General features: G+C 41.7%; 79 protein-coding genes, 7 tRNA genes and 1 pseudogene (1 of these 87 only partly in view). 17 read left to right on the forward strand and 70 right to left on the reverse strand.

Translation table 11 applies throughout. From position 1 onward, the window contains the following. The first annotated feature begins 124 nt into the window (after window positions 1-124). Window positions 125-1,798 (forward strand): sensor histidine kinase, encoded by a 1,674-nt coding sequence (locus VK664_RS24935; protein WP_461401441.1) that lies wholly within the window; start codon window positions 125-127, stop codon window positions 1,796-1,798. 30 nt (window positions 1,799-1,828) lie between these two features. On the opposite strand, the gene VK664_RS24940 is transcribed toward VK664_RS24935, so the two are convergent. Then, window positions 1,829-2,686 carry a glycoside hydrolase family 16 protein gene (locus tag VK664_RS24940; RefSeq protein ID WP_461401442.1) on the reverse strand — a complete coding sequence of 286 codons (858 nt, stop codon included), beginning with the start codon at window positions 2,684-2,686 and terminating at the stop codon, window positions 1,829-1,831. A 71-nt stretch (window positions 2,687-2,757) separates the two neighbouring features. Continuing rightward, entirely contained in the window at window positions 2,758-4,248 is a 1,491-nt protein-coding gene (locus VK664_RS24945) for a PQQ-dependent sugar dehydrogenase (RefSeq protein WP_461401443.1), read from the reverse strand. A 248-nt stretch (window positions 4,249-4,496) separates the two neighbouring features. Between VK664_RS24945 and VK664_RS24950 the strand changes: the two genes are divergently transcribed. Continuing rightward, window positions 4,497-5,498, forward strand: coding sequence for an acetyl-CoA carboxylase carboxyltransferase subunit alpha (locus VK664_RS24950; RefSeq protein ID WP_461401444.1), 1,002 nt, complete (start codon window positions 4,497-4,499; stop codon window positions 5,496-5,498). A gap of 39 nt (window positions 5,499-5,537) precedes the next feature. Continuing rightward, window positions 5,538-6,431 (forward strand): 4-hydroxy-tetrahydrodipicolinate synthase, encoded by an 894-nt coding sequence (gene dapA / locus VK664_RS24955; RefSeq protein WP_461401445.1) that lies wholly within the window; start codon window positions 5,538-5,540, stop codon window positions 6,429-6,431. A 6-nt stretch (window positions 6,432-6,437) separates the two neighbouring features. Here the strand turns inward: dapA and VK664_RS24960 are convergent, their stop codons facing one another. Together VK664_RS24960 and VK664_RS24965 are read right to left on the reverse strand one after the other, a co-directional pair. Beyond that, window positions 6,438-7,793: an Nramp family divalent metal transporter gene (locus VK664_RS24960; protein ID WP_461401446.1), complete on the reverse strand. Its 1,356-nt coding sequence runs from the start codon at window positions 7,791-7,793 to the stop codon at window positions 6,438-6,440. Between the two features lie 67 nt (window positions 7,794-7,860). Beyond that, complete coding sequence (locus tag VK664_RS24965; RefSeq protein ID WP_461401447.1) at window positions 7,861-8,766, reverse strand: ribonuclease Z; 906 nt, start codon at window positions 8,764-8,766, stop codon at window positions 7,861-7,863. A gap of 264 nt (window positions 8,767-9,030) precedes the next feature. Between VK664_RS24965 and VK664_RS24970 the strand changes: the two genes are divergently transcribed. Together VK664_RS24970 and VK664_RS24975 are read left to right on the forward strand one after the other, a co-directional pair. Continuing rightward, window positions 9,031-9,504 carry a CHRD domain-containing protein gene (locus VK664_RS24970; protein ID WP_461401448.1) on the forward strand — a complete coding sequence of 158 codons (474 nt, stop codon included), beginning with the start codon at window positions 9,031-9,033 and terminating at the stop codon, window positions 9,502-9,504. A gap of 641 nt (window positions 9,505-10,145) precedes the next feature. Further along, window positions 10,146-11,078 carry a nucleotidyltransferase domain-containing protein gene (locus VK664_RS24975; RefSeq protein ID WP_461401449.1) on the forward strand — a complete coding sequence of 311 codons (933 nt, stop codon included), beginning with the start codon at window positions 10,146-10,148 and terminating at the stop codon, window positions 11,076-11,078. A 126-nt stretch (window positions 11,079-11,204) separates the two neighbouring features. On the opposite strand, the gene VK664_RS24980 is transcribed toward VK664_RS24975, so the two are convergent. The 6 genes from VK664_RS24980 to VK664_RS25005 all read right to left on the reverse strand — a co-directional run bounded on the left by VK664_RS24980 (window position 11,205) and on the right by VK664_RS25005 (window position 17,560). Further along, window positions 11,205-12,029: a class I SAM-dependent methyltransferase gene (locus tag VK664_RS24980; RefSeq protein ID WP_461401450.1), complete on the reverse strand. Its 825-nt coding sequence runs from the start codon at window positions 12,027-12,029 to the stop codon at window positions 11,205-11,207. After that, entirely contained in the window at window positions 12,026-13,480 is a 1,455-nt protein-coding gene (locus tag VK664_RS24985; RefSeq protein ID WP_461401451.1) for a B12-binding domain-containing radical SAM protein, read from the reverse strand. Before VK664_RS24985 ends, VK664_RS24980 begins: the two co-directional genes overlap by 4 nt. A gap of 104 nt (window positions 13,481-13,584) precedes the next feature. Next, entirely contained in the window at window positions 13,585-14,637 is a 1,053-nt protein-coding gene (locus VK664_RS24990; protein ID WP_461401452.1) for a radical SAM protein, read from the reverse strand. Next, complete coding sequence (locus tag VK664_RS24995) at window positions 14,634-15,398, reverse strand: class I SAM-dependent methyltransferase (protein ID WP_461401453.1); 765 nt, start codon at window positions 15,396-15,398, stop codon at window positions 14,634-14,636. The genes VK664_RS24990 and VK664_RS24995 overlap by 4 nt, the downstream gene beginning before the upstream one ends. Further along, complete coding sequence (locus VK664_RS25000; protein WP_461401454.1) at window positions 15,386-16,060, reverse strand: HemK2/MTQ2 family protein methyltransferase; 675 nt, start codon at window positions 16,058-16,060, stop codon at window positions 15,386-15,388. Before VK664_RS25000 ends, VK664_RS24995 begins: the two co-directional genes overlap by 13 nt. Continuing rightward, entirely contained in the window at window positions 16,061-17,560 is a 1,500-nt protein-coding gene (locus VK664_RS25005; RefSeq protein ID WP_461401455.1) for a B12-binding domain-containing radical SAM protein, read from the reverse strand. Between the two features lie 212 nt (window positions 17,561-17,772). Between VK664_RS25005 and VK664_RS25010 the strand changes: the two genes are divergently transcribed. After that, the gene (locus VK664_RS25010; RefSeq protein WP_461401456.1) at window positions 17,773-18,879 is read left to right on the forward strand and encodes a glycosyltransferase family 4 protein; all 1,107 of its coding nucleotides are present in this window, start codon (window positions 17,773-17,775) and stop codon (window positions 18,877-18,879) included. Window positions 18,880-19,071: 192 nt separating this feature from the next. Here VK664_RS25010 and VK664_RS25015 read toward each other — a convergent pair whose 3' ends face one another. From VK664_RS25015 to rplK, 21 genes are all read right to left on the reverse strand, one after another. Beyond that, a complete protein-coding gene (locus VK664_RS25015; protein WP_461401457.1) occupies window positions 19,072-20,151 on the reverse strand; it encodes a glycosyltransferase in 1,080 nt (359 codons plus the stop codon). 77 nt (window positions 20,152-20,228) lie between these two features. After that, a complete protein-coding gene (locus VK664_RS25020; RefSeq protein ID WP_461401458.1) occupies window positions 20,229-21,389 on the reverse strand; it encodes a hypothetical protein in 1,161 nt (386 codons plus the stop codon). Next, window positions 21,346-22,443 (reverse strand): hypothetical protein, encoded by a 1,098-nt coding sequence (locus VK664_RS25025; protein WP_461401459.1) that lies wholly within the window; start codon window positions 22,441-22,443, stop codon window positions 21,346-21,348. Before VK664_RS25025 ends, VK664_RS25020 begins: the two co-directional genes overlap by 44 nt. A 138-nt stretch (window positions 22,444-22,581) precedes the next feature. Then, window positions 22,582-23,466, reverse strand: coding sequence for a fructosamine kinase family protein (locus VK664_RS25030; RefSeq protein WP_461401460.1), 885 nt, complete (start codon window positions 23,464-23,466; stop codon window positions 22,582-22,584). Between the two features lie 22 nt (window positions 23,467-23,488). Further along, window positions 23,489-24,445 carry an isoaspartyl peptidase/L-asparaginase family protein gene (locus VK664_RS25035; RefSeq protein WP_461401461.1) on the reverse strand — a complete coding sequence of 319 codons (957 nt, stop codon included), beginning with the start codon at window positions 24,443-24,445 and terminating at the stop codon, window positions 23,489-23,491. 29 nt (window positions 24,446-24,474) lie between these two features. After that, window positions 24,475-25,470, reverse strand: coding sequence for a bifunctional heptose 7-phosphate kinase/heptose 1-phosphate adenyltransferase (locus VK664_RS25040; RefSeq protein ID WP_461401462.1), 996 nt, complete (start codon window positions 25,468-25,470; stop codon window positions 24,475-24,477). 204 nt (window positions 25,471-25,674) lie between these two features. Further along, window positions 25,675-27,114: an APC family permease gene (locus VK664_RS25045; protein ID WP_461401463.1), complete on the reverse strand. Its 1,440-nt coding sequence runs from the start codon at window positions 27,112-27,114 to the stop codon at window positions 25,675-25,677. Between the two features lie 86 nt (window positions 27,115-27,200). Further along, on the reverse strand, window positions 27,201-27,797 hold the full coding sequence (locus VK664_RS25050) for an OmpH/Skp family outer membrane protein (RefSeq protein WP_461401464.1): 597 nt from the start codon (window positions 27,795-27,797) through the stop codon (window positions 27,201-27,203). A 198-nt stretch (window positions 27,798-27,995) separates the two neighbouring features. Beyond that, a complete protein-coding gene (gene rpoC / locus VK664_RS25055) occupies window positions 27,996-32,288 on the reverse strand; it encodes a DNA-directed RNA polymerase subunit beta' (RefSeq protein ID WP_461401465.1) in 4,293 nt (1,430 codons plus the stop codon). Window positions 32,289-32,397: 109 nt separating this feature from the next. Continuing rightward, window positions 32,398-36,201: a DNA-directed RNA polymerase subunit beta gene (gene rpoB, locus VK664_RS25060; RefSeq protein WP_461401466.1), complete on the reverse strand. Its 3,804-nt coding sequence runs from the start codon at window positions 36,199-36,201 to the stop codon at window positions 32,398-32,400. 335 nt (window positions 36,202-36,536) lie between these two features. Next, window positions 36,537-38,081: a RagB/SusD family nutrient uptake outer membrane protein gene (locus tag VK664_RS25065; RefSeq protein ID WP_461401467.1), complete on the reverse strand. Its 1,545-nt coding sequence runs from the start codon at window positions 38,079-38,081 to the stop codon at window positions 36,537-36,539. A 22-nt stretch (window positions 38,082-38,103) separates the two neighbouring features. After that, the gene (locus VK664_RS25070; RefSeq protein ID WP_461401468.1) at window positions 38,104-41,226 is read right to left on the reverse strand and encodes a SusC/RagA family TonB-linked outer membrane protein; all 3,123 of its coding nucleotides are present in this window, start codon (window positions 41,224-41,226) and stop codon (window positions 38,104-38,106) included. Between the two features lie 453 nt (window positions 41,227-41,679). Next, entirely contained in the window at window positions 41,680-42,720 is a 1,041-nt protein-coding gene (locus VK664_RS25075; RefSeq protein WP_461401469.1) for a LacI family DNA-binding transcriptional regulator, read from the reverse strand. A 74-nt stretch (window positions 42,721-42,794) separates the two neighbouring features. Next, a complete protein-coding gene (locus tag VK664_RS25080) occupies window positions 42,795-45,080 on the reverse strand; it encodes a GH92 family glycosyl hydrolase (protein ID WP_461401470.1) in 2,286 nt (761 codons plus the stop codon). Between the two features lie 78 nt (window positions 45,081-45,158). Beyond that, window positions 45,159-46,175, reverse strand: coding sequence for a LacI family DNA-binding transcriptional regulator (locus VK664_RS25085; protein ID WP_461401471.1), 1,017 nt, complete (start codon window positions 46,173-46,175; stop codon window positions 45,159-45,161). Between the two features lie 193 nt (window positions 46,176-46,368). Next, window positions 46,369-47,988 carry a RagB/SusD family nutrient uptake outer membrane protein gene (locus tag VK664_RS25090; RefSeq protein WP_461401472.1) on the reverse strand — a complete coding sequence of 540 codons (1,620 nt, stop codon included), beginning with the start codon at window positions 47,986-47,988 and terminating at the stop codon, window positions 46,369-46,371. 52 nt (window positions 47,989-48,040) lie between these two features. Continuing rightward, the gene (locus VK664_RS25095; protein WP_461401473.1) at window positions 48,041-51,055 is read right to left on the reverse strand and encodes a SusC/RagA family TonB-linked outer membrane protein; all 3,015 of its coding nucleotides are present in this window, start codon (window positions 51,053-51,055) and stop codon (window positions 48,041-48,043) included. 488 nt (window positions 51,056-51,543) lie between these two features. Then, complete coding sequence (gene rplL, locus VK664_RS25100; protein ID WP_461401474.1) at window positions 51,544-51,918, reverse strand: 50S ribosomal protein L7/L12; 375 nt, start codon at window positions 51,916-51,918, stop codon at window positions 51,544-51,546. Window positions 51,919-52,103: 185 nt separating this feature from the next. Then, entirely contained in the window at window positions 52,104-52,784 is a 681-nt protein-coding gene (gene rplJ / locus VK664_RS25105) for a 50S ribosomal protein L10 (protein WP_461401475.1), read from the reverse strand. Window positions 52,785-52,811: 27 nt separating this feature from the next. Further along, entirely contained in the window at window positions 52,812-53,504 is a 693-nt protein-coding gene (gene rplA, locus VK664_RS25110; protein WP_461401476.1) for a 50S ribosomal protein L1, read from the reverse strand. A gap of 53 nt (window positions 53,505-53,557) precedes the next feature. Beyond that, on the reverse strand, window positions 53,558-54,001 hold the full coding sequence (gene rplK / locus VK664_RS25115) for a 50S ribosomal protein L11 (protein ID WP_461401477.1): 444 nt from the start codon (window positions 53,999-54,001) through the stop codon (window positions 53,558-53,560). A 339-nt stretch (window positions 54,002-54,340) separates the two neighbouring features. Between rplK and VK664_RS25120 the strand changes: the two genes are divergently transcribed. Both VK664_RS25120 and VK664_RS25125 read left to right on the forward strand, forming a co-directional pair. After that, on the forward strand, window positions 54,341-55,567 hold the full coding sequence (locus VK664_RS25120) for a transglutaminase-like domain-containing protein (RefSeq protein ID WP_461401478.1): 1,227 nt from the start codon (window positions 54,341-54,343) through the stop codon (window positions 55,565-55,567). 424 nt (window positions 55,568-55,991) lie between these two features. After that, window positions 55,992-56,078 (forward strand): annotated as a pseudogene (locus VK664_RS25125) (SWIB/MDM2 domain-containing protein); the annotation flags it as partial. 235 nt (window positions 56,079-56,313) lie between these two features. On the opposite strand, the gene nusG reads toward VK664_RS25125, so the two are convergent. From nusG to rpsU, 11 genes are all read right to left on the reverse strand, one after another. Next, entirely contained in the window at window positions 56,314-56,904 is a 591-nt protein-coding gene (nusG, locus tag VK664_RS25130; protein ID WP_461401479.1) for a transcription termination/antitermination protein NusG, read from the reverse strand. A 2-nt stretch (window positions 56,905-56,906) separates the two neighbouring features. Then, complete coding sequence (secE, locus tag VK664_RS25135) at window positions 56,907-57,098, reverse strand: preprotein translocase subunit SecE (RefSeq protein ID WP_461401480.1); 192 nt, start codon at window positions 57,096-57,098, stop codon at window positions 56,907-56,909. Window positions 57,099-57,199: 101 nt separating this feature from the next. After that, window positions 57,200-57,273 (reverse strand) — tRNA-Trp (locus VK664_RS25140). A gap of 136 nt (window positions 57,274-57,409) precedes the next feature. Further along, a complete protein-coding gene (gene tuf / locus VK664_RS25145; RefSeq protein WP_461401481.1) occupies window positions 57,410-58,597 on the reverse strand; it encodes an elongation factor Tu in 1,188 nt (395 codons plus the stop codon). A 155-nt stretch (window positions 58,598-58,752) separates the two neighbouring features. Next, window positions 58,753-58,824, reverse strand: a tRNA-Thr gene (locus VK664_RS25150). Between the two features lie 84 nt (window positions 58,825-58,908). Next, window positions 58,909-58,984: transfer RNA gene (locus tag VK664_RS25155), tRNA-Gly, on the reverse strand. Between the two features lie 195 nt (window positions 58,985-59,179). After that, window positions 59,180-59,261 (reverse strand) — tRNA-Tyr (locus VK664_RS25160). 18 nt (window positions 59,262-59,279) lie between these two features. Further along, a tRNA-Thr gene (locus tag VK664_RS25165) sits at window positions 59,280-59,353 on the reverse strand. Between the two features lie 310 nt (window positions 59,354-59,663). Further along, a complete protein-coding gene (locus VK664_RS25170; protein WP_461401482.1) occupies window positions 59,664-59,963 on the reverse strand; it encodes an HPF/RaiA family ribosome-associated protein in 300 nt (99 codons plus the stop codon). A gap of 162 nt (window positions 59,964-60,125) precedes the next feature. Continuing rightward, window positions 60,126-61,028, reverse strand: a complete 903-nt coding sequence (locus tag VK664_RS25175) for a tyrosine-type recombinase/integrase (protein ID WP_461401483.1) — start codon at window positions 61,026-61,028, stop codon at window positions 60,126-60,128. Between the two features lie 146 nt (window positions 61,029-61,174). Next, complete coding sequence (rpsU, locus tag VK664_RS25180) at window positions 61,175-61,372, reverse strand: 30S ribosomal protein S21 (protein ID WP_458922365.1); 198 nt, start codon at window positions 61,370-61,372, stop codon at window positions 61,175-61,177. A gap of 87 nt (window positions 61,373-61,459) precedes the next feature. Between rpsU and VK664_RS25185 the strand changes: the two genes are divergently transcribed. After that, window positions 61,460-62,056 carry a riboflavin synthase gene (locus tag VK664_RS25185; protein WP_461401484.1) on the forward strand — a complete coding sequence of 199 codons (597 nt, stop codon included), beginning with the start codon at window positions 61,460-61,462 and terminating at the stop codon, window positions 62,054-62,056. Window positions 62,057-62,058: 2 nt separating this feature from the next. On the opposite strand, the gene VK664_RS25190 is transcribed toward VK664_RS25185, so the two are convergent. The 3 genes from VK664_RS25190 to VK664_RS25200 all read right to left on the reverse strand — a co-directional run bounded on the left by VK664_RS25190 (window position 62,059) and on the right by VK664_RS25200 (window position 69,916). Continuing rightward, window positions 62,059-63,498, reverse strand: coding sequence for a hypothetical protein (locus VK664_RS25190; RefSeq protein ID WP_461401485.1), 1,440 nt, complete (start codon window positions 63,496-63,498; stop codon window positions 62,059-62,061). Window positions 63,499-63,711: 213 nt separating this feature from the next. Further along, complete coding sequence (porU2, locus tag VK664_RS25195; protein ID WP_461401486.1) at window positions 63,712-68,766, reverse strand: putative type IX secretion system sortase PorU2; 5,055 nt, start codon at window positions 68,764-68,766, stop codon at window positions 63,712-63,714. 40 nt (window positions 68,767-68,806) lie between these two features. Continuing rightward, window positions 68,807-69,916, reverse strand: a complete 1,110-nt coding sequence (locus VK664_RS25200; protein WP_461401487.1) for a putative type IX sorting system protein PorV2 — start codon at window positions 69,914-69,916, stop codon at window positions 68,807-68,809. 392 nt (window positions 69,917-70,308) lie between these two features. Here VK664_RS25200 and tyrS point away from each other — a divergent pair, with 392 nt between their 5' ends. Continuing rightward, window positions 70,309-71,586, forward strand: coding sequence for a tyrosine--tRNA ligase (gene tyrS / locus VK664_RS25205; protein WP_461401488.1), 1,278 nt, complete (start codon window positions 70,309-70,311; stop codon window positions 71,584-71,586). An 85-nt stretch (window positions 71,587-71,671) separates the two neighbouring features. Further along, a tRNA-Gln gene (locus tag VK664_RS25210) sits at window positions 71,672-71,742 on the forward strand. Window positions 71,743-71,867: 125 nt separating this feature from the next. On the opposite strand, the gene VK664_RS25215 is transcribed toward VK664_RS25210, so the two are convergent. The 8 genes from VK664_RS25215 to VK664_RS25250 form a co-directional block, all read right to left on the reverse strand. Beyond that, window positions 71,868-72,437, reverse strand: a complete 570-nt coding sequence (locus tag VK664_RS25215) for a GNAT family N-acetyltransferase (protein ID WP_461401489.1) — start codon at window positions 72,435-72,437, stop codon at window positions 71,868-71,870. A 61-nt stretch (window positions 72,438-72,498) separates the two neighbouring features. Continuing rightward, window positions 72,499-72,879, reverse strand: coding sequence for a cytochrome-c peroxidase (locus VK664_RS25220; protein WP_461401490.1), 381 nt, complete (start codon window positions 72,877-72,879; stop codon window positions 72,499-72,501). Beyond that, window positions 72,851-73,498: a cytochrome-c peroxidase gene (locus VK664_RS25225; RefSeq protein WP_461401491.1), complete on the reverse strand. Its 648-nt coding sequence runs from the start codon at window positions 73,496-73,498 to the stop codon at window positions 72,851-72,853. The genes VK664_RS25220 and VK664_RS25225 overlap by 29 nt, the downstream gene beginning before the upstream one ends. Before the next feature lie 9 nt (window positions 73,499-73,507). Continuing rightward, a complete protein-coding gene (locus VK664_RS25230; RefSeq protein ID WP_461401492.1) occupies window positions 73,508-73,864 on the reverse strand; it encodes a hypothetical protein in 357 nt (118 codons plus the stop codon). Window positions 73,865-74,089: 225 nt separating this feature from the next. Then, on the reverse strand, window positions 74,090-75,463 hold the full coding sequence (locus VK664_RS25235) for a sugar porter family MFS transporter (protein ID WP_461401493.1): 1,374 nt from the start codon (window positions 75,461-75,463) through the stop codon (window positions 74,090-74,092). Between the two features lie 182 nt (window positions 75,464-75,645). Then, on the reverse strand, window positions 75,646-78,066 hold the full coding sequence (locus VK664_RS25240; protein WP_461401494.1) for a hypothetical protein: 2,421 nt from the start codon (window positions 78,064-78,066) through the stop codon (window positions 75,646-75,648). 19 nt (window positions 78,067-78,085) lie between these two features. After that, the gene (locus VK664_RS25245) at window positions 78,086-79,765 is read right to left on the reverse strand and encodes a RagB/SusD family nutrient uptake outer membrane protein (RefSeq protein ID WP_461401495.1); all 1,680 of its coding nucleotides are present in this window, start codon (window positions 79,763-79,765) and stop codon (window positions 78,086-78,088) included. A gap of 56 nt (window positions 79,766-79,821) precedes the next feature. Then, window positions 79,822-82,845 carry a SusC/RagA family TonB-linked outer membrane protein gene (locus tag VK664_RS25250; protein ID WP_461401496.1) on the reverse strand — a complete coding sequence of 1,008 codons (3,024 nt, stop codon included), beginning with the start codon at window positions 82,843-82,845 and terminating at the stop codon, window positions 79,822-79,824. A gap of 166 nt (window positions 82,846-83,011) precedes the next feature. Between VK664_RS25250 and VK664_RS25255 the strand changes: the two genes are divergently transcribed. Beyond that, entirely contained in the window at window positions 83,012-84,376 is a 1,365-nt protein-coding gene (locus VK664_RS25255) for a hypothetical protein (protein ID WP_461401497.1), read from the forward strand. Window positions 84,377-84,539: 163 nt separating this feature from the next. On the opposite strand, the gene VK664_RS25260 is transcribed toward VK664_RS25255, so the two are convergent. Next, the gene (locus VK664_RS25260) at window positions 84,540-87,173 is read right to left on the reverse strand and encodes a glycoside hydrolase family 95 protein (protein WP_461401498.1); all 2,634 of its coding nucleotides are present in this window, start codon (window positions 87,171-87,173) and stop codon (window positions 84,540-84,542) included. Between the two features lie 287 nt (window positions 87,174-87,460). Then, window positions 87,461-89,314, reverse strand: coding sequence for a PAS domain S-box protein (locus VK664_RS25265; RefSeq protein WP_461401499.1), 1,854 nt, complete (start codon window positions 89,312-89,314; stop codon window positions 87,461-87,463). Between the two features lie 558 nt (window positions 89,315-89,872). Between VK664_RS25265 and VK664_RS25270 the strand changes: the two genes are divergently transcribed. Together VK664_RS25270 and lpxB are read left to right on the forward strand one after the other, a co-directional pair. Beyond that, window positions 89,873-91,042 carry a S8 family serine peptidase gene (locus tag VK664_RS25270; protein ID WP_461401500.1) on the forward strand — a complete coding sequence of 390 codons (1,170 nt, stop codon included), beginning with the start codon at window positions 89,873-89,875 and terminating at the stop codon, window positions 91,040-91,042. Between the two features lie 41 nt (window positions 91,043-91,083). Further along, the gene (lpxB, locus tag VK664_RS25275) at window positions 91,084-92,205 is read left to right on the forward strand and encodes a lipid-A-disaccharide synthase (protein ID WP_461401501.1); all 1,122 of its coding nucleotides are present in this window, start codon (window positions 91,084-91,086) and stop codon (window positions 92,203-92,205) included. 182 nt (window positions 92,206-92,387) lie between these two features. On the opposite strand, the gene VK664_RS25280 is transcribed toward lpxB, so the two are convergent. The 8 genes from VK664_RS25280 to VK664_RS25315 all read right to left on the reverse strand — a co-directional run bounded on the left by VK664_RS25280 (window position 92,388) and on the right by VK664_RS25315 (window position 102,112). Next, window positions 92,388-92,558, reverse strand: coding sequence for a DUF6728 family protein (locus VK664_RS25280; protein WP_461401502.1), 171 nt, complete (start codon window positions 92,556-92,558; stop codon window positions 92,388-92,390). Window positions 92,559-92,575: 17 nt separating this feature from the next. Continuing rightward, the gene (locus VK664_RS25285) at window positions 92,576-93,874 is read right to left on the reverse strand and encodes an MFS transporter (protein WP_461401503.1); all 1,299 of its coding nucleotides are present in this window, start codon (window positions 93,872-93,874) and stop codon (window positions 92,576-92,578) included. Between the two features lie 7 nt (window positions 93,875-93,881). Then, window positions 93,882-94,544, reverse strand: coding sequence for a bifunctional 4-hydroxy-2-oxoglutarate aldolase/2-dehydro-3-deoxy-phosphogluconate aldolase (locus VK664_RS25290; RefSeq protein ID WP_461401504.1), 663 nt, complete (start codon window positions 94,542-94,544; stop codon window positions 93,882-93,884). Next, the gene (locus tag VK664_RS25295) at window positions 94,537-95,556 is read right to left on the reverse strand and encodes a PfkB family carbohydrate kinase (protein WP_461401505.1); all 1,020 of its coding nucleotides are present in this window, start codon (window positions 95,554-95,556) and stop codon (window positions 94,537-94,539) included. The genes VK664_RS25290 and VK664_RS25295 overlap by 8 nt, the downstream gene beginning before the upstream one ends. After that, a complete protein-coding gene (uxaC, locus tag VK664_RS25300) occupies window positions 95,556-96,956 on the reverse strand; it encodes a glucuronate isomerase (RefSeq protein ID WP_461401506.1) in 1,401 nt (466 codons plus the stop codon). The genes VK664_RS25295 and uxaC overlap by 1 nt, the downstream gene beginning before the upstream one ends. A 103-nt stretch (window positions 96,957-97,059) precedes the next feature. Continuing rightward, window positions 97,060-98,577, reverse strand: coding sequence for a tagaturonate reductase (locus VK664_RS25305; RefSeq protein WP_461401507.1), 1,518 nt, complete (start codon window positions 98,575-98,577; stop codon window positions 97,060-97,062). A gap of 309 nt (window positions 98,578-98,886) precedes the next feature. After that, window positions 98,887-99,321, reverse strand: coding sequence for a response regulator (locus tag VK664_RS25310; RefSeq protein ID WP_461401508.1), 435 nt, complete (start codon window positions 99,319-99,321; stop codon window positions 98,887-98,889). Window positions 99,322-99,376: 55 nt separating this feature from the next. Beyond that, entirely contained in the window at window positions 99,377-102,112 is a 2,736-nt protein-coding gene (locus VK664_RS25315; protein WP_461401509.1) for a sensor histidine kinase, read from the reverse strand. Between the two features lie 163 nt (window positions 102,113-102,275). Here VK664_RS25315 and VK664_RS25320 point away from each other — a divergent pair, with 163 nt between their 5' ends. Further along, window positions 102,276-102,440, forward strand: a complete 165-nt coding sequence (locus VK664_RS25320) for a phosphatidate cytidylyltransferase (protein ID WP_461401510.1) — start codon at window positions 102,276-102,278, stop codon at window positions 102,438-102,440. 164 nt (window positions 102,441-102,604) lie between these two features. On the opposite strand, the gene VK664_RS25325 is transcribed toward VK664_RS25320, so the two are convergent. The 4 genes from VK664_RS25325 to VK664_RS25340 all read right to left on the reverse strand — a co-directional run bounded on the left by VK664_RS25325 (window position 102,605) and on the right by VK664_RS25340 (window position 109,130). Continuing rightward, window positions 102,605-103,003, reverse strand: a complete 399-nt coding sequence (locus VK664_RS25325) for a GlcG/HbpS family heme-binding protein (RefSeq protein ID WP_461401511.1) — start codon at window positions 103,001-103,003, stop codon at window positions 102,605-102,607. A 47-nt stretch (window positions 103,004-103,050) separates the two neighbouring features. Then, complete coding sequence (locus tag VK664_RS25330; protein ID WP_461401512.1) at window positions 103,051-105,600, reverse strand: phosphocholine-specific phospholipase C; 2,550 nt, start codon at window positions 105,598-105,600, stop codon at window positions 103,051-103,053. Between the two features lie 166 nt (window positions 105,601-105,766). Further along, window positions 105,767-108,040, reverse strand: coding sequence for a cation:proton antiporter domain-containing protein (locus VK664_RS25335; protein ID WP_461401513.1), 2,274 nt, complete (start codon window positions 108,038-108,040; stop codon window positions 105,767-105,769). Between the two features lie 271 nt (window positions 108,041-108,311). Continuing rightward, window positions 108,312-109,130 (reverse strand): ion transporter, encoded by an 819-nt coding sequence (locus tag VK664_RS25340; protein WP_461401514.1) that lies wholly within the window; start codon window positions 109,128-109,130, stop codon window positions 108,312-108,314. A 129-nt stretch (window positions 109,131-109,259) separates the two neighbouring features. Between VK664_RS25340 and VK664_RS25345 the strand changes: the two genes are divergently transcribed. Both VK664_RS25345 and VK664_RS25350 read left to right on the forward strand, forming a co-directional pair. Next, a complete protein-coding gene (locus VK664_RS25345; protein WP_461401515.1) occupies window positions 109,260-110,252 on the forward strand; it encodes a nucleoside hydrolase in 993 nt (330 codons plus the stop codon). A 242-nt stretch (window positions 110,253-110,494) separates the two neighbouring features. Further along, the gene (locus VK664_RS25350; RefSeq protein WP_461401516.1) at window positions 110,495-111,943 is read left to right on the forward strand and encodes an AAA family ATPase; all 1,449 of its coding nucleotides are present in this window, start codon (window positions 110,495-110,497) and stop codon (window positions 111,941-111,943) included. A gap of 1,237 nt (window positions 111,944-113,180) precedes the next feature. Here VK664_RS25350 and VK664_RS25355 read toward each other — a convergent pair. From VK664_RS25355 to VK664_RS25365, 3 genes are all read right to left on the reverse strand, one after another. After that, window positions 113,181-113,253: transfer RNA gene (locus tag VK664_RS25355), tRNA-Ala, on the reverse strand. Window positions 113,254-113,378: 125 nt separating this feature from the next. Further along, window positions 113,379-114,704 carry a citrate (Si)-synthase, eukaryotic gene (locus tag VK664_RS25360; protein ID WP_461401517.1) on the reverse strand — a complete coding sequence of 442 codons (1,326 nt, stop codon included), beginning with the start codon at window positions 114,702-114,704 and terminating at the stop codon, window positions 113,379-113,381. Window positions 114,705-114,899: 195 nt separating this feature from the next. Further along, a protein-coding gene (locus tag VK664_RS25365; RefSeq protein ID WP_461401520.1) for an LptF/LptG family permease crosses the window boundary here: on the reverse strand, window positions 114,900-115,343 show its 3' end. The gene runs 657 nt beyond the window's last position; 444 of the gene's 1,101 nt are visible here — the last part of the coding sequence; the start codon falls outside the window, past its right edge; the stop codon is at window positions 114,900-114,902.

The raw sequence follows: 115,343 nt of genomic DNA on the forward strand, positions 1-115,343 counted from the left end.
TACATTCGCAAGTATCAAACCTTATTTTGGCCAAATAATTTTTAATAAATATTCCCGTTTTTTATCACGAGATTAACCGGGAGATTCAAAGAGGTAAAATAATGTAATGCCAGAAAAGGAAAACATGAAAAAAATTTCATTATTTGATTCAACAAAAAAATCAGCATCTGCTGAAACAATACCGCCTGCCCAACCTTTTTTGTTTGAAAATCATCAGCTGTCCGAACTCGAGGTCCTGAAAAAGAGCTATTCGGAATTAAAATTGAGCGAAGAGAGATTTCATCGGATGGTTGCGGAAGTACAGGACTATGCCATAATTCTTCTGGACAAACAAGGTATTGTTCTCACTTGGAATAAAGGCGCCGAAAAAATAAAACAATACAAGGAATCCGAAATAGTCGGCCAGCCATTCCAGGTGTTTTATTTACCTGAGGACAGGCAATCCGGTCTTCCTGAAAAACTTATAAGTGAAGCTGTCTCGACAGGCCGGGCAACAAATGAGGGATGGCGTTTACGAAAAGATAGATCCCGGTTCTGGGGAAGCATTGCTCTTACCGCTTTGCATAATGAAAATAATGAAATCATCGGCTTTTCGAAAGTAACACTTGACCTTACCGAAAAGAAGCTGGCCGAAGATCAGCTGAACGCATTCACGGAAGAGCTTAAAAAAACGAATGAAGCGTTAAGAAATAGCGAAGAACGTTACCAAAAAATGATTGCAGAGGTTGAAGATTATGCGATCATACTTTTAAACCCGGAGGGACATATCGAGAATTGGAATGCTGGAGCACAAAAGATAAAAGGTTATACTTCAGCGGAAATTATTGGCAAAAGTTTCAAAATATTTTATACCCCGAAAGACCGGGAAGAAAAGTTACCTGACAAATTGCTTGCGGAAGCTGCATTAAATGGAAAAGCAATGCACGAAGGCTGGCGTGTCAGGAAAGACGGTAGTCACTTCTGGGGTAGCATTGTTATTACTGCTCTTCACGCAAACGACGAAACGATAATTGGTTTCTCAAAAGTAACCAGGGACTTAACTGAAAGAAAAGCAGCTGAGGACAAATTGCAGGAATACCTCCATGAACTTGAAGCACAGAATGCAGAACTTGAACAGTTTGCATATGTTGCTTCACATGATCTGCAGGAACCTCTCAGAAAAATTCAAACATTCTCGGATGTGATCGGGAAAAATTTAGATAATGAAACTATAGTTACAAAATACCTTAACAAACTAAACTCCTCAGCCTATCGTATGAAGGAGCTGATACGCTCAGTTTTAAACTATAGCCGCATATCAAAAAATGGTGAAGATAAAACCGATACCGATCTCAACTCGATCCTGATGAATGTTATTGAAGACTTCGAACTTTTGATTCAGGAAAAAAACGGAAAGGTGGAAACTCGTCAACTCCCGGTTATCAAAGCAATTCCACTTCAGATCAATCAATTGTTTTCTAACATTATTGGAAATGCCTTGAAGTATTGCGAAAGACCACCATTTATCCAGGTAAGCTCCCGGTTTGTTTCTGCCAAAGACATGATTGATATTCCTGACAATATCCAGGAAGGCAATTATCTCGAAATTCAGTTCATTGATAATGGCATTGGCTTTGAACAACGGTATGAAAAAATTATCTTTTCTATGTTCCAGCGTTTACACGGGAAACATGAATATTCCGGCACAGGGATTGGTCTCGCACTTTGTAAAAAGATCATGGATTCACACCAGGGCTATATAACAGCCAGAAGCGAGTTGTCTGTCGGATCTGCTTTTTATGTTTATTTCCCGGTTTAGGGCTGCGCAGTCATGATGTTTTTATAGTTGTCATTTTTGATAAACTCTTACATAATCAACTTCAAACCGGTTTGGAAACAAGGTGCTGTCAGGATTACCTCCATTCATCCCGCCAATTGCCAGGTTCAACAGCATATAATGTGGTTGTTTGAAGGGATTGATTCCTGAACCGTCTTTATTAACAAGCTTCGTCAACTCCACTTTATTCAGCAAAACATCATCCAGAAAAAGTGCAATTATATTCTCATCCCAATCCATTCTCCAGGTGTGGAATTTTGAAGCCCAGGCAGTACCACCAAGTGAGTCAACCGGTTTTGTAACGCTGAACCATTCAGCTTTTTTGTCGGGTCCCAGGCAGGCAACATTCGCAAGAATCATTTTGCGATAATATTCCATAATGTCGATTTCTCCATTGGCCGGCCAGTTGCCGGAAACACCCAAAGTCCACCATGCCGGCCATAAACCCGCGCTGATGTTTATCTTCCCCCTCATAACAAAACGGCCATAAAGCCATGATTTGTGGCCAGCGGTATTGATACTTGAAGATGTATAGTTGATATTTGATCTCTTGCTGCGCCAGCTACTGCCATCAGTTTTAAACAGGGGATTGGGCCTCTGTTCCTTTCTTGCTTCGATAATAAGCTTACCGTTTTCACACCAGGCATTGTCTTCCTGGTACCACTGTGCTTCTTCATTTCTTACAAACCCTTTTTCGAAACGCCAGTCAGAAGTGTCGGGGCGGCCGGCTTTATTAAATTCTTCTGCCCATACTAATTTATAACCATCAACCGAAGGCGTAGCTAAAGCGGAAGAATTTTTGCCGGCCTGGCATCCTGCAAATAATATAGAAAGAGCTGGTATCGACAAAATTCTGAGCAAGGTCTTCATCCGGCTAAGGTAATTAACTATATAACTTCTAACTATATAACTTCAACTATACAACTTCAAAATACTTTTCATCAGTTAGCTGCACCGGCACCGTTCTGTTTCAGATATGTATATTCAATTATTGCACCCCTTAATTCCTGGTTCGCCGACTTTCCTTCCGTCGGACCTGATGTAACCGCCGACCTGTCTGTTATAATATAAATCTTTGTTCCATCTGCAGAAACTGAAATATCCCGGTAGCGACCGCTCCCCTTAAAAAGTTCCTCTTCTGCAACTACCCTGGTACCCCCTGAATTCAACTTCAGCCTGGTAATCTTCCCTTGTTTAAGTGAGGTTACGAGTAATGAAAATTTCCAGCCTGGAATAGCATCGGAGTTGTAAGAAGTAACGCCTGATGGAGCCAAAGACTCCCATTCCTTGTCCTTGACAGCTCCTGTAAGCATACCGGTTTCAACCGAAAATAGTTCCTTATTACTTGTAGGATAAAAACTCTTCAAGGGATTGACATAATTTTTAATTTTGCCTGCATTGGCAACCTCATCGATGATGAGAGGATAAGTTGTGTTCCACTTCCCAGGCAAACTGTCCACTTCTGTAACCCCTGCTGCAAGGCCGTTATAATTCCCGTCAGCATAACCAATAACCAACGGATGCCCATAGTTACTACCCCTGCTGATAATATTAATCTCATCATCAGAAAAAGGCCCGTGTTCGGCAAGATAAATCTGGTCCTTTCCCTGAATTTGTAACTTCGTTAAACCCTGGGCATTTCTATGGCCCAGACTCCAGATGGCCTTTTTTCTTTCGCCCTTGAATGGATTATCCTGCGGAATCCAGGCATCGGCTGTGTTAGTTGAAACCAACGGTTCGGTTTCAAATCGCAGCAATTTTCCCTCATAACTGTCTGAATTCTGCGCATTGTTCCGTCTTCCACCATTTTTGAACTGACCGGCACCCATGTCACCCACGGAATAAAAAAGGTAAGCTTTGTTATTTATATCTGCAATCAGTAATCTTCCACCATTGTGATCATTAGATCCCGGAATAGAATCGCATATAGTAACCGGATCGATCAGTTTCAGTTTAGCACTGTCATATTGATAGCGCACGATCCTGGTTAGAAAATGAAAGCCGCCGTCTAAAATACTCTCGCCTTTACCAGGCCGGTTTTTTCCTTCGAAATCGTATAAATATGCCAAATACACATAAGGTTTCCCATTTAAGAATGCAGGGTGTAATGCCATTCCCATAAGTCCAGCCTGGGGCCATGGCTTTCCTCCGTCGATTTCATCGCTCAGGGTATCATATCTTGAAAAACTTCTTAGATTATTTAAGTCAGCCAAAGTATCGCGATGACTGGTTTGCGGATCAATCCTGAGAACCCGGTAACCTTTGGCTTCGGTGATCCATAAATGATTATCCGGAGCATAAATAATTGTCCAGGGATCCTCCAGTTGATCGGTAATAATCTTTTTACTGAATTGATTAATACCAGTTTGTGATTGTGCGAATATGTATGAACTGAGCAGACTCAGAATGAAAAAGCAGAAACTAAAACGCATAAATGTTGATTAATTATTTTATAACAATAAAATGTACGGACAAATAAACCCGCTAAAATTGTTACCATAATCGTTCCGCATGCGAAGCTTCAGACAGTAAAATAAAATCCGATCTTTCATTCTCAAAAGCATTACCACTCCGGCTTTTCCAGAAGGAAGTCGCCCGAGGACACCGATCGGGGACGGGCAAAAAAAAATAGTCACAAAACGACTGTTACCCTTAATTTTACAGCTCATTAAAATTGCCTATGCCGCAGGATAAAAACCGACAGTTTCTGGATTTCGAAAAACCGATCAAAGATTTGTTTGACCACATTGAAATTCAAAAACAACAGGCTGAAAAAAGTAAAATAGACGCAACAGATCATATACAGAAACTCGAAGCAACTATTATAGAAAGACGCCGGGAAATTACTCAGCAACTCACGCCATGGCAAAAAGTACAGCTAAGCAGGCATCCGGACCGCCCGTATACGCTTAAGTATATTGAAAAAATGTGTACCGATTTTGTGGAGCTCCATGGTGACCGGAATGTGAAAGATGACAAGGCTATGGTTGGTGGATTTGCTTCCCTGGATGGACAAACCGTAATGATCATAGGTCAACAGAAAGGTATAAATACGAAAATGAGACAATTGCGGAACTTTGGGATGGCAAACCCCGAAGGGTACCGGAAGGCACTTCGCCTGATGAAACTGGCTGAAAAGTTTAATAAACCTGTGATCACCCTGATCGATACACCGGGAGCTTATCCGGGTCTCGAAGCCGAAGAACGTGGCCAGGGGGAAGCAATCGCCAGGAACATTTATGAAATGATGCGGCTTAAGGTTCCTGTTATCTGTGTGATCATTGGCGAAGGTGCTTCAGGTGGTGCTTTAGGTGTAGGCGTTGGAGATCGTGTGTTTATGCTGGAGAACACCTGGTATACAGTTATCTCTCCGGAGAGCTGTAGTTCAATTCTCTGGCGGTCATGGGATCAGAAAGAAAAAGCAGCTGAACAACTTAAACTTACACCGGATCATATGTATCAGTTTGGCCTGATAGACGCAATAATTCCTGAACCCATCGGGGGAGCACATTGGGATTATACTCAGGCGGCCATGCTTCTTAAAGCACAATTATTGAAATCACTTGAAGAACTTAAGGCAATCCCGCCAAAAACAAGGGTGGAGAAGCGGATCGAAAAGTATGGTAAGATGGGCTTCTATGATGAAATCCCCGCCGGTGTTTATATAAAGGAACACGATTAAGTTCAAATCAATCAATTATCATTATCTAATAACAATCTCTTGGCCATTCAAAACAAACTCCTCACTGCTTTAAGGGGCACAGGTGTAGCAATTATAACTCCGTTCAAATCAAATTTTGAAGTAGATCTCCAGGCACTTGGTAACATGATCGATTATGTTATCAAGGGTGGTGTTGAATATATCGTAACATTAGGAACTACCGGTGAAACACCAACAATCAGCAAGGAAGAAAAGATAGCCATCATTCGGTATACTTATGAAAAAGTAAGTAATCGTATACCAGTCATTGTTGGCATTGGCGGCAACAATACACAGGAAATAATAAATGACCTGCAAACTTTTCCGTTGGCCAAAGCCATGGCAGTTTTGAGTGCAAGTCCCTACTATAGCAAACCATCTCAACAGGGATTATTTGAACATTATAAGGCGCTGGCAGAAGCTTCACCAAGGCCGATATTACTATATAATGTGCCGGGAAGAACCGGTCGCAACATGACCTCTGCCACCACTCTCCGCCTTGCCAGGGAGGTTCCGAATATCGTGGGTATAAAAGAGGCCAGTGGCGATATGGCACAATGCATGGAACTGCTTCGTGACCGTCCTGCTGACTTTCTTGTAATCAGTGGTGATGATGCGCTGACATTGCCACAAATTGCCTGTGGGATGGATGGTGTGATCAGCGTTGCAGCGAATTGTTTTGCCAGGGAATTCACAGATATGGTAAGATTTTGCCTTAAAGGCGATTTCAGGTCCGCAAAAACGCTGAATGACAAACTAATTGCGGGCTATGAATTGTTGTTTGCCGAAAATAACCCCGCCGGTGTAAAGGCATTCTGTTATGAACTGGGCCTGATAGAAAATTATCTCCGTTTGCCGGTTACTGTAGTAAGCGAAGAATTACATCAAAAAATCAGGACTTACCTGGTGAAATGATGTTGCTTAAGATAGCTTTGCCACTCCCAATAAAGCAACCATCAAAATTGCAATAATACTTAACCAGAAACAGATCTCATATAGTAACCCTGCCTTGAAAAAGGCCAGGCGTCTTTTATGAAAAATGATAGCGGCAAAAACAACCACCAACAGCATCACTGAACCCACGACACCCCCAAACAGTATCATAATAACAGGGAGGTTTATAAAAATGAAAGTGAAGAGCCAGATTACCGGGAACACCCAGCTCAGAATGGCTATCATTTTTTTTCTCTCGGCCGTGTTATGAAAATTAATCCAGCCCAGTTGGCCGAATATATCAGAGAATAACCTGGACCAGGCAGCAAGCGTTGCAAAAACACTTGAAAACAGCACAAAGAAAGCACCAACGAGATAGGCAGATTTTATTCCGCTGCCGAGTGATTGTGTATAAATTAAAGCCAGCGTTTCTATCACTTCATTGCCCTCAGGCACCAGGCCACGCCTGTGTAACACTGCCGCCCCGAGCAGGTAAAACGCCGCTGTAACCAGTGTGTATATTACCATCGCTACAAAAGCATCGAGGTACATCACTTTAATCCATCCCCGGGCTCTCTTTTTCCATGCTTCATCTGGTGTTTTAGGACCCGCAAAAGCAGCATATCCTTTTTCGAGGCACCAGTAATTGTAGGCAATAATCTCATCACTCCCAACTCCTGTAATTCCAAAAGCAGCAATTGCAATAACCACCAGGCTCGCGGGTAGTTTTAATTTAAGGCCGCTTAATAGTTCAGCACCTGAAATATTGTATTCTGAAAAATTAAGCGCAATAAGCGAAGCAAAAGTGAGTAGCGTAAACAAAGCTATCATCACGAGTGACGACTTTTCAATCAATCCATACAAGCCGCGGTATATAAGCAGAAAAGCAAGAACCGAAATAATAACGGCCCATACAATGACGCTTATTGATGGGAACAACATACTCATCACAATGGCTGTGCCTCCCAGCATCCCGCCAACCTGGACGACCTTGAGCAGTGTGAGTAAAAAGATTGCCCAAACAGCCCAACTTGCTTTTCCCAGGCGAAGGCCTGGCAACGTATTGAAAGACTTCATGGCTGTTTCACCGGTAAGTATTGCATACTTGCCGAACTCGAGCTGTATCGCAACTTTTACAAGACAACTGACGATGATAATCCAAAACGCTGTAAAACCGGCCTTCGCCCCGAGCGTGGTGGTAGCAATTAATTCTCCGGAACCTACAATAGATGCAGATAAAATAAATCCAGGACCAAGAAATTTCAGGGATGAGCTGATACTTCGCGGCGGCTCCCTGGTGGTAGCAGCAGTGGCGGTGTAATGATCAGGTTTGAGTTCGGTCAAGGAGTTTGTTTTCGTATGACAATGAAAAAAAGTTATTATAATAAACCCATATCAAGAATAAACCATATCAGGGCACTTTAAAGGTTACTCCTTCAATAGCAAGATCAGTGTCTGCAAACACCTCCCTGGCTTCCTGTTGAAATATATCGAGTTTGTCGTATTTGGAACTGAAATGCCCGATGAGTAAACGCCCGACATTTGCCTTTTTTGCGATTGTGGCAGCTTGCCAGGTCGTTGAATGGAATCGACTATAGGCCCTTTCAGCCAGGTCTTTCAGATAAGTTGTTTCGTGATAAAGCAGGTCAACATTTTTGACCTTCTCAATCAGGTCTTCGTCGTACAGTGTATCCGCGCAGAAAGCATAAGACTTCGGACGGGGAGCCTCTTCAGTAACTGTTTCGTTAAAAATCACCCTGCCGTCCTTAGTAATATAATTTTCGCCAAATTTGAGACGGTCGTAGAAAATCGCCGGAATTCCTTGCTGAACCGCCTTTTCAGGATTTATTCGTCTTGGTGCTTTGACTTGTTGGAAACGGAAACCATAACATTCCACGCGATGTTTCGTCGCAAAACATTCTACCTGGAACCTATCATTTCTTATCAGGATCCCGTCTTTTTCAAGAGGATGAAAATGCAGTTGATAGGGAAGAACTGTGTTTGCTGCTTTGAACTGCAGATTGAGTATTTCTTTCAGTGGTGCCGGCGCGAACAAATGGAGTTCATGTTCCCTTTGCAACAATCCCATACTGTTCAGGAAACCCGGAAGTCCAAAATAATGATCACCATGCAGATGTGAAATAAAAATATGGTTGATTCTTCCCCACCGGATTCGGTATTTGGAAAGTTGAACCTGGGTGCCTTCCCCACAATCAACCAGGAATAACTGATCATCCAGCGTTACAAGCTGGGCCGTCGGATGCCGGTCGTAAGCCGGCAAGGCGGAGTTATTCCCTAAAATGGTGACTGCGAGCATCTGCAAATTTATAAGGTAACGATCATATCCTTCTTCCAGCCGCGGTCCAAACTGCTACATAAGATTGTAAAATAACAATTTACGGGAAGTCTCGCAACTTCCGATTCATTATTGCATTTAAAATGCAAATGGTGTGCTGAAGGGTGAGATTCATAAAGCCAGCGTTCAAAAACATTGCATAGAATTCCTTAATATTAAAGCAACCCCTCACTAAGGAACTCCGTTTACTCTACTTAGGTCATTATAACCTATAAACTTTTCAGCATGAAATCAAAAGCCTATTTACTATTAGCAGCTACTTTTTTACTGTCATCCCTGACTGCCTGTGATAAAGATGATGATGATGATAAAACCAATCCGAACATTGTCACAAAAACAGGACTAGCCATAACCGGAGCCCAGGAAGTCCCGGCCAAAACAAGCCCGGCTAGCGGCACCCTTGATGTCACTTATGATAAGTCGACAAAGATGCTTTCTTTCACTGTAGTTTACCAGGCGCTCACTGGTGCACCAACAGGTGCTCATATCCACGGTCCCGCGGCAAAAGGTACTAATGCAAGCATCAAATATGACTTCTTTGCCATTTTTCCAAAAACACTGGCTGGCGCATTTTCCGACAAGGTCCTTGTTGACGGCGTCAAATTGAAGGAAGATAGTTTACTTGCCGGGTTTTACTATGTGAATATTCATACTCCCACAAACCCGGGAGGAGAGATAAGAGGACAAATAGAGTGGTAAGTTGTAAGTGGTAAGAGGTAAGTTGTAAGTGATGAGTGGTGAGTGTAGTGATTGAGTCATGAATGTAATGACGGTTTAATGAATGATTGTGGGATGACTCATAACAACCGGCGTTGTGAACCGTTTGGAATAAAATCCCAAATCGCAGAATTTTTGGTTGATGCATAATCACCGCATGTATATCCTTGAACTTGTACATCTGGTTCTTGTACAGTTCCTATATTATTTGATTTCGGGCAGGTCTATTTTGTGAAATCCCCCTTTCACAAAATAACAATAACCGCGTAGAAAAGAACAGGTGCCGGCTTAATTAGAATAGCCAGGCACCTGCTTTTTTATAGCTCAAACCTTTCGATCAAACTTCTAACTTGCTGCCCGATAGTTTACCGTGGTTCATCCCGGGATATGCGAAACAAACGCTATCGTGCTTGTATATATTCGGAGTTTATGAGCAATCATAAATAATATTCATGATTATACATCCATATCTCATAACTCATAACTCAACCACACACTCACCACCACTTACCACTTACCACTTCACTCACCACTTCACTCATAATTCATAATTCATAACTCATAACTATATTAAGCAACCAATTCGCGCACAAACCGTATTATTTACCAAACCCCAACCTGTTTTGTGCGTTAAAAAAGAAATATTAGCTACCCTCTCCTATTTCGATTTGTTTAGCTATCCACTAACCTCGATTGAAATTGTCAAATTTCTTGGCATCGGATGTAGTGTACAGGAAATCTCACACCCTTTGCTAGAACTGGAACAGGAAGAGTCGATATTTAAACTGGATGAATTTTACTCTTTGCAAAACAATCCCGCATTGGTCACAAGAAGAAAAGATGGCAACTTAAAAGCACGTCAGCAGCTGGCTACCGCTGATAAAATCGCTTCTTTCCTGGCTGGTTTTCCTTTTGTAACCGGTATAGCAGTGTCTGGTTCATTGTCTAAAAACTTCGCCGATGAGAAATCGGATATTGATTTTTTTATTGTCACGAAATCAAACCGGCTTTGGTTAGCAAGAACCTTTATGCATATATTTAAAAAGCTCACTTTCCTGGTAGGCAAGCAGGATTACTTTTGCATGAATTATTATATCGATCATGAAATGCTCAGGATCAAAGAGCAGAATATTTATACAGCAATAGAAGTAGCGACATTAATGCCGCTCAGGGGAATAGAAACTTTCGGCCTCTTCTTTCAACATAATAAATGGGTCAGTGAATTTCTGCCGAATCATAACATGCATATAACTTATGTGAAGGCAAACAAAGATTCATTTATTAAAAAAGTCACCGAGTTTATATTAAACAACCCTGCCGGGAATTATCTTGATAGCCTCCTCATGAAGATAACCTCAAAAAAATGGGGGGAAAAAACCAGACGAAGAAAGCTGAACAAAAACGGCAACGTTATGGGGATGGATGCATACAAACACTATGCAAAACCGTTACCTGCCAACTTCCAGCTCAAGTTGCTCCAACGGTATGAAATGAAACTTTATGCATTGTACAGGCAATTTGAAGAAAAGGCAGAAAAGAATATCCTGAACAGCTGATAGTTTTAACGTTGTGATCGTTTTAGCCTCGTGATAGTTTTTACCTTTTGATAGTTTTAACCCTGAAGTCAATAAGGGATTTTCAAAGACCATGCAAGCAGGAAAAATGAAGCTAAGAGCCAATGCTTAACTGCGCTTTTGAAGTGTTATGATAAAATAATCGCCCATATATTTCCAGGGATAAGCAGATTTTTTTCTGTTTTCCTGCCGGCATAAATAAGCAAATATTCGCGGATGTTTTTCCGGGAATCCCTGGAGATAAGAAGGTGGTACAATCGTGCATAAACCCTCGAGTGCAACAGTGGAAAATTGATCCTTTAAAGTATTGATGATAAAAGACGGATTATAATACCAGCATTTAAAGTTTTTTCCTTCAGCACGCGCTTGTCTACCATCGCCACTAAAAAATCTTCTGAAGGCAGTACGAAACTTTCCTTTAAAAATCAGCAAGCTTTCCCACAAACAAAATTTTGAAATGATTACGAGCGTCAGGAAACCTCCGGGTTTAATCAGTGGAGTTAAATCAGCTAATACTTTATTTAAATCACCTGTGCAATTCAGACCACCAAAGTTTGAGTAAACATAATCAAACGGGCCTTTGTTTTTCAGATTCGACAGCTTTGTAAATGAACATTGCTCTACGGTAATGACATCACTTCCGGGGCGGACTGACTTTTTCTGCATTAACTCATCCAGCATACCTGAAGACATATCGGTTGCGTGTACCCTGAAACCATGTCTGGCAAAATAAAAAGCATCTTCACCTGTACCGCAATTAAGCTCCAGCAATTCGCTCCCCGTTTTGAGATACTTGCTGATATGTTGCCGAACCCTTGTCCTTTTATAAGCAATCATAGAATCATCACCATATAGTTTGTCAAACATCACCGACTGAGCCGTGAAGGCTTCTTCCACCTGTTTCTCATTGATATCGCGAATAGGGTTATTCATTTTTTTTCGAGTTTCCTCAATGCCAGCCCCGATAGATAAACAGCCGGTAACAGATAAAAAAAAGAAAATGCTTTACGCGTCATTTTCCTTGTTGCCCGCAAAGGAGTCTTAACAAGCGCACGAAGGTTTTCGATAGCAAGGTGTTTCCTGTAATTTTTATGCACGTAACGGTGAAGCTGTTTGTAGTATGAAGGGGAATAAGTATTACGGAACATCAATACCATCTCGTCAGAATCTGTCCAGTTCGATTTTTTATGAAGTTGTGTTTTTACCTTTTCATAAAAAACAGTTCCGGGCAAGGGATATGATACAGAAATGCCTATCTCATGTGGCAATAGCCTGTTTATCATTTTTATAGTCAGATCAATGTCATCCCGGGTTTCACCCAGGTAACCGAACTGGATAAAAAAGCATGGTTTGATGTTATTAGCCTTCAAAAGTTCAGTAGCAACTTTGATCTGGTTAACCTGTATCCCTTTATCCATCGCGTCAAGAATTTTCTGCGAACCGCTTTCTGCTCCCATCCACACTTCTTCACATCCTGCCCTGGCAAGTGCTTTTACATAGGTTTCATTAGCGAGCAAATCCGCCCGCGATTGTATTTTAAACCGGAACTTTAATTTTTCATCCTCTACAACATCGGCAAACTCCTCGACCCAGCCTGGCTTCAATCCGAAAATATCATCACAGAACCATACATGATCAAGCCCGAACGTATCCTTTAACATTTTGAGTTCATGTAATACATTGGCAGGTGTTCTTGCATTATACCTGTTTCCATAGATTGGCTTGGCACACCAGTTACATTTGTAAGGACAACCCCTTGTAGTGCCTACATTTATCGAAAAATAACCCGCATTTTTTTTCCAGAGTTCTTTATATGGTTCAACATTAAGTAGTGACCAGGCAGGCAAGGGCAATAGATCAAGGTTCCTGATCACAGAACGTTTTGAAGTTTTGATTGGGTAACCATTGTCCTTAAAAGCAAGGCCTGCAATGTTTGAAAAATCTGTCCGGTTTGTTCCAATCGCCTGAACGAGCTCAAGCAAAGTGGCTTCTCCTTCCCCAAGCAATATAAAATCAGCACCGGCCTCAAGGTATTGCTGGTAATGATCGGTCGAATCAGAACTGGACACAATCACTTTTGTACGGGGACTGGCAGCGAGTCCGATCATAGCAAAGGCTGCATCCCGCATATTCGTAAGGCACATTTTTGTGAGATAATTGAATCCGTCATCATAAATCACAAACAGATCCGGCTGCGGATCCAGTGCTGCAGCAATCTCCCCTGGTGATTGATAAAACATTGTATCGATAAAACTTACATCATGGTTTGCCCCGATCAGTGATGACGCTGCATATAAAGTTCCGAGTGGAGGATATGGCCGCCCGATTTGCCATTGTTTTGTGTCAAATCGCAGAAAATAAGAATGAGTAATTACAATTTTCATCCGATCATTTTTATTCAAAATATATTTATCGAAGTGTTCATCTTGCTCGTTTATTTACCTGCCGGTTTAACATGTGGTTATTTACCTGCAGAGTTTACATGCAGTTATTTACCTGCAGGGTTTACATGTGGCGAAAGATTCAGTGAACAAACACATCTTTTACAAACCGGGTCGAGATCCATATCAAGTGTTTTTCGGAACTTCAATCCAACGGCACTATTTAAAATATCACTTAAAGTATTATTCCTGATGTTGCCAATGGAAGGGTGGAAAAAACATGGTTTAACTGAACCATCCGGTTCCACTACTGTAGACACCCATGGCGCATTACATTTCTTATATGGAAAATCTTCCAGCCCATATCCTGCCGCATAATATGTGTAAATATTCATTAGTTTTCCGGGCGATTCGGCTATAAACCCGTTCCTGAAATGCCTACTGAACCGGGATGGCAGGCTTTCAACAATATTTTTAAAAATTGGAAGTTCATCCCTGGTTATAGCAATTTCTGACTGCCGTTCCCTGGTCCACAATACATCCCTGTTGAATGCATGACTTGTTAAATCAGCTGGTAAAAAGCTGATCTGGTCAAGACCCATTTCTTCAGCGCATTCAATGATTTCAGGCCAGGCTTTATAATTTAACCGGTGAATCACAGTTCGCGCAGTAATTCTATAAGAGCTATTCAACGATTTAATAAAACTTACGCCTTCTTTCAACTTATTAAAAGCGCCCGGAATATCACGGATTGAATCATGTATGTTTTCGGTTCCATCCAACGAAACAATAATGTCATCTACCAGTTGCAAAAGACGGGAAGCATTTTTTTTCAACAATAACCCTGTCGAAAGCAAAGTAATATTGAGATTCTCTTTTTTCAGTAATTCACACAATTCAAAAAATCCTTTGTGCAACAAGGCTTCACCGCCCGACATAACTATTTGACGCGTGCCCAATTTCCGAAAGCTGTTCAGTAACGGAGTAATGTCCTCTTTGGTCAATTTTTTTAGGTTATGATTACCTTTCCATATATCGCACATCCGGCAACGACAATTACAGGAACTATGTGGCATCAGTATCGCGATAGGTAATGCCGTTATACGGTGGGTACGTAAAGTATTATAACGTTTCAGCGTATGGTAAAAAGACTGTTTCAATGGCTGCCATATTTTATGACTATCCTGTAAAACGGATCATCATTCCCAAAAAGTTTTTGTAAAAAATCTCCTGGCTGGTATAAAATCTTATAATTGAAATATTCAAGGGCTGTAATTGGATGATGAAAATACCAGGCAGACATCTCCGGGAAACCGACTGCATTAAAATAAGCATCAGATCTGGCTTTTGCCATTTCTATGTCCTTCTGATTATAAAACATCGAATCGGTGATATAAATTTCACCATTAACTTTCAGGAGTTTTTTTGCGCTGCTGATGATTTCAATAAATGAAGAAAAGTATTGAACCGATGCGGCAAAAACAATAAGATCAAAGCGATTATTACCAAGAACTCCATCCCTTATATCTCCAGGCACAAAACTTAAATTCGTTCTATGAGCAAATACCTTGCTTGCCTGTTTTAATTCAATGACGTTAATATCAAGTCCTGTTACCTCTGTTTTGGGAACCCCGGCAAGCCGGTTTGACAACCACCCATTTCCACAGCCAATTTCAAGAATCTTCAAAGGCCTGTTTTTTTTCGCGACATAATTTAGCAAGTGGCCACATGATTTCTTTCTTATCCTCCATTCTTTCTGATGAATATGAAACACATTCACTTCCGGCAATTTCAACAACTCTTCGTCGCTTACCATCCGACCTTCCTTTTCTCTCAATGCGATATAAAGCCCGGGCATAAGCCGCCAACCCGCTTCGTGTTTATGATGACTATCGCGATATGAACTGTTCAATTGACGCATTGAAATGGCTGTATTTTAAAAATGTAATGTTTTTCCATGAACCGGCTGCCGGTGGCAACACAGTGAAGACTGAAATGCCGGCCTGCAGCAGCATTTTTAATCATTACAAGATCGCAACCATCACAGAGAACCATATAAACCTTAGTCCCGTCATCAAGATATTGTTCCAGTGATGCAAAGAGTTTATGAAAGTATTCGCCATTCCGACCGCAATACCAGGCATATTGTGAAAAGGATTGAGGATCCTTTTTATAGTAGGGTGGATTTAGTAAGATGAATTTGTATGGCTTTATAGGTATGTCGGTAAAAAGATCCGATTGTAAAATATCAAGACTAACATTGTTATCCGACATATTCTTTTTGAGACAATTCACTGCATCCGGGTTAATATCAGTAGCCGTGACTATTGCTCCTTTAAAAGCAGCATAAATACTGATTAACCCGCTGCCGGCACCCAATTCCAAAACGGATTGTTCTGTAAACTGTTCATGCATAATATGATTCAATAAAAACTTCGTGCTATAAAAAAAACGCGGATGGAAAACCCCGGCGGGAATTTCCAGGCTGATACCTTTGTAGCGATACCTTCTTGTTTTTGAAAGATAGTTTTCCAACACAGGTTTATAGGTATGGTTCACCAGGTATTTAACAAGTTTGCGCATTTAAAATCCTTGAATTTCAGGTTGCCGGTATTTCCACAACACCTGTAATAATTTAAGTTCATATGGTTTTTTATAGAGCCGGAGCTGATAGCGCAAGGAAGCCGCTATCCGCATTGTTAATCTTTTGGCAGATGTTAACCTGATATCAGAAACGGTGGGATAGTAGCTGTTCAGCACAGTTTCAAAATCCTTTATTTTATCAATCATCGCAGGAGTTAACCAGGGAGTCAGCGGATTTTTTCTTAGATCGAAAGATTCCCATTGCGGACTGATCCACTCCTCCAGTTTCAATGGAAAACGAAAACCGCTTTCCAGTACTTTTTTGTACATATCGGATCCTTCAGTTGCCACAGGACTATAAACGTAAATAACAATCTCGGTTTTTGGGTTAATAGTTTTTATCTCACGGATAAAAGCAATATCATTATCAATTTGTTTCATCACCTGCTGAGGCGTAGCCGCTGGTGTACCCAGTACAAAAGAATATTCGGGAATGATATCAAAACTGGCAAGCCTGGCTGCAAATTGCCTGATCTGTTTCGCAGACTGCGTACCGCCCTTATGCATACTTTTAAGAATGTCATCGTTGCCCGTCTCTGCTCCGAAAAAAATCATCTTACAACCTGATTCCCGCATCAGAGCAAGCGATTCATCAGTATATTTATTTATGGTATCAATTCTGCCCTCACCCCACCACACCATTTGTTCTTTTTTAATAAGCTTTGCAAATTCCACCGTTCTTTTTTCGGAAACGAAAAAATTGTTGTCATGAAACTCAACGGCATTGCCCCCATATTTATCTTTTAATGATTTGATATCATCATAAACCATTTGAGCTGATTTGGCCTTCCAGCGTCCTTTATAAATTGGTACAACAGCACAAAACGAACAGGTAAAAGGGCATCCGACGCTCGAGTGATAAGCTATTGTTTTGCTTCCGAGATATGAGTTACCCAGGTATTTTTGTAAGGGGTAAAAATTATTTAGTTTGTGGTAAGGCAACATGGGTAACTCATCCTGTTCATACAACTCATCTTTTTTTGTCTTGATGATTTCGCCTGACACCTGGTAAATCAGATTTGGTATTGTATCAAATGATTCATTTTTATCAAGAGCCTTCAATAAGGCAGGAAAACATTTGTCACCAGGGCCATTTATCACAAAATCGACATAACCCGAACCCAGCACAACGTTACTTTGATTTGAGGCAAAATAACCGCCCCAGAATATTTTTATGGAAGGATAAAGGTTTTTTACAGCTTTTGAAACAGGAATAGCCTGTTTCAGCTGTGGCCCAGGCATGGTTGTACAACCGAAATAGCCAAACCCCCCTTCGGCGAGGTAGGTAAGAATTTTTTCATGGGGATTTTTTTCGAGATTGCCGTCTACAATCACATATTCAAACAAACCTTCAATAGAAGCAGCAATGCTTAATATCGAGTTTGGTATCCTTGGTTTGTTATTTGCGCTTCTGGGATTGAATAGCAGCACTTTAGCCATATAATTGAGTTGACAGGTCAAACTTAAATACGGATCCAGGGAAAGAGAGTTGCCTCCCCTTGGAATATGTTTCGCGAGGTTAAGTAAATACGGTTGATGGCAACTTAAAATAAGCTTCATGGCAACCGGGGCGGTCAAATTAACGTTTGGACTATTACGCCACCTTGATTCCTTAGAGTGCCTGGGGTTGGTGCGGCGGCTTATAAAAAAATATGCATTTTATTTTCACCAGCTATACCAGTTCACCGGAATTCAGTTGTCCCAATGCCTGGCTTAAAAGGATTGATTTCTACACGGGTATTCTCGAAAAACTCGCGCAGACCCATACGGTAACCGCTATAGAGCATATTAATTATTCCGGTGAACTCCGGCAAAATGGTGTCAGATATTTGTTTCGGTCCCTGAAAAAGAAAGTAAGTCGTTTCCCTTTTGGGAAACACCAGCTGATGAAAAAAATGGGGCCGGATGTTGTTTTCATCAACGGCTTTATTTTTCCCTGGCAGATAATCCAGCTTCGGTTACAACTTGGTAAAAGCCCCAGAATTATTATCCTGCATCGCGCCGAAAAACCATTTAGCGGCTATAAAAGGATCATTCAGAAAATTGCAGACAAATTTGTGTCAGCATATTTTTTTTCTTCTTTCGAATTCGGTCAAACCTGGATCCGGAAAGGGATAGTAGATGACGAGAAAAAAATCCATGAAATCTTACAGAGCTCTTCGATTTTTGCACCCACTGGCAAAAAGCAGGATAAATCTAAGGCAGCCTATGCCGAGGCGTACAATTTTCTATGGGTTGGAAGGTTAGATAAAAATAAAGATCCGCTTACAGTTGTATCCGCATTTATTGAATTTCTCGAACTTGTGCCACTGGCAAAATTGCAGTTGATTTACCAGGACGGTGATCTGCTTTCAGAAATAGAATCAAAAATAAACGCCACTCAAAAAAGCAGGCAATCCATCAAACTTGTCGGAGCAGTGCCGCATCATGAGCTGGGAGAATATTTCAATGCTGCTGATTTTATCGTTTCCGGATCACATTATGAAGGCAGCGGAATTTCGGTCATAGAGGCGATGAGTTGCGGATGCATACCGGTGGTTACCAATATCCCTTCATTCCGTAAAATGACAAATAACGGTGAATTCGGAATATTATACGAGGCTGGAAATAAATCATCATTGCTGGACGCTCTTTTAAAAGCCATTCGTCCCGACCTGGATACACAGCGGGAAGCAGTCAGACTTCATTTCGAGAGGGAGTTATCCTTTGATGCCATAGCAAAAAAAACGAATGAAGTTGTGTTACAACTATTCAGATAATATTGTATCAGGACTTTTAAGACAATAGTGTATCAGGACAATTCAGAAATTTATATGTCAGGATTGTTTAGATAAGGTAATGCCAAAGCTTTCCGGATAACTCTATATCAGGACTTTTGAGATAATTGTAATTCAAGACAGCGGAGATAATTTTTGCACCAGGATCTTCTGTGTTATCAATTGAAATCAAAATCATTGATTGAATAAAGCAATGATGTTTTTTGCTGTGTCATTGATATGATAAACCGGTTTTGTATTGATTTTTGTCTCAGGATTTTGGAGAATCGACAAGGCCCGTTCAACCATTTTTTCTTTGGAATCCACTATTGTCCATGAATCGATTTCTGTATTCATTGGTTTGCAAAAACTAATCACATGAGCACCCGATGCAAGGGCTTCGAGACAAACTCCTGAGAACCCTTCATAAGAGGAAGGATGTAACAGGATTTTAGATCGTCTCATATACTCCAAAACCTTGTTGTAAGAAAGTTGGCCCGCCAGTTTAATATTTGTCTGCAGGCCAGCTGACTTTAACTGCCGCTCCAGCCTTGCCCTTTCCGGACCTTCACCAACAATAATCGCTTTCAAACCGGGGAATGCATATTTGAGTTGCAGTGCAATATCAATGAACAAATCAAAATTCTTCAGCGGTATCAGTGAACCTGCTCCAAGCAGGTCAATATCCCTGGTTTCGTGTATAGGAACCGCACTTTTCACAAGTCCCGGCACAATCACCCTGGCCGGCTTCACCTTGTGATTCCTTTCAAATTCCGCTTGCAGGAAATCAGATAGTGCGATCAATTCGGTACCATCCATTGAGATCCGACGGGGATAAGGATTTGTAGACCGGGCATCCTGGCCAAGTAGCCAGCAATAATGTTTAAGTTTATGTTTGTCCGCGAATCTTTTTCCAACAAGAGCACATTCACCAAACCAGAAACTGAAGAGGCCATTAATTTCCTGTTCCTTGTGAGTTTTTCGCAGACTCGCATACACTTTCCGGCGAAGAAAAAATCGCCAAAAATATCCCTTGTTTCTACCTCCAAAGCTTACAACTTCATTTCCAAACCACTTGTAAGATTTCGCTTCATAAGGATATTGAAAGCTTAAGATTTTCAATGTCCATCGTGGAAACATACGGTTTATGGCCAATACAAGCTGTTGTTGCATAGGCAGACAGGTGGTATCGTTTTCGTCTGCCGGAAAACCTGGAGTAAGTATAATCAGGAGTTTTTGTCGCCGGATATCCATTAAATAATTTATGATAGTCATATATCAATACGACCATTTGATGTAACGGTTGCCGTCCAATTTTCTATGACAATATCATGGATTACCCAATTACACTATCATGGATTACCAGGTGGCAGGATTTTACAGGTGATTTCTACAAATCGCTCGTCTTTGTTCAACTTTGATTGTATAAAATCCTTCTCAAATAACCTGTTTATATTATTCCCGGCCAGGTCCTCCAAATGTGATCCTACTCTCAGGTGATACTCTCCTTCCGTCCATTTGGTTTGAGGATAAAAATCGATCCCGTGTTCTTTTGCAGTTATCCTGATCAAACCTGGAACAACCCTACCCAGCTGGTCCGTTACAGTAATAACTTCTTTCAGTAGAAAATAATCCAATGGTTCAGGGAACTCAATCTTCAATGGTTCTTTAGTTCCGGCAACCGGTAAATCTATTTTCCATTTATTTGGATCAGGTGAGATGCTATCTCTGATATTGATGATAAAATTTCGCCTGTATTCCTCCTTTAATGGCAAACCCCGGGCGTCTTTCCAATCTGAAGAAACAAGCAGCGTGTAAACCTCCCCGCTTTTTAAAGGGTTCCCCAATCTTAAATTTGGTATGAGATCACGTTTTATTCTTCCGGGATCAAACCAAACGGTTAAAACGTTTCTTTCCGGATTCCATAATTCAGGTTGCAGGTCCAGGAAAGTGTCATGAAGTGTATCGCCTTTATTGTTCACCAGTGAAATATGCTTCAGCGACTCACCTTCACGCATAGGTGCAGAAAAATTCAGGTATAATTTCAATATATTTTCTGGTAAGGTATCAGTAGATGGGTAAAGACCCAATAAACGTGGTGCGTCTGCAGAATCCGGAAATGGAATTGAAAATTGTTTCAACAACTTTTGTTTATATACAACTTCATATTCTTTTCCGGCAGTAAAAGGAAAAGCTGGTGTGAATAGAACGTGATCAGAAACCAAAAGGTAATCTCCAAGTACTGCAGTGGGCTGGTCCTTTAAATGGACGACCAGGTTATGACGAATAGAATCCAATTCGTCTTCCTTCAAAAGATGTTTTGAAACGGTTACCCCTTTTGCCTTTTTGTTTTCCCAAACCAGTGAAACTTCTTCCTTGCTGTTATTCGAGCAAGATAAGCCCAGGACAAAAGCAAAAAAAATCAGGCTAAGCGTTCCGCCTAACCTGATTTTTTTTTCAAACCGGAATTTATAATGAGCTCTCATCAGTTGTACGAATATCAACGTCGCCATTTGCCTGCTTTTGCATCATCACCACCTGGCTACCGTTTAGCTTATCCATTTGTAAAACGTTTAATGTCGGTGTTGCTATGAAGTTTACGCCGGCTGTGCCTTTTACCGGTTCAGTCAGTGTGCCTTCGAAGGCAGCAATGTTTTTATAATCAACTTTGGCTACGGGGTGTTTGGTGTTTGCCATCAGTAAAAATGATTCACTTCCTTTCTGAAGAGTCATCATATCAATTGGTGTGTTGCCACTTCCCATTTCAGCAACTGTTCTGCCTTTTACATGTGCACCGGGTTTCAGTTCATCCATTGAAAACAAAACCAGCGGTGTACAGGTGTAGCTTGCTACCAGGAATTTCTTATTGTTAATCGTTGCAGTAGTGAAGGTTTTAATCGGCGCAGAAGTTTCGTACCGGCCATGTGCAGCATGGTAAATCTCAAGTGTCGATTCATCCTGTTTGCTGGTGAATGGATAAGGAATGCTTTTAAATGAAGAGCTGAATTCATGATTTGATAATCCGCTTACCAGGAGTTTGCCTTCATCATAACCGAGGTCAGAAATTGTAGACATTCTCAGGGGACGACCACGCTGATCTTTTGCATCTTCCGCAGGAGAATTGTTTAGCAAAACCGAAGTAGCAGCCATATCTTTCAATGAGACAGCTTCAAGTTTTGCTCCATCCAGTTTCAATAATGCCGGTGTACCATCGCTATTTTGGACACTAATAAATAATTTCTGACTCAAAGGACTTACAGCCATATCAGTGATGGTGATATTGGCCACATCGGTGCCAAGTGCAGCAGCGATTTTCTGATCAATATTTTTGATTTCAATGGGTGTTGCTTTTTTGGAGGATTTTGCTTCTTTCAGATTTACCGCGAATACTGTGGCGAGCTTTGAGTCACCCACAAACAAAGTTCCATCAGGGCTGAAGGTTAATGCGCTTATAGATTTTATATCCGCCCCTGTTATAGCAGATAACTTTTGCTTCGGAGCCTTGAAAGCTGCTATTACAGAAATGCCCGCAATAAATGCGATCAGATAGAAATATGTTTTCTTCATAAAACTTTATTTGATTGTTAATCAGGAGGGAAATGCATCCATAAGTTAATGCTTTATTTTCAAAAACGGCCAAAGTTTTAACATCTCCGGACCCTGTCGTCGAGTGACTCATAAGGAGTTTTATATCCGATTGAAGCCTTAATATCGGCTAACAATAGACAGAATATCGCTTAGATAACTTCGGCCAAATAAATTGAGATGAATGAGCAGTGGGTAGAGATTACAACAATCCCATTGCTGAAGGTGATTAGCCGGCAAAGGGTTATAGTAATTATAGCTGTCGTAAAATGCTTTGTCGAATCCCCCGAAAAGGGTCGTCATGGCAAGATCAATGGCTGGGTGACCATAATAAACTGCAGGATCGATCAAAACCGGGTTCTGCGAGACATCGCATAAAAAATTTCCACTCCAGAGGTCACCATGAAGCAAACAAGGTTCTGCATCAGGAAACAAGCCAGGCAACTGAGATGGCAATTTTTCAAACAGGGTTGCCTGTTCCATTGTGATCAGTTGATTGTCAAAAGCAAGTTTTACCTGGGGATGAATCCGGCGATGATAAAAGAATTCGGACCAGTCTGCTGCTGTCTTATTAGACTGGGGCAGGGCGCCCATAAAATTGTCGTGATCCAGGCCAAATTTGCTGGCTTTTTTTAGATGAAGCAGGCTCAACTGTTTACCAAAGTTTTGCCAGAAGATCCTGGTACGTGAAGCAGGCTGTATCCATTCCATCACCAGCACCTGGCAGGCTCTTATTTTGGTGCACAAAATAATCCGGGGCACTTTAATAATACCGGTCGATGCAATCAGCGAGAGGCTTGCTGATTCCGATTCAAACATAGCAGGGTACTTTGTTACTGAATTGACTTTACAGCAATAATGTTCATTAGTATTGATGATCAGCTGATAAACCGCGTTGATAGAGCCGCCTGATACGGTCCTGGCTTGAAATCCCCCGATTTCTTTTTGCTGTGCAGCAGATAACTGATGCGTTAGTTCATTCCTGATTTCATCAATTGCATTCATTTGTAGATTGTATCCGGGATTACTATCGCGATGAATTATAGATAGCGACATCGGAGCTCCCATCGCTGCTACGCATAGCCCTGTACATGCCGGCACTGTTAAATACCATGGCCGGATTACCGGCTGCGTCAACACCAATCAAACCACCTTCTCCACCAATCGACATCAGTTTTTCATTTACAACATGATCCATTGCCTGTTGAAGTGAATAATTCCGGTATTGCATTAGTGCGCTGACATCATAGGCAGCCACAGAACGGATAAACATCTCACCGTGACCAGTACCCGAAATTGCGCAGGTAGCATTGTTTGCATAAGTACCTGCACCAATTATAGGGCTATCCCCAATTCTTCCATATTTTTTATTGGTCATTCCTCCGGTACTGGTTGCAGCTGCAAGGTTACCCTCCTGGTCACAGGCAACAGCACCAACAGTTCCGAATTTTTTGTCTTTCATAAGTTCTTCCAGTTCCTGGTGCGTATGATCGAGCGAATAGTTATCTGAATCACGAATCTTTTTCCATTGATCATAGCGGAACTGCGAAAAAAAGTATTCGTCCGGTTCTAGTTTCACACCTTGTTTGATCGCGAAATCATTGGCTCCTTTGCCGCTTAAAAAAACATGATTGCTATTACGCATTACTTCGGTAGCAAGTTCAATAGGGTTGCGAACATTCCTCACCCCGGCTATGGCTCCTGCAGCCAAAGTGCTGCCATCCATGATGGCAGCATCCATTTCCTGCACGCCTTTTTTTGTGAAAACAGAACCGCGACCTGCATTGAAAAGGATATTATCTTCAAGAATCACAAGGGCAGCTTTGATTGCGTTGATGGCAGAACCGCCTTCTTCAAGTACCGCAAAACCTGCATCTAATGCTTCCCGGAGGCCATTATAATACGCCGATTCGAGCTCAGGAGTCATATCCTGCTTAAGAATCGTACCTGCCCCTCCATGTATCACAAGTGTATATCGGCCCATAAATAAAACTTAGCTTTAAATCTCAGAAATTATTGCAACAGTAATTTGCACTCATGCAGCAGTTTACCTTTGTTAATTGCTGCAGTTCCCACTTCTTCACAAACCAGGCCGCCAGCTATATTAGCAACTTCGGCCATCATATCAACTCTGCCTGTGGCAGCATAGATCAGGGAGGCGACTGCGATCACTGTATCGCCGGCACCGGAAACATCAGCTATATTCCTGATATGCGAAGGAACAATCTTCGAAGAATTAAGATCCTGGTAAAACACCCCTTTCTCTGATAACGTTATAAAAGAAATATTGTGATTCAGTTGTGCGTGTAACTGCTGATGAATATCATTGAGCGTTTCCTTGTTTACATCTTCTATCTGCAGGTTCAGTCCATCTTTTACTTCCTTCAGATTCGGCTTGAAAATATCAACATCCTTATAGCTGAAAAAGTTTTTGCGCTTGGGATCGACAGTTGTTACAACTTTATGCTTCTTGCAAATTGCTATAACATCCCTGATAAGCCCTTCAGTAAGCACTCCTTTGTTATAATCTTCAAAGACGACTACTGCAGGCTTTTCGTTTTCAATATAGGAACGGATATTGTTCAGCAGGGCGGCTTCATCCGCCTGGTCAAGGTCCTTTGTAATTTCAGAATCAAGGCGCATCATTTGCTGATTCCGGCTAATAATTCTTGCTTTATTGGTAGTGATCCTTTTATCGCTTTGAAGCAGGTAATCCGTATTTATCCCGTTTGATTCAAACAACTGTTTCAATGACCTTCCATCATCATCAAGACCGGTAGTAGAGATAACGGAAACCTGAGCACCCAGCGAAACCAGGTTAAGCGCGACATTGCCCGCACCTCCCATTCTCAATTCTTTTTTATCGAGGGCAACTACAGGAACCGGAGCCTCGGGAGAGATTCTTTCGACATGGCCCCAGAGGTATGTGTCCAGCATAACATCACCAATCACTCCTACCTTAATTCGTGAAAAATCTGCGAATAATTTATCAAAATCAATGAAAGACATTTGTCGGGCTTATTTGAAGCTGCAATATAATGCAAAGGCACACCCGGCAAAACTTTGTAATGGGCAGATCTTCCTGAGACCCCGGTTCTTATGAATTTTATGCATACCAGGATAATTTTAAATTAAGGGTATATACTATCAAATCGATTCTTAACTCAATTTAATAAAATTCCTGAATGGCGCCCTAACAGTAAGTCTTTGGTATCATGCTGTATGAGCTTTATTCTTTGAAGCTGCCAGGTAATATAACGGTATACCCAGTAATACAATACCGAGACCAATACCGGCATATAAAGGCTTAAGTTTGATGAGGAAAACACAGAATACGATCGCGAGAATTATATAGATAATTGGCAGAACCGGGTACCCGAATGCCTTATAAGGCCTTGGAAGATCCGGCCTTTTTTTACGGAGGATAAAGATGCCGCCGATTGTAAGTGCATAGAATAGCACTACAACAAATGAGATCATATCCAGCAGGTTGCCATAGCTGCCACTTAAACAAAGCAAGGATGCCACCAGACATTGTATCCAAAGAGCATACTCAGGTACTGCATGTTTGTTCAGCTCACTGGTTTTTCGGAAAAACAATCCATCTTTCGCCATCGTGTAGTAGACCCTTGCACCTGCCAGGATCAATCCATTATTACAACCGAAAGTGGAAATCATAATCATGACGGCAATGATAATCGCACCTGCTTCAGCAAAAATCTTTTGCGCGGCGGATGTTGCCACCCGATCATTGGGAGCAAAGGCAATACCGTCCAGGGGCAATACATACAGATACATGAGATTGGCAGAAACATAAATGATAGTAACAATCAACGTTCCAAGGAAAAGGCTAAGGCCGATATTCCTTTGCGGGTTACGGACCTCACCAGCTATAAAGGTTACATTGTTCCAGGCATCGGAACTAAAAATCGAACCAACCATCGAAGCTGCAATTGCCCCAATTAATACTGTGCCACTAATGGACTCCCAGGAGGACGAGGCCGGGGAAGCAACATCACCCTTAAACGACAAAGCATTAAAACCAGTCGCCCAGTTTTCATCCCAGAAGTTTTCTTTTACAAGCAAAAATCCAAAGATGATCAATCCAAACAATGAGATGAGTTTTGCTGAAGTAAAAGTGGTTTGAATCAGTTTGCCGCCTTTAATACCTTTTGTATTTGTATAAGTGAGGAACACTATAAGTGCTATGCCGAGTAATTGCGCTGCAGAAACCGTGAAAGGCTTTTCTGATGAACCTATGGAAAGCAGAATATTATTTTCCCCAACAGAAGGGAAGAGATAAGCTGTATATCGGCTGAAAGCCACCGCGACAGCTGCAATCGTAGCCGTTTGAATAACCGCGAAAAAACTCCAGCCATATAAAAAGCCCATCATCGGGTTATAGGCTTCCTTTAGATAAACGTACTGACCGCCCGCTTTGGGGTACATGCTGCTCAGTTCACCATAACTTACAGCGGCACTGATGGTCATAAAACCTGTAATCAACCAGACCGCAATGAGCCAGCCTGCACTCCCAACATTCCGGGTTATATCCGCACTTACAATAAAAATACCTGAACCGATCATTGATCCGGCTACGATCATCGTAGCATCAAACAATCCTAGTGAGGGCTTAAATGCGGGTGACTCCATATTGTATACTGGTTTTTTCTTAAAGGTTCAATATACAAACCTCAAATGGTATATCCATTAAAAACTGAAAAAACCAGAGCAGGTGGTTATTTTTTCTTGCTCTTGTACTCGAGATTTAAACCACTTATGAGATCGCGGGTGATATTATGAGCGGTGTCTTTGTAATAGATAAGCCCGGGCTGGCTCGTCATAATATAAGAATATCCTTTGTTTTTATTATATTTTTTCAGGTAGTCTTCGATGGTCTTATTCATCTCCTGTGCCATCTTAAACTGCAGATCCTGGAGTTCCATTTCCAGTTTTTGTTTCTGGGTCTGATAGTTCTCATTCATCTGGTTATATTCACGCTGAGCCGCTTCACTTTCGGTTTGAGTCATCGTTTGTCCCTTCCTGTTCCATTCTTCGATTCTACGTTGATAGTTGTTTTTCAAACCGTTCAATTGCGTATTCATCTGTTGCTCTTTCACCTTGAACTTCTCCATGGCATCCTTCACATAATCAAGGCTGTTTTCAACAGAATCCATTTCAAAATAGGCAATGGTAACACCGGCATTTGCTCTTTTTTGCTTATCATTTTCAGCCCTTATCTTTTTCACTTCCTCCTGGTGATTAAAATGCAGGTAAAATAAGACTGCAACCAGTATCAGAGCAATTGCACTTAGAAGGGTAGAAATATTCTTCATATTGTTTTTTTAGGAAACCAAGGCTTGCAAGATAAAATGTTATCGCAAATAAATATGTTAAAAATCGCAGTGAAGATAGAGTGTGAAGGGCGTGGATGCACAAAAAACCTGGTCTCATTTTGGTGAGACCAGGCTGTATTTAATTTTATTTCTTATCAGCATTTGCGCAGAAACGCAGACTGATTTTATCGATGATTCTTATTCTTCGTCATCAAAGTTCATGGCTTCGCGTGTTGTTTGCAGCAATTCATATTCTTCCTTGCTACCAACAATCATGTTTTCGAAATCGCGTAAACCTGTACCTGCCGGAATAGGATGACCGGTGATAACGTTTTCTTTTAATCCAAGCATATCATCTGTTTTACCCTGGATGGCAGCCGATGACAATACCTTGGTTGTTTCCTGGAACGACGCAGCTGAGATCCAGCTTTGTGTACCCAGTGATGCCTTGGTAATACCCAGCAACACAGGATGTGAAGTTGCTGAATTAGCATCACGGTATTCCACGAGTTTCTTATCTGAACGACGCAACATTGAGTTTTCTTCACGAATCTCCCTGAGAGATGCGATCTGACCGGCGCGCATTTTTGTGCTTTCACCTGGTTCAGAAACAACTTTCTTATCGAAGATCCAATCATTTTCTTCAATGAAATCAAGACGGTCAACAAGATCTTCTTCAAGGAAACGGGTATCACCCGGATCGATGATCTCAACCTTCTTCATCATCTGGCGTACGATCACCTCGATGTGTTTATCGTTGATCTTAACACCCTGCAAACGGTAAACTTCCTGGATCTCATTTACCACGTACTCCTGTACTGCAAATGGTCCCTTGATAGAAAGTATATCGCCCGGTGCAACCTGTCCATCAGATAATGGCGCACCTGCCTTGATAAAGTCACCATCCTGAACCAGGATCTGGCGCGTTAAGGGTACAAGGTATTTTTTCACAACACCATCTTTCGCTTCCACCACGATTTCGCGGTTACCACGTTTGATGGCTCCGAATGCAACCACACCATCGATTTCGCAAACGATAGAAGGATTACCCGGGTTACGTGCTTCAAACAATTCAGTTACACGTGGCAGACCCCCGGTGATATCACGCTGCATACGCAGTGTTCTCGGGATCTTAACCAATACCTGTCCTGCTTTTACTGTTTCAGCTTCATCAACAGTGATGTGTGAACCAACCGGAAGGTTATATAACTTAACATCCTTTCCTTCAACAATAAGTGTCGGAATCTTTGTTTTATCTTTTGTTTCAATTACCACTTTCTCACGGTGACCAGTCTGCTCATCAGCCTCTTCGCGGTAAGTGATACCTTCAATTACATTGTCAAACTTAATGCTACCGGCGATTTCCGCAACGATAACGTTGTTGAACGGATCCCATGTACAGATCGTATCACCCTTCTTCACTGTCTGACCATCCTTAACCAACATAGTGGCACCGTATGGAATATTGACAGTAATTAACAGGCGATCATTTTTTACATCCATCACCCGGAGTTCACCAGTACGACCGATTACCAACTGGGTTTTTTCACCAGCTTCGTTTTCAGTTGCAACTAACCTCAGACCATCGAACTGGATTGTTCCATCGAATTTAGCGTAGAGCGAAGATTCAACCGAAGCTGATCCTGCAACACCACCCACGTGGAAGGTACGAAGTGTAAGCTGTGTACCAGGCTCACCGATTGACTGTGCAGCGATGATGCCAACTGCATCACCTTTCTGTGCAAGATTTCCTGTTGCCAGGTTCTTACCATAACACTTCACACAAACACCGCGTTTGCTTTCGCAGGTAAGCACGGAACGGATCTCAACAATTTCGATACCGGCTTCTTCAATGCGTTTTGCAATGTAGTCAGTGATCTCAGAACCTGCTTCAACGATTGTTTCGTCTGTCTGAAGGTTATAAATGTTATGCAGTGAAGTACGTCCCACGATACGATCCAACAGTGGTTCAACAACTTCTTCATTATCTTTCAGCGCAGAGGTGGCGATACCACGCAATGTGCCACAATCTTCTTCTGTAATAACCACATCCTGTGCAACGTCAACCAGACGACGGGTAAGATAACCTGCATCGGCCGTTTTCAAAGCTGTATCCGCAAGACCTTTACGCGCACCGTGCGTAGAGATAAAGTAGTCCAATACGTTCAGACCACCCTTGAAGTTTGAAAGGATCGGGTTTTCAATGATCTCAGATCCTGATGAACCTGATTTTCTTGGCTTAGCCATCAGACCTCTGATACCGCACAACTGTTTGATCTGTTGTTTGGAACCACGGGCACCTGAGTCAAGCATCATATATACTGAATTGAACCCTTGTTTATCCTGGGCCAATTCACGGATCAGTGTTTCAGTGATACGGGTATCAACACGTGACCAGATATCAACGATCTGATTGTAACGTTCATTGTTAGTGATCAGACCCATGTTGTAGTTATCCCATACTTCATCAACTTCACCTTTTGCATTTTCCAGCACTTCTTCCTTGATAGAAGGAATGATAAGGTCATTGATATTGAATGACAGACCACCCTGGAACGCAATACGGAAACCAAGCAACTTGATATCATCAAGGAACTTCGCTGCCTTTGGTACGTTTGTGATCGTGATAATGTCACCGATAATTTCACGCAGATTTTTCTTTGTCAGCAGGGCATTGATATAACCTACTTCTTTAGGAACATTCTGGTTGAAGATTACACGACCAACAGTTGTTTCGATAAGCTTACGGGTAAAATTCCCCATAACATCCCGAACTTCAGCTTTCACTTTGATCCAGGCATGAAGATCAATTTTGCCTTCGTTGTAAGCTATTACCACTTCTTCTGCAGAGTAGAAATGTTTGCCCTCACCACGAACGATCTCATCACCAATGGTTTTTTTACCCTTGGTGATATAATAAAGACCAAGTACCATGTCCTGTGAAGGAAGGGTGATTGGTGCGCCGTTCTGTGGGTTTAGAATGTTATGAGAAGCAAGCATTAATAACTGTGCTTCAAGAACGGCTGCATTGCTCAAAGGAACGTGAACCGCCATCTGGTCACCATCGAAATCCGCGTTGAACGCAGAACAAACGAGCGGGTGAAGCTGGATAGCCTTTCCTTCAATCAACTTTGGCTGGAAGGCCTGGATAGATAAACGGTGCAGTGTTGGAGCACGGTTTAGCATCACCGGGTGACCTCTCAATATATTTTCAAGAATATCCCAAACAACGGCTTCTTTTCTATCTACCAGTTTGCGGGCAGATTTCACCGTTTTTACGATACCTCTTTCAATCAGTTTGCGAATGATAAATGGCTTGAACAATTCAGCAGCCATATCTTTTGGAAGACCGCACTCATGCAGTTTCAGTTCAGGACCAACAACGATAACGGAACGACCTGAATAGTCAACTCGTTTACCAAGAAGGTTCTGACGGAAACGACCTTGTTTGCCTTTCAATACATCACTGAGTGATTTCAATGCACGTCCACCTTCTGCTTTAACAGCATTTGATTTACGTGAGTTATCAAACAATGAATCCACCGCTTCCTGCAACATACGTTTTTCGTTACGCAGGATCACCTCTGGTGCCTTGATCTCCAACAGTCTTTTCAGACGGTTGTTCCGGATGATTACCCGGCGATAAAGATCATTCAGATCAGAAGAAGCGAAACGACCGCCATCCAATGGAACGAGCGGACGAAGTTCTGGTGGAATTACAGGAATATATTGCATAACCATCCACTCAGGACGGTTTGTAATGCGTGTATTTGCTTCGCGGAAAGACTCAACAACACTCAGACGTTTTAAAGCATCTGCCTTACGTTGTTGTGAAGTTTCAGTTGCAGCAGTATTACGAAGATCAAATGACAACTGATCAAGTTCAATACGACCTAACAGGTCATGAACTGCTTCAGCTCCCATCTTCGCGATGAACTTCTGAGGATCTTCATCAGGAAGATACTGGTTGTCTTTTGGCAAACCTTCCAGGATCTCGAGATATTCTTCTTCAGTAAGCAGATCGTTTGTTTTCAGGTTACGATCTTCACGGATACCAGCCTGGATCACCACGTATCTTTCATAATACACGATGCTTTCCAGTTTCTTTGAGCTTACGCCCAGCAGGTAACCAATTTTATTTGGTAAGCTTTTGAAATACCAGATATGTACAACAGGCACAACCAGTTTGATGTGACCCATGCGCTCGCGACGAACCTTCTTTTCAGTTACTTCAACACCGCAACGATCGCAAACAATACCCTTATAACGGATACGCTTATACTTTCCGCAGGCACACTCATAATCCTTAACCGGTCCAAAAATACGCTCGCAGAACAAACCATCACGTTCAGGCTTGTAGGTACGATAGTTAATGGTTTCAGGTTTCAGAACCTCACCATAGCTGCGTTCCAGGATGGAATCCGGAGAAGCAAGCCCGATAGTGATCTTTGAGAATGATGACCTTGGACGATTTTCCTTTTTGATAGCCATATTATTGAAATGCTTTCTTTTTTAAAATCTAATTGAACCGGAAATCTTTCTACAAAACCTGGTTGCAGGTTTTATACCAGCAACCAGGTTTCTGAAAGAAATATTTTGTTTAATCGAACTTCAGATCCAATCCCAGACCTCTCAACTCATGTACAAGTACATTGAAGGATTCCGGAATACCTGGTCTTGGAATATTATCGCCCTTAACGATCGCTTCGTAAGTTTTCGCACGGCCGATGATATCATCCGATTTAAGTGTAAGTAACTCCTGGAGAATATTTGATGCACCATAAGCTTCGAGTGCCCAAACTTCCATTTCACCGAAACGCTGACCTCCGAACTGTGCTTTACCACCCAGCGGCTGCTGAGTAATAAGACTGTATGGTCCGATTGAACGTGCGTGCATCTTATCATCCACCATGTGGTGTAATTTGATCATATAGATAACACCCACGGTTGCTTTCTGGTGGAAACGTTCCCCGGTTTCACCATCATAAAGATAGCTGTGACCGAAGGTTGGAAGTTTTGCCTGATCGATATAATCAGCAATTTCCTCTACAGTAGCACCATCAAAGATCGGTGTAGCGAACTTCACTCCAAGCTTCAGACCTGCCCAGCCAAGAACAGTCTCATAGATCTGTCCAAGGTTCATCCGGCTAGGTACGCCCAATGGATTCAATACGATATCCACCGGTGTTCCATCTTCCAGGAATGGCATGTCTTCTGCACGAACGATTTTCGCAACAATACCCTTGTTACCGTGACGACCCGCCATCTTATCTCCCACTTTCAGCTTACGCTTAACCGCGATATAAACTTTCGCGAGTTTCAGTACACCTGCAGGTAATTCGTCACCAATTGATATGTTGAACTTTTCTCTTTTATATCTACCCAGTTCTTCGTTGTACTTAATATTGTAGTTGTGAAGAAGTGTGTTGATCGGATCATCGATTGAAGAATCGCCGGTCCAGCCCAAAGGATTGATGTTCTGATAATCCAGTGTAGCCAGGTTTTTAGCGTTGAACTTCGCACCCTTGCCAATCTGCATTTCACCGAAGTTGTTGGCAACACCCAATGAAGGTTTGTCTTTCAACAAAGTCTGCAATTTGCTCAGCAAAAGATCTTTCAGATCAGTTGTATTTTTCTCGTGAACTTTTTCAAGCTTCTCAAGAGATGCTTTCTCACGGATCTTTGCGTTTTTATCTTTCTTGGCGCGTTGGAAAAGTTTCTTACCGATTACAACACCTTCAACTCCGTTCGGAGCTTTCAGCGAAGCATCTTTTGCATCGCCTGCCTTATCACCAAAGATTGCACGAAGCAGTTTTTCTTCAGGGGTTGGATCTGATTCTCCTTTAGGAGTGATCTTACCGATGAGAATATCTCCTTCTTTAATAGCAGCACCCATACGGATGATACCATTTTCATCCAGGTCTTTTGTAGCTTCTTCAGAAACGTTTGGAATATCCGGTGTCAGTTCTTCTTCACCAAGTTTGGTATCGCGTACTTCCAGTTCGTATTCAGAAATGTGAACTGAAGTAAACAGATCCTCACGTACCACTTTCTCATTGATTACAATCGCATCTTCAAAGTTGTAACCTTTCCATGGCATGAATGCCACCTGCAGGTTACGACCCAATGCAACTTCACCATTCTGAACGGCATATCCTTCAGTCAGGAAGTCACCTTTCTTCATCCTTTGACCTTTCTTAACAGCAGGCTTGTGGTTGATACAGGTTTCCTGGTTTGTTTTGATAAACTTGGTCATGTTATATACACGCAGATCATCTTCAAAGCTAACCAGGCGGTCAGCTTCTGTACGATCGTAACGGATATGAATTTCCTTACCGTCTACGTATTCAATAACACCATCGCCTTCTGCGAGTATCTGTACACGTGAGTCACGTGCTGCCTTTGCTTCCAGTCCAGTACCAACAATAGGTTGCTGAGGGCGGATCAAAGGAACAGCCTGACGTTGCATGTTCGATCCCATAAGGGCACGGTTAGCATCGTCATGCTCGAGGAACGGAATCAATGAAGCACTCAAACCAACAATCTGGTTAGGAGCAACGTCCATAAATTCAACCTCTGCTTTATCGAGTATCGGGAAGTCACCTGTTTGACGGGAGGCAACCTTATCTTCTGCGAATTCACCTTTTTCAGTAAGCGGTGCTGACGCCTGCGCAATCTTCGCGATATCTTCTTCTTCAGCACTCAGGAAAGTCAGCTTCTTCATTTCAACTTTACCGTTGTCTACCTTGCGGTAAGGCGTTTCGATAAAGCCCATCTCATTGATCTTTGCGTGAACGCAAAGCGTTGAGATCAAACCAATGTTTGGTCCTTCCGGTGTTTCAATTGTACAAAGACGGCCATAATGTGAGTAGTGAACGTCACGTACCTCGAAACCAGCTCTTTCACGTGACAGACCTCCGGGTCCGAGTGCGGAGATACGACGCTTGTGCGTGATCTCACTCAACGGATTGGTTTGGTCAAGGAACTGTGATAACTGGGAAGTACCAAAGAATGAATTGATAACTGAAGAAAGTGTACGTGCATTGATCAGGTCAACCGGTGTGAACACCTCGTTGTCACGAACGTTCATCCTTTCACGGATAGTACGCGCCATACGGGCAAGACCAACACCGAATTGAGCATACAACTGCTCTCCCACTGTTCTTACACGGCGATTGCTTAAGTGATCAATGTCATCGATTTCAGCCTTACCATTGGTCAGACGAACCAGGTATTTGATGATCTCGATGATATCTTCTTTTGTTAGTGTCTTTTGTTCGATAGGATAGTTAAGATTCAGCTTACGGTTGATCTTGTAACGTCCAACTTCACCCAGGTCATAACGCTTGTCGCTGAAGAACAATTTGTCGATGATACCGCGTGCAGTTTCATTATCAGGAGCATCCGCACCGCGCAACTGGCGATAGATATGCTGAACCGCTTCCAGTTCTGAGTTGGAAGTATCCTTATTAAGGGTGTTGTAGATGATTGCATAATCACCACCAACATCTTCTTTCTGAATGAAAACGCTTTTCACATCCATTTCAGAAACCATTTCAATGGCTTCTTCATCAAGGATGGTATCGCGCTCAAGCACGATTTCGTTTCTTTCGATGGAAACCACCTCACCGGTGTCTTCATCAACGAAATCTTCTACCCATGTTCTGAGAACGCGGGCAGCCAGGCGTTTGCCCAGGTATTTTGTAAGTTGTTTTTTATCAGCCTGAACTTCGTCAGCCATCCCGAAAAGTTCGAGAATGTCTTTATCAGTTTCGAAGCCGATAGAACGCAACAAAGTTGTTACAGGGAATTTCTTCTTACGATCTATGTAAGCATACATAACATTGTTGATGTCTGTAGCAAACTCCATCCAGGCTCCCTTGAAAGGAATAACCCTGGCTGAATAGATCTTTGTTCCATTCGGGTGAATAGACTGACCGAAGAATACACCGGGTGAACGGTGTAATTGTGAAACAACGACACGCTCTGCACCATTGATTACAAAGGTACCGCGTGGGGTCATGTAAGGAATGTTACCGAGGAACACATCCTGGACTATTGTCTGGAAATCTACGTGTTCTTCATCGTTACAGCTTAACCTGAGCTTTGCTTTTAAAGGCACCGCATAAGTTAATCCGCGCTCCATACACTCTTCGATAGTATAGCGTGGGGGATCGATAAAGTAATCAAGAAACTCGAGGACAAATATGTTCCTGGTGTCAGTAATCGGGAAATTTTCCTTAAACACCTTAAACAATCCTTCTATATTCCTTTTGTCTGGAGTGGTCTCCAACTGGAAATATTCCTTGAAAGATTGGATTTGGACTTCTAGTAGATCAGGGGCGTCCGCTAAGTGTTTAATTTTACCGAAGTTGACCCTGTTTTGCAGTTTTGTAGACGACATATGTTTTAAAACCGGTTTTTTAGTTGTTCGAACTTCAAAAGTGCCCTATAGGCAAAAAAATTACATGGCAACCCTAAGGTTCCCGATGTATTGATAACGAGGCGATTATGAATTTTTCGTCATTAAAAATCTATCCTCAACTGATTATTAGAATGAAAAATGGAGGGCAAAGGTAATGAATATACCAGTAAAAACAATAAAATCAGAAGTCATTTCTCAGCATTAAGGGATCCTTCACAAATAAAAAAAAAACCACGATTCCGGAAAGTCAATGACTTCCGGAATCGTGGTTTTTAAGAGCTGTTAAAATATATCAACCAGAAATGTTCTGCTTATTAATATCCTGGATTATTTGGCGTAAGGTTCGGGTTGTTTTTCATTTCATTTGTCGGCAAAGGCAGTAATAGGTGTTTTTCCTGAATAACTGCTCCATTGTCGGGGAACTTATGTCCAACCAGGGGTTCAAATGATTTTGTTGTTACATTGAAAGCACGGCGTAACCTGAGCATATCGAACCAGGTAATACCTTCGAATGCCATCTCATACCAACGTTCCCTGAGCACGGCATCGCGGAAAGTAGATTTTGTGTAAGCGCCTGCTCCAAGCGTAGCCAGACCAGCGCGGTCCCGAATCAGTTTCAGTGCGTTCACGGCCGTAGCTGAAGGAGCAGCATCCACTTCGTTCTGAGCTTCCGCATAAACCAAAAGGACGTCAGCGTACCGGATATTCATCAAATTAAGACTTGAAACGTTAGTTCCTGCCACGCCGGATGTTCCATTAGCAACCACGTCAAAATGCTTAAAAATGTAAGGGTTGCCTAGCGGTTTCAGGGCACCGTTACCTTCTGTGTAATATGAAGTATAATAGAAGCCCTGGCGATCGATTGTGCGTTTGTCACCTGCTTCGTAAGAATTTACAAAAGCTGGCACCGGCACGTTTGATCCCACTTCAGTACCGTAGCTCGAAATACCTTTGAAATTTGGAAGTAATGCAGCCTGGATTGGATTATCAGCCACACCACCGAGGTACTGGATCTCGAAAATATGCTCACTCCTGTTTTCAGTTGAAAGCGTGTGAAGTTCACTATAAGTAGCAAACAAAGAAAAAGCGTTGCTTGTAATAACTTCATTGGCTTTATCTGCAGCAAGCTTATAATGCGTTGCGCCTTTACTTAAAGGAAACCCTGCCATTGTGAGATAAACTTTTGCAAGGAGCGATTTAACTGCTCCGAGAGATGCCCGTCCGGAGTTATCTGTCAATGGTAATCCACCTGACTCGGCTGCTGTAAGGTCAGCCACAATCTGATCGTAAACCGAAGCGGTAGACGCTCTAGGTGCAAGCAAATTTTCATCACTGAAGCTTTCTACAGGCTGAACAATTAAAGGTACATCGCCCCACATGCGCACCAGGTAGAAGTATGACCATGCACGGAGGAACTGGGCCTGAGCAAGTATACGCTTACGGGCAGTTTCATCCATCGGATTTATCTCGGGAACCTTTTGGAGGACGAGATTGGTTTGTGCAATGATACTGTATAGACCATTCCACCATTGTGTAATCAACAAATTATCACCGTTATACGACAGACCGATAATATTGTTGAGATCTGAATTCTGACCGGTTTCGGTTTTTGCCAACCCGCTTAACATTTCTGGAAGTGACCAGTTCTGCACAAAGATACCGGCACCGTTTCCGATGAAACGGGTTTGCGCATAAGCGGCAGCGATAGCTGCATCTGCATGTCCCGGTAGGGTGAAATATGTGTCTGCTGTGAGGTTGGTAGGATCCTCTTCCTCGAGGAATTTAGAACAGGAGGAACTGCTAAGTACTGCTGACAACAACAGCACCTTGCTAATCGATTTTATATTGAATGTTTTCATGATTTGTCTTTTCAGTTACGATTTATAATCCGAGATTAAGTCCGAAAGTGAACATGGTTGGTTTTGGATAGTCAAAAAACGTTTGTCCCTGCGCAAAAGCATTGCCGTAAGTAGTTACTTCAGGATCATTACCACGGTAATCGGTTACAAGGAAAAAGTTCTGTACGGAAGCGTAAGCCCGAAACCTGTTCAATCTCAGCTTCTCATAAAATGATGCCGGGAAATTATAACTGAGGGCCAGGTTTTTACCACGTACAAAAGATCCGTCCTGAACCCAGCGGGTGTCCACGTTTGTAACATACCCTGCTCTCGTGTCCCGGATAGCAGCAATATCTGAAACTGTATTTCCTTTTGTAGCATCATAAGCTCCAAGTACAGTCGCATAGCTATTCGCAATACTTACACGGTCTTCTCCTGAATGGGTAGACATGTTGAGAATATCATTTCCAAACACATACTGGATCTCAAGAAGTAATTCGAAATTCTTATACCGGAAGGTGTTGAATAAAGATCCCCATGCATCCGGGTTACCATTACCTATGATTGATCGGTCAGCATCGTTTATCTGGTAGTCGCCATTTCTGTCAAGATATTTAATATCACCAGGCAAAATTGGCTTACCTCCGCGATAGCTTGCAGGACTGAATTTAGCTGCTTCTGCAGCTTCGGAAGGCTGCCAGGTTCCAAGACGCGTAAGACCCCAAAATGAACCTACTGACTCACCTACACGGATAATATTCGTCTGGTTGGTAAAGTTTGGTCCGCCAATACCGAAAATATCTGCCGGTGTTGCAAGCGATAACACTTTATTGCGGTTGAATGAAATGTTGAAACCGGTTGTCCAGCCGAAGTCTTTACCCCGGATGTTAACGGTATTGATACCGATTTCAAGACCCTTATTTTCCAGGCTGCCCACGTTACGTGTGATCGTGCCGTAACCACTGGAAGTAGGTACAGGGGCATCGAGCAACATATCAGTTGTTTTTCGGTAATACACATCTAATTCAAGATTGATGCGGTTTTCCAGGAAACCAACTTCAAGCCCGACATCTGTCTGGGTTGTCTTTTCCCATTTCAGATCAGGGTTTTCGAGGCGACCTGTGCCAACCCCGGCAACACGAACATCGCCGAGTATGCCAGTATAAGAACCAAGTGTACCAATTGACCGGTAAGTAGGGATTTCAGAGTTACCTGTTGATCCAATACTTGCACGAATTTTCAGGTTTGAAATTACGGTGCTGTTTTTCAGGAAGTCTTCTTCGGATACTCTCCAGCCGATAGCTGCAGATGGAAAAAATCCCCATTTGTGGTCTTCACCAAATTTTGACGATGCATCTGCCCGGCCTGTAAAAGTCAACAGGTATTTGTCCTTATAAACATAATTGATGCGGCTGAAATAGGAGTTCAGCGAAAAACGTGATCTGTTAGAAGAAGAGGCATTTTGTTGGCTGCCCTGGCCGAGATTGTTGTATTGGAAAAAATCAGTTGAAAAGTTCTGGGAACTTGCCTGGAAGGATGTAAACGTATTTTCCTGCCATGATAAACCGAGCAGTGCTGTCAGGTTATGATCAGTCCCGATTTTTTTGTTGTAAGTAAAATAGTTTTCAGATGACCAGAAGTTTTCACGGCTATTATTCTGTATGGCAGTACCATTTTGGTTTCTTGAAAGCTGATCGAGAGACCGCCCATTGTATTCACGCTGTCCCCTGGTAACAACGTTGACGCCTAACTGACTCCGGAAACTTAGTCCAGGCGCCAGATCGAGATTAACATAAATATCGCCCAGCGTTGTCTGCGTATTATAAAGTAGTTTTCTCTCTTCAAGTATGTGTACAGGATTTGATCCACCTTCAGCACCGGGATACATATAGTTTTCACCCCAGGTTCCATCGGCAAATTTTACTGGAAGAAATGGGAAAGCTTCAGTGATCATACGAACTGAGTTAAGTCCGCCTGTTCCCTGGTCCACGATATTTTCCTCCTGGTTATGATAACCAAGGTTTCCGCCAATCCGAAGCCATTCTTTAATCTTTGTATCAAATACAAATCTTGCGGAATACCTTTTAAGATAGCTGTTGAGTAATAACCCATTGTCATCACGATAACCCAGGTAAGCGCCGAAACTATTGTCTGCACTACCACCAGTGACACCTAACTGATGATTCTGTGAAAGTTTGGATTGAGTTGATTCTTCTAACCAGTCTGTATTATATATTGGTGCACCATTTGCGTCGAACAGGTTTGGAAGGCTTTGTCTTTTAACCCTTGGATCAACCACACTGCTATATGCTCCTGAGGCCCATCCTGCCGGATCGTATACTTTGATGTTATCGTAAGCAAGATTTTCGATATCAATGTATTGCTGCGCGTTGAGCATTTCTACACGGTTAGGTCCGATAGTCGGAACTCCGAGTTCAACATCGTAGGTGACTTTTCCACCATTACGACTACCTCTTTTTGTTGTTACAAGTATTACACCGTTGGCACCTCTCGAACCATAGATCGCTGTCGCCGAAGCATCTTTTAGCACTTCCACAGATGCTATATCGCTCGGGTTAATAAAGTCTATAGAATTGCTGTTACTTGACTGAGATCCGATTGGCAGCGCAACTCCGTCCACGATGTATAATGGATTGCTTGTCGCGAGGATAGAACTAAATCCGCGGATACGAACATTTGTCTGACCCCCCGGGCGACCCGAATTGGTGTTAACCTGCACACCAGGCATTCTGCCTGCGAGCGCCTGGTTTAGTGAGGCCGCAGGCCTGTCAGTTAATTCTTTCGCTTTTACACTTGCGACTGCCCCGGTAAGGTCAGATTTCCTGGTAGTACCATAACCGACAACGACTACCTCTCCAAGAGAAGCATCATCTGTTTTTAATTGAATGTCGATTGTTGTGCGGCTGCCGACAGTTACTTCCTGGTTTGTCATGCCAGTAAAACTGAAGACCAGGACGGATTCATTGCCGGCTACATTGATAGTGTACTGTCCCTGTGGATCTGTAGTAGTGGCAGTTTGAGATCCTTTTACCTGTACCGTAACACCTGCCAGAGGCTGGGCGTCCGCGGAGGAAGTTACTTTACCGGTGACAGTCTTGGACTGTGCAAAACCGGTTAGTGATAATAACAGCAAGAGGATGCCCATTGAGCATCTTTGCAAGCAGACAAGTCGTCGTTGTTTCATAATGAAAGTTGATTTGGTTGGATAGATCGGAATACTATAACGATTTAGCAAACGTCTTTAAATAAAATTTCAAAGGCGTCTTTGTTTTTAGACAGACGTTGTCATGTGGCAACGTATTATGTAAAAAAAGAAAAGGTGAACTTGCTTAGTGCTTCAGATTATTGTGGCAGGTTTTCATACGCATTAGTTTTTGGTTGTCAGGCAAACGTTTTAGTTAAAAATAACTTCATGTTACAGGGTTGTATACATGAGTTTTGGCAATCGGCTAAAGACCAGTGAATTAATGAAATGCTAAATTATGTGACTAAAATGAAACTGCAATAATTTTTTAACGTTTCATCTGATTATTTGCAGTTAAGACCCCGGTACCGTTAATTTTGCTGCAAGGGTCACCAGATTTTTTCAAAAAATAAATTAACAAAGAAGGCTTTCGATCTTGCTGCTCGATCCCCGGACCATCAGCGTTGCCTGGTATTCCAGCACCTTATCGGTATGCGAACCATCAGTCTTTGTTATACTATCAATTAATAACCTTACCGCGTTCATGCCAATCTCATCGGTCGGTTGTTTAATTGTCGTGATGCCCGGTGTATACAATCGAAATATATCATGATCATCAAAACAAACAATACCAAGATCTCCTGGTATAACGAGTTTTAAGTTCCGGATACTTTCAAGGCCAGCAATGCCCAGGTAGTTAGTAGCAAAAAATACTGCATCCAGTACCGGATTTTGTTTTAGGAACAATGTTATCAGCTCAACTGAATCCGCCTGTGAAGTATTCACCGGTAACCTCAGGATCTGATCGTTGGTTCTGCCGGATCCCGACCCATTGACTGAATCAAAAAATGCAGCTTCCCTTCGTTTCATTTGGACAAGGTCCATATCGACTGTTACAAAACCGATGTTTTTATAACCGTTATCAATCAAATGGTCCATCCCATCCCTTACACCATGATAATTATCGGCCAGCACACATGGTATATTCAATTCCGGAAAATGCCGATCCATCAAAACCACCGGATGCCTTTGTTCATGCAGTGACCTGATATCGTCACACATCCCTTCTGTTGGAGTAATCAGAAAGCCATCAACCTGCTGCTGGCTCAAAACCTTTATTAGTTGTTTACCTTTTTTTGTGTCATTTTCCGTGCTGCAGAAAACAACATTGTAACCAAACTTTTCGGCTTCAACCTCGATAATTTTTGCAAGGGTGGCAAAAAAATTATTTGAGATATCCTCAACTATCAGCCCCAGGATTTTAGAACTGCCGGTTCTGAGGCTTACGGCAATTTTATTAGGTTGATACCCGGACTTCTCAGCATACTCTTTTATGCGTTTTTCCAGTTTCTCGCTGATACGCATTTCTTTTCCCTTGCCATTTAGCACAATTGAAACAGTCGAAGGCGATACTCCTACTACTGCTGCTATATCTTTCAGGGAAATCTTTTTCATTTACTGGCAGAATCCTGGCTGACTAACCTGAAAATAAAACAGGTTTGATTAAATATTTCGAAGCAAAAAAGGAACTAAGGTTTACTATAAGAATATGGATAAGCTTTGGCTGATGTACCTCTTTGTTTACCTGGCTGTGGCTGCATTTCAAATTGCAGTTTTCCTCCTTTCTGCAGATCGAAATGGTCAAGCCAGTTTTTATCGACGATATTGCCATTCCATTTCACCTGTGATACATATTTGTTTTCGGCTGAACTTTTTGGCGCTTCGATTTCAATCTTCTTTCCGTTGTCAAGGGCAACCGTGATCTTTCTGAATAATGGTGTTCCAATTACATATTGAGTGGTACCTGGGCAAACAGGATAAAATCCCATGGCAGAGAATACGTACCAGGCAGAAGTTTGCCCATTATCTTCATCGCCGCAATAACCATCCGGTGTTGGCTTGTATAATTTTTCCATCACTTCACGTATCCAGTACTGGGTTTTCCAGGGCTGGCCGGCATAGTTGTACAAATAGATCATGTGCTGTATAGGCTGGTTGCCATGTGCATACTGTCCCATGTTCATGATCTGCATTTCACGGATTTCGTGTATTACTCCCCGGTAGTAGCTTTCGTCGAAAACCGGTGGCATGTTGAATACAGAATCAAGCATTTTGATAAACATTTCATTGCCACCCATTAATTTCTTCAAACCCTCGATATCATGAAACACGCTCCAGCTATAATGCCAGCTGTTGCCTTCAGTAAACGCATCACCCCATTTGAAAGGATTAAAAGGAGACTGGAACTTTCCATCCTGGTTTTTGCCTCGCATCAGCTTTGTTTCAGGATCAAACAGGTTGCGATAATTCTGACTGCGTTTTTCATAAAGATCGATTTCAGCCTGTGGCCGTTTCAATGCTTTCGCCAGTTGCCAGATTGTAAAATCATCATACGCATATTCAAGTGTGCGCGCCGCATTTTCATTGATCTTTACATCATAAGGAACATAACCCAGTTCATTATAGTATTTAACACCTTCCCGTCCGACTGCTGTTAAAGGCCCTTCATTATTTGCACCTTTCACCAGCGCTTCCCAAAGCAGGTTTATGTCCTGTCCCCTTATTCCTTTGAGATAAGCGTCAGCAACAACCGAAGCCGAATTATTACCAACCATTACACTTCTGAAACCCGGACTTGACCATTCAGGAAGAAAACCTCCTTCTCTGAAATCATTTGCGAGTCCTTCCTGCATTTCTTTATTGATGGAAGGATAAACAAAATTCAGGAATGGATACAAGGCGCGGAAAGTATCCCAAAAACCGGTGCCTGCAAACATATAGCCCGGTAACGTTTTTCCATTATAGGGGCTATAGTGCACTATCTCACCGGCAGCATTGTATTCATAGTGTTTTTGAGGGAACTGTAAGGTCCTGTAAAGACAGGAATAAAATGTTTTTGTTTGTTCAATGGTACCACCTTCAACACTGAGTTTGTTTAACTGTTTATTCCATGCTGATTTTGCTTTTTGTTTTGTGATATCAAACTCATCTTTACCAACTTCTTTATCAAGGTTCAGCTGTGCCTGCTCGTGGCTGATGAATGAAGAGGCCACTTTTACATTGATCTTTTCACCGCGTTTGGTTTTGAATCCGATGATAGCCCCCGCATGTTTGGAAGTGATTTCTATTGAATCTTTTACCAGCGTACTGTCGTGCCATCCCATAGATAAAGTGAAAGCTTTGTCAAGCTGTATCACGAAATAATTTTTAAAGTTTTCAGGAACTCCGCCACTGTTCCGGGTTGTGTATCCGATTATTTTTTTCTCTGAAGGTATTATCTTAACATAAGATCCCCTGTCAAATGCATCTACCACCAGGTAGGCGCTGTCGGTTTCAGGATAAGTGAAACGGAACTGAGCGGCTCTTTCAGTAGGTGTAATTTCTGTGATAACATCTGCGTCTGCCAGGTAAACACTATAATAATAGGGCTTAACAACTTCTGCCTTATGAGAAAACCAGCTTGCACGGTCATTTTGGTTGAACCTCAGTTTTCCGGTAACCGGCATTATTGAAAACTGGCCATAGTCGTTCATCCATGGTGAAGGCTGATGCGTTTGTTTGAAACCGCGGATCCTGTCTGAACTATAAGTGTAGGCCCAGCCATTACCCATCATCCCTGTTTGTGGCAACCAGAAATTCATGCCCCAGGGAACTGCAATGGCGGGATAGGTGTTGCCATTCGACAGGCTTGGCTTGGAGTCGGTTCCCATTAATGGATTGATCCATTCAACGGGATCTGAAACCTTTGAAACAAGCTGGCCATTACAGATACAGGCTAATAAGCAGAAAAAGGGAAAGAGGATATATCTCTTCATAAAATCAAGCATTTAAAACCGGAAAATACAATACTAAATCGTTTTTGCAAAAAAGAAAAATACCATAGAAAAATTATATTAAGTGCTTCCCCGTTCTATTAGTGTGCCTTGAATTTCAATTCCGCCTTTATTGGAATTCACTTTGTCTTTACCAAGCTGTTTAAGCAGGAGATGAATGGCTGTTTTGCCTATTTCTTCAACCGGTTGTTTAATTGAGGCGATGCCCGGCGGGTACAGACTAAAAATATCATGGTCATCGAAGCAAATCACAGCAATGTCCTGTGGGATACGTAAATCAAGTTGCCTGAGACTTTGTATTCCTGTAATACCAAGATAGTTTGTTGCGAAAAATATCGCATCAAGTTCAGGATGTTTGCTTATGAAATTACAAAGGCCTTCAACCCCTACCTCCTTATCATAGTTATAAGGTAATCGGAAAATCAGGGATTTTTGTGCGGCGATCTTGTGCTTTTTCAAAGCGGCCTTGTAAGCCTGTTCTCTTTGCCTGATTTGTACGAGATCCATTTCTACAGTGACAAACCCGATTTTTTTGTAGCCTTTTTTGATCAGGTGATTCATTCCCTGGGTAATGCCCGAAATGTTGTTGACAAGCACATATGGAGCGGGTACATCAGGGAAATATCCATCGATTAATACCACTGGTTTTTTCTGCCTGAGCAACTCCCCGATATCTTTTTCCAGGCCTTCTACAGGTGTGATGAGATATCCGTCTACCTGGCTGTGAGATAACATACGAATCATCTCCTGCCCCTTTGCCAGGTTATTTTCAGTACTGCAATAAACAATCCGGTATCCGTATTTATCAGCTTCCTGTTCTATGATCCGGGCAAGTGCACCAAAGAAATTTCCACCGATACTTTCAACGATTAATCCAAGTATTTTCGATTGACCGGTTCTGAGACTCACAGCAACCTGGTTCGGTGTATAACCTTCCCTGGTAGCAACGGCTTTAATTTTTTTGGCGAGCCGTTCGCTGATTCTCATTTCTTTTTCCTTCCCGTTCAGGACAAAAGACACTGTTGATGGTGAAGCTCCGGAAAGTGTGGCAATATCCTTAAGAGATACCTTTTTCATTCAATTTTTTTTGAAGTTTGCATACGGGTAGTATTGGCTTGCGATATAATTGCTGAATCCAAATATACCAGAATCATTACACCTGGAACAAGTTGATTTTTGTATTGCTATCGCGCATGTTTTTGCAAATAGTATGAAACTGCAAAGGTCATATCGCGATGATATGACCTTTGTGAATTATTAAAACATATTATCAATAACCTGGATTCTGTTGAAGATTTGGATTGAGGACCCGCTGCCTGTTAGGAATTGGAAACACCTCCTTGTTTTTATCGTTGCTTGGCACATGATCCCACCATGCAGTTGAAGTAAACTTGCCGAAACGAATAAGATCCTGGCGACGGAAACCTTCCCATAGGAATTCCCTGCCTCTTTCAGCAAGTAATTCGTCCATGGTGAGTGTACCTGTTGTATAAGCTTCGGTTACCCAATCAGTAGCTGAAAAAGAACGTTTTTTTGAATCGTTGACCAGCGTCACGGCAGCCGGGGTAGCAGTGTTCCCATTCTTACGCATCAATGATTCAGCTTTTGCAAAATAAATCCAGGTGAGCCTGTAAATAGCCCAGTCAGTGCTCATATAAGATGCGTCAGCCTGGCGACCTGGTTTGTATTTATTAAATCTCAATCCACTGTTTTCTTCACCCTGGGTCATATCAGACTGCGTTTTGTTTTCACTGACACGCTGAATGCTGTCAACGAATACCAGTTGTTTACCTGAATATTCTTCAGAACCTAATACAGGTTTGGTTGGATCAGTAAGATACCATTGGGGTCCTCTTAATATCCATTCACTTCTTCTCAGATCATTGCTCTTAAACTTGCTGAATACACCTGGAATCATAACCACACCATCATTTCCATTATGTGTTCCATCATAGATGAAACGTTGGTTGAAATGATAAAAATCCCCTGTCCACTGCGGTTTCCAACCAGAACCATTTACAAAATCATATGCAATGGAAAAGATAATCTCCTTAGACAAGTGATTTGTAGGTTTATAAGTATCGGTAATGTTCGGATCCAGTGCCATGGAACCATTCTGACCACCGGCGGTATTATTGATCAAGGCATCACAGGCAGCAATACAGTCATCCCAACGGGCAGTGCCTGTCCACTTCTCGGCATTCAGATACATTTCAACCAGCATGCCATAGGCTGCGGCTTTAGTTGCCCTGCCAATCATAGCAGCCGAAAGATTTGGAAGCGCGTTGATATTATCCTTAATCTCCTTCTCAACATAATCGAAAACTTCAGCGCGGGTTTTTGTATGTGGATTGGGCTCGCCAATTTTATATGCAATCGGGATGTTACCATAAAGGTCCATCAGCCTGATATAATGAAATGCACGTAGCATTTTCATTTCTGCTATATACGCCGCTTTTTCGCCTTCGGTAATTCCCATGTCAGCAATATTGCGGGCCTCGAGATTTTCGATTGGACTTGAACATAGACCAAGACCCCACCACATAAGCCTCCATGGTCCCCAGATTTCCTCACCATCATTTGTCCATTGGTGATAATGGTCCCTGATCCAGGTACCTCCGTCCTGCCCGTGTCTGCCCTTTACCGGCCAGGCGAGTTGGTCAGCAGACAGTTCGCCTAAACGCCACCAACCGTTTTGCCCCGGCGTGATCCATGCATTTGCATGGGTATATGGCCGAAGAACAGCGGTCAGCACTTCGTTTTTATTGTTGTAATAATTCTCAGCAACAAATTCACTGTAAACATTTTCATCCAGTTTTGTACAGCTATCAAGTGTTGCCAGGGGAAGCAGCAACAATGAATATTTCAGAATGCTTTTAAACTTTCTCATTTAATTATTTTTAAGCTTATTCAGATAATGGGTTTCTAAAAGATTTTTTTTTTTAGAAGCCAAGATTAAGACCGATCAGGAACGAGGTGGTGCTGGGATAAGGTCCGCGGCCATCCAAACCAGCATCCAAACCGGTATCATTTATAAAATCAGGATCATTACCAGTGTATTTTGTAAATGTCGCCAGGTTCTGCGTTGATGCGTATAACCTGAAACTTCTCACCCACTGTGATTTCAGTTTGAAATTGTAAGCCAGGGTAATTTCATCCAGCTTTACATAACTGCCTGATTCGAGGTAATAATCTGAATACTGGTAAGTGTTTGCAACAGTTGAGGTATTAAGCTGGTTATGTTTTCCGAATGTGCTTTTCAACAGGTTTGTGCTGGTTTGTTTGTTAGCATAGGTCATGTCCATTCGATTGAGCACTTTATGCCCAAACTTACCACGGAAGAACACGCGAAGGTCAAAGCCTTTATAACTTACTGAGTTTGTCCATGATGCATAGTATTTTGGAATTCCATATCCCAATACAGCCAGGTCAGTTGTATTCGGATCTGTTGAGGTATTGATCTGGCTAAATGGAACTGCTTTATTATCACGGGTGAAAAATAACCAGGAGCCATCATTGGCAAATCCTGCAAAACGTTTACCCCAGAATGCTCCCAACTGGCCACCTTCAACAGTTCTGATTGCGGAACCTAAAGCGCCCGCACCACCTATATCACCATAGGACTTTGCTGTACCCTTGTATTGTTCATTCGAGAAAGTAATGAGTTTATTGGTCTGTGTACTTCCTGTAAAATCCATAGTCCAGCGGAGCTCTTTACTTTTGATCACCTGACCGCTCAAGGTCAATTCAATACCACGGTTTTCGATCGTTCCTACGTTTGTATAGATATTTGTTTGTACATAGGCAGGCAATTGAGTATCGAAGGTTTCAAGCAGGTCAACTGTTCTTCTTTGAAACACTTCAACTGCACCGGTGATTCTATTATTAGCAATACCGAAATCCATACCAATGTTCAATTCTTTTTTTGTTTCCCATCTCAGATCAGGATTAGGGTTACGGTTAGGCCCGTAAGTCTGGCGCCAGACACCATCCGGGTAGAGATAGAAACCACCTGTTCCTAAGGTTACATAAGAAGCGTAGTTAGCAAATCCTGTATTGCCGGTTTCACCATATCCAATTCTAAGTTTCAGATAATTGATCGTATGTGAGAGAGATTGCAAGAAGTTTTCTTTAGACAGTTCCCATCCTGCTGAAACAGCCGGGAAATTTGCCCATTTATTATTCTCTCCAAATCTTGATGAACCCTCACGGCGAAGGATACCCTGTAAATAATACCTGTCTTTGAATGAGTAGTTCACCCGGCCAAAAAATGCGATCAGGGTATTATCATTTTTATTACTTGCCATATTGCCACCCTGTGCTCTCTGCCAGTTTCCTGCACCCATGTTATTGTTTTCGAACAGATCATTCACAAATCCGGAATTTGCAAAAGATGAACTTTCATTTACTTCATACCGGTAGCTGTACCCTGCAACCGCGGCAATTGTGTTCTGGCCAAATTCTTTATTATAATCTATGGTTGGCTCAAAGGCATAATTATTATTATTTACCTGGCCTTTGTATGCATAGCCTGTTCCGTTTGGTTGAACATTGTTGGTGCTACCTACAACCGAGTTTCTTGATCCTATATCCTTGTATTGATTGTCAACATACATATCTCTCTGCAAAGCGCCGAAAGCCGAAAGCCTAAGGTTCTTAAGGATTTCCAGGGTGAATTTCACATCCAAAGATGTTGTTTGCTGATCTCTTTTAGACATCTCCTGCTCATAAATACTTGCCTGGTTATTTGAGCCTGTTGTTCCCGGGTCTTCATAAAATGATCCGTCAGGATTGTAAATCGGTTGGGTCGGGAGACGTGATAGAATTGTTTCCCATCCAATGCCAACCAGGTTTGCCTTGTTGTAATTAGTCGCGAGATTTATAAGAGTCGTCAACTTATCATTAAACCCTTTGTGATTCAGGTTGACCCTGGCACCATAATTTGTTCTGCTATTCTGATTTGCAATTCCCTGCAAAGCCTGGTAATACAGGCTCGCGCGATAGGTCATATTTTTTGAACCGCCTGAAATAGCAAGATTATGATACTGGCTGATGTTGTTTTCGTTATGAACTTCATCTTCGAACATATTGTTCGATACTTTACCCCATAATGGATTGTCCCTGTTGGCGGGAAGTTTTCCTTCCGCAATTAATTGGCGAATTTCAGCAGCATTATAAAACTCCGGCATCATTACCGGTATTTCATGACGCAAATAACCATTATAGTCAAATCTTGCTTCTCCGGCTTTACCTTTTTTAGTTGTAATGAGGATTACCCCACCGTTACCTCTTGTTCCGTAAATAGCGGCAGCTGAACCATCTTTCAATACGTCTATTGAAGCAATATCATCCTGTTGCAATAAATCCAGGTTACCACCTGGTATACCATCAATGACTACCAACGGCGAATTGCTTGCTGTCAGTGAGTTTATACCCCTGATCTGTATATTCACTCCGGAATTGGGGTTAGATCCACTGGTCCTGGTAATTGTTAAACCTGCTACTTTCCCCTGGGCAAGATCCAAAGCGTTTCTTGCACCACTCTGGCGAAAATCCTCAGGGGTAATTGATGACACTGCTGAGTTGATTTCTTTTTTCTTCAATGTACCATAACCGACTACTACTACTGCGTCAAGAGAAGAAGTACTGGCTGACATAGTGATGTTAACAACAGTATCAGAACCGACATTCACTTCCTGCGTCGTAAATCCTGTGAAAGTGAAAACAAGCGTAGCGTTCCCGACGGGTGCTTCTACAGAGTATTTTCCTTCGATGTTGGTTTGTGTGCCTGTTGTTGTTCCCTTTAAAGACACATTAACGCCAGGCAATGGTGCATTGTCCTGGTCCCTGACGGTGCCGCGGATAGTTCTTGCCTGCGAGAAAGCCGTAAGACAGAATAAAAAAAACAGCATGCTGATAAGCATGATCTGCTTTGAACGAAAACTGAGTTGTTTCATGCAAATGGGTTTTATTTTGATTGAAATCCAGAAAATGCTAAACCGTTTTAGCTTTTTAGTCTAAAAAAATATATCTATGGGATATATTTATGGGGATTGTTTTCAGTTTGCCGGATTGCAATGCTAAATACAATAAACTATATGAGATTATGCGTCAATATTACGCATCAAAATCGATTTAGCAAAAATGTTTTAACACTTCGTTATGACCACTCTGAAACAGGAAGACCACGGTACCGGGGAAAATGCTGCATGACATTTTAACTATTATTTCCCATCTTAGCTTGAGGCGGTAGTTGTGAGGGGTAAGTGGTGAGTGGTAAGTGGTAAGTGGTGAGTTTAGTGATGAGTTATTAGTTATGAGTGAAGTTATGGGTTGATGAGATTGTGCTTGAGCGGATGATAGGTTGGGAATTTATTCATTAGATGGCAAAAAAATAGCTGTTTCAGTTTAATGAAACAGCCATTTATAAAATTTAAGCTAAGGCTTACTGCATTTCAACGTCAGCACCAGCTTCTTTCAGCTTAGCTACCATTGCTTCTGCATCAGCTTTGCTGATTCCTTCCTTGATTGGTTTTGGAGCGCCGTCAACCAGGTCTTTTGCTTCTTTAAGACCTAAGCCTGTCAGATCTTTAACGATCTTAACAACACCTAATTTAGATGCACCACCGCTTTTCAGGATAACTGTGAATGCGGTCTGCTCTTCTTTCGGAGCTGCACCACTTTCACCACCTGCTGCTGCAACCACAGTTGCTGCTGCTGGTTCAATACCGTATTCTGATTTCAGGAAATCAGCCAATTCCTGTACTTCTTTTACAGTAAGGCCAACCAGTTGTTCTGCTAATGTTTTTACGTCTGCCATTTGATTTAAAATTTTTTCCGCCTTCAGTGCCTGGGTCTCAGACTCCGGCGGATATGATTAAAAAAATTTCGCCTTTATGTTTCCCTCAGGCCTGGGATATTATTAATATAAATGCTGCAATTTATTTTACTTCTGTTTCAAATCCGGATTTACCTTAATCCGGCATTATCCACGAAGCTGCAAGCTTAGGCTTTTGGTGCTGCCGGAGCATCATCAGAAGCCGGAGCATCAGAAGCTGGTGCTTCAGGTGCTGGTGTAGCTGCGGGTGCTTCAGGTGTTGCTGTTGCACTTGCTTCAGCTGCTGGTGCTGCTGCACTTGCTTCAGCTGCTGTTGCACTTGTTTCAGCAGTAGCATTTGCTCCGCCACCTGCAGCCAGTTGTTCGTGATGATGCAATAAAGCCGCGATAACTCTCTTAGCCGGTGATTGCAACAACCCGATAACTTCTCCGATCAGCTCGTTCTTGGTCTTGATTTGTGTAAGTGCTTTCAGACTCTCATCGCCTGCATAAATATCGCCATTGATAAAAGCCGCTTTCAGTGATGGTTTTTTACCATTGCTTGCTTTGCGGAAAGAACTTATGATCAAAGCTGGTTCCTTTGGATTCTCAGAAAACAGCAATGCAGTTACTTTATGCAATGACTCATAAACACCTTCGTATTTGGTACTGTCCAGAGACTCAAGTGCCTTTTTTATCAAAGTATTTTTTGCAACCCTCATTTCAACCTGCTTGTCGAAACATGCACGGCGAAGCTTACCTACCTGCTCAACACTGAGTGATTCAGTATCGGCAACATAGAAGTTATTGTATTGTGAGAATTTGCCTTTCAGCAATTCGATCACTTCATTTTTTTCCTGTTTGTTCATAACAAAAAGTTTTATCCGTAGCCGGAATTAGTTCATTAATGATTTTGTATCAACAGCAATTGCCGGACTCATAGTAGTTGCCATGAAAATACTTTTCAGGTAAATACCTTTTGAAGAAGATGGTTTTGCCTTTACAATCGCATTGATCAGCTCGTTGCTGTTCTCTGTGATTTTTTCAGGACTAAAGCTTACACGACCGATTGAAGCATGGATAATTCCAGCCTTATCAACCTTGAAAGCAATTTTACCACCCTTTACTTCATTCACAGCTGCTGCTACATCATTGGTAACAGTTCCGGTTTTGGGATTTGGCATCAGGTTACGTGGACCTAATATCTTACCAAGTTTACCAATCTTAGGCATTACAGAAGGAGTTGCGATGATAACATCTACATCAACCCATCCGCCTTCAATCTTTTGTACAAATTCATCTAACCCTACATAGTCAGCACCTGCTGCTCTTGCATCGGCTTCTTTGTCCGGAGGACAAAGAACAAGTACTTTTTTAGTTTTACCGGTACCATGTGGCAGACTTACTGTGCCACGGATTGCCTGGTCAGCCTTCTTTGGATCAACCCCGAGACGGATATGAAGATCTACTGAAGAGTCAAATTTTGTGGTATTCACTTCTTTTACAAGTGAAGAAGCTTCCTTTAAGGAATATGATTTGGTTTTGTCGACCTTAGAATCGACTGCTTTTCTTTTTTTAGGTATTCCCATGATCATTCAAGTTTTAGAATCTCCTCCTGTAAGTACGGGAGGAATGTGAACAATTAATTTTCCCAGGGTGCTTTACCATCAACGGTAATACCCATACTGCGGGCTGTTCCGGCAACCATGCGCATAGCGCTGTCTAGTGTAAAGCAATTCAGGTCACTCATTTTGTCGTTGGCAATTGCCTCAACCTGTGACCAGCTTACTTTTCCTACTTTATTGCGGTTTGGTTCTTTTGAACCACTCTGCAATTTGGCCGCTTCTAACAACTGAACGGAAGCTGGAGGAGTTTTGATGATGAATTCGAAAGACTTGTCGGAATAAACGGTGATCAGTACCGGAAGTACTTTTCCCATTTTGTCCTGAGTACGTGCGTTGTACTGTTTACAGAATTCCATGATATTAATACCCTTGGAACCCAATGCAGGACCTACTGGAGGCGCAGGATTAGCCTGGCCGCCCTTTACCTGTAGCTTTACGTAGCCGGTAATTTCTTTTGCCATGTTTTACAATTTTTTTGGTGATAGCGTGATACAATTAGCATCACTCCCAAACCATCTGAAAATAAGAACTTTTTATTTGGGGACGCGAAAGTACAATTTTATCAACTAATAAACAAGAAAATTTCAAATCAAACGCACTCACCTCAAGCAAGGTCCGCAGGCCGGGAATTCCGACGTTTTTCTCAACTTGTCGCAAAATCAATATCTTGCTTTCTTGACTTGTATTCAAATAGTTTTAGACACCTCGCTTCCGGAAAAGAGAAAGCATAAATGCGAACCAGTCGGATAATTCCCTTATTGTTACTTTTTACCCTGGTGTTGGTCGCATTTAATTGGTATGTGCGAAAAAAACTACCGGACAGCTATGCCCTCCAACTGTCATACAATGAACTGTACCTGGATGCCGAAGCACTACGGATAAAAGACGCCCAAAGCGATGAAGATAAATTAATTATTCATCTTGGTGGTTTGACCCGGAATCTGGCTACAAATATACCGCAGTCACACTTCTCAGACAGTTCAACTTTGGTTTTTAATGCTAAGGACAGCGCGCGTCTGTTCTGGATAAAACAAGACGGGTTTTCCGACTCGGCACAATTATCAATAACATATTCCCCCACAGCTATTTACCTGGCAGCGGGCAACAGTGAAAAAAGCAATTTTGAAATTAACAGTTCTTCCCTGATATTTTCTGATGCAAGGCTAACTAGTCATAAGCTTTGGGCTTTCGACTTCTTTCATAACGGGAATTATACAGGGAAGTCTGAAGAACCAGTGATGAAACTTACTGACTATCTCCGGGATAGTATAGGCATCGTGCATGCAGACCCCGGACTTACCCGGTTACAAAAGATTTTTTCTCATCTCTGGCCTTTTGTTCGGGCAAACATGGGAGTGCCGGCAGACTCGTTGAATGGTAAAGCACCGCTTGAACTAATTAGTCTGTTGAAGACCGGGAAGGTGAAGGTCTGGTGCGGTAATATTTCTTCGTTATTGGGAGCTATGACAAATGCAGCAGGTCTTTCCACCCGCCTCGTAACCACAGAAGGTTATGAATCGTTCGCATATCCGGTGCATTCGTTTAATGAAGTTTTTCTGCCGGAATACGGAACATGGATATATACCGATCTCACGAATGGTGTGGCCTACCTCGAAACCGCCGGCAAGCCCTTGAATACTGTGCAGTTAAACAGGGTACTGAGATCCGGGATTGAAAAATTCAAGGTTGAAGCAATTACCTTTCGTGATTCTATTCAACATACTGATATTGACAGTCTGCCAGTCCTTTTTAAAGGCTATTTTGCTGCACCCCAGCGCTTTCGATTTTATTATCCTCAATACCTGCGGGAGCAGAACCTCCATTCTATCTGGAACAGAGTCAAAAGATTTGTGAAACCCTCTTACAACTACGCCTATTACAGTGAGGATAATCATTATGCTTCAACCAGTTTCTGGTTACGTTCATTAAGCGGATACCTTTTAATATTGATGATTTTTGTAAATGGTATTGCTGTCAGTCTGATTCTTTGGCGGTGGAAGCGTCGTGCACAGAATAAAAAAAGTTGAAATTTCGACCTTTACAGAAAATTTTGGCCTTTACCAGATGAAGTACTGATTGCCAGTATTTTAATGCCTAAAACTTGACCTGATCAATTTTTTTAAGTAATTATGCAAAATAAACGTTTGCTATTTGTAATTGGGCAGTTAATTAACATGTTATGAATAACTAATTGGCCCTGTTTTTCATTTTTCAAATTTTTATGCGTAGCTTTTCTAATTAAAAAATTAAATTCTGCAAATATTTTTTTACTAACACTCATTAAATTCAAACAAAATGGCTAAAGCAAAGAAGAAAGCGGCTCCTAAAAAAGCAGCTAAGAAAGCAGCTCCGAAGAAAAAGGGAGCAAAAAAAGCAGCTCCTAAAAAAGCAGCTAAAAAAGGTGCAAAAAAGAAAGCCGCTAAAAAAGCAGCTCCTAAAAAAGCCGCTAAAAAAGGCGCAAAAAAAAAGGCCGCTAAAAAAGCCGCAAAAAAAAAAGTAGCTAAGAAAGCGGCGCCCAAAAAAGTAGCTAAGAAAGCGGCACCAAAAAAAGCTGGCAAGAAAAAAGCAGCTAAAAAACGCGCTTCCAGGCCATCAGATAGCAATTCCGCTATGTCAATGCCAGGAGCTGAGCCAGCAAATGAAATAGGAACTGACGTTCCTTCAGATAACGCAAACTTGTAAAATTTTACTTTTTTTACCTGTTTAAATTCAACAAAAAAAGCCCTCTTTCGGGGGCTTTTTTATTTTATGGTAATGAATTCTAATCGCTTTGTTAAGCCAGTTTTTCAACCTGCATATAGTTCAATTCCACTGGGGTTGAACGTCCAAATATCTTCACTGTAACTTTCAGTTTTTTCTTCTCATCGTTCACTTCCTCTATCATACCATTGAAGTCGTTGAATGGCCCTTCGATGATTTTAATAGTTTCACCCACGATAAACGGCTCACTCATTGTAGCTCCGCCGGCCTCAGCCATTTCATCCATTTTACCAAGCATCTTATTCACTTCAGCTTTGCGAAGAGCTATCGGTGTTTCTTTGCCAAGAAAATGTATGACACTGTTTGTATTTTTTATTGCTTCACGCAGATCTTCGGATAACTTACCATCAGTCACCTCTATCATTACATAGCCAGGATAATAGTTACGCTCACGCATCACCTTCTTACCATTCTGCACTTTGTAAACCTTTTCAACAGGAAGAAATACCTGCTTAACAATATCGGTCCAACCACTGCGCGCAATTTCCTTATCCAGGTATTCTTTTACTTTCCGCTCCTTTCCGCTAACAACCCGTAGCACGAACCATTTGGTTTCCTGCTGAGACGTTTCGTTATCGTGTTGCTGAGTAGTTTGATTTTCCATTATCAAAAAAATGAGTAGATTAATTTCAGACCGGACTGAGCCACAAGATCCATTCCCCAAACCAGGCCGGTGATAACCAGGGTGGCTATCAACACGATCACGGTGGATTGTTGCAATTGTGTCCACGTAGGCCAGGTTACTTTTTCGAGTAACTCTTTATAAGATTCCTTAAAATAATTCGCAACTTTATTCATTTGCTTGTTTTAATATTCAACGTTTTGGGACCGGGTATCTAATTCAAAACACCGAACGGTATAAGTTTATTATATCGTGACGGTGTTAAATTATATTTACTTGGCACGGGCACTAGGATTCGAACCCAGATCAAAGGTTTTGGAGACCTCTATTCTACCATTGAACTATGCCCGTATAACAACTAAGGTCCGAAATAATATCTAGCATGTTAAGCTTTAATCAAGATTTTTTTAAGCTTAAAAAAGTGCCTGTAAGCAGGCACTTTTTTATTACTTACTTGATATTTCAGACCAAAAGTCCGCTATTGGAATTACTTGATAATTTCTGTAACCTGACCTGCACCTACTGTACGGCCACCTTCCCTGATCGCAAATTTCAAACCTTTTTCCATTGCAATTGGTTGGATCAACTTAACGCTGAGTGCAGTATTATCACCAGGCATAACCATTTCAGTTCCTGCAGGTAATTCAACTTCACCGGTAACATCTGTTGTACGGAAATAGAACTGAGGGCGATATTTGTTAAAGAATGGAGTGTGACGTCCACCTTCTTCCTTGCTCAGAACATAAACTTCTCCTTTGAATTCAGTGTGCGGAGTGATTGAACCTGGTTTTACAAGCACCATACCACGGCGGATCTGGGTCTTTTCAATACCACGTAACAACAAACCAGCATTATCACCAGCTTCTCCGGCATCCAGTAACTTGCGGAACATTTCAACTCCTGTTACAGTTGATACCAGTGGAGCATCCATCAGACCAACGATTTCGATACCTTCTCCAACTTTGATACGACCTCTTTCGATACGACCAGTTGCAACAGTACCACGACCAGTAATTGAGAACACATCTTCAACTGACATCAGGAACGGCTGATCAACCGGACGCGGAGGTAACGGAATGTATGTATCAACAGCTTCCATCAGATCTTCAACTGCTTTAACCCACTTTGGATCACCAGCCAAAGCGCCGGTAGCTGAGCCCTGGATGATAGGTGTATTGTCGCCATCGAAACCATAGAAACTCAGCAATTCGCGAATTTCCATTTCAACGAGCTCCAATAATTCCGGATCATCAACCAGATCCACTTTATTCATAAACACAACCATGCGTGGTACACCAACCTGGCGTGCAAGCAGAATGTGCTCTTTTGTTTGAGGCATTGGACCGTCTGTAGCAGCCACAACTAATATAGCTCCGTCCATCTGTGCAGCACCTGTAATCATGTTCTTCACATAGTCAGCGTGACCTGGACAGTCAACGTGCGCATAGTGACGATTAACAGTCATGTATTCCACGTGAGCTGTATTGATGGTTATACCTCTCTCCTTTTCCTCCGGTGCAGCATCAATTTCATCATACTTTTTCGCTGTCGCAAAACCCTTTGTTGCAAGGATCGTTGTGATTGCAGCTGTTAAAGTAGTTTTACCGTGGTCAATGTGACCGATGGTACCAACGTTGACGTGGGGTTTATCCCTCTTGAAAGTCTCTTTTGACATCGTTATCTGTTTTTAGTTGTGTGTTTTTTTGTATGTGCAAGGGCACAATTTAATTCTTAATACTGATAAACTTTAAATACTAATAACCTTCGCTCTGAAATCAATTAATAATTGGAATTCAATTAAGAACCGAGAAAAGAAATTAATCTATGCGGAGCCGTTGATGAGAATCGAACTCACGACCTCTTCCTTACCAAGGAAGTGCTCTACCACTGAGCTACAAAGGCAATTCAGTCATTGAGTCAGTGGTACCTAAAGAAAGTCAAATACAACAGCTAACTTTTTGACCTATTTGACTTTGACTGTTTTACTGGAGCGGGAGACGAGGCTCGAACTCGCCACCTATAGCTTGGAAGGCTATCGCTCTACCAAATGAGCTACTCCCGCTTAAAAAATACTCAAAGAACTAATCCGATCTTTAAAATTGCAAAATCAAGGCGCAAATTAGTGAATTAGCAGGTGAGAACAGGAAAAATCATCCCGCCCCTGTTTCTACCAATTGTAACCCAGCCTACAATATTATCCAAACTACCGGGTACTCTAAAACTAACAGGCAAACCTGGAGCAAGCAACGGCATTATGTGGGCAGGAGAGGAGTCGAACCTCTGAAGTCGAAGACAGCGGATTTACAGTCCGCCCCATTTGGCCACTCTGGAACCTGCCCGAATGAAACATGAATTAGAGCCAGTGGAGGGATTCGAACCCCCGACCAGCTGATTACAAATCAGCTGCTCTGGCCAACTGAGCTACACTGGCATTTTTATTATTTACTGATCCGGTCTTTTTATGACCTGATTCAGCAACTCATGTTTCAATTCTCTGAAAACCAATACCACAAAGAGCAATCACAACTACCAAACTCACCCCCCTAATTTTTGGGAAGGCAAAGGTAATCGAATTTGTTAAATCGAAAAATTTAAAAAGAGAATTTTTTTCATCATTCTTACCTGTATAAAGATCCAGGTGAGTATTTATATAGATCCAATGAGTATTGGAAGGTCCTCAAATGAAAAAACCTCCCGAAGGAGGTTTTGAAAAATTTATTATTTGATCTTTTTGTGTATGATTAAGCTACTTTCTTATCTTTTTTTCTTTTGATCTGCATTACAATTGAATTGAGTGCTGCATCAAATGATTCTTCGAACGATTTAGAAGATGCCTTAACAAAAAATTGCTGTCTTGGTACGGAAACCCTGATTTCAGCGATCTTGTCCTTGATGTTGTGGACTACATTGTCTAGTTTGAGGAATACATCGACTTTGATAATACGGTCGTGAAAGGTAGAAATCTTTTGCAGTTTATCGCTTACATAGTCTACTAATTTACTATCGGCATTAAACCGCACAGTCTGAATGTTAACGTTCATAACTATCGCATTTTTAACAGTGAACAATATATTAAAGAGCTTATAATATTTCAAAAAAGAATATCTCAAGTCACTTTTTACCCCTGCGGATAACATTGTATGAAGTTAACTAACCGGGGGGGTACCACCAAATTAAAAGTCGGGAAAATAACCCTGTTTTTTTCAGGCTTTCGGATGCGCTTTCTTATGAATATCCTTTAATTTTTGTATTGAATTATGAGTATAAATCTGGGTAGATGAAAGACTCGCATGCCCAAGTAATTCCTTCACAGCATTGATGTCCGCGCCATTGTTCGAAAGATGTGTTGCAAAGCTATGACGCAGGATGTGCGGGCTTTTCCGGTCACTGGTCGTTATAAGGGAGAGATAATGTTTTACTGTGAGATAAAGATACTTGGGATATAGCTTTTTACCCTTGTCGTTCACCAACAGTATTGGCCCCCCATTACCAGGTATCAATGTTTTTTTTACTTCAATATATTGGGAAATCCTTTCTGTTAAATCTCTGCTTACCGGTATCACTCTTTCCTTGTTTCCTTTGCCCAGGACCTTTATTGATTTAGCGTTCAGATTGACCTGGCTTTCTTTAAGGTTCATAAGCTCTGATAACCTCATGCCGGTATTGTAAAATATATCCAGCAACAAGCGGTCGGTCTTTCCTTTCCAGGTATCAGGGAACTCCACATGTGTAAGTAAAGTTCCCATATCTTTCTCTTCCACGAAACCCGGCAATCTTCTGGCAATCTTTGGAGCAGTTACATTGGTCATGGGTGAATGGGTCAAAATTCCAGTCCGCATCAGGTACTTAAAAAACGCCCGTGCTGAAGAGATTTTTCGATTGATCGACCTGGCACTAAGCTTCTGCTCCTTCAGACTTGCAAGCCAGCTGCGTACAAAAGCAGGGCTCAGCCTCCGGGGATCCGTTTCTTCAAATTGCGCAGCGGTAAATTCAATTAACTGAGCGAGATCGTCCTGATATGCCCGAACGGTATGTTCCGAGTATCGTTTCTCGAATCGTAAGTAGTCAATAAACATCTGCACCTGGGCGATAGGAGAATATGCCATAGTAATTTATATTTCAACTTGGTTGGTCGACCTTAATTCTCCTTTAAAATTACTATTGTTTCCCTCTAAACCAATGATATAGGGACACAAAAAATAGCCGTAGCGTTTTCACACTACAGCTATAGCTATATTTTGACAGGTTGATCTTATGCTTCGATCTCGCCGGTTACGATCTTCTGCTTGTAAACTGCTTTCAACACCTCTCCACGACGCTTAACAGATTTCTTTGTGTAAGACTGGCGCTCTCTCAATTGCAACAGGATTTTAGACTTCTCAAATTTCTTTTTATACTTTTTGAGGGCCTTGTCGATATTTTCGCAGTCTTTTGAATCAATGATCAACATAAAATGATACCTTTTTAAATTCTTTAAGGACGGCAAAGATAAAACAAAATCTGAAATAGTAAAAGAGAAAAATACGAATTTTGCAAAATGTTTACCGGAATAGTTGAATCAGTGGGCATTATTGAATCCGTAAGCCTGGATGGGGGAAATGCCGTATTCTGGCTCTCCTCTCCGATCTCTGAAGAATTCAGGATTGATCAGAGCGTATCTCACAACGGGGTATGTTTAACCGTGGATGCCCTGGAACCCGGCCGGCACCGGGTGACGGCCGTTGCCGAAACACTCGACAAAACGGATCTCGGTACCTGGAACACCGGAAACTATGTGAACCTCGAAAGAAGCATGATGATGAATGGCCGCCTGGACGGTCACATTGTGCAGGGGCATGTTGACATTATTGGCCGGATATTGGCAATCTCAGACGAAAACGGGAGCTGGAAATTTAGGATAGGTTTTGATCGGTCGTTCGCCTCATTAATTATCGAGAAAGGCTCTGTTTGTCTGAACGGGATAAGTCTTACCGTTTTCGACATAACATTTAATGAATTTTCTGTAGCCATCATTCCATATACCTATCAACATACAAATCTCAAAACCCGGAAGGAAGGAGATACAGTAAACCTGGAGTTTGATGTTATCGGGAAATATATGAACCGGATAAGTGCAGTTACAAACCACCATTGATCTTATTGGTATCGCAGGAACTGATGTTTATCCCAGAACCAGATCTCGGTGTTTTCCTTTATTTCAATATACTTCACCGATTCATCAGGTTTGTCATAATTGGTTATCGATAATCTCTTCGCCGACATCTTAACAGACTTTCCAAAATGTAATGTATCAGCTATTATTTCAGGTAAAATCTTACCTGGCAATGAATTGTATTCTGCATGATTCAGATAATTTGCCACCTGCACTTTTTGTGTGTCTATATTGTTCAACAACATCGCTTCTTTAAAACTGTTCCTGAAAATATATGCACCATGGTACTCACCGGGAACATTCACGAAAACTATTTCTCTGTCTGAACCTGCAATATCAATTGTTTGCTTAATTGCTGCATCGGTGATATAAGAGGCTTTTATCCAATATGAATTATTGATTTCGACAAAAATGATATTGAAGATTACCAGGGCAACCATTAATAACCGCTTAAAAATCTTCCTGGCAGAACTTTCCACAATTAAGCAGGCAAAAAAAAGCGAAATAAAAACAGAAGGAAAATAAAGGAGTCTTTCACCTTCGGAGGTCTGGGTGCTTATGCCAAATGTTATAGGAATAATTAATGACACCAGCATACAAAAGAGAATAATGAGTTCATCTTTTCTTGCATTAATCCTATCTGGAATCGCCTTTGCAGGCATAAACCAACTACCAAGATATAAAACTACTAATGTTGAAAATGCAACTGTTAGTAATAAGGAATTATGGGACGGTGGTAAAAACATTCTTCCCATCACCTTAAAAATGTTAGCCGCATATCTCAGGACTTGAATAGAAAATATCCCATGTCCATACTCACCGATAACAACACCGGCCATAATATACCTTATTGCAAAATAGGATATGAGTACAAGTAGAAAAACCAACAGCCATTTAGCCATTTCGTTTTTTGATCTTTGCTTTTTACAGGAGATCAGGAATAGGATGACGGGAAGAAAAAGAATTGATTCGTAAGCAAGCAAACCAATGAAATATAGACATCCGGTATAAAGATACTTGTACAGTGGCTTTATTTTGCTCACAAAAATGAGCATACAGGCTAAGGCAAAAAAAGTTGCTGATTCAGAGCCCCGTCCAACAATCCAGGTGATTGATTCATTATGAAAAGGATAGGTTACAAACAGAATCGATGAGTACCAGGCAAAAGATTGCCTGTTATCCATTCCGTTTAGAAATGGCAGTCTGAGTGCCAGCAGATAAAGAAAAAATGCTGAACATCCGTGTAAAACAACATTTGAAAAGTGGTAATAGAAGGTGTCGGAACCAACAGCAGCATAAGTAATGAATATAGTTAAGTCAGAAAAGGGCCGGAAGAAGCCAGGACCAAAAATATGGCCCTTAACACCTGCTCTATAGACAGCCTTGAAATCATCCGATGCAAAACTGTTATGCAGCACAGGCATGTAAAGAACTAAAGACACCGCTAAAAATACAAGTAAGGGAAGCCACCTTTTATTTAGAAAATCTGAACCGGATGCTTCCATATCTTTTGCAAGTTTCGTTAAAGTTAATGTGCAGGTTCCGATTCTTCGAGGGTAAGCTACAAATATCAAATTAGCAGATAGAAAAAGGGGATAAAGTAAGCACCTTATCCCCTTCGTCATTAGTTCTGACTTTTATCTCATCAGGTACATCTTTCCATAACCATTGTTGAAGAACTTGTCTGTGTTATCGCCTTCAGACCTGTATTTTTCCATCGACTTTCCATTCATAGTTGTTACCACCCTGTAGAGATATACACCATTACCCAATTTCTGACCATATTGGTCGGTACCGTTCCACTTGAATTCCGTTATATTTCTTCCTATACGAATTGGCCCCAATTCATTCATAGTGATTTCCCGCACTATTTTGCCGGTGACAGTCAGGATTTGAATCTTCATGTTTTGAGGAATTTCGCTTCCCGTGAGCGTAAATACAAAGGCAGTTGAAGTACTGAACGGATTCGGATAGTTTAAAAGGTTTGAGATCATAGGCTTTGAGATCACCTTAAATGTCACCCTGAACTCGATCTGACCTGCCTTATTACCACTACGGTCCTTTCCTTTTACAATCAGCTCATACTCGTCCCCTTCCGGATTGAATTGCTTCAGGAATTGCGGATTGAAATCGATAGAAGCAGTATTATCATCGCTTGAAGTAGCCGGATTGAACCTTAATGTATCATTGTCATAGCTAAACGTGCGAAGCATACCATCCGGATATCTTACCTGAATCGTACTTAAGGTAGTATCGTTTAATAACAAATATTTCGCATCATCTTTCAATTTGATCTGAATCTTCGGCTTTGCCGACACTATGTCGCGGTTTAAGATATGAACACCATCAAAGGTTATGTCAAGAAGCGGGTTAATATTATCTGTCCGGACATAAACATTCTTATAAAGGAAATTATTAAAATGTGCCTGTTCCAGCTGATCTACTTCCGGGTTAAACTCCACAAAAATGGTGTTCACCCCTGGATAATTGCGGCTATCCAATTCAAACCGCAGTTGTATTGTATCATTAAAAACAAGCGGTTTTTGCCTTGGCATATCAATAACATGCGTAACATTGCTTTGATCGAGAATTGTAACTTTTACTTTGAGGCTATCAAACGGTAGCTTACTTACATTTTTGAAAGCAATTCCGAATTTGATAGGTTCCCCTGCCTCGAGCGTGTCTTTGGTATTAAAAAAGATACTGCTGGCAAGCCCTCCTTCAGGAACTCCCTTATAATAAACACGCCAGTATTTCAGCTGATAAGGAGTAAGATTGACGGAATCAGGATTACGCATCTGGAGTTTAAGGTATGGATACATGGCTGCATCAATAGCACTGAGATCAAATTCCTGTGTACTTCTGTCAACCTGTGCAATCACTGACTCTACATTGTTTCTATCTATACCGATTACATCAATGGCTGGATTATCATCTGTCGGACTTTCCAGGCTTTCTCCTCTCCAGACCAATTGTTTCCATTCCTTGGCAGGTCCAAATTTCGGTGAAGTAATAAAACCAAGAGTATCCTTTGTTGGTGTCTTAACGTTCAAAACTATCCGGTCATTCAAATCCTTGCTTATCCTGTAGACAGGAGAAAAACTAAAATCATTCTTCTTATAAACGAGGACAAAGCAACGAGCCGTGGTAATTGAATCAATGCCGAGTAAACCTGCGGCAAACAATTTGTGATAAAGGGAATTATTAGAGCCGTAAGTCAACGTGTCAGCCTGCCATGAAGGTGGTAATGCAGCCAGGCTATAGTCAGTCGTGCGTACCACTACGTAAGCCCCGTTCGGTATATAGTTCATGAAGTTAACCATGTTATTTCGCGAAACAGCATTCATATAGGTAAACTCAAAATTCCAGTTCCGTGATGGCGCGCAGTTCGCCGAACCACTTGAAAACGTAAACAAATTGGTTCCGGTTGAGCTGACGTTTTTCCAGGGTTTGAAAGTTATCGGATCAAACACATTAACTATCAGTGATCGTGCAACACAGGCACTTGCTATTTTTGATTCTCCGTTTACGGAAACTGAAAAGTCATTATCATATTGACCGCTGGTAGGATACACGCCGTGACGTATAAACAGATCATTGTTGCGGTTTCCAAAATCCCATAATCGGGTACTGTCTTGCAGGGAAAGCCTTTCTGAATTGGATTTGACATGTTGAAAATAATGCGATTGGTTGAATCCACTTACTTCTCCCGGAATGAAAACAAAGGATGAATATGACCATTGGTAGTTTCCACCCGTTGGTGGTACTATCGAAATTCTCCAATAATAAACCGCACTGTCCTGATACGCAATTCCGGGCAACAATTCAACGATACCGCCAGCTGAATTGATCGTCTTGCTTACTTTAAACGGAGAGTCAAACAGCTCGGTGGTATCCATCTGAATAATATAGTCCCTGGCGAGACTGAATGGATTTGCTGTAGAAGCATATAACTTCTGATTTGGATCAGTCACAATAGAGAACGGGTATGGATAAACTGGTCTTGCCTCATCCTCGAATATGAAAAATTCCTTAGTAACAATGTTATTGCTTTCCGACATCTCATCGATTTCACTGTCACTATCTATGAAAACGGTTAACTTATTCATCCCTTTATCACGCAGTGTAACAATAGGAATAGTAAGCGCAATAGAATCGGCACTTTTAACTCCCGGGATGCGAGTGCTGTATATTGTTTCCTGGCTCCCGTCAGGATATGTTCTTTTGATTGAAAGTGTGATTGAATCAGGACTTGCTTTCCCAATATTAACCATCTTCACTTTCAATGCAAATTCATTTTCCGCAATGGAGATAAAAGCGGGGTTAAGAGTGATAAGTGACTCTTCAATTACATAATCAGGTTTTGGTTGGTTGTTCATTTTCAGAGCGGGGTCACCATGAAAGGTTATCTCTTCTGCATGGAGGCGGGCATAGTAGTCCGTTGAACCTGCAGCAGTTATAAGTGCTGCCAGGGCATTACGTTGATTCTCGCCCATAGTACCACTTTCGGATTTAGCAAGAACTCCATATAACCCGTTCAGGAAGAGATTGAGATAATTTACAATACCAAAGTGCGTACTGGCAACAAAAGCAATAGATCCCCGGCCTTTTGCGAGTACAAATTTCTCAGATAACGTTTCATTGACTGAAAGACGTTGAGGAAAGTATGTAAAAAAGTTTCCTGCATTACAACCATTCACATAAAAAACCGGGTACTTACCAAAGTTTTCATATGCTGAAGGATTATCCAGGTTAAATTCGAGTGTTGTTGATGAAGAGTGCCCGAAATAATTCAGCATTGAGATTCCTTCTCCAAACAATTGCGCTAATCTTTCAGCACCACCTGTTTCCACCCCAGCCGTAGTCGTTTTACAGAACGTATATACTTTACCACCAAACAGGGTATCTTCTATAATACTTTTATAGACCCCCATAAAATTACACAACACAGTACTAAGATAAGAATCACCACCGCCCGTTACGTGCACCACGTTTTTCATCCATTGACGACCGGCAATAGTATTTGGTGAATTTTTCTGAACATCTTCGAATTGCTTCACTTTCTCGAGATAATCTTCTATCTCTTTTGCTGAAATTACTGACAGTCTGCCTATCGGGGTTTCCGGCACAGGGCTCAACACTCCGGAAGAAGCCAGCATATTATCTGAAGCCGGATTACCAAATGTTGGAATAATGTTCAGCCTTTCTGCGACGGGGTCAGCTTCACGTAAACGATACTGATCATAGGTCATACCATGACCAATAAGAAACACATGTTTAGGAAGTATCGCAAAGGTAGCTCGGGCATATCGTAAAAAGTTTTTAACAGACAATGGATGCTTTTTTATTCCAAAAGCAAACTGATCTACCAACTCATCTATATCAACAATCTTAGACACATATCCACCACCGGCTGAAGTCTGCCTGTAATTAGCATAATCATTCACCGGGTTATTGCCGGTTGATCCATTATAAAGACTGGGATGTGAAATAACAAGGAAAGTTCCCTGGTTCGCTACCAGGGAATAATCAACAAACTTTTTTGTGGCGACAGTTGCTATGCTATTGATATTAGCGGCATCCTGGGATGACAACACATATTTTATAGGAACATTGCTACCTGGCAATGCAAACCGCACTTTCCCGGGCACACTGATATTACCGATAAATCTTTTGCCTGTACTCAGATCATACAAAACAGGTGCGGCAGCTCCGGCATTGAAATTGGTGACCTCAAGTAAAAATCCTGCCAGTCTTGCCGGCAATTCGAATTTGAAATTGCTGGTATTACCAAAATCAAACAGCCGCGGATAAATAATTTCATAATAGGATGACACTACCCGATCAGTAGTTACGACAGAATTATCAACCATCTGTATAGTTGCTGTGCCTGATGTTATGAGGCTTGTTGGTATAGCAACCGTGGCATTGATGTCATTAAAATAATCCATCAACGTATCATTGACCACAGACCCGTTTACACTTACACGTATAGTTCTTGCATTCAGGGCATTACCGGAAGCACCATATTTAAAAGTTGACTGTGGGCCTGCGGCATAAACAGCCTGGACTCCGATTGAAGAATTTAATGGAGCTGATGGTGTAAATGGTGAACTTGACCAATACTCTCCCTTATCATAAGATGATGAATATACATACTCCCCCACGACTGCGGCAAAACCAGGGTTTAACTGGCTACTGAAATAGTTACCCGCAGTATGCATAAAATATGGCTCAACGGGTAAAGGGCTGATATCCGGATTATTGGTGCGATCCTTAAATTGAAACCCGGTTTGAGAGGTATTGACGCTGAGAAAATAACTTGCATAGCCCGAAATCAAACTAATTTTATCGGTGTGTTGTGAAGCCGCTGATCGGTAAAGCGGTTTATCAGGTTTGCCATCATTCCCTTCTCCCCAAAACTCGAGGTATCCATTGGCCGGCAAAACACCAGTTGGCACCGAAGGATAAAAAGGAACCATCTTTCCATTGGACCAGAGTTCCAGAAACTCCACGGGTGTATTCCCGATGCCCGCAACGTCCAGTACAGATTTGGGAATCCGGTATAAACCGGCTGTTGCGATCTGGAATTTATAGTAGGTCTGATCAAACCGGATCCATTCATTATTATATTGCTGGGCGAATCCATTGAGACCACACAGTAATAATAATAATGTAAAAAATCTTTTCATAAAATGATCTTTGTTCGTTCTCATGAGGGTAAGGGTAAGATTATTTGCTTTGTTTTTTCTTCAGATCAAGTTTTAAAGAAAAAACATGTGTAAACAACGGATTTGACTGATTAGCCAGGTTTGTGAAGGCATAATCAATCTGAACACTCGATATACGGAAACCGGCACCTACACCTGGCTGGTAGATCCATACTTTTTTTGTGTTTGTAATATCTGCATCATCAAGGGCCTGTTGAAAATTATTAATGCCACCTCTTACAAAAAACACATTCTTATAACCAAGCTCAAGCCCGATTTTCGGATCAGCACTAACGGTAGATCCTGAAAGCACGGTGTTTCTTCTTCCATCGAAGTTAAGATCAACATTTACTTCAGTAAGCAGGTTCAGATTTTTATTGATTGGGAAATTATAAGCTCCGCCGATTATCAGTTTTGGCGCTGTAAGTTCAGTTGACTTAACCGGGATTTCATTCTGCGTCACATAAAAAACCTCGCGCATTTTTTCATTGAGACTGAATGACCATGCATTGAATGTAGTGGTTACATCACGCGCCATAACAGCTACCCTCCAGCGCTTGTCAACCAGCTGCACACCTGCATCAAACCCAAATCCCCAGGCAGTTGCAAAATCGCCGGCCTTACGATGAATTATTTTTGCGTTAAAACCCATATTGAGTTTACGGTCCTTCTTCAATATCTTTTGTTGTGCCATGGAAATCATGAAAGCATAATCGGCAGAAGAAAAGGTCTGTACATTGCTGAAATTGATAGTGCCATCCGGTTCTACCAGGAAGATAGTGTTGGGAATATCATCAACAGCGAAACGGAGTAATGATAAACCAATTACTCTTTTATTATCTTTTAAGGGAAGTGTCACGTTTGCAAAATCATACTTGCCTATACCTGCGAAATATTCTGCATGCATGAGGTTAACCTGGGGATTGTCCTTAACATTGACCAGGCCGGCAGGGTTCCAATAACCTGAAGTGCCATCCTCCACCGATGCGATCTGCGCACCAGCCATTGCAAGTCCCCGGGCACCTGCCCCGATATTTAGAAACTCATTTGAATATTTCCGGAATTGTGAAAATGATTGTTGCCATAACAGCAGTGTTAAGGAAAAGAATAATAGGGAAAGGTTTTTTTTCATCGACCCGGGTTTCTAAATAAGCAATTAATTTAAGACTACGATCCTGACCGGCTTGTTTCATTTCTGTCATTAATTCTGACTGAAAATGAAATAGTTCGGTATTGGAAGTTCAACAATGGCAAACGAACAGCAGGTGAAATTATTGCATATTTCAACTAAAGTTCCGGTAATCCTTAGATTTGCGTAATTCGTTGATTCCCTTGATATTTGCAAGTGCTTTTAAACGAAATGCGGCTGTATTATCTTTACAAAATACAGTTTTCCAGTTAGAGGTGAAAGTGGCTCGACCGCCGAACCCCTGGTTTTGAAAATTTTACAGGCAAAAATTGAGGGATAACAGCTTGACTAATACCACTAACGATAAATCTGACAAAAAAATACAATTTTTTAATATGAGTCTTTTAGAAGAATTGAAATGGCGGGGAATGCTGCAGGATGTGATGCCCGGAACAGAGGAACAACTCAAAAAAGAAATGACCACCGGATATATCGGTTTTGATCCAACCGCAAATTCACTGCATATTGGCAGCCTGGTGCCTATCATACTGCTGGTCCATCTTCAGCGAGCCGGTCATAAACCAATTGCGCTGGTAGGTGGTGCTACGGGAATGATTGGGGATCCCTCTGGAAAAAGCCAGGAAAGAAATCTTTTAAATGAAGAAGAGCTTGCAAAAAACGTAAATGGGATCAGGAATCAACTCGAAAAATACCTGGACTTCAACCCTGCTTTGCCTAATGTCGCCGAAATGGTAAACAATTATGACTGGTTCCGCACAATTTCTTTTATTGAGTTTTTGCGCGACACCGGTAAGTTTATTACCGTTAATTATATGATGGCTAAAGACAGTGTGAAAAAACGGATCGAAGGTGAGATTGGGCTCAGTTATACTGAGTTTGCTTACCAATTGATGCAGGGATATGATTTTTATTGGTTATATAAAAACAGGAATTGCAAACTTCAGATGGGGGGCAGTGATCAGTGGGGCAATATAACCACCGGTAGTGAGCTTGTGAGGCGTAAAGCAGCAGGTGAGGCATTTGCTTTTACCTGTCCTCTGATAAAAAAGGCCGATGGTGGTAAGTTTGGCAAGACTGAAAAAGGCAATGTCTGGCTGGATCCGGAAAGGACTTCACCTTACGAGTTTTACCAGTTCTGGCTGAATGCAAAAGATTCTGATGCGGAAGAGTGGATAAAGATTTTTACGTTTCTGCCAAAGGCTGAGATTGATTCAATGATCGAAAAGCACATTGAAAATCCAGGCAATCGTAGCTTACAAAAAGCACTTGCCAGGGAAGTCACCATTTTTGTTCATGGCGAAAGCGAATATGATAAAGCGATCGCAACAACAGAGAAATTGTTTGCTGATATGACGGCTCCGGCTACCTCATTAAGCGAAGAAGATATTGCGAGTATGGAAGGCGTTGTGCGCTTTGATTACCCTATTGAGGCAATACGCGCCGGTGCCGACCTGATTGGGTTTCTTGCTGAGACAAAAATATTTCCCAGCAAAGGTGAAGCCCGAAAAATGATCCAGAATGGTGGCATTAGCATTAACCGGGTAAAAGTTCAGGATATTACACAGCAGTTGACTGGTGATGATCTGCTTCATGGAAAATATATCCTGGTGCAAAAAGGGAAAAAACATTACTACCTGGTTAATGGAATCTGATAAATAAAACTGCATTATTTGGAATGAATCATGCGATGCCTTATTTTTGCAGTCCTTTTTAGAAAATACGCTAAGAAGAACGGATTGCCCGATAGTATAATGGCAGTACAACTGATTTTGGTTCAGTTTGTCTAGGTTCGAATCCTGGTCGGGCAACATACGGGACAGTACAGATTTCTTCTGTTTTGTCCCGTTTTTGTTTTTATATGGTATAGTCATCTATATAGTCACACGTATTAAATGACCCGGTAGTATAGATGGCGTAACTATTAATATAGTTTTCAAACCTGTTGTGATGATTCCTGACCACTTTTAAGAACCAGGTCAAAGCGTTGTTCTTTTACCCTTTTGCCGAATGATTCAGACAGGACCTCTTCAGATAGCCTGAATCCCATTTTCTGGTAGATGTTTGCCGCAGTATACAATTCATCCGTAGTCCATAAATAAGCCCTTTCATATCCTTTTTCAATGAAATGAGCCATAAATAAATCAGACAACATTTTTCCCAGGCCCAACCCACGGTATGCTGGCTCGATGATAAAATATCGCAATTGTGCCTGTCCCTGATCCCGGTGCATAAGTAAAAGGAAACCAACTATCTTTTCTTTGTGTTCCATGATCCATATACCATCCAGCAGCGGATCATAATTTCTGTAAAATTCGGAAAGCCCCTGGGCTACATATACTTCAAAACTGGTACTATAACCATATTCCTGTTGGTAAAGTTTGCCATGCAAATAAATGACATAGCCCAGGTCACCGGGCTTGAGAGTAGTTCTGATAACTATTTCTTCAGGATTAATTTTATCCATTATTGTATTAAATGATCCTGCATATAAATGACTTGTCATTTCAAAATAACTAATTAGTCACCAATGTCGACTAATTAGTTATTTGTTTAAAAAGACCAGATCAATATTCACCCATGAAGTTCTGATGTTCGTTAACAGCTGTATTTAATCTTCTAATAGTTGTATCAAATCTTTTATCCGTCAGTGAAAGCAGAAAAGCCTTGATATCGTTTTTTTCTGCTGGGCTCAATCCTAGCGGCATCGCAAGTACTGAGTCAGTATATAATCCGTTTGGAATGATGCTTTTGGTGTCATTATAAAAGTCTATCACTTCATCCAGCGTCCTGAACATGCCATTATGCATATAAGGTGCAGTGAGCGCAATGTTCCTTAATGTTGGTGTCTTAAACCTCCCGATATCATCCGGAAGTTTTGTTATCATTGCGCGACCACTATCGTTGAGATCAATCCCATTAAACAGGCCAATATTTGCGGAACTCATTGGCAGTAAAGTCAGCACCAAAATGACACTGTGTGCATTTTCCTTTTGAACTGAAAAGCTCAAATCCTCTTTTTACAGAAGCACTTACCGCAGTTGAATCACCGGAAAACTTCCAGTCATCGAATGGACTTTCACTTGTTTCCAATGTCCTTTCAAAGGCAGCAATTGCGGCGCTTAAGTATTTTTTATCTGGTGGTGCGCCGTAAACTTTTTGAAATAGTTCATAGTATCCAGCGTTTTGTGTTAGTCTCGCGATCGCCGAATCAATAGATAAATCCATTTCATCCGGATTTTCTATAGGCGCCAGGGCCTGCTCCTCAAGGGTGTTAGCACGGCCATCCCAGAATAGTGATCTCCGCAGAAGTACATTCATGGCTGAAGGCGAATTTCGTTTGCCTTTACGTCCAAACACACCCCTGCTTACCACAGCTGTATCAGCAAAAGCAAACCCTGGAATATGGCAGCTGGCACAACTGATGGTCATGTCCCTTGATAAGATCGGATCTGAGAATAACATTTTTCCTAGTTCAATCTCCTCTTTATCAGCTTTGTCCTTAAAAGAGGTAAGCAGGGGTATGAATGAAATAGCAATGACTACAATTAAGAAAATCTTTTTCATGATGAAGAACTATTTGACTCTACCAATAATCAGCCGTTCCATCCCCACTCTTCTCCTGTCGCAGCTATCGGAAATAGTCTGGAATCGAAGTGAATCGTTGTTACTGAAGAAAATCATCTTATAAGTGCCACGGGCTCCATTACAACCATTGTCAGTGAATGTAAAAACGCTGTCTGTCACCTGGAACTTTCCGGAAACAAAAGGTTTCCTGTTAACAAAAGCTTCAAATGTGTTGTCTTCCATAAAGACGACCCCTGTCACGTTGCCGGTTTCAGAAGGTTTGGTTTGCCATCTGCCTGTGAGTTTATCTTTACCACCAAAGACAATTGTAAATACTGCTAATAGAGAAACAAGTCCTGTTTTCATTGTTGATTGTTTTATTGATTGTGTATTTGATTTGATCAAATCTTCTTTATCAAAATTGCAGTGAATATGTGCTTTGGAAAATCACCATTTTATGGATGAGCCTAACCGCAATGGGGGATGTATAAAAAACAAAACACCCATGACACAGGTCATGGGTGCAACATATTTTACTTAAGATTGAATCAGGATAAATTCATGCAAACATTTAAGCAGTTCGAATGATCCTTACCTCCGTTTCAGATCATGTTCAATTTCCTCCAGCGTACGACCCTTTGTTTCGGGCATGAACTTCCAGACAAAAATAAACGAGACAAACATCATGAGGCTATAAAAAATAAAGGAATAAAATCCACCGTTTTTGCTTCCTTCAACAATGATCGGGAAGGTCCAGGAGATTATTGCGGCCATGATCCAATGGGTGAAACTTCCAAGAGACACACCCTGGGAACGAACGGAGTTTGGAAAAATTTCAGAAATAAATACCCAGATTACCGCACCCTGAGAGAACGCAAAAAAAGCGATGAAGCCAATCAGGTAAACTATTACTGCTGTACCTCCTCCACCTTCAGATTGAAAGGCCATTGCGGTTAGTGCCAGGAATATAAAATCGCCTGCTGCACCAATCAGCAACAGCTTTTTCCTCCCAAACTTATCTATGAAGTTCATAGCAAGTAAAGTGAAAAACAAGTTGGCTGCGCCGATATAAACGGACTGCTGGAATGCGTTTTCTTTATTGAAACCCGCCATTTCAAAAATCCTGGGTGCATAATATATAATTGCATTGATTCCCGAAAGCTGATTAAACATGGCGAGCAGAACCGCGTAAAGAATCGGTTTATTGTACTTTCCGCTGAACAATGATTCCCTGGCTTTGGGGTCTATAAGAGCCTGCTCTTCTTTGATCATTCTAACTGCATCGTGTTCACCGGTTTTGGTAAACACAACCCCTGCTTCCTGTTCGCGATTATTCAACACAAGCCAACGTGGACTTTCGGGTATAGTACGAAGCAAGATGGCAAACAATGCTGAAGGAACAATCATAATACCCAGCATCCATCTCCAGCTGTCTTCTCCAATGCCGGATAGCAGGTAGTTCATTAAGAAAGCGATCAGGATACCTAACACGATATTTACCTGGAAGGAACCCGCAAGACGGCCGCGGATTTTTGCAGGTGCGATTTCAGAAATATACATGGGACCCACAACCGAAGAAGCACCCACAGCGATCCCACCGATAAAACGGAAAAATATAAACAAACCCCAGACCGGTGTAAACGCACAACCTATAGATGAAAGAAGATAAAGAATTGCTATAAATGACAAGACCGGCTTACGGCCGTATTTCTGCGCGGGAATTCCCGCAATCAATGAACCCACCACGGTTCCAATAAGGCTTGCTGCAACGGTAAAACCAAGCCAACCGGAACTTAATGACCAAAGCTCCTGTATGGTTCTTTCAGCGCCTGATATAACTGCCGTTTCGAAACCAAAAAGAAAGCCACCCAAAGCGGCAATGAGCGAGGCCCTGACCGGATAACCATAACCTTTTAAAGAACTACTGGCGTTTGACTGGTCTGCTGCGGTATTTTCAATCTGCATGCGGAATCAATTAATTTTCGTTAACAAGAATCGTCTCTTTAAAGCTAATGAATCCAAGTGATTCTTTCGTTAGAAGCATGAAATGAATCCAGGTTCCTTTAGTGAGAAGCATTAAAAAACCGCTGGCTCCATAGTGGAACACAGCGGTTATATTCTGCTAAACAAAACAAAACAAACAAAGGTCAGCTGTATTTTATCCAGGCAGTTACCTTACAGCTTTTATCAGTTTTTGCCCTGATCCAATGAGCATTAAATCCTTCCGGAAAATCGAAATCAACAGTCTTACCCGCAGGCACCTTTATCTTTTTAAATTCATGAAAACCGTTGTGATCCACATCAATCTCCAGTGTAAATTCAACATCCTTATCTGAGCTAAGGCTGATTTTCTTTTTGTCATAACCGGTCATCAGGAAGGGCAATGAGTTTTCACCGGCGTTAACCACAGCATCTTTCCAGAGCCCGCCTTCCCCAACTGGTTTACCCAGCTTCCATAAATCATCAATTGCTCCGAACCATAAGCCTGTTGATTTGTCAGCATTGGTAAAATAATGACCATCCGCTGAGGCATCGTTACTTGTTCCACTGATCACCAGCAAACCCCTCCATGTACAGAAATCCACTATCTTCTTTTTATGGGTAGTCACCGGCTTGATTGCTGCAAAGCCGCTCTCACGGCCAATTTCATACAGTGTTCCGTGGGCGTTGAACATGTATCGTTCTGATTCAACTTCTCTTTTCGCCCGCGGCCAGCCGGCGGCAAATGGCTTGTCGTATACAGCAGATGTTTTTGGCAAACGGTATGATCCTGTTGCATCCTTAACTATCACTGATGCAGCATCGGTTTCAAATTCCTTTTTTAATGACAGGATCTTTGAAACGCGTTCAGAACTATCGGCAGCGGGAACTGAAAACTGCAGTTTTTCATTTACCTCCTGGTATAAAGGACCGTTTGAAGAGATATTAATAACCTGGAGATTTTTGTTATGACCTGCAGGTCTGATCAGCGAGGCACGTGCCTCACCTGCACTTTCTATATCAGCAAGCCCGGTAAACATCTTGTCTGCTTTTTCATGAACTTTGCCCTGGTAGTGAAAAAATGCAGAAGCTGTACAATTTTTATCGGCGGTGATCCTGATCCAATTAGCTTTGAAATCAGCCGGGAAAAGCAGGTAATCATAACCGTTTGCAGCAACCGTCATCTTTTTAAAAGTTTCCCATTTATTGTTGCCTTCCCTGTCAATTTCAAGTGTAAATGTGACGGGTGAATTTGTTTTATGACTAAGATGTAACACCTTTTTACCGGCACCGTTAATCAGATAAGCGTCCGAAGGCTTACCGGCAACAACTTCATCATTTATCCATGGTCCACCCCAGCCATTTACACTACCCCAATCCCTGAGATCATCTACTTTGCCAAACCATAAATTCGACTGTGCCCTGCCCGGGTAAGCATTCTGCAGAATAGTTGTTTCATCAGTCGACAAAACAAGCTGACCGTTCCAGTTACAAAAATCAGGTATGTAACGAAGGTGACTACCTATAGGTGTAATGCCACCGCTGTTAGCTCTTGTAAATGTTTTTGGAAAGTCATAAAACATTCCGTGCATATCCATCAGCATCTTATTGTTGCCAATTTCGCGGATCCTTGGCCATTCAGTATACCATCCCCCCCAATGATCATAAGTGTGGGTTGCTTTAGGCATTCGATAGGTGAACCACTTACCACCATCAAGTAATTTTAAAATCACTGATCGCTTATCCCAGCCAATGCTCCAGGCAGGTGCATTATTATCCGGAGAGCCGTAGATACCACCGGGACCGGTAACATCCGTAAACTGACGACGTTCAACAATTTCCCATTTCTTACCGTCCCAGGTTGCCAGCACGCCCATTTCTTCTTTATTCTTTGGTTCGCCGCCAACCTGCAAAAGCGCCGGGTCGATATCAAATTTCTGATGTTCGCCGTTGTTCGCAAGTATCAGTTTGTTTTGTGCAGTATAACCACCTTTGCCATGCCATCCGGGTATAGGTTTCTGGAATAACTTTTTTACTGCCAGCGTATGTACGTTTACTTCAAAAAGTGCTCCTTCCATATCATACATGTAAACCATATTATCAGGATCAGTTAAATGGGTTGCGGTCGCAGTCCAACGGCCAGGCATAACCGAAGGCGAAATAACACGTACCTTACCTTTCGGGTCTATGAAATAAGGGCCGGTGATCAGTTGATCCGACTTTGTATGAATGAGCCTGTTAGCCGGCGTACCTCCTACGCTCTCCGGGTGTATTTGCAACTGGAGATTTTCATCTATGCTATAAAGCTTATCAGAACTTCCGCCCGGGCAATGCGCGGAATATGTAACCATCCAAAGTTTTCCTGCCCATGGTGTAATTGCACCTATACCGCCTTCTCCCCCATTGCCGGCACAAAACAAACCATCACCTTCATTAAAAACAGCGAGATGGGGATATACACCACTGATCTTAAGATATTTTGATTCAGAATTTTTGGCACCTGATTCTTTATCACCCGACTGGGTAACACCTTCGGTACAACACAAATTCAATATTGCCATTAAAAGAACAACAGATAATATCTTCATGCTCATTATTTATAGTTTATTAATAGTTTGGATTTTGAGTGAGGTTTGGATTGACTCGTCTTTCCAGCGCAGGTATCGGCCACAGGTACTGACGACTCTTGTCAAAACTTCTTTGGGCAACTATCTTTACATCGTTACCGAAAACACCGTAATCCGCAATGCCATCATCATCAATTGGCGTAATCCCTGGAAAAGGCCATTTGGCACGGTTTTGAGCTGCTGGATCGGGGAGACCAATTACTGGTTTTGTCAAAGCCTTTTCTGCAAGTTTCCAACGGATAAGATCCATATAACGTAGACCTTCCTTCGCAAACTCAACCCTTCTTTCTCTTCTTACAATTTTTTTAAGCTCAGTAGCAACCGTTGTTGTTACAGCAGGATATAAAGATGTTTGACCAACTCCTACTCCATATCCCCTCGCCCTTACAAGATTTAATGCATTTAATACTGTTGCGTCAACCTGCCCGAGTTCGATTTTTGCTTCTGCATAAGTTAATAGTATTTCTGCATACCGGATTATGACGGCATCATTATCCTCAGAAACCTTATCCACCCAACTTTGATCAATTCCTTTTTTCCAAAGAAAACCAGTGTAGCTCGCAAAAGTGGCTACAGTACGACTGTCCCGGTTAGACACCCTTCTGTTTTCCTTCGAACTGAAAACGGTAAGTGTATCAGGATGTGGCTGATAAGAATAACCTAACCATTGCGTATTGAATTCAACTATGGTGGCTAATAACCGGGGATCGCGGTTTCTGAAAGGATCAAGTGGATTATATAACGGGCTTTCGTCTATGGGCTTTCCATCGCTGCATTCATAAACATCCATCATCTCTCTTGTAGGTATCTGGGCACCAAACCCACCGGCATTTCTTGCTGTCTGATCCTGTACAACTCCACCTGATGTAAACACTTTCTGTGCTTCATCTCTTGGGATGCTGATGATCAATTCTGCACTTAATTCACCTGGTTTAAGAAATAACTGGGAATAATCCGCATTCAGTGTATAAGCACCAGCGCCGGTAAGTTGCATAACCGCAAGAGATGCATCGCGCGCGATTTCATGCTTACCCATATATAATGCCGTTCTTGCCTTTATAGCAAGTGCGGCACCTTTGGTCAGTCGTTTAATCCCGGTACCATAGGTCTGCGGAAGATTAGCTGCCGCAAAATCAAGCTCTGAAAAAATGAAGGTAAGTATCTCATCCATGTTTGTTCTTGCTAAATCATATGATTCTTCCAGGGCAATTGGTTCAAGCAGAAAAGGAACGTCACCAAAATGAGTGATCAGTCTTGAGAACTGGTAAGCCCTGATCAAACGCATCTCCGCTTCCAGCCTTGTCATCACTGCTGGTGGCGTTGTTGCAGCGGCGCGGTCCATGTTTGCTAAATAGGTGTTTACGCGTGCAATTGCTTTATAACAAATCGTCCAGTACGACTGTACAGTGGCATCTTCAGAATTCATAGTACCGAATGTGACCGCATTGCCTAATTGTCCGCGATGCCAGTAATTGTCGGTGAACTGTTCATTATCATTACTCCAGAAATCGAGCCGGTACAAATCATTTACGGCCAGTTCAAGTTCTGTTTGATTTGAATAGAAGGTAGCAGTGGAAGGTTCTGATAGCGGATTCAGATCCAGTTTAGTACAGGCTGTAATGAAAGTAATGCAGCTAATGATGTATAATAACTTTTTCATGATTTTGATTTGTCAGTTGATGTTTTAATCTCTTTCCAATACTGATTGATCATAGTTCAGAATCTTATGGAAGCACCTGCCATCAGGGTTGTAACCATTGGATATGATGAATTTTCTACTTCCGGATCCCAGTACTTTGGAAAATTGTGTTTTGCAAAAACATCATTCGCAGAAACATAAAAGCGAAGTGACTGTATGCCGGTTCGTTTCATCTTTTCAGCCTTGATAGTATATCCTAAAGTGATATTCTTTATACGGAAATAAGATCCGTCGATCAGCCAGAAATCTGACATCTCATAGTTATTTGAAATGGACCTTGTTGATAGTCTTGGATAACGAGCCTGCAGATTCTGTTCGGGTTTATTGGTTTTTGTCCAGAACTTTCCGACCATTTCAAGTGGAACATTACCGAAAGCTTCAGCAAAAGGCTGAACAATATCGCTGCTTAACCTGCTGTTTCTTTTCCCTACACCCTGGAACACAAAACCGAAATCGAAACTATTGTAGTCTATCCTGATAGTTCCTCCATACAGATAACGCGGCAAAGAACCTCCAAGCAAAACCTTATCGTCCGGGGTGATCTTGCCATCTTTATTCATGTCAACATATCTGACATCTCCGGCGGTAACATTTGTATTCAATCGTGGTGAACCGACAGTATCTGAAGTAGTCTGGTATAAACCATTTGACCTGTAGCCAAACCATTCATTAAATTCACTTCCTTTGACCGTTGACTGTGCACCGAGTATCTGTGTGCCTTTCAAATCTATAATTTCAGATTTTGCATCAGAAAGGTTGAAAGCAACTGAGTAATTAACTTTGCCGATCTTATCTCTCCATCCCATTTCAAGCTCCCATCCTTTAACATCGAGCTGACCAGCGTTCTGGCTGGGTTTATCGAATCCAAGATACAGGGGGATATCGAGTGCCAGCAGGATATCATTGGTAGTCTTTTTATAATAGTCGGCGGTAACTGTTAAGCGGTTATTTAAAAAAGCTGCATCAATTCCAACATCTGTTGTTTTTGTGGTTTCCCAGGAAATATTATCAACAGCATAATCAGTTTGCGCCCCACCGTTCAGCGGGACCACGACACCGTTCTGATAAAACAATGCATTTGTAAAACTTACGATTGCCTGGTAAGGATAAGTCCCGATTCTTTCGTTACCAACCTCGCCATATGAGCCCCGGATTTTTAGAAATGAAAGCCAGCTTATCCCTTTCATAAAATTCTCTTCGGAAATAGCCCAGCCTGCTGATACAGATGGAAATAATGCATCACGGTATTCCTTTCCAAAACGCGATGATTTATCATAGCGCAGATTTCCCTGCAAATAATATTTATTCTGAAAATCGTAGGTAACTCTTCCGAAAAATGAACGGAGCGCAAATTCCCCTGCACTACCCGAATTGTCTCTCAATTCCTGGGAACCGGAATTCAGGTAGGGAAAATCAGTCAATGCAAATCCGCTTCTTGATGCTGTCAGACTTTCAAATTTGTTGTAGATTTCTTCGTAACCCCCAAGCACACCGAGGCTGTGGCCACTTTTAAACTGTTTGTTATAGTCTGCAAACAATTGACCGGTCAGTACTGTGTTTTCGTTACGTCCTTCATTCAGAATTGTTCTTGGACGATTTGTGAATGAACTTGCTGAACCATCGGGATTGGTAAAAGTTAATCTCTTTGAAAAAGATTTTGTCTGATCAAAGTCAAATGTCGGCGAGACAAGCGCAGTGAGTACAAGGTCATTTATTGGTTTATAGCGGAACACAAGTCTTCCCTGTACCTGGTTATAAGTTGATTTTAATGTACCTCCCTCATTGAGCTCTGCAATCGGGTTCCGGCCATCTTTAGCAAGGGCATATCTGCCATCGCTGTAAAAATCGTCATAGATACCTGGCATTACACGTGCTTCGCGTATTGGGTTAACAACAGGATTTTCACTTTCTGTACGTTTATATGCCACATCAAGGTTTGCGGAAAGTTTATTATTGATTTGAAGATCGTTGTTTATACGAACCAGGTATCTTTCATAGGAACTATTTACATAAAATGCATCCGCATTTGAATAACCGATCGAAGCTTTGGTTTTAACCTTGCCCGTTCCCATTGTGAACACAAGATCGTGACGTACCCTGGGTGCATAATCTTTTGTCATGATCGTTTCCTGCCAGTTGGTATTACTAAAAGGAAACTTGTCTGGATTAAGCCGGTTACTGTCAGCAAAATTATCTATGAATGCCTGGGGATAAGAACCGGTAGTTGCACCATCATTGGTTTGTTGTTCATTGAAATAACGCATGTACTCAGGTGCGCTGACATACTCCGGAAGTGCAGTGGGCTTTTGCCAGCCATATTCAAAGTTATATTCAAAACTACTCTGGCCTTCTTTTGCACGTTTGGTTGAAATCAGGATAACTCCCGCCGCACCGCGCGAACCATAGATAGCAGCTGAAGCTGCATCTTTCAGGACAGTGATAGATTCAACATCATTCGGATTAACATTATCTATATTACTGACAGGTACACCATCCAGGATAATGAGCGGACTATTGGTACCTAAAGTAGTTATGCCTCTGATCAGGATAGTTCCGCTACTTCCCGGAGCTCCACTGGTTCGCGTGACCGACACACCTGAAACTGCACCCTGTAAGGCCTCTGAAACCTGTATAGTTTGCCGCCCGGCAACGTCTTTACTCCCGATGGTTGAAACGGCACCTGTAAGATCTTTTTTCTTTTGTGTGCCGTAACCTATTACGACCACTTCATCCATGGCCCTGTTGCCGGATTTCATTTTGATAGATAGGTCATCATTACCGGTAACATCGGCTACGACGGTCCCGTAATCTACCAATGACAATGTAATAGTTTGAGTGGTTAAGGGAATGGTGAAACTGAATTTTCCTTCATCATTTGTAGTTGTCCCCGAAGAAGTACCGGGGATAGTGATGCTCACACCGGGGAGTGGGACATTCGTTGCTGAATCGGTAACAGTTCCCCTTACAATCTTTGTCTGAGTAAAGGCCGAAAAGACGATCAGCATCATCACGGAAAGAACAAAAAGCATTTTTTGTCTCATACAGGCAATCGTTTTAATTTCCCTTTTTAAGGGTAGTTTTAGGTTTTGAAGCTTTAGCAGTCTAAATTTAGTTTTATAAGAATGCGACTTGCTAAAACTGATTAACCAATCTGTTACCCAAAACTTTGGACAACCTAAACAACTGTAGATTAGTATCTTGCATAACATGAAGGCGGGGAATGGACAATATGAAATCAAGCAATCTTTCTATCATCTGGATATTTCATGTCGTTCGATAGCTGATAAATTCGGGAAACCTGTTTTTGCAGAATGGACCAACGGGGATTATATAAGACTCAGCAGTATCTTACTACACACCACTTCGGTACAGATCAGTCCAAATACATTAAAACGGATTTTTGGTAAGTTAAAAACCCCCGAACGATACTATCCACAGAAAGCAACAAGAGATGCACTTGTTCAGTACCTGGGCTATGCCGACTGGGATCTTTTTGTAGCGAATCATCCAAGGCCGGTAAAACCAACAGACGAAGTAAGGAATGATGATAAGTTGTTGCACTTCGAAGAGACAGTGACAACTCAGCCTGATCGCATCATAACTAAACGCAGGAAGCGCATACAAACACACTATATCATCGCTGGTATTGCAATATTGCTCATTGCAGTTTTGTTAATCTGGAAATTCACTGAAACTGATCCTCCATTGAAATTGAATGGAATTTCCTTTACCTGCAAAAATCCGGAAGGAAAGAATCCTCATTCTGCCGTATTTACATTCCAGGTAAACAAAGAATTCAAGGGAGATCTAAGTAAGTTCACAATTAATTATGGGGATGGAAGGCCGGAACGACAAGTCAAAAACGGGGTGGTCTTTACGCATTATTATGAAATTCCCGGAAGGTATTTTGCAGTTCTGAAATACGATGGATTGCCCGCAGACACAATACCCGTTTACCTGAGAACGAATGGCTGGACGGCTACTGCAACCGTTGAAAGAGACACTATACGTGTTTACCCGGTTGCCGCCGATTCACTTTTTGTTTCCCAACATCTTTCAGCATCTGCATTGGCTTTACAACATGCAGGAGTAGATACAACAAAAACGTTTTACGTTGAATTCGTGAACACACAGCCAACAAAAATCAGCGGTGATAATTTTGAATTATCATGCCGGTTAAACAGTTCAGAAGAACGGCCGGGAGTACGATGCTCGCAGATTATGACGGTGATTTATGGTGAGAAAAGTTATCATAAATTATTCCTGATGAAGCCGGGATGTGAAGCCTGGACAAATCTCACCTTTTCGGAATTTTACAGGGATGGTCGTGAAGATGATCTCAATTTCCTGGCTGCAGATTTTTCGAAAGGCGGTGATCTTAAGCTAAAGATTGAAAATAAAAAAGTGAGTGTTATTCTGAACGGTGTCGAGGTTTACAATGCTCAATACAAATTTCCACTTGGGAATATCTATGGTATAAAGATCGCATTCGCCGGCGTAGGAAAAATACATGACGTGGTTTTGAAAGACCTCGGTACCGGACTGCCTTTTGACAATGGACTCATTCAATAGAGTTATGAGTTATGAGTTATGAATTATGAAATTAGTGGTGAGTTGTTGAATGATGAGTTTTAGTGGGGAGATAATTCAAGAGAATTATGAATTGTGAGTTATGAATTATGAAAGGAGTTGAGAGTGATGAATGGGTAGTAGAATTGGATTCTTCGATGGTTATCTACTGAATGAAAGTATAAGTTGTTCCTGCTTTGGTTTCGAAATCGTAGATTAATGCTTTCCCTGTTTCAGATAACATTTTTGGATTTGTATTTGGATTTGCATTCGCACTTGCGTTTGGATTTGCATTTGCATTCGCACTTGCGTTTGGATTTGCATTTGCATTTGCCGTATAGAATGCATTTTTGTTTGGCCCCTGGGCTGGTTTCAGGATGACTGAAGAAGATTTTAAGGGTTTTAGGGGATTTGGTACACGAAGGCGGCAATTACCACCTAGTTTTGATTTGATGCTCAGTTTCTCAATTTTTCCGTTTTTCCAGCTTAATTCTACGAGTTCGAAACCTCCGCGAGCGAGCAATCCGGTTATGGTGCCGGCAGACCAGGCTGAAGGTAAGGCAGGAAGCAGGTGAATAGCACCATCATGTGACTGGACCAGCATTTCACACATGCCGGCTGTACCCGCAAAATTTCCGTCAATCTGAAATGGTGGATGCGCATCGAAAAAATTCGGATAAGTTCCGCCGCCGGTCATGTTTGTACCAGAAACGTCCACATATTTTAATAACTCCCTGATAAGTTTATAAGCATGATCACCATCATGTAACCTTGCCCAGAAATTAATCTTCCAGCCCTTGCTCCAACCTGTACCTTCGTCGCCACGGATTTCCAGTGTTTTTTTCGCAGCTTCAGAAAATGCCGGATTCGTTATCGGACTGATCTGGTGACCCGGGTGCAAACCATATAGATGTGAGACATGTCGATGTCTTGGATCAGTTTCTTCATATTCTTTTGACCATTCCAATAACTGTCCCTTTGATCCCTTTTGCAAAGGGAAAAGGTTATTTAGTTTTTCGGTTAGACCAGCCCGGTAGTCGGCATCTGTGTCAAGAATTTTTGAAGCCGCGATCACATTGTTAAAAAGATCCCAGGTTACGGACATGTCCATTGTTGAAGCAACCGAAACTGATTGTTGTTTTTTATTTGCATCAAAAAATTTATTCTCAGGAGATGTTGAAGGCGCGGTAACAAGTCTGCCGGCACTATCTTTTATCAGCCAACCGCTTGTGAAAATCGCGGCGGATTTCATAATGGGATAAGCAGATTGAGCAAGAAATTTTTTATCCCCCGTAAAAAGATAATATTCCCAAAGATGCCTGGCTAACCAGTTTCCACCCATGAACCAGTTTGCCCATACCGGATCCCCACTACCTAAATCTCCAACAGCATTTGACAATGCCCAGATATCACTGTTATGATGCGCCACCCATCCATCCAGGTTATAATACTCCTTCGCAGTTTTGCTTCCGGATTTAGCCAAACTACCTATCCACTCATTCAAAGGCACCTGCATTTCGTTCAGATTGGCAACGCCGGCAGGCCAGTAGTTCATTTCCGTGTTGATGTTGATGGTATAATTTGAACTCCAGGGAGCTCTTAGTTCATGGTTCCATATCCCTTGCAGGTTTGCAGGTTGTCCACCTGGTCTTGATGATGAAATCAACAGGTATCTTCCATATTGAAAATAAAGTGATTCCAGTCCCGGATCATATGCACCCGAGGCGTAAGCTTTTAATCTTTTATCTGATGGCAGGGCAGCATTTGGGTTTGCCTTTTGAGTGCCTTGCACCTTGGTAGTATCTTTGATTTTTAGGGATACGCGATTGAAGAACTTTTGATAATCCTTTTTGTGTGCATCGAGCAACCGGGTTGAACCAAGAATAACCGCCTCGTCGAGATAAGCTTTCACAAGATTATTTTCATCAAGTCCTTCTTTATCCGGGCATTTATCAAAGCCGTTGAAACTCGTTGCAGCGGTGAGATATAATGTTACTTCTGTAGCCTGGTTAATCACTAAGCCTGAAGTATCCGCATTGATATTCCCATCTTTACTTACTGCCCTGATGTTAAACTGGAAGCGCATACCATTGCATCCTGATGCATCATCATAAATAATAGGTTCACGTCCTTTGGGATTGAAATAACTCGGATCAACCTTTGCCGGGGCTTTGCCCCGGATCTGCAGTTCTGTTTTCCCTTTAGCCGAAACCTGGTAGCGCAACCGGGATGAAGCCCTGATATGCAAATTCAGTCCCCCCGGCGCTGAAGATTTCAAAACTATCACCATAACATTCGATGGTGCGTTAATAAAATATTGCCTGGTGTATTTTATCGGGCCGATTTGAAAACTTGTAGTGGAAACTGCGGTGTTGAGATTAAGATCCCGATAATAATTGGTGGGTTCGCCTTCTTTAAAATCCTGTTTGATCAGGAGATCACCCATAGGTAAAAAAGATTCTGTAAAATGACCCTGCATTTTTTTTAACAGGCTGTCTGCCATGCTGAGATCATTGTCTTGCAGGAGAGCCTTCCTGATTGCAGGAAGATGGGCAGATGCACCAGGATTTATGTTTGTTTTTACCGGGCCACCGGACCATAGCGTTGTCTCATTTAATTGTATCAGTTCTTCCTTTACTCCTCCAAAAATCATCGCGCCAATTTTACCATTCCCGACAGGCAAAGCCTCCACCCAGCGTGAAGCGGGCTGTTCATACCACAACTTAAGATCCTGCTGGGCCGGAAGCTGCGATACAACTAACAACAAAAAAAGAAACGGGAAGAGGAAATGCTTTTTCATTTAGCAAGGATAAGAGAGTTATGAATTATGAGTTATGAATTATGAAAGAAGTTATGAAATATATAGTTTAAATAACTCAATCAATAAAATATGCGCTTGCCAGGTTGAGGATCATGTCGTAATAAATCAAAAAAAAACTGCCTCATTTAGAGACAGCCCTGGTTTATCATATAATGTCTTTGTTGATTATGGCGGGTAACCTGGACTTTAATATCCATTACTGCAATCCCATTATTGCAGTGCAATTACTGCAGTCCCATAACTGCAGTCCCATTATTGCAGTGCAATTACTGCAGTCCGCTTGACTGTGGCATTACTGTTTTTGTGTTCAGAATAACCTTTAACCGGCAGCCCTGTCCGGGCAAAGAATCAATTTCCAGTTTACCATTAAACACTTCAGCCCTGCTCATCATATTGGTGATTCCCACGCCCTTCTGAACATTTTTTACATTGAAACCTTTGCCATTGTCTTCGATAAAAAGAAAAATCTTCTCCCCTTCTGTATTTAAAACAATATTGACATTGGAAGCATCTGCATGTTTCAGGATATTATTTAATTGTTCCTGGACGATCCGGTACAAGGCCTGCTTCTGGTCATTTGTTAGCAGGTCTTCATCCAGATCCTTTGCATCAATGGTGAACCGCATTTTTTTCACCTCGTGTATGTTACGCGTCAGTTCCTTTATAGATTGTTCCAGGCCAACATCATCGAGTACCGGGGTAATCAGGGACTTTGAGATCTTCCTGATTTCTTCGATGGCCAGGGTTATATTTTTGCGGCTTTTTTTAATCAGTGGATTACAATCTTCCTCTTCTTCCAGAATTACATCTAAATATAATTTCGAAGTAGCGAGTATCTGGTTGATATTGTCATGTAGTTCGCGACCTATATCGGATCTTTCTTTTTCCTGGGCACCCAGCACTGCTTCAGTTATCTGCTGACGCTTGATTTTTTGTTGTCGCACGAGTTGCTTTTGCAGCCGGCGCTCTTCAGTGATATCGTGAATATGTTCCTGCACGGCATTTTTTCCGAAATAATCTATTGAATAGTAAGTGACCTCCGCAATGAGTGTTTCGCCACTTTTTTTGCGATGACGCCAGAGTTTGGCTTTATAGGTTCGTAACGGATAAGAAAACTCGTTTCCCTCAGTAAGCTTCTGAAGATCTTCGTTCAAATAAATATTGCTTAGGTTAAGATTCATGAATTCGTCCCGGCTATAGCCATAGGTGTCAATAGCCGCATCGTTCACCTCCAGTATTTGCAAAGATTCAGCATCATAGATCCAGGCCGGATATGGATTGCGGTAAAACATCTGCCGATACTTGGCTTCGGAGGCCAGCACCACCTCTTCCACTCTCTTTCTTTCAGTGATATCCTGTGTGGATCCGATCATTCTAACGGGCAGGTCATTGTCGTAGATTATATAACCACGGTCATGAACATAAGCATAATTACCATCCTTTTTACGTAGACGATATAGATCCTCCCAGGTATTACCAATTCCTTCCCGGATGGTTTTGGAAAGCTTCTGAATCACCCTTAGTTGATCATCCGGGTGAAGAAAACTTTCCCATTGTCCTTTCGGTGCGAAATCATCTAACACTTCATGCCCGAATAAACGCTTGTAGGAATCTCCAACCCAGTAAATAGTATTTGCTGAAAGGTCCCTGTCCCAGATGGCATCATTGGTTGCCCTTACAACCATATTGAAACGCTCATTACTTTGCCAGAGGTTTTCCATCTGGTATTTTCTTTCAAGACTGTATTGGATGGATTTAGTAAGCAAATTTTTGTTGAACTCACCTTTGATGAGATAGTCCTGTGCCCCGTTTTTTATTGCTTCAAGCGCTACATTGGCGTCGGACAGTCCGGTAAGAATGATTACCGGAATTTTATCGGTCAGCTGTCGGATACCCATAAATGAATCGAGCCCGCTGCTATCCGGCAAGGAAAGGTCAAGCAAAACAAGGTGAATGCTATGATTCTCTATGATTTCACAAGCCTGTTGTACCCTGTCAGCTGAATACAAATGGTCAATCCGGAGCTGGGTGGATCTTAGCATATCTTCTACTAAAAAAAGATCGCCTGGATTGTCTTCAACGGTAAGGATATTTAAATGACTGTAGGAAGGTACCTGCATGCAAAAATTCTGTTGATTAATAGTAAATAGATTCAATGATACGGATTACCGTAGAATAGTTCGATGTTGGAAAACGGGAGGGGTTAAAGGGCCATCAATTTCTGCCGTTAATTATAAGTTGCTTGTCGGTGCAATTTGAATATCAAGCAACTGAGCAGGGATGACACTACTAATTTAATGTTTATAAGGCGCAAAGCAAAACAGAATGAAAGATATTTAGTCTGAATTCTCAAAATTAACTATGCTTTGCCCTGTTTCAGGTAGCGGTGGCAGTTACTTGGGTAATTTACTATAGGGAATTTGAACATCAGATATAGGTTTTTACTTATAAGAAGTGGTGAGTGGTAAGTGGTGAGTTGAGTGATGAGTTAGTGATGGAAATATAAAATGAATTTTTATTTCGGAATGCTTTTTGAATTAAGAAGCACTCGACAACTGACCCACTAACCACTTACCACTCACCACTCACCACTGATTAAAACTTAATTACATGTTAAAGATATCTGCACTACTCACCTTTCCCGGTTCGGCAACGTTTATATTTCACAAATGAACTTCATGCATCGACTCATAAAGATTTTCTTCATTCTCTCTGCTGCCGTCTTATTGTTTGCTTGTAAAAAATCGACGGATTCAGAATCAGCAAGTACTGAAATTTGCATCGTTGGTAGCGGCATCAGGAATGGAGTAGTAATTGATAGCCAGTACATTGTTATGTATAAGCCGTCTGCGTCGGATGGTCAAACTGTAACCACACTTTCTTCCGATGACAGACTCGTTGTAATGCTGAAAAGGAACGGGCTAACCAGTTCCAGGATCATGTCCCGCTTCCAGGGAGGTCGTGCGGGATTTATAGCCAGGATTAATAAAAAAGAAGCTGATAAACTTGCTGTTGATCCTTTGATAGAAGCGGTTGAACAAGATCGGATCATTGCATTGGGATCTTGTTTTACTGTAGCTGCGCCTACCCTTTTAACCTGGAATATTAAAAAGACCGGTTATGGAGATGGAACCGGTAAGACCGCCTGGGTAATTGATACGGGAATTGAATCTACGCATCCTGATCTGAATGTTGATCTTACAAGAAGTCGTTCGTTTATTACTGGTGATGCCTCTTTTGAAGATAAAAATGGACATGGAACACATGTTGCCGGCATCATCGGCGCAAAAAACAACTTGTTTGGTGTGCTTGGGGTGGCGTCGAATGCAACACTTGTGGCTCTGAAAGTTTTGAATGGTGAAGGAGAAGGTACCCTTGGGGCAATCGTCAAAGCGTTGGCTTATGTTAACACAAATGCTAAAGCCGGTGATGTTGTCAATATCAGTCTCGGTGAAGAAGAGTCATCGGATATATTTGACAGCCAGGTAAAGCAAACTGCTGCCAAAGGAATTTTTGTAACGATTGCAGCTGGTAACGATAGCAAACCCGCAGCTAACTTCTCTCCCGCACGGGCAAATGCTCCCAATATTTATACGGTTTCTGCCATTGACAGCCTCAACAATTTTGCATCATTTTCAAATTATGGTAATGATGCGGTAGATTTCGCAGCACCTGGAGTACATATACTTTCAACTTTTACAGAAAAAAGGTACGCATATCTGAGCGGTACTTCGATGGCAGCACCTCATGTTGCTGGCTTGTTGCTGCTAAGCGGCAAAGGGATACAAATAGCAGGATATGCTAAAAATGATCCGGATGGCGACCCCGATCCTATCTCCATGAAATAAATGCTTTTCAGTACTTTGCAAAGAAAAGCAGGAAAAAAGGAATGCGTTATTATATCATTGCGGGCGAAGCTTCCGGCGATCTTCATGGCAGCAACCTGGTCAGGGAAATGAAGAGTTTGGATCCAGGAAATGAATTCCGTGGCTGGGGCGGTGACCTGATGCAGGCAGCGGGTGTACAGATAGTGAAGCATTTTCGGGATCTCGCATTTATGGGATTTATTGAAGTTGTAAAAAATCTACCGACTATTTTAAAGAACCTGTCATTCTGCAAACAGGATATCCAGAAGTTCAGGCCGGATGTACTCATCCTGATCGACTATCCTGGCTTCAATCTTCGTATTGCTGAATGGGCCAGACAACAGAAATTCCGAATTGTCTATTATATTTCTCCACAGGTTTGGGCCTGGAAAGAATCCAGGGTTAAAAAAATCCGTCAGCATGTTGACAAGATGCTGGTGATTTTGCCTTTTGAAAAACAATTTTACCAGAAGTGGAATTACGAAGTCGAGTATGTGGGCCACCCGCTGGTTGGCGTGATTGAAAAATATAAACAGAATGGAAACAAGACCCCGCTTTCAGATAAACCAATCATTGCACTGCTTCCCGGCAGCCGTAAACAGGAGATATTGGTAAAGTTGCCGGTTATGCTGGCTCTTGCTGACCGCTTCCCCGAATACCAGTTTATTGTTGCACAGGCGCCAGGTCAGGAAGATGAATTTTACAAGGAACTGCTCAGGAATTATCACAATGTTTCGGGAGTTACCAATGAAACTTACCGTTTATTATCCCAGTCGAGCGCAGCCCTGGTTACTTCGGGAACTGCTACCCTGGAGACAGCTTTGTTCGGGGTGCCTGAAGTTGTTTGTTATAAGGGCAGTAAAATCTCTTACGAAATCGCTAAAAGGCTAATTAAAATAAAATATATTTCCCTGGTTAACCTGATTATGGATAAGGAAGTGGTTAAAGAGCTGATCCAGGATGAAATGAATGAAAAAAATCTGGAATTGGAACTCACAAAACTCTTAAAAGATCCTCTTAAACAACAGGAATTACATAGGGACTATGCCGCGCTCAAACACCTGCTTAGCGAAGGCGGCGACGCTTCAAAAAACGCTGCAGAGCTTATTTTAGGGTTTGCGAAAGCAAAATCCGGGGCTTCTTAACTTCAATTGGGTGTCTCAGGTTCTATCTTGTATCTCAACTTCAATTGGGTGTCTCAGGTTCAGTTGGATGTCTTAGGTTCAATTGGGTTTCTTACGTTCAATTGAGTTTCTTAGGTTTTATTGCTTCTCCTGGTATTCGGTCATGACTCCGGGGTTCTACTGGGTCTCCCGGGGTTCTATTGTTACTTTTTAAATACAAATAGTTTCAGTATCATTATTATGATGGCTGCAAGAAACATCAGGATAGAAATCCTGTTGATGCCATGCATATATTTCATCCATTGAGTTTGCGGCTCGTTAGGGTCTCTTTTTTTAAGATATAAATATTCCGCCAGTTTGCGACCAATACCCATGTTCACCATTTCAAATACTACAATTTAACCGTCTTCATTGTTGGCACAAGAAGGTGCATAATAATCCAGCTTAACAAATAAGCCAAACCGCAGCCGATAAACATGATCATATAGCCAGTTACAATATTCCCTTCCGCTTTATAATAAGTAAATAACCATCCTGCAACTTTGGCCACAAACATCCCGCCCAACCCTCCGGCCATTCCACCGATCCCGGTTACTGAACCAACCGCCTTTTTGGGAAACATATCAGAAACAGTTGTAAATATGTTTGCGCTCCAGGCCTGATGAGCAGCCGCTCCAAATCCAATGATAAATACTGCATACCACATTGCCGTGTTTCCAAAAAGTTGTGCTGTAACTACCGGCAGGGCACAAAAAGCATAGATTAACATCGAAGTTTTTCTTGCCTTGAATACAGGCCAACCCTTCCTGATGAAATATAAGGGTAACCATCCGCCAAAGATACTTCCCACCGCAGCGATAGTATACACAATGGCAACAGGCCAGGCAATTTCTGTTTTCGAAAGTCCATATCCACCAATAAGGAAACTCGGTAACCAGAAAAGATAAAACCACCAGACTCCATCGGTAAGGAATTTGCCTGTTGCAAATGCCCAGGTTTGTTTGTAACCCAGGAGCTTTATCCATGAAACTTTCTCCTGAACTATTGTCTCGTCAATTTTTTCATCCTGGTCTGAATTGATATATTCAAACTCCTGTTGCGATAATTTTTTGTGTTTTTTAGGCACTTCATAAACCAGGAACCAGAAAAGCAACCAGATCAGACCTATAGCTCCGGTTATAATGAATGCCCATTTCCAACCCCACTCCACTGCTATAAAAGGTACGGTCAATGGCGCAATGATTGCCCCGATATTGGTACCGGAGTTAAAGATGCCTGTAGCCAGGGCACGCTCTTTTTTGGGAAACCATTCCGCAATCGTTTTGATAGCCGCAGGAAAGTTACCCGCTTCGGTAACCCCGAGTGCGGCGCGCGCAATAAAAAAGCCACCAGTACTGTTTACAAGCGCATGACCCATCGCGGCAATACTCCAGAGCAACAGTGAGAGGGCATAACCCATTTTTGTTCCAAGCTTATCAATCAATCTTCCCACGAAAAACATTCCAAAGGCATAAGCCAGTTGAAAGGCAACCGTAATATTCGCATAGTCATTTTCTGTCCAGTTAAATTCTGCATCGAGATCAGGTTTAACCAGGCTGATCACCTGCCTGTCGAGATAATTGATAGTAGTCGCAAAAAAAACGAGGGCGCAAATCGTCCACCGGTATTTACCCATTTTTGTCTGATTCATGAAGGTGTTAATTTTTAACAGAATGAACGATAGCTAATGCTTCTGCAGCAGCTGCGCTAAGGGCTTTATAAGATGCTTTATCCAATACTTCTTTTGTTATCAGTTTGCTGCCCATGCCGACCGCTACAACCCCTGCTTTAAACCAGGCACTAATACTCTCCTTAGTCATATCAACACCTCCTGTTGGCATAAACAGGATTTCAGGAAATATATCCCTGATTGCTGAAATATAAGTTGGTCCTACCAGGCTTCCCGGGAAAACTTTAACCAACTTAGCCCCGGCCGTTTCTGCTGTTGCAATTTCAGTTGGAGTAAGACAACCCGGCACCCACAACAATCCGGCAGCATGCGTTATTCCGGCAATCCCGGCATGCACGATGGGCGAAATGATAAAATCAGCGCCCGCGTCAATAAATGCCTGAGCGTCCTTTTCATTTTTTATTGTACCAATACCCAGATACATCCCTGGTAACTTATCATTGATAAGCTGCCTGAGGATCCGGAAATTACTGAGTGCTTTCGGGCCCCGGTTAGTGAACTCAAGGATACGGACCCCGCCTTCATAAAGAGAAGTCGTTATCCCGGCGCAAAGCGCAGGATCGTCATGATAAAAAAGGGGCACCAAACCCTGGCCCCGCACCGTATTCAGAATATCTTTCGTATTAACCATAATTTTTTATTGCAGCTTTTACCTGCGCCACTGATTTATCTGTTGCGTCCCCCATAATAAAAAGTTTTTCATATGCAGCGGCCGTTGCAAAATCAAGCGTTTCCTGGCTTCCGTTATTATTATATTTCCCATAAATAAGACCTGCCATAAAACAATCACCACTGCCAACTTTATCTACAACCCGTTCCGTATGATATTCGTCAGAGACGTAAAGTTTGTTTGACTCATAAAGAGTCGTGTAATATTTTATCCCGGTTATACCCTGGTCAAACCGGAAGGTGTTTGCAACCGCCCTGCAATTCGTGTACTGCTCACTGATATACACCGAAGTTTTGAGCGATTGTTCAAGATAGGCATTTTTGTCATCCTGTTGATGAAGTGTATGGTCAATCGGAACGTTAAGCATCGTATTGGCAGCCCACACATTTCCCATAATAAGATGACAATACTGAACAAGTCCTGGCATCACGTCCACGCTATTTAATCCGTATTTCCATAATTTCGAACGATAATTTAAATCAACCGAAATTGTGATGTCTTTAGTTGTTGCTGCTTTGAGGGCCTCTTCACAAACATCTGCGATATCCTGGGATATGGCAGGACAGATAGCGCTGAAATGAAACCAGGTTACATCCTTAAGCACCTCGTTCCAGTCTATCATCCCGGGTTGAAGTTCTGAAAACGAAGAATGTGCACGATCATATATTACCCCGGCATTTTTGAGTTCAGATCCTACAGGCAAATAGTAGGCTCCAATCCGGTTCCCACGGTATTGCAAAAGCGAACAATCAATATTTTTTTGACTGAGATGTGTAACGATTTGCTCAGACAATAAATTATCGGGTAATGCTGATAAATACGAGACCGGCACTTCCCATTTGGCAAGGGCCTGCGCAGCATTCAATTCCGCTCCGCCTACGAACACAGGAATGGATTGTTCTTTGATCCAGTCCCCGTTTGTGGCAGGAGATAACCTAAGCAACAGTTCTCCGAAACATAGCACCTTTCCCATTACCAGTTAAAATAGTTTTTTGCGTTGTTATAACATATATCCTCTATTATCGTCCCTATCCATGGAATATCGTTTGGAAGTTCCCCGTTTTCTATTTCTTCGCCGAAAAGATTACAAAGTATCCGGCGGAAATATTCGTGACGTGGATAAGAAATAAAACTTCTTGAGTCAGTGAGCATTCCGACAAATCTGCTGATTAATCCCATATTTGAAAGTGCGTTCATCTGTTCAATCATTCCCTGTTTCTGATCCAGGAACCACCAGCCTGAACCAAATTGTATTTTCCCCGGAATGGTACCATCATTGAAGTTGCCTGCCATGGTAGCCATCAGCGCATTGTCTGAGGGATTAAGATTATATAAAATGGTCTTTGTAAGTTGATTTTTAGAGTCTAGCCGGTTGAGAAACTTTGATAGTGTTTGACCTTGTGGAAAATCGCCGATTGAGTCCCACCCGGTATCGGGTCCCAGTTCGTTTAAACGTCTCGAATTGTTGTTGCGCAATGCACCGACATGGAACTGCTGAACCCAATTCTTCTCATGATCCCAGGTTGCAAAGTAAACAAGCATCGCTGACTTAAATTTTTCATTTTCTTCGTTCGTGAGCGATTTCTTGTTCCGGATCTTTATAAAAATCTGGCCAATTTCTGCTTCAGTATAATCTGCAGCATGTAATCTTTCAAGGCCATGATCAGAAACAGTACAACCATTTTCAGCAAAAAAGTCGTGACGTTTTTTCAACGCGACCAGGTAGTCATTGAAGCTATCAATTGAGGTATCGGAGACAGCTTCGAGCCGATCAATATATTTATTCAGCACTTCAACATCATCGGATTGCATCGCTTTGTCGGGACGGAAAGCCGGCAAAATTTTTATCTCGAAATTTTCAGTTCTTAATTTTTGGTGACTGGCAAGATCATCCACCGGATCATCGGTAGTACAGATCACGCGTACCTGCATTTTCTTCAACAGGTTACGAATCGAATATTCAGGTGTGCGCAATCTCGCAGTACATTCATCATAGACTTTTTTTGATGAAGCCGGATTTAGCACTTCACGTACTTCAAAATAACGCAGCAGTTCCAGGTGTGTCCAATGATATAAGGGATTCCGCATAGTATAGGGAACCGTTTCAGACCACTTGTGGAATTTTGCTTCGTCCGGCTGATTGCCTGTACAGTATCCTTCATCAACACCATGAGTGCGCATCGCCCGCCACTTATAGTGATCTCCATAGAGCCAGGCCTGGGTAATATTGTCGAAGCTGTTATCAGCTGCGATCTGATCTGGGGGCAGATGGCAATGGTAATCTATGATAGGCATTTTTACTGCATAGTCGTGATAAAGTTTTTCAGCGGTCTTTGATTGCAGTAAAAAATTTTCGTCTAGAAATCTTTTCATATGTCACAGCAATTTGAACTTTGGATTATTGAAACAATCAGGTGAATAACCTATTTTAATCAGGCAAGCACTTTATTCTAATCAGGCAAGCACTGTGTTCTAATCAGGCAAGCACTTTATTTTGTTGAAAATAGCTTAGTGCCTGCTTCCCTCCATAACTTATTAATGCCTGGAGATGATCGCTTACAGCAACACTCAATCCAGGTAATTTCGAAAGATCAGTACCCCATAACTGTGTATCCTGCAGAACTGCTTCGACAATACCACTGCCTCCGTGTAGTTTCCATAAATCATTCAACCGCGCAGCCTGATCATCCTGGATAGGATAAGACAGATTGTTTTGTTCGCCAAAAAACTTTCCTCCTTCGATTTTTATAGCCTTCATGAAAAGTATGTAGGCAGCAAACCCGAGTGCTATGGACTGAGGGGGGGTGTTATGATCTTCGTAATACTTTGTAAGCACGGGGACATTACGCATTTTCATCTTCGAACTATACTGCATCGTGATACTAATCCACTTGTGTTCAATTGCCGGATTTCTGAACCTGTCAAGAACCTTCTTTCCAAAACCGGAAGCCGTTCCGGGTTCAAGATGATAAGGAATGCCCGAAGCAATCTCATCAAGCATCAGCGAAGCAATGAATTCGGACATATCGTTATTGGTCATTGCATCTTTCACAGTTTCAAAACCAGCCAACACTGCAAGTCCGCAGCTAAGCGTATGCGTTCCATTTAACATACGGAGCTTTAACTCGCGGTAAATATCTATATTGGGTTCAATGATAACTCCTTCATCGGCTTCGGCAAAAGACAGTATCTTCCGCACTTTTTCGTCACCTTGTATTGCCCATAAACGATAAACTTCAGCCATGATCATCAGTTCATCTTCAAAACCAAACTTTTGCTGAATAGCTGATCTTATCCCGGCTGATGGTTTACCGGGAACGATCCTGTCAACCAAAGAGCTGCAGAATGTATTTGCACTATTCAGCCAGTTTATAAACTCGTCTTCAAGACTATTAAATACAGCCAGATCATTAAGTATAGCTTGTAATTTTTTCCCGTTATCAACAATCAGTTCGGTTGGGATAATGATGGTTCCATTTTCAGGATCATCGCCTAACTTTTTAAATCGTTCGTATAAAAAAGCAAGTAGCTTTGCAGGAAAGGAAGATGGAGGATTGCCGGAAATTGGTTCATTTACCAATGTTATACCAACTTCGGTGGTATTTGATATAATGATGTTCATCTCAGGCTTTGCGGCACAATCAAGAACTTCCTTCCATGATGACTGCGCCGACAACACCCTGCTGATTGAAGAGGAAACAATATTCTCTTCTATCTCTTTCCCGGCATCAATTCCACGTACACAAATCGTATATAAAGAATCCTGTTTTTCAAACGTCTCTGACTCACCGCCACTCATGGATTTTACAACGACAATACGACCATTGAACTTTCCTGCCCGGTTTGCTTTGTCAACAAAATAATCTGGCAGGCCGCGAAGCAGGACACCTGTCCCGAACTGTAATATTTTTTCGGGTGCTTCAAAAATTCCCTCAGGAGGTAATTTGATATTTTCGTTCTGTATTGACGAAATAACACTTTTTGAAAGTATCATGACTAGAGTATTAATTTAAGTACCGACAATAGTTAACTCAAGTTAGGGTAACAGCCGTAAAGAAAAATGCTTGCAGGAAAACAAAGCGTGTTTTTAAAATACTTCTTTGAAGTGTGCAGGTGTTGACTCAGCAATCGTTTTCTAAACATTGATAATCAAGCAAAATACGAGTTACTCAGACAAGTCTACTCATATATTTGCACTTAGGGCTACTATTTTTTTATTTTTTTTATGCAATCGTTCCCGATAACGTTGTAGTTAACATTTATTGTTATGAGTAAGTACCGGGAACTGGAACTAACCCCCAACTCAATTGTGTGTGGGGAGTTTAACAAGTGTTATCCAAAAATCTTTTATCATATGAACAACCAGCATAAATTTATTAAAGTCTACAGGTTTGGTTATATAACAATTTGCATGGTTATTGTAGGATTCCATGACATCCTTTTCCGAGTCTGAAGTAGTTAAGATCACTACGGGGATAAACTTCAGTTTGTCATCATTTTTTATCCGGTTAAGTACCTCTTTGCCATCTATACGTGGAAGATTTATATCAAGCAAGATAAGATCGGGCTGTTCAGCGTTGGCATACCGACCCTCGCGGTGAAGATAACCGAGTGCCTCTTCGCCATCCCTGACTACAATTATTCTATTAGTAATATTTGCTATTTTAAGCGCTTCCACAGTTAAAACAATGTCTCCTTCGTTGTCCTCTACGAGCAGTATGGTTAATTCTTTTTTCATGGGAGTAATTAACTAAAGTAATACGTACGGATTAATATCAATTTGGTTCGAAAACTTAAAACTTAGGCAATCTAATGAAAAAAGTGCTCCCTTTACATTGTTCTGATTCTACCCATATAGTACCTCCATGTCTTTCAACGATTTTTTTGCAGATAGCAAGACCGATGCCCGTTCCGGTATATTCGCTTTTATTATGGAGACGCTGGAAAATCACAAATATCTTGTCATAGAACTTCTGATTGATTCCAATTCCATGGTCTTTTACGTAGAATTGCCAATGTTCCGCCTGTTCCTCGTAACCTACTTCGATACGCGGAGGCTCAGGACTGCTGTATTTAATAGCATTACCCACCAGGTTTTGAAATAACTGATGGATCTGACCTTTCTCCGCCTTAATAACCGGCATGGGGTGAACGATGAGATCAGCCTTGGTTTCACGTATAGCAAGCGTATAAATATTTTTTACTGAATTCATAATCTCGTTACAGTCCACGCTTACCACTAGTTCCTTACTGGTTCCTATCCGCGAATATTGCAGGAGATCCTGGATAAGTGTTTTCATCCGTTCAGCGCCATCGATTGCGAAGTATATATATTTTTTAGAAGTGTCGTCAAGATTGCCCCCAAGCTTTTTTTCAAGCAACTGCAGAAAACTGCTCACCATCCGCAATGGTTCCTGCAGATCATGTGAAGCCACATAAGCAAAACGTTCCAGTTCAATATTTGAAGCCTGTAATTCAGCCGCTCTTTTTTTGAGATTTTCATTTAATTCAGTGAGTTGCCTGGCTGTCATTTGCTTTTCCGTGGCATCTTTGAGAATCGAAAAGAAGGTGTGGTTTTCAGGTGACCAGATGGCAGTTGCTAACAAAGAAATGATCTTACCATCCTTTCTCACATACCTGTTTTCACTATCACGTATAGTTGCTCCATCTTTAATCATCGCCTCGCGTTCAACACTTGCAGGTTTCTCTTCCGGTACCAGCAGTTCGGAATAATACCGGCCGGCTAGCTCATCAGGCGTGTAACCAAGTAGTCGCTCGCAGTTGGCACTGATCTGAACAAACCGCCCTTGTTCATCAAGCAGGCAAATAATATCAAGTGAAGCCTCCATCAGGTCCTGGATACCGTCTAAAATTATTTGTTGTTGTTTGTGTGCTTGTTCAAGTACGGCCTGTGCCTGCTTTATAGCTGTTATGTCGGTAGACATAGAGCATAGAGCATAAATCTGCTGATTGTCGTCAAATAACGGAAAACGGACCACGAGGTGATAAACTAGACCATGTTCTCCAGGCCGCTGAATTTCTTTTGCTGTCAATTTCCCTTCCTTTATGACCTCTTCCTCAGGGGCTCTGATGTTATCTGCCAGTTCCTTAGGAAAAAAATCATACGGTGTTTTGCCTAGTATCTCCTGTTCTGAACGGTTAAGCAATTTTTGACCTTCTTTATTAACCAGCAGATACCTGCCATTAAGATCCCGGATGCTTATGGAGCTGGCCGCATTGTCTATCACGCTTCTTATAAAATGCTCACTTTTCCGCAACGCAGCTTCAGCTTTATTCCTGGACATTGTGTTGCGATATATAATTACAAACATCGCAATCAGCGTTAAAAATACAAGGATCTGCAGGATCGCGATTGTTCTTTGTGAGCCCTGAGCAGTTTCAGCATTTTCCAGGTTATGTTGCTTCAGGGATGTTTCCTCTGCGTGTTGAATATCAGCAACTGATTGTCTCAATCTATCCATTAACTTTTTTTCAGCACCAATTAGCATGGTTGCAAACAGCGGTTGCGTAAATCCGCCCCTTTTAAAGTCTATTAGGTTCTTACGCAACAGAATATTCTGAGTCGCAAGGCTCAATAATGTATCTACCCGCCGCTGTTGATTTGCATTACCTTCAGTAAGACGTTTTACTTCTCCTATATTTTTGAAAATACTGACTGAGCTCTTGTAATAAGGTTCTAAAAATTCTTCCCGACCGGTAATCAAAAAACCGCGGGCACCATTTTCAATATCCTGGGCTTCATTCAACACCAGTGACGCTCTCAATAGAACGTCCTTGGTATGATCTATCAATTTTGAACTTGCAATTAATTTCTGGTTATTGGCTGAAAATGAAAAAAACACAATACCGAGTAATAAAATGGTAACAGCAAAATAGGCTGCCATTTTTTTCTCAAACGAAAATTTTATATAATCCAGGGGGCTACTATAAAATATTCCAATGCAAAGCGCCATGATACTCAAAGATGTGGTGAGTGCAGTATTGACTGCGAATGGCATACTTTCCAGGTAGTTGAGGCCCGAAATAAAATTGAAAGTGATAAATACGGCAACAAAAAATACCAGGGGCAGCAATATCTGTACAAGTATATGCGATGTTGATCGTTCTAATTTGATCAGCATCACACCAACTATCAGAAACATCAGGCAGGCTGACAGTTCTATCCGGCCAGGATTGGCGTCGCCACCGAGGTCATTTACAATCACCTGATCAATGCCGACTTTTATTCCGGTGATATATTCTAAAATAGTGAGTGAAGCAATAACCACTACAGCATAAGCACAGGCAATCCCTGCAATGGAAACATATTTTGATTTTTTCTGCCTGTTGGAAACGAATAATGCGATAGCAGAAAAAATAAGGCAGATAGCAGTATTGAATTTGGTGGAGGCTATACTTGATACAAGTGGCCTCATCTTTCCAAGGTCCGAGAACCAGCCCCCTATTGCGATAATACCGACAGTGATGACAACAACAACAATAAAGTTTGTTATATAATTACGGATCATAGATTGCAAGCAGCTTTAGAACGCAAACAAATCATCCAGTGGTTGTCAGGGTTTGATCCCGGGGGTTTGTCAAAAGTAGTGGTTTTGATGAATATTGTTTCAATGGCATGAGTTTTATATCTCCTTTGATTGGCATTTTTACTCATAAATTCAAATTTGACATATGAAGAAATTTACCCTTAATCTTGGACTTTTTGCTTTAGTCTCATCTTTCAGCAGCTGTGAATTGGCCGGAGATATTTTTTCCGCAGGTATGTGGGTGGGCGTGCTGATAGTAGTTGCTGTGATTGCACTGATCATCTGGCTGGTAGGCAGAGGAAGAAGGTAATATTTGTTAAAGTGATTAAAGCTCAGAAACAGCATAAGAAAAATATCAGGCAACTGAAATCAGTTTACTGATATCTGATAGCTAAAACCGGGGATCAACTATTCAGATAAGTTGATCCCCGCTTTTATGAGGAGTTGCGAAGGAAAGTTTTGAAACAGGAATTATCAGATAGCTTTTGCGCCGGCTGTAGCAACCGCATGGTCATTTTCAACGCTATCGCCCGATACCCCGATCGCACCAATAATGTTACCTGATTTATCTTTTATGCAAACACCGCCTGGAAATGAAATAAGACCCCCATTTGAATGTTCAATATTATAAAGGGGACCGCCGGGTTGTGACAACTTGCCGATTTCACCACTATCCATGTTGAAGTACCTGGCCGTCCGTGCTTTTTTCTGGGAGATATCAATGGATCCAAGCCATGCATTGTCCATGTGTGCAAACGCTATAAGGTTGGTTCCTGAATCTACAACAGCAATGTTCATAAGTGTTTTAAGTTCAGTTGCTTTTTGTTTTGCTGCTTTAATAGCCGCTTCCGCCTGTTCAAGTGTGATATTCATATCGCTTTTTGTTTAATGATTTATTAATGAGTGTTAGTCAAAAACTGCTAACCCATTGCCGGGTCAGTTGAACTAAATTTACCAGTCTCCACATGTCCGGAAAATTGTTTTACAAATGCCGGCCTGCTTTTCTCCTGCATAATAACATCATACCACCCAAAACTTTTCCCGGGGGGTACAATTAAGGTTTGAGATGCTTTCGCTGTTCCGGCAGGACCAATTGAAACTGTTTTGTTGATATTATTATATGTGGGATCAACAATTGTGATGATATATTGTTCAGCACCCTTGTTTAATATTTTGATCGCCAACTCGCCCGTTGCCTTTGCATTGCCTGGTATTGATAAGTAAACACAGTTCACTTCAATCAATGGATCATTTACATCGCCTTCAAACCGTCGATAAAATCCATTTGGCCCATGTACACGCAGATGATATGACTTATCCTCAAAATCTTCCAGTTGCCAGGTATCAGTTAACTTCTCACCTGCTTCCATTGCATAATTCCATACCCGCATTTTCTCATAGCTTTTCTGATCAATTGTCCTATGTGCTGAACACGCATATATAATAAATGGAGAACCTGCAGCAACCGGACCAAAAAATGTTTTTGCAGCGGCCATGGTAATCAAGAAATCTTTTTTATTTGTACTGATGTTACCATCAGCATATAATTCATAAGGCAGCGGGCAAGCCTGGCGGGTTCCCTTCTCCTGGACAAGTACTGATGATTTTTTTAAATTCTTTTTTGCTACATCGATCTCCGTTCTTGTGAGCTCCTGGTACCCGGCCGGGTCTTTCATGAATTGTGCTTTATGGACAGATTCGTAAAAAGCATTTTTTACAATAACCGGTGGCAAAGGAACTTTTTCGTTCCTGTACTCTTTGAATACAGATGTGAGATCACCACATACAGCGCGTCGCCATGCCGAGATATTTGGTTCAGCGATTTCCTTACCAGACTTGTGGCTAAGAAATTTTTCAAGAAAACGGAGAATGGATGTGTGATCAAAAACCTGGGAACAGACCTGCCCTCCCCTGGACCAGGGAGAAGCAATTACCAACGGTACACGGTATCCAAGTCCAATGGAGCTGTCCCGGCTTTCAGTCCTGGCTTTGCGCTTCATGTCCTGTTCCAGCTTAACATATTCAATCTTTGCATCAATATTTTTTGAAACCAGGCCCGTCCCTTCAGTATAGGGATCAGGAGGAACAAAAGGTGGAACATGATCGAAATACCCATCGTTCTCATCATAACAAAGTATGAAGATTGTTTTTTTCCAAACCTCGGGTTTTTGGGTCAGAATATCTAACACCTCTGAAACATACCATGCTCCATACCATGGAGCGCCCGGATGATCACTGAAATTCTCAGGTCCCACTAACCAGGACACAGTTGGAAGTTCCCCGGCCATAACGTCTTTTCTGAACTGGTGCAAAACATCTCCTTTCGGAAGATTCATAGTTCTTTGTTGATCACCATCTTTATAACTATAAGAACTTATGGTCCGGTAGTCCGCATCAGCTGAGTTAGTGGTGAAAGCCCTGGAGTGAATACCTTTCTGTTTTTCTGTTAGCCGGGCAAATGCCTCGTCAGTATATTTTTCCTGAACAATTTTTGCCTGTTGAAGCAGTTTCTTTTTGGCGGCCAGCTCCTTTTTTGTCGTCACTGTAGCCTTATCGTTTTGATCCAGTTTAGCAAGTTTTGACTCCAGTTCACTGATCTGCGATGGCAAAATTTGCTGCATCTCAGCCATATACCTGCGATGAGTAGCCGAAAACCTCACATTGAACTGGCTGAACCATTCAATTGGGTTATCAGTAAAGTTTGCAAGCCATGAATCTTCTTCACCGTTAAAACCTGATGCCAGGCTTATTTCATTCTGATATATTTTCCAGGAGATGTTTTCCTCTTCAAGTCTTTCGGGAAAAGTAGTCCAGTTAACTTCAGCCTCATAATCCACATTTTCATTCCGCACATTCGCATAGGCATCAGTGTTTGGTTCCTGCCTCACTGTTCCGGTCCATAAAAACAAACGGTTTGGTGTGGTGCCCGTAAGGGATGAACAAAAATTCTGATCACACACAGTGAAAGCATCCGCAAGCGCATAATAAAAAGGAATGTCTTCCCGGTTATAGTATCCCATGGTAAGCGGGGCCCTGGCAAATTCCTTATGCCCGGACGGTTTTGCTATCAGCCATTTGTCGAATTTCCCGTTGTTTCTTGCATCCACCTGGTTTGTCCAGGAATGCGGCAATGAGCCTGTCCAGGTTGATTTGGTTTCCTTGATGTTAAGACGGAAAGGTGCATAAGCTTCTCCTTCCGCATTTTTCTGGAACCATACCGGGTCCCCGTCAGGTAAGATAATAGCACGTGGGTCTTTAAATCCGCGTACTCCATTTAAGCTTCCATAACAATGATCGAATGAACGGTTTTCCTGCATCAGGATCACCACATGTTCCGCATCAAGATATGTGGATCCGGCGATAGGATCAATTGCGAGTGCGCGCTGAACCGAGGCAGGCAGGCCCTGAAATAAACCGGTACCTCCGGAAACCAATGCTGCTTTCTTTAAAAATTCTCTCCGGGAGTCCATTGATAAAAGGTTTTTCCAAATATAAACTTTCCCTTCACAGATAATGAAAGGCCAGTGTTATCAAAACTTATTATAAAGTAAAGGGCTTCGTAGACCTGGTCCGGATATAAGAACTGTTCTATGGTTCATATAAGAATTGTGCTATGATCAGAATATCAGCATTGTTTTATGGTTTAATTATCAGAACCGACGGAGACCGCGATAACCATTCATTCTGTTCTTCAACCACTTTACGCCAGCTATCCATACTGATAAGCATAAGGTCCTGCTGATCCAGGAATTTTCTTTCGATTCTATCTACGTTTAATAATTCAACAGAACCCGGATTGGCACCCTTTATAGATTCGATGCTGGCACTTAACTCAGGATTCTGCCTGATAACACCAGCTATGTCCAGGATGCTAACACGTGAAAGACTGTTATTAATAAATTTTTGAGCGAAGATAAACAGGTAGCTGTCACTGATGGAAAATATTGGAACAAATATGTGTTCAAGCTTGTCTGACCTTTTATTGATGTAGATACCAACAGGTATTTTCGATGCTCTTAAAATCTGCCGGACCCGATCGTCAAAATATGCATTCTCGAAAAGTCTTTCTTTACCAGTAATGGTATCATATAATTTTTCAGGATTGATAATCTTACTTGTGATTCCCAGCAACCTCCCGAGGAAAGTGCCTTCGAAAACGGAACTTCCTGCACCAATTAAAAGAAGGTCATAATTGCCTGCATTTGCTACGGTAGTAATCTCGTGATTTACATCGAGGGCAGGTTTAAAAATTGTCAGAAGTTTGAGGTTAAGTTTTTTTGCCTCGTCCAGGATCGGGTTGAAACTATCACGTTCATATTCTTCCTGGTTATATAAATTGAGTTCATTGCTGGACGAAACATGAAGCATAGTTACCTGTGTTGTGTCCAATGATCTCCTTGCAAGACTATGCGCCAGTTTAAGGATGGATACGCCCTTTTTGGCCGTGCTGAAAGAGCCAATGATATTGTATTTGAGCAGATCGTTCATGATCGCCTCTGCGGGCCTGCTTTTCTCGGGCCGGAACTTATTGATAAGGTCTAAGGCCGGGCCTGTCATAAAAGTGGTAAGCAGCGCCATGATCACCATCATTGCAAATATCTCCGGGCTCAGTACGCCAAGGTCGTAACCAATGTTAAGTACAATGAGCTCCATCAATCCCCTGCAATTCATCAATGCACCTATAGCTAAACTGTCACGCCAGTTTTGCCCGACAAACCTGGCCGCAAGGGCGCTGCCGAGGAATTTTCCAATCACGGCAACAGCTATAATTGCAAAGCAAATCTTCCAGAGATAAGGCTCATTCAACAATCCGATCTGCGTGCGCAGTCCGGTAAAAACGAAAAACAGTGGTAATAACAAAACCAGTGCTACGTCTTCAACCTTTTCAATAAATATGTTTCTAAAATTGGTATTTGCCGGCATTATCACTCCGGCCATGAAAGCGCCAAACAAGGCATGGATGCCGATAACCTCCGTGGCATAGGACGATAACAATAATGTAATAAAAAATATAGCAACCACCGGCTTGCTAAACGATTCCTTGTTTTGATATTTGTCGCCTATTTTTTTCAGAAATGGTTGTACCACTCTCAACATGATAAATACATAAGCCAGCGCCATCAGAATTGTATAAAGTGCGCTTAATACAGAACCCGCTTTTACTATCGCGATAACAACGGCAAGGATACACCAGGCAGTAATATCATCAGCAGCGGCACAGGTAATGACTATGGTGCCGAGTTTTGTTTTTGAAAGACCCCGTTCCTGTACGATCCTTGCAAGCACGGGAAATGCGGTTATGCTCATTGCTATCCCCATGAAAAGTGAGAACGCAAGAAAACCGATATTGGGAGGCGCAAAATGCTGGTAAATAAAATAGGCAAGACCAGTTCCTAATGTAAAAGGAAAGATGATACTGGCATGGCTTACGACGATAGCATCTTTGGCTTTACTCTTTAGTACATTAAGGTCAAGCTCCATTCCTATAACGAACATAAACAGGATCAAACCGATCTGGCTAAGGAATTGCAGATTCGGAAGCGACTGTTTCGGGAAAAGGAAGCCTGCATATTCTGGAAAATACATCCCAAGAAATGAAGGCCCGAGAACGATACCTGCAACAATTTCCCCTATTACCGTTGGCTGTCCTATTTTCTTACAAAAAAAACCAAATATTCTGGCAACAATAATTATCGTCAGGATCTGCAAAAGCAGGATGGCTAGTGGATACTGCAGGTTGAGTAGAAAAGTATTTTTAAACTGATCCCAGGTCGAGGCATTAATCTGTGGCACGAAATCCTTCACCCGGCCAGACTGTAAAACTGTACCCTGTTTTATAACGAAGTATATAATCGCTGAAAAAGCAACAATGGTTGTAGCATAAAAAATGAGATTCTTATTTTTTTTCATCCGTTCATTTTTATTTTTTTGGCCCACACCCTGGATGGGGGAAACGCCCTATTTGCATTCCCTTGGCTGGCCCCGCACTTGAGGGATGTGTCAAAAAAGTTTCATGGGCGTTTTATAATGCCTGGTTCACTCTTATTTTCGGGCGCCATGGCCAGGTTATTTTCAGACTGCATCTTCCGGATCGCAAGGCATCGTTTATTTTGATAAAAAATCGAACGCAATATAAATCAAATACCGTAGGCTTTGAAGAAGAGAACCAGAGATGACGATCTTATAACTTTGCACTACAATATTTACAATAAACCGCATCTTCTTCATGCCCTTCACGGCCACAGTTCGGACAAGCTTCCGCACTGTGGTTTTTGTTACGTGCTGCCAGCGCCATCTCTGTTGTGATAATGCCAGTTGGAACGGCAATAATACCATAGCCCATCAGCATGATAACACTAGCCACAAATTTACCCAATGGGGTAACAGGCGAAATGTCGCCATAGCCAACTGTAGTGATGGTTACAATCGCCCAGTAAATACTATCCGGGATACTGGTGAAACCATTTTTGCCCCTTTCAACAAGATACATCACCGAACCGAGTACTATGACTGTTGTAAAAACCATCATCATGAATATGCTGATCTTTCTTACACTTCCCTTGATTGCCTGTAGCAGAAACTGCATTTCGTTCACATAGTGCCTCAGCTTAAAGATCCGGAAAACTCTAAGCAAACGGAGGGCCCGCACTACAAGCAAGGTTTGAGCACCTGCATAAAACAAACCTATATAAGTAGGGAGGATGGAGAGAATATCTATGATTCCGAAAAAACTGAATATGAACCGGAAGGGCTTTTTGATGCAGATCAGCCTTAAAATAAATTCTATGGTAAACAAAATGGTATAGGTCCATTCGAGCTTCAAAAAAAGGTTGCCATAACGATTATGCAGTGATTCGACACTGTCCAGCATCACCACCAATATACTTGTGAAGATCAGGAACAACAGGGTAACATCAAATGCCTTACCTGCGGGCGTGGATGATTCGTAAACGATCGAATGAATCTTTTCCCGCCACGATTTTGATTCTTCTTGCTGCATAAACGTCTTAATTAAACATCCCGCCAATAATATTTCACAAATTAATGGTTTATGAGTTTAGCATAAATTCTATCTTAACGTTAATTTGCTATAGCAATTACTCCTAAGCCAAATCAACAAATATCTTTTATGCGATATCCAGTACTAGTTGCCATAACCTGTTTGTTTTCATTTTTTATCATCCCGGGCGCCTCTGCCCAGGAAAAAACTCCGCTCATTTTTGACACAGACATGGGGCCGGATTATGATGATGTCGGTGCTATTGCCTTGTTACATGCGCTGGCTGACTCTAACCAGGTGAATATTCTTGCCACCATAGCGAGTACTAAATATGCTGGTGTGGTGCCAGTGCTCAACATATTAAATACTTATTTTAACAGGGCATCGGTACCGGTCGGAGTTGCCAGGGGCAACGCGGTTAACCAACGCGATACGCAGCACTGGTCAGATACATTAATAGCCCGTTATCCGCATACCATTAAATCAAATGAAGAAGCAACCGAAGCTGTTGAGCTTTACCGGAAAATCCTTGCTGCCCGTCCCGATAATACTGTAACTATTGTCACCGTTGGTTTCCTGACAAATCTGGCGGGGCTGTTGCAATCACCCGGCGATAAATATTCGCCCTATCCCGGTACAGAGCTGGTCCGTCGAAAAGTGAAGTTGTTGGTTAGTATGGCTGGAAGATTTCCTGCCGGGAATGAATTCAATGTCCGTGAAGATGCAGCAGCATCGAAACTGGTATTTGAACGCTGGCCCTCAAAAATCATATTAAGCGGCTTTGAAATCGGCCAGAAAATTAAAACTGGTCTTCCGCTGGTAAAAAACGCTTCAATAAAAAACAGCCCGGTCAAAGATGTTTACCGAATTTCTATTCCTTTGGCAAAACAGGATTCAGCAGGCAGAATGAGTTGGGATCAGACCGCGGTATTAGTCGGGGTGAAAGGATATGCGCCCTGGTATAAACTTCATCAAGGTACCATGGTGGTTAACGCAGATGGAACAAATTCATGGACGGATTCCGGAAGCCGTCATGCTTACCTGGTGGAAAATCTTCCGTTTTCAGATGTTGCGGCATACATTAATAAGCTGATGCAACATCAACCGTCAAATAATCGATAACCTTTCATTATACCTGTCCTTATTGATTCCTGTCTTGTATACTTAAAAGGCGGGTCTTCCAAAAACTATATCAAAATGATATTTTAGCCGTATATAATTTTTTATAACTGTCCAAAACTGGTCAAAATGACGTCATTTTGGCTTAATATAATTTTTTATAGTCGTCCAAAATATCAAATTAAAGTCTATTTTGGCTGAGTATAAATATTATAACTGTCCAAAATGATTGAAAATGTTTAAATTTGGCTGGATATAGATTTATGCAGATAATTGGCAGAATCGATGAACAGGAGGTATTGGCCGCTAAGATAGATTCGGGCGAAGCGGAGCTTATTGCTATCTATGGAAGGCGAAGGGTGGGCAAGACATATCTGATCCGGACATTTTGCAGCGATAAAATTGTATTTGAATTTATTGGGATACATGACGCCACCATGCAGGTCCAGCTACAGAATTTCAGTCTTGCCTTACAGAAATCTGCCCGGAGTACCATCGCGTTTGCAACTCCGGAAAATTGGGTAAAGGCCTTTTCTATGCTGGACGCATTTCTGGATAACCTGGCCAGCAATAAACCAGCCGTTGTATTTCTTGACGAATTTCCGTGGATCAATACCCGCAAATCCGGTTTTCTACAGGCTTTCGATCATTGGTGGAACGTGTCGGCGTCCCGAAAGAATCACCTGAAAGTTATTATTTGCGGGTCGGCGGCATCGTGGATGATTGAGAATATCATTAATAACCGGGGTGGACTCCATAACCGTGTGACACAAACGATCCGGTTGCTGCCATTCACGTTGGGAGAAACGGAACAATACTTAAGCGCCAGGAAAATTGTCCTTGACCGTTACCAGGTTTTACAAATATATATGGCGATGGGCGGCATCCCGCATTATCTTAAAGACTTAAACACTGGTGAAAGCACTGTGCAAATTATAGACAGGCTCTGCTTTACTAAAGACGGAATACTGAAACAGGAGTTTGACAAGTTGTATCAATCGCTCTTCGCAAATTCTGAGAACCATATAGCCGTTGTCCGTGCACTGGCGCGCAAAGGAAAAGGATTGACGCGAAATGAGATTATCGCGGCCTGTGGTTTTACTTCCGGCGGAACTACCACCAGGATCTTAAAGGAGTTGGAGGAATCGGGTTTTATTACACCGTATCTCGCCTTTCAAAAATCGGAGAATGAGAGCATCTATAAACTGTCTGACGAGTATTCTTTGTTCTATATAAAATTTATTGAGAAACCAAAAGATACAGGTAAAGGGGCATGGTTAAAACAATCCGGCACGGCATCTTACCTGAGTTGGACAGGTTTTGCCTTTGAATCGGTTTGCCAGAAACATACAACCCAAATCAAACGCGCATTGGGTATTGAAGGTGTACTTACGCATTTATCCGGCTGGCGATATGTTCCCGATAAAGGGGAGCAGGGAGCGCAGATCGATCTGTTGATTGACAGGCAGGACCGTTGCATCAATATCTGCGAAATAAAGTTCACTACTGCGGAATTTGTGATCGATAAAAAATATGCCGGCGAGATTGATATTAAGTTGAATGTATTCCGAACCCGGACCAAAACCAGGAAAACACTTTTTCCTACGATGATCACCACCTTTGGCACTAAGAAAAACGAATATTATCTTGGGCGAATACAAAATGAAGTAGTGATGAATGATTTGTTTTACTGACTTGACGGGAGAAGAAACATACTGTATAATAGCTTCAACACTTTATTATAAACAGTTTATAAATTATTCGGAAAACCAGTCTACACCGACTTTTCCAAGACCTGTGCGCTCGTCTGCCACCGACTCTAATCGTCATGAAAACAAAAATCAAATACTTTTTCCAACTTCAATCGTGTAAAAAATATAAGCTACAGCAGAAGCCAAAAAGAAAAATGTCCAACTCGTCATTTTGCCGTCAGCGATCTGGACAATTGCAGAAATAATCAATATAAAGATATTGAAAAAAGAAAAGTAGAAAAGTAAAGTCATAAAATAGCCTACGATGTGAAAAGCAGTGGTTGATATTTTCGCTGTCCATTGATATAAATTTAATGGAACATAAAAGGAAATGACTAGTAATATGATTTGAACAATCATGAGGAATGACGCTACAATTAAGTACTTCCGAAAGATTGATTCAACTGTTTTCATTGTTTTAATACTTTATTGATCACATTAATAACATTATCAATAATAAAAAAGAATTTGGTTTGATTGATTTACATAAAAACTTTACTGAATCATTTTTGTGAAATTCGAATTTTTACTGTTATAGTAAAATCTGAGATAAAAAGAATCTTCGGGAATTTTTACAATTTTGTATTGTGAAAATACTTGACAATTGCAAGCACTCCATGACAAAATCACAAAATTCAATACAAAAAATTTATTCATAAATAATATAACCCGATTATTTTTTCAATTGGATTGAAGACAGAGTAGTCGAACATCCCAATGCAACAAATTAGCCTTCTCATTCAATCTCTCGAAAAAGTTGACTCCCTGAGGTCAATAGCATCGCAACTAAATTTATCCCGGCAAAAGGTTTACTCAATATGCCAGTAAGAGCTGACAGCGGTATAGACGCGACTTCATTTCAAAATTCAGATTCAAGATTAGATACGAGATCAGCCAGCTGAAGCTGAATATCATAATAGCAACAGCGAAATATCAATTATCAAAAATATATGACAACAGTTATCGACTTAATTCGAAAACTTCCTGAACTATTTGAAACAAGTTCAACCTCAATTCTACGTAAAATTATTGTTCGATTTTTCCGGAAAATAATTATTGACGAAAAAGGAATGTCGAACCCGAAAATTAATGGCAACCTTCTCGCCATACTCAGTCCTAGCAGGGATTTAAGTATAAAAAAAACCGGCCAACCTTTAAAATCTAAAGTTGACCGGTTAAGTGGAGGATACCGGGATCGAACCGGTCACCTCAAACATGCCATGCTTGCGCTCTACCAGATGAGCTAATCCCCCCTAAAGCTGTTAAGGATTGCAAATATATACCTGTGATCAGTTTCAACCAAAAGAAAAACCCCATCTGACGACAGGGTTTTTCTCCAAAATATTTCTGATTCACTGGCTTATTGAGCCTGGAAATCCTAATCTCCCCAAATATTATCTTCACCATTGATCCATTTTTTCACCAGTTCAGTTGTCACTGATTTTGGCCTTTCGATCGCGAAGCCAAGTGCCCTGTCCCAGATCAGGCTGGCAAGCACACCCAGTGAGCGGCTCACTCCAAACAATACCGTGTAGAAATCATATTCTACCATACCATAATGAACCAGTAAAGCACCACTATGTGCATCAACATTCGGCCATGGATTTTTCACCTTTCCCAGTGATTCCAGGATAGGCGGAACCACTTCATAAACGTTCCAGACTGTCTGAACCAACGGATCTTCAGGCATATGTTTTTTCCCGAATTCCATCTGGGCAGTGAAACGTGGATCCGTTTTTCTCAAAACGGCATGACCATAACCCGGAACAACCTTGCCTTCTTTCAAGGTTTCCTGTACATAATTCGCAATCTGTTCTTTGGAAGGAGATTCTGTTTTCAGTTTTTCTCTCAGTTCAAATATCCATTTTATCACTTCCTGGTTTGCAAGACCATGTAGGGGCCCTGCCAGGCCATTCATGCCCGCAGCCAGTGAAAGATAAGGGTCGCTTAGTGCAGAGCCAACCAGGTGTGTTGTATGTGCAGACACATTTCCACCTTCATGATCGGCGTGAATAGTCATATACAAACGCATCAGTTCCTTAAAGCCTTCATTATTGTAACCAAGCATGTGTGCAAGATTACCTGCCCAGTCGAGTAAGCCGTTTGGTTGTATATGCTGATCCTTTTTATATTTTCTTCTGTAGATATAAGCTGCAACCCGTGGTAAGCGCGCGATAAGATCAAGACTGTCGTCAAAAGCTGCGATCCAGTAGTCTTTTTTGTTCATCCCTTCGGCATATTGCTTCGCGAAGTTGCTTTCTGTCTGCAGCGCCATGATGGCACTTACAAACATCGTCATAGGATGTGATTCAACAGGAAAAGCATCAATAACATCAAATACATGTTTTGGAACATGCGATCTTCTCTGGAGAATTGATGTTACATGATTTACATCTTCTTCCGTTGGCAATTCCCCGATAAGCATTAAATAAAACAATCCTTCCGGTAAAGGTTCTGTTCCTCCTTTAGCTTTTGGCAGCTTTTCCTGCAATTCCGGGATTGAATATCCGCGGAAACGAATCCCTTCTTTTGAATCCAGCAACGAAGTCTCTGATACCAGGCCAGTGATACCGCGCATTCCCTGGTATACCTGCGAAAGTTGAACCTCCCCTACTATTTTGCTTCCATGGTCTTTGAGGAGATTTTTAATTTCAGCAGCTGAAGCTGTTGCTTTCTCCCTGAACCGATCTTTAAGAATTCCCATTATATACTGGTTATATTAATTGATAAACAATCGTAATTATAGCCTTATTCATTAAGATCACACATATACGCCTGTTGCTAAGGCGCTTAAAGTTAAAACAAAACAAGGGAACTATCAATCCGGTTTACTTGCCGGAAACGATAAATTAATAAATAACAGGGATGAACGCAGAATTTTTAATGCTGATCGAAGCATCTATTTTGGTGCTCTCCGGTATATAAAAATTGTCACGAATCCGAATATTATATTAGGCATCCAGGCAGCCAGTACCGGCGAAAAATTACTTTTTGTTGAAAAGGTGAGTGAGAACTTATCCATAACTACAAAAAGTGCGGCTATGATAATGCCTAATGCCAGGTGTAGCCCGCTCCCGCCCCTGGTTTTTCTTGAAGCTATAATTGCGCCCATGATTGTCAGAAGAAAAACAGAAAAAGGAGTAGCATCACGCCGATATCTTTCTACTTTGTAATTGTTCAGCCCCTCGGTACCCTTGGTTTCTTCGGCACTAATGAAAGCCATAAGTTTTGGGGTAGTCATTTTGTCTTTCAGATATTTATCTTCAATCTCTTCCGGACGCATTGAAAGATTAATGTTCCTTGAATCGGTGTGGCTGATGGTTTCTTTCAATCCATCAAGCTT

Source organism: Flavitalea sp. (assembly GCF_035489435.1).
Lineage (GTDB): Bacteria > Bacteroidota > Bacteroidia > Chitinophagales > Chitinophagaceae > DATHKG01.

Bases quoted from the DNA above. Each gene is read 5' to 3' on its own strand.
- VK664_RS24935 (WP_461401441.1), top strand. From the start codon at position 125: ATGAAAAAAATTTCATTATTTGATTCAACAAAAAAATCAGCATCTGCT.
- VK664_RS24940 (WP_461401442.1), bottom strand. From the start codon at position 2,686: ATGAAGACCTTGCTCAGAATTTTGTCGATACCAGCTCTTTCTATATTA.
- VK664_RS24945 (WP_461401443.1), bottom strand. From the start codon at position 4,248: ATGCGTTTTAGTTTCTGCTTTTTCATTCTGAGTCTGCTCAGTTCATAC.
- VK664_RS24950 (WP_461401444.1), top strand. From the start codon at position 4,497: ATGCCGCAGGATAAAAACCGACAGTTTCTGGATTTCGAAAAACCGATC.
- VK664_RS24965 (WP_461401447.1), bottom strand. From the start codon at position 8,766: ATGCTCGCAGTCACCATTTTAGGGAATAACTCCGCCTTGCCGGCTTAC.
- VK664_RS24970 (WP_461401448.1), top strand. From the start codon at position 9,031: ATGAAATCAAAAGCCTATTTACTATTAGCAGCTACTTTTTTACTGTCA.
- VK664_RS24980 (WP_461401450.1), bottom strand. From the start codon at position 12,029: ATGAATAACCCTATTCGCGATATCAATGAGAAACAGGTGGAAGAAGCC.
- VK664_RS24985 (WP_461401451.1), bottom strand. From the start codon at position 13,480: ATGAAAATTGTAATTACTCATTCTTATTTTCTGCGATTTGACACAAAA.
- VK664_RS24995 (WP_461401453.1), bottom strand. From the start codon at position 15,398: ATGCGTCAATTGAACAGTTCATATCGCGATAGTCATCATAAACACGAA.
- VK664_RS25000 (WP_461401454.1), bottom strand. From the start codon at position 16,060: ATGCGCAAACTTGTTAAATACCTGGTGAACCATACCTATAAACCTGTG.
- VK664_RS25005 (WP_461401455.1), bottom strand. From the start codon at position 17,560: ATGGCTAAAGTGCTGCTATTCAATCCCAGAAGCGCAAATAACAAACCA.
- VK664_RS25010 (WP_461401456.1), top strand. From the start codon at position 17,773: ATGCATTTTATTTTCACCAGCTATACCAGTTCACCGGAATTCAGTTGT.
- VK664_RS25015 (WP_461401457.1), bottom strand. From the start codon at position 20,151: ATGACTATCATAAATTATTTAATGGATATCCGGCGACAAAAACTCCTG.
- VK664_RS25020 (WP_461401458.1), bottom strand. From the start codon at position 21,389: ATGGCGACGTTGATATTCGTACAACTGATGAGAGCTCATTATAAATTC.
- VK664_RS25025 (WP_461401459.1), bottom strand. From the start codon at position 22,443: ATGAAGAAAACATATTTCTATCTGATCGCATTTATTGCGGGCATTTCT.
- VK664_RS25030 (WP_461401460.1), bottom strand. From the start codon at position 23,466: ATGAATGCAATTGATGAAATCAGGAATGAACTAACGCATCAGTTATCT.
- VK664_RS25035 (WP_461401461.1), bottom strand. From the start codon at position 24,445: ATGGGCCGATATACACTTGTGATACATGGAGGGGCAGGTACGATTCTT.
- VK664_RS25040 (WP_461401462.1), bottom strand. From the start codon at position 25,470: ATGTCTTTCATTGATTTTGATAAATTATTCGCAGATTTTTCACGAATT.
- VK664_RS25045 (WP_461401463.1), bottom strand. From the start codon at position 27,114: ATGGAGTCACCCGCATTTAAGCCCTCACTAGGATTGTTTGATGCTACG.
- VK664_RS25050 (WP_461401464.1), bottom strand. From the start codon at position 27,797: ATGAAGAATATTTCTACCCTTCTAAGTGCAATTGCTCTGATACTGGTT.
- rpoC (WP_461401465.1), bottom strand. From the start codon at position 32,288: ATGGCTATCAAAAAGGAAAATCGTCCAAGGTCATCATTCTCAAAGATC.
- rpoB (WP_461401466.1), bottom strand. From the start codon at position 36,201: ATGTCGTCTACAAAACTGCAAAACAGGGTCAACTTCGGTAAAATTAAA.
- VK664_RS25065 (WP_461401467.1), bottom strand. From the start codon at position 38,081: ATGAAAACATTCAATATAAAATCGATTAGCAAGGTGCTGTTGTTGTCA.
- VK664_RS25070 (WP_461401468.1), bottom strand. From the start codon at position 41,226: ATGGGCATCCTCTTGCTGTTATTATCACTAACCGGTTTTGCACAGTCC.
- VK664_RS25075 (WP_461401469.1), bottom strand. From the start codon at position 42,720: ATGAAAAAGATTTCCCTGAAAGATATAGCAGCAGTAGTAGGAGTATCG.
- VK664_RS25080 (WP_461401470.1), bottom strand. From the start codon at position 45,080: ATGAAGAGATATATCCTCTTTCCCTTTTTCTGCTTATTAGCCTGTATC.
- VK664_RS25085 (WP_461401471.1), bottom strand. From the start codon at position 46,175: ATGAAAAAGGTATCTCTTAAGGATATTGCCACACTTTCCGGAGCTTCA.
- VK664_RS25090 (WP_461401472.1), bottom strand. From the start codon at position 47,988: ATGAGAAAGTTTAAAAGCATTCTGAAATATTCATTGTTGCTGCTTCCC.
- VK664_RS25095 (WP_461401473.1), bottom strand. From the start codon at position 51,055: ATGAAACAACTCAGTTTTCGTTCAAAGCAGATCATGCTTATCAGCATG.
- rplL (WP_461401474.1), bottom strand. From the start codon at position 51,918: ATGGCAGACGTAAAAACATTAGCAGAACAACTGGTTGGCCTTACTGTA.
- rplJ (WP_461401475.1), bottom strand. From the start codon at position 52,784: ATGAACAAACAGGAAAAAAATGAAGTGATCGAATTGCTGAAAGGCAAA.
- rplA (WP_461401476.1), bottom strand. From the start codon at position 53,504: ATGGGAATACCTAAAAAAAGAAAAGCAGTCGATTCTAAGGTCGACAAA.
- rplK (WP_461401477.1), bottom strand. From the start codon at position 54,001: ATGGCAAAAGAAATTACCGGCTACGTAAAGCTACAGGTAAAGGGCGGC.
- nusG (WP_461401479.1), bottom strand. From the start codon at position 56,904: ATGGAAAATCAAACTACTCAGCAACACGATAACGAAACGTCTCAGCAG.
- secE (WP_461401480.1), bottom strand. From the start codon at position 57,098: ATGAATAAAGTTGCGAATTATTTTAAGGAATCTTATAAAGAGTTACTC.
- tuf (WP_461401481.1), bottom strand. From the start codon at position 58,597: ATGTCAAAAGAGACTTTCAAGAGGGATAAACCCCACGTCAACGTTGGT.
- VK664_RS25170 (WP_461401482.1), bottom strand. From the start codon at position 59,963: ATGAACGTTAACATTCAGACTGTGCGGTTTAATGCCGATAGTAAATTA.
- VK664_RS25175 (WP_461401483.1), bottom strand. From the start codon at position 61,028: ATGGCATATTCTCCTATCGCCCAGGTGCAGATGTTTATTGACTACTTA.
- rpsU (WP_458922365.1), bottom strand. From the start codon at position 61,372: ATGTTGATCATTGATTCAAAAGACTGCGAAAATATCGACAAGGCCCTC.
- VK664_RS25185 (WP_461401484.1), top strand. From the start codon at position 61,460: ATGTTTACCGGAATAGTTGAATCAGTGGGCATTATTGAATCCGTAAGC.
- VK664_RS25190 (WP_461401485.1), bottom strand. From the start codon at position 63,498: ATGCCTGTGCTGCATAACAGTTTTGCATCGGATGATTTCAAGGCTGTC.
- porU2 (WP_461401486.1), bottom strand. From the start codon at position 68,766: ATGAAAAGATTTTTTACATTATTATTATTACTGTGTGGTCTCAATGGA.
- VK664_RS25200 (WP_461401487.1), bottom strand. From the start codon at position 69,916: ATGAAAAAAAACCTTTCCCTATTATTCTTTTCCTTAACACTGCTGTTA.
- tyrS (WP_461401488.1), top strand. From the start codon at position 70,309: ATGAGTCTTTTAGAAGAATTGAAATGGCGGGGAATGCTGCAGGATGTG.
- VK664_RS25215 (WP_461401489.1), bottom strand. From the start codon at position 72,437: ATGACAAGTCATTTATATGCAGGATCATTTAATACAATAATGGATAAA.
- VK664_RS25220 (WP_461401490.1), bottom strand. From the start codon at position 72,879: ATGAGTTCCGCAAATATTGGCCTGTTTAATGGGATTGATCTCAACGAT.
- VK664_RS25225 (WP_461401491.1), bottom strand. From the start codon at position 73,498: ATGAAAAAGATTTTCTTAATTGTAGTCATTGCTATTTCATTCATACCC.
- VK664_RS25230 (WP_461401492.1), bottom strand. From the start codon at position 73,864: ATGAAAACAGGACTTGTTTCTCTATTAGCAGTATTTACAATTGTCTTT.
- VK664_RS25235 (WP_461401493.1), bottom strand. From the start codon at position 75,463: ATGCAGATTGAAAATACCGCAGCAGACCAGTCAAACGCCAGTAGTTCT.
- VK664_RS25240 (WP_461401494.1), bottom strand. From the start codon at position 78,066: ATGAAGATATTATCTGTTGTTCTTTTAATGGCAATATTGAATTTGTGT.
- VK664_RS25245 (WP_461401495.1), bottom strand. From the start codon at position 79,765: ATGAAAAAGTTATTATACATCATTAGCTGCATTACTTTCATTACAGCC.
- VK664_RS25250 (WP_461401496.1), bottom strand. From the start codon at position 82,845: ATGAGACAAAAAATGCTTTTTGTTCTTTCCGTGATGATGCTGATCGTC.
- VK664_RS25255 (WP_461401497.1), top strand. From the start codon at position 83,012: ATGAAGGCGGGGAATGGACAATATGAAATCAAGCAATCTTTCTATCAT.
- VK664_RS25260 (WP_461401498.1), bottom strand. From the start codon at position 87,173: ATGAAAAAGCATTTCCTCTTCCCGTTTCTTTTTTTGTTGTTAGTTGTA.
- VK664_RS25265 (WP_461401499.1), bottom strand. From the start codon at position 89,314: ATGCAGGTACCTTCCTACAGTCATTTAAATATCCTTACCGTTGAAGAC.
- VK664_RS25270 (WP_461401500.1), top strand. From the start codon at position 89,873: ATGCATCGACTCATAAAGATTTTCTTCATTCTCTCTGCTGCCGTCTTA.
- lpxB (WP_461401501.1), top strand. From the start codon at position 91,084: ATGCGTTATTATATCATTGCGGGCGAAGCTTCCGGCGATCTTCATGGC.
- VK664_RS25280 (WP_461401502.1), bottom strand. From the start codon at position 92,558: ATGGGTATTGGTCGCAAACTGGCGGAATATTTATATCTTAAAAAAAGA.
- VK664_RS25285 (WP_461401503.1), bottom strand. From the start codon at position 93,874: ATGAATCAGACAAAAATGGGTAAATACCGGTGGACGATTTGCGCCCTC.
- VK664_RS25290 (WP_461401504.1), bottom strand. From the start codon at position 94,544: ATGGTTAATACGAAAGATATTCTGAATACGGTGCGGGGCCAGGGTTTG.
- VK664_RS25295 (WP_461401505.1), bottom strand. From the start codon at position 95,556: ATGGGAAAGGTGCTATGTTTCGGAGAACTGTTGCTTAGGTTATCTCCT.
- uxaC (WP_461401506.1), bottom strand. From the start codon at position 96,956: ATGAAAAGATTTCTAGACGAAAATTTTTTACTGCAATCAAAGACCGCT.
- VK664_RS25305 (WP_461401507.1), bottom strand. From the start codon at position 98,577: ATGATACTTTCAAAAAGTGTTATTTCGTCAATACAGAACGAAAATATC.
- VK664_RS25310 (WP_461401508.1), bottom strand. From the start codon at position 99,321: ATGAAAAAAGAATTAACCATACTGCTCGTAGAGGACAACGAAGGAGAC.
- VK664_RS25315 (WP_461401509.1), bottom strand. From the start codon at position 102,112: ATGATCCGTAATTATATAACAAACTTTATTGTTGTTGTTGTCATCACT.
- VK664_RS25320 (WP_461401510.1), top strand. From the start codon at position 102,276: ATGAAGAAATTTACCCTTAATCTTGGACTTTTTGCTTTAGTCTCATCT.
- VK664_RS25325 (WP_461401511.1), bottom strand. From the start codon at position 103,003: ATGAATATCACACTTGAACAGGCGGAAGCGGCTATTAAAGCAGCAAAA.
- VK664_RS25330 (WP_461401512.1), bottom strand. From the start codon at position 105,600: ATGGACTCCCGGAGAGAATTTTTAAAGAAAGCAGCATTGGTTTCCGGA.
- VK664_RS25335 (WP_461401513.1), bottom strand. From the start codon at position 108,040: ATGAAAAAAAATAAGAATCTCATTTTTTATGCTACAACCATTGTTGCT.
- VK664_RS25340 (WP_461401514.1), bottom strand. From the start codon at position 109,130: ATGCAGCAAGAAGAATCAAAATCGTGGCGGGAAAAGATTCATTCGATC.
- VK664_RS25345 (WP_461401515.1), top strand. From the start codon at position 109,260: ATGCGATATCCAGTACTAGTTGCCATAACCTGTTTGTTTTCATTTTTT.
- VK664_RS25360 (WP_461401517.1), bottom strand. From the start codon at position 114,704: ATGGGAATTCTTAAAGATCGGTTCAGGGAGAAAGCAACAGCTTCAGCT.